This window comes from Chitinophaga cymbidii, assembly GCF_007992715.1.
Taxonomy (GTDB): Bacteria; Bacteroidota; Bacteroidia; order Chitinophagales; family Chitinophagaceae; genus Chitinophaga; species Chitinophaga cymbidii.
The window spans coordinates 1-115,343 of sequence record NZ_BKAU01000006.1 but is presented as its reverse complement, the minus strand read 5'-3'; the positions used below and the strand labels follow the sequence as shown (position 1 = coordinate 115,343).

The following is a 115,343-nucleotide window of genomic DNA, read 5'->3' as shown; positions in this document are numbered from 1 at the left end:
GACATCCTCAAGCTGAACATCGACGAACTGGAACTGGTGTCCGGCTGGTATCCCGGCGCCGTCAGCATCACCGCCCGCCTGGCGCACCTGCGCGAACGGTTCAGCATCCCGGTGATCGTGCTGACCATGGGCGCGAACGGCGCCATGCTGGACATCAACGGAAAAACGTATAACCATCCGGGTTATAAGATGAAGGTGGTGGACACCGTAGGCAGCGGCGACGCATTCCTCGCCGCCACCCTCTCCATGATGCAGGACAACGCCGGCCCAGCGGACACGCTGGACTTCGCCAACCGCCTCGCGGCCACCATTACCACCTACAAAGGCGCATGCCCCGACTATGACATTAAAGAAGCAGATTCTCTGAAAAGGATAACTCATATTTAAAACCACGTAGTTATGAAATACTGTCTGACAATCATCGCCATCCTGCTCACAGGACTGACCAGTCTTGCCCAGCAGCGAAAAGTGACGGGCACCGTCACGGAAAAAAGCACCGGCACGCCACTTCCCGGTGTCAGTGTACAGGCAACCAATAATTCTGTCATCAGCGACAGCACCGGCAGGTTCTCCATAACAGCTGCCGCCGGCGAGATCCTCACATTTACCTATATCGGCATGAAACCCTCCATGGTGAAAGTCCCCGCCAGCGGAGACATCCAGGTGGCGCTGGACAAAGACGCCAGTAACCTGAACGAAGTGGTGGTCACCGGTTACCAGGCGCAGAAGAAAGCAGACCTCACCGGCGCCGTTTCCGTGGTAGACGTGGAAGCCATTAAGGACATTCCGCTCGGCAATCCCGTGAAAGCCTTGCAGGGCCGCGTTCCCGGCGTTCTCATCACCAGCGACGGCTCTCCCTCCGGCGGCGCCACCGTGCGCATCCGCGGCATTGGCACGCTTGGCAATAACGATCCCCTGTATGTGATCGACGGCGTTCCCACCAAAAGAGGTTTACAGGAACTGAACCAGGATGATATTGAGTCGATACAGGTATTGAAAGACGCATCCTCCGCCACTATCTACGGCTCCCGCGCAGCGAACGGCGTCATCATCGTGACCACTAAAAAAGCACGCAAAGGTTTTACACGGGTGGATTTTGATGCGTCTACTTCGCTTCAGTATTACGCTACCAAACAAAAGACGCTGGACGCGGACGGACGCGGAAAGGCTTACTGGCAGGCGGCTGTGAACGACCGGACCGATCCGAATAATAACCAGATCTATCAATACGACTGGAATGGCGATTATGACAACCCGGTGCTCAACAACATCGTTTACCCGGATTTCATTGATGCGGACCAAACCATGCGCCCCGCCAACACCTACTGGTACGATGAAATTGCGCAGACCTCCGTTATCCAGCAATACAATGTTTCCGTCAGCACCGGCGGCGAACGCGGCAGCGCATTGTTTTCGCTCGGGTATTATGACAACAAGGGCGTGGTAAAAGAATCCAACAACAAAAAGATCACCGCCCGCCTCAATTCCGACTACAGCTTTTTCAAGAACAGGTTGAAGATCGGTGAGAACCTCAACTTCTCCTACATCCGCAACAGGCTCATTCCCATCAGCGACGTACTGTTCACATCACTCGTGCAGCAACCCGTTGTGCCGGTGCATACGGTAGACGGCGGATGGGGCGGCCCCGCGCCCGGCATGACCGACCGCCACAACCCCGTTCGCCTGATCGAGGACAATAAACAAAACCTCAATCACTTCTACCGCGTGTTCGGCAACGTGTATGCGGACCTGGACATCATCCCCGGCCTGCATTTCAGGACGAGCCTGGGCATCGATTATAACGGCAACTACCAGCGCACGCTCCGCAAATCATACGTCTCCGGTTTCCTCTCCGATCCATCCAACCAGACCTCCACCAACCAGGGATACGACGGTAACTGGCTCTGGCAGAATACGCTGAACTACAAGCTGGACCTCGGTCAGCACCGCTTTGAATTCCTCGCTGGGCATGAACAGATCAAGTACATGAACCAGTCCTTCTTCGCGAGCCGGCAAGGCTATGCACTGGAAAACATCGACTACGCTTACATCGACGCCGGCTCTTCCAACAAAGACAATGGCGGCGGCGGCAGCGGCTACGCGCTGTTATCTTTCTTCGGCAAAGCGAACTACGTGTATGCGGACCGTTACCTTGCCTCTGTAACGCTGCGCAGGGACGGTTCTTCACGGTTCGGTAAAGAATACCGCTACGGCGTGTTCCCCGCATTCTCAGTAGGATGGCGCGTCAGCGAAGAAGCCTTTATGAAAGACCAGGATATCATTTCCGATCTGAAATTCCGGTACGGATGGGGTAAATCCGGCAACCAGGAGATCGCCAACAACGCTACCTACGCGCTGTATGCGTCCATCTACGGCGTAGACCCCACCTGGGGCTTTGACAGCGGCAGCGCGTACGACATCAACGGCAGCGGCTCCGGTCAGTTGCCCTCCGGCTTCACGCGCATACAGCAGGGCAACGATTCCCTGAAATGGGAAACCACCATGGAATCCAACTTCGGTGTGGACTTCGGGTTGTTCGATAACAAGCTGACCGGCTCCGTAGATTATTTCATCAAAAAAACATCCGACATTCTCATCAGTCCCGGTTACCTCGCCGTGCAGGGCGAAGGCGGCAACTACTGGTTCAACGGCGCATCCATGCAGAACAAAGGGCTGGAAGTGCTGCTGTCCTACAACGGCAACATTTCCCGGGAACTGAGCTTCACCGTTACCGGCAACTTTTCCACCTACCGCAACAAGGTCACCTATCTGCCGGTGCAGGTGCTGACCTCCTATCCCGGCAACGGCACAGATAAAACCATTCTCGGCCGCTCCATCAACTCCTCTTTCGGATATATTGCGGACGGCCTGTTCACTTCGCAGAAAGAGCTGGACGAATCGCCCGCGCAAACCGGTAAAGGGCTTGGCAGAATCCGTTACCGCGATCTGAACGGCGATAACGTCATCGACGATAAAGACCGCGATTATATCGCAGACGGCAATCCTGATTTTCTTTACGGGCTGAACTTCGAGCTGTCTTACAAAAATTTCGATTTGAGCTTTTTCCTGCAAGGCGTGCAGGGGATACAGGTGTATAATGAATTCAAGACCTTCACGGATTTTTCATCGCTCTGGGTGGGCAGCAACTGGGGAGAAAGGACCCTCAGCGCCTGGACCCCTTCCAACCCAACGTCCACCATCCCCGCGCTGACGCTCGTAAACCGGAACAACGAAGGCCGCGCCTCCACCTATTTCTACGAGGACGGCTCCTACCTGAAGCTGCGTAACATCCAGCTCGGCTATAATCTGCGCCAGGCACTGCGGAATACCAGCATCCAGAACGCGCGCGTGTTCCTCCAGGCCAGCAACCTGCTGACGTTCAAGAACAAAGGGTTCACGGCCGCGGACCCCGAAGCGCCGGGCCAGTCCTTCCCCATTCCCGTGATCGTCACCGCAGGTTTTAATGTTTCTCTCTGATCAACAATGGCGTCCGCGCCATCAAAACATATGAAAATGAAAAACATCTTCTTGCTCATCCTCTCCGCCTTCCTCCTCACATCTTCCTGTAAAGATGTGCTGGACCAGACGCCGCAGGGCGTTGTATCGGACGATGATCTCAATACGCCCGAGAACGTAGATAAAATGGTGATCGCCGCCTATTCCGCGCTCGGCAACGACCACTACACTTCTCCTTACACCAGCCTCTGGGCCTACGGCAGCATCCGCGGCGGCGATGCCTACAAAGGCGGCGACGGCCCCGGAGATATCAGCGAATTTCACCTGCTGGAAACATTTTCGCTGAACCGGGTGGACAATGGCCTCACCGATGAACTGTGGTTCCGCCTGTATGTGGGCATCGGCCGGGTGAACGACGCATTGCGGCGCCTCAATGCCATCGATGCGGGCGTATATCCCGACAAGGAGATCAGGCAGGGCGAGCTGCGCTTCCTGCGCGGGCACTTTTATTTCCTGCTGAAAGTGCTGTTCAAATACATGCCTTACATCGATGAGAACGCCGAAAGAACAGCGTACGACACCATCTCCAACCGGGCTTTTTCCAACGACGCGCTGTGGACGAAGATAGCGGACGACTTCCGCGCCGCCGTGGCACAGCTGCCGCCCAACCAGGCCGAGGTGGGCCGCGCCAACCAGGTGTCCGCCAAGGCTTATCTCGCCAAAACATTGCTCTACCAGGCGTATGAGCAGAATGAAAAGAACGAAGTGATCAACATCAATACGGACAGGCTCAATGAAGTGAACAAGCTGTGCGACGAGATCATCGGTGCGCAGAAATATGTGCTCAATGATGATTATGGCGATAACTTCCGCGCACAAACCGAGAACAGCCGCGAATCCGTATTCGCCATACAGTTTTCGAAAGACGACGGTACGCCCAAAGGACGCCTCGATTACGGCCATGCGCTGAACTACCCGATGAACCAGGAGTTCGGGTGCTGCGGGTTCCACGTACCGAGTCACGATCTGATCAACGCATTTAAAACGGACGCCAGCGGCCTGCCGATGTTCGATCATTACAATGATGTGGACGTTGCCGAATCCGGCGATTACCAGACCGGCACCTTCGATCCGCGCCTCGATCATACCGTGGCCATTCCCGGCAAACCGTACAAATACGATCCGTTGTTTGTTTTCCAGCGCTCCTGGGCGCGCGCCCCCGAAGTGTATGATGCATTCGCCAGCCTGAAAGAAGCCGTGGCGCCGGATGATCCTTCGTTTCAGAAGATCCCGCCTTTCATGTCCAGCTCCAAGAACTGGGACATCATCCGGTTCAGTGATGTAATGCTCTTCAAAGCTGAAGCACTGATAGAACTGGGACGGCAGAACGAAGCCCTCCCGCTTATCAACGAGCTGCGCACCCGTTCGGCAGGCAGCACCGCGCGGCTGAAGAAGCAGGACGGCACCGCTTCGTCCAACTACCACGTGGCTACCTACCAGCCTGGTGTAAACTGCACGTGGACGCAGCCCTTCGCCCGGCAGGCCCTGCGCTGGGAGCGCCGGCTGGAATTTGCGACCGAAGGTTATCATTTCTTTGACCTGGTTCGATGGGGAATTGCCGCGGATTATATCAACCACTACTTTACGGTAGAGAAAGCCCGGTCCGCACACCTCAGCGATGCCGCGTTCCAGGAAAACAGGGATGAATACCTGCCCGTCCCCCTTAACCAGATCAACTACAGCCGCGGGCTCTACAAACAAAATTATGGGTGGTAATAACAATTTGTAACTATTAAATTGCATGTCATGAAGATCATCTGGACTGGAATATTATGCCTTTGTGTGCTCGCGCAAACTGCCAGCGCGCAACAATTCAGCAAAACTTTCAAAGCTTCGCAAAAGTGGCTGGCGCTGCCCGTGAAGAACGGCGCGCCGAAAAAGAACGTGGAGTTATGGATAGACGGCGAAAATGAACGCTGGTTTGATATTGAACTGGCGGACGGGGAACCCGACTGGTACGCTTATCTCGATATCAGCGACTGGAAAGGGATGGATATTGAATTGCGGGTAGACAAGCTGGATGCGGCTTCCAAAGCCTTTAACCCTATCCGTCAAAGCGATGAGGACAAGAACGAAGGCGTGCTTTACAAGGAAAAGCTCCGCGGCCAGTTCCATTTCTCTCCCAAACGGGGATGGACAAACGATCCGAACGGCATGGTGTACTACAACGGGGAATATCACCTTTTTTTCCAGCATAATCCTTATGGTGTGAAATGGGGAAATATGCACTGGGGGCATGCTGTCAGCAAAGACCTCGTGCACTGGACAGAGCTGGGTGAAGCCCTCTACCCGGATAAATTCGGCCCCATGTTCAGCGGCGGCGCGGTGGTGGACAGTAATAACACCAGCGGCTTCGGACAGGCCGGCAAACCGCCGATGGTGATGTTCTTTACCGGCGCCCGTTCATGGGGACAAGGACTTGCCTGGAGCACCGACGGCAGAACGTTTTCCAAAATGGACCGCACCGTGGTGCACCGCATCAATAAAGACAACCGCGATCCCAAAGTGATCTGGCATGCGCCCACCAAAAAATGGGTGATGGTGCTCTGGGTGGAAAGAGAAAACGGCCAGAACAGCATGCAGTTCCTCAACTCCCCCGACCTGAAGCACTGGACGAAGACCAGCATCACAATGGGCGGTAGAGGCGACGACCGCTACCTGTTCGAATGCCCTGAATTTTTCGAGCTGCCCGTGGAAGGCCGGCCGGGAGAAAAGAAATGGGTGCTGACCGCCGCCAACAGCGAATACGCCATCGGCACGTTCGACGGAATTACTTTTACACCCGAAGCAGAAAGGCTGCAAGGCCAGCGTGGCCGCGACTTCTACGCCGCCCAGACCTTCTCCGACCAGCCGCAGGGACGGCGCATAGAGATCGGCTGGTGGCGTACGCATACGGACAAGGGCGGCAACAGCTTCAACCAGTCCCAAAGCATTCCCATGGAACTCAAGCTGGTGCCTACCGCGGAAGGGCTCCGGCTGACCCGTACTCCCGTAAAGGAACTGGAAGTGCTGCGCGAAAAGACCTATACGGTCAAAGCCCGCAGCCTGAAAGAAGGCGGCAGCAACCCGTTCGCGGACATCCAGGAGGAACTGCTGGAAATCCGCACTACGATTGAGCCGGGCAAAGCCAGCCAGGTAACGCTGGATATCAACGGCCTGCCGGTAGTATATGATGTAGCAAAACAACAGTTGCAGATAGACGGCGTCAACGCCCCCGCGCCGCTGGTGAACGGCAAATTATCACTGATCATTTATGCTGACCGCATCGGGGTGGAAGTGTTTACGGCGGACGGGCTGCTTTTTATGCCGGTAAATGTGAACATTGACACGACTAAACGTTCTTTGGGCCTGTCTGTGAAAGGCGGTACGGCGAAACTGGGCAAAACAACGGTTTATGGATTGAAAAGTATCTGGTAAGCGCTTAATTTTAATTTATCGTATCTTGCACCATTATTCTTTAATCAAATACTAGTATGAGCTGGTTTAAGCGAATTAAACAGGGTATTCAGACCACTACCAGTGAGAAGAAAGAAGCACCGGACGGTTTATGGCACAAATGCCCGAATTGCAAGAAAACGACCACAATGAAAGACCTGAAAGCGAATTTGTACGTATGCGACAAATGTAACTTTCACAACCGCATTAATTCACCCGAGTACTTCGAGATCATTTTTGACGACAATGTTTTCGAAGAGCTGTTCACCAATATCTACCCGAAAGACCTGCTTGGATTCAATGACCTGAAGCCCTACGGCGCCAGGCTGCAGGAAGCCCAGAAAAAGTCCGGTCTTACAGACGCGATGCGCGTGGGAGCAGGTGAAGTGAACGGGAAAGGGCTGGTGGTGGCCTGTATGGACTTTAACTTCATCGGCGGCTCCATGGGTTCCGTAGTGGGTGAAAAGATCGCGCGCAGCATTGATCATTGCATTGCCCATAAAGTAGGGCTGCTGATCATCTCCAAATCCGGCGGTGCGCGCATGATGGAAAGCGCCTTCTCGCTGATGCAGATGGCAAAGACCTCCGCGAAGCTGACGCAGCTGGCGGCGGCGCGCCTCCCCTATATTTCATTGATGACCGACCCGACCACCGGCGGCGTAACCGCATCCTACGCCATGCTTGGCGACATCAATACCGCAGAGCCCGGCGCCCTCATCGGCTTCGCCGGCCCCCGCGTGATCAAGGAAACAATTAAAAAAGATCTCCCCGAAGGCTTCCAAAGTGCAGAATTCCTCCTGGAACACGGGTTCCTGGACTTCATCGTGGACCGAAAGGAATTGAAGAACAGGCTCAGCACCCTGCTGGAGCTTTTTGAGAAATGATATAGACCATTCTTTCCGGTGACGGCAAACGGCACCGGAAAGAATTTCCGGCACCATGGCAGAACTAAAGAACAGATCGGCATACTTTGAATTTGCGATAGAAGATAAATTTATCGCCGGCCTCGTATTGACCGGCACCGAGATCAAATCCATCCGCCAGAGCAAGGTGAGCTTTGCCGACAGCTTTTGCTACTTCTCAAAGGGAGAGCTGTACGTAAAAAGCCTCCACATCGCTGAATACACTTACGGCACCTACGCCAACCACGACCCCATCCGCGAGCGCAAGCTCCTCCTCCAAAAGAAAGAGCTGAAGAAACTCGAAAAAAAGATCCAGGAAAGAGGCTATACGATCGTTCCGCTTCGTATATTCATTACCGAGAAAGGGCTGGCTAAAATGGAGATCGGCGTGGGCAAAGGTAAAAAGCTGCACGACAAACGCGATTCCATCAAACAGCGGGAAGTAGACCGCGAACTGCGGAGGAATTTTAAAGTCTGAGCGCACCCCGTCCCGATATACCCCGGTATTTGAATATATTATCTATATTCGCAATCAATTAAAGGTTTATGTTCCGCTACTTACCTATCCTCCTGGCCGTGGTCCTGTTTTCCTGCAAGTCCGGCGAGAAACTGTACAACCAGGGCCGCTACGGCGATGCTGTGGAAGCGTTCGTCAAGAAACTGCAGCGCAGGCCACAGGACGCCACATCCCTGCAACTATTGCCCAAAGCCTACGAAGCCGCCATGGATTACCATGAAAGCCGGGCGAAGCAGGCGCTCGCATCCAATAACGACCTGAAATGGGAAGCCGTGCGCACGGAATACCGCGCCATGCAGGCACTCTACAACGCCATCCGGTCATCCCCCGCCGCCAACAGCGTAGTAAAACCGAAGGATTATTCTACCGCCATCACCGGCGCGCAGGAAAATGCCGCCGAAGCCCGCTATGCGCGCGGTATTCAGCTGCTGGATGAAGGCGACAAATACAGCGCCCGCCAGGCATACGAAGAGTTCAATGCCGCCCTTCGCCTCGCACCGAATTATAAAGATGCGGAGCAACTGCGCGAACAGGCTTTCCAGATGGGACTGGTGAACGTGGTAGTAAGTGAGATTGACGTGCGCTCCCCCTACTTCCAGTTCTCCGCGGACCAGTTCAGGGATGCGCTCGTCCGTAACCTCGAACAGCGCCGGATCAACAGCTTCGTAAAATTCTACGATGAACGGTATGTGCGCGGCGACCGCGATTTCAGGCCGGACCAGTATATGGAAATGCGCTTTTATGATTTTGTAGTGGGACAAACGTACGTAGACCGCTCGCAGCGGGAAGTTTCCAAAAAGATAGCCGTGCCTGGCAATAAAAAGGACAGCGTTGTTTACATCACCGTAAAAGCAACGCTTTTCATTACGAGAAAGACCGTAGCGTCCAGCGGCGTGCTGGATTACCGCATCACCGACGTGGGCAATAACCGCGTGCTGCGCCAGAACAGGGTGCCCGGCAGCTTTACCTGGCAGAACCAGTTCGGTACCTACCGCGGTGATGAAAGGGCGCTGAGCGACGAGGATAAAAAGCTGATGGGCGGCCGCGACATTCCGCCACCACCGCCGCAAGACCTGTTCCTCGAACTGACAAGACCGATCTACGACAGGCTGGCCGGCGAGCTGCAAAGCTTTTACAACCAGTATTAACCTTTTTCCGCCTTTATTGTTATAACCTGAAAACGCTCACATGAAAAAATCCATTCCCGCATTCATGGCGCTTATAGCCGGAATGCTGTTCATCGGTTGCGCATCTTCCCAGAAATCGTCCGCGAACAACGATGCAGATCTTTTTAAAACGTGGCGGCTGATAGAGCTGGATGGGCAGGCGGTGGATACCACCAAACTGAACCGCCCCGCGCAACTCACTTTTGAAGCAGCGGACCAGCGCGTGTTCGGTTCCGCGGGCTGTAATTCCATGACCGGCAAATATACACTGGAAGCCCCCAACAAACTGACCTTCTCACCCATGGCCGCCACTAAAATGGCCTGTCCGGATATGAGCCTGGAAAGCAAATTCCATGAGATCATCGCGAAAGTAAATACCTGGAGCGTAACGGAAGGGTTCCTGGTGTTGAGCCAGGACAATACGCCGCTAGCGAAATTCGTTGCGAAATAGGGATTTTACTTTATCAGATCGCCTGATGATGATGCCACAGCTTTGAATAGAGCGCATTGTTCTGCAGCAGCTGGCTGTGTGTGCCTTCCTCCGCCATCACGCCTTCCTGCAATACCACGATCTTGTCCGCATTGATCACTGTGCTGAGGCGGTGCGCGATCACAAGAATGGTTTTCCCCTTGTTCCGCAGCTCCTGCATCACTTCCTGCACGTACTGGTCGGAAACGGAATCGAGGGAGGAAGTAGCTTCGTCGAGGATGAGGATGTCGGGATCACGGTAGAGCGCCCGCGCGATGGCGAGCCGCTGGCGCTGGCCGCCGGAGAGGTTCACACCATGTTCCCCCAGCATGGTATTAAAGCCTTCGGGCAGTTTTTCGATAAAATGAAGGATGCCCAGCTGTGCCGATATTTGCAGCACCTTTTGCATGTCCGGCTCAAACTCGCCCACTGCAATATTTTCCAGTACGGTGCCGGCGAAAAGATCGATCTGTTGCGGCACCACGCTCACCTGCCTCCGCAGGCTTTCATGTTCGATATAACGGATATCCATATTACCAATGGTGATGCTGCCTTCCTGCAGGGGATAAATGTTCTGCAGCAGAGCCATGAGCGTGGATTTGCCGGAGCCGCTCTCTCCCACTATCGCGGTGATCTTGCCTTTGCGGACGTGCAGGTTAAAATGCCGGAACACTTCCACGCGGGTGCCATAGCGGAAAGAAACATTTTGAAACACGATATCTCCCGCCTGCCCGGCGGCCAGCTTTACTTTATTGCCGGTTTCTTCCTGCGCCAGGTCCATGATCTCGAAGAGGCGGTCCGCCGCGATGAGGGCGTCCTGCAGGCTTCTGTTCGCGCCGATGAGGCTCATAGCGGGACCGGTGAAATAGCCGATCAAAGCGTAAAAGCTCAACAGCTCCCCGGGGCTCAGCTGCCTGTCCATCACAAAATACGATCCGGCCCACAACAGTACTACCACGAAAGCGCTCGTCACAAAACTGCTGATATTCCCGATGTACAGGTTGCTGACGGAGGAAGAAAAGATCGTTTTCAGCAAACGCACGAAGCGGCTTTCCGTTTTCATGTTCGCATATTCCTCCAGCCCGAAACGCTTGATGGTGGCCGCCGCATTCAGCGATTCCACCAGCTGGCTGCCCAGTTCGGCATTATCCTCCATCAGCCTGCGCTGCATCCTGCGGTTGATCTGGTTGCTGATCCGGTATACGATGCCGTACACCGGCAATATCGCCAGCACGATCAGCGCCAGCTTCCAGTAGTAAGTGAACATCAGCGCAAAAGAAAACAGCACAATGAACACATTCACCACCAGTCCGATCGCTACATCATTAATGAATACACGAATTTTAACGGCATCGCCTATACGGGAAGTGATCTCGCCCACCCGCATGGTATCGAAGAACTGCTGCGGCAGCCGCAGCAAATGCTTGTAGTAGCCCAGGATCAGCCGCGCATCGATCTGCTGCCCGGTTTTCAGCGCGAAAATGCTCTTCCACTGCCCGATGAAAAATTGCAGCACCAGTATGAGCAGCATGATAACGCCGAGCAGGTTGAGCAGGTTGCCGTTGCCTTCCACGAGCACATTGTCCACGATCTTCTGTACGTAGATGGAAGTGGAAAGGCCGAGCACGGTGTATATGCAGGCGCCGAACAGGGCTTGCAGCACCACGGTACGGTGCGGCCGCAGCAGGAACCAGAAGCGCTGCAGATGCGAAACCTTCTCATTCCCGGCCTGGAAGCTTTCATCGGGCATGAGCAGGATCAGCACATTGGTCCAGATGGCGGTGAACTGCGCATGAGTCATTTTATGGAACAGGCCGTCGGCGGGGTCCATCACGGTGATATGCGTTTTGGTAACGCGGTATATCACCACGAAGTGATGCAGCTTTTCCTGGATCACCACATGGGCGATAGCAGGCTTGGGAATGTTAAAAAGCGCGTCGAACGGGCCTTTCACGCCTTTGGCCTGGAAGCCGATCTTGCCGGCGGCTTCGATCACGCCCAGCACGTTCGTTCCCTTGCTGTCGGTTGCCGCCATCTGGCGGATACGGGCAACGGGGAGCTGCAGGTTGTAAAAGGCGGCCACAGATGCGAGGCAGGCGGCGCCGCAATCGCTGATATCCCGCTGGCGGACGCGGGCGTTTTTCTTTAATCTGATGTTAGCGGACATGGGCTATTTTTTACCGGAGGTGTTGGGATTGATCCAGTCGTCTGTTCTATCATATAACAATTGAAAGAGGCTGCGTTTCGTGAGTATAAAACGCGCCTGCAGGGTCATACCTTTTTTGAGTTTTCCTTTGATGCCGCCGGCGGTGTGTACTTCGGTATTATCAAACAGGCAGCGCACCTTGAACACGGGCTGGTTGTCCACCAGCGTGAAATCATTGTCCACACTTTCCACCGTGCCGTCTACCACGCCCCATTCATTATAATTAAAAGCATCTACCTGGAATTTAACGGGCATGCCTGCACGCAGATAACCAATATCTTTCGGTGAAACAAGGCACTCGGCTACCAGGTTGGAATCGGGCGAGATAATGCCCATCAGTTCGCCTACCTGCACGAAACCACCGGCATATTTCCCGTTGAATTCCTGCAAGGTACCGCTCACAGGGGCTTTGATCAGGTTCCATTCTTTTTGCTTTTCCAGCTGTGCGGCATCTGCCTGCAGGCGGTTGCTTTCCATTTTATACCGGCTCAGCTCTTCCTGCCAGGCGCTGCGCTGCTGCTGTATGGCCAGCCTGTAGGCCGCCACGCTTTTGTCGTATTCATACTGTTTGTCCCGCAGCTCTTTCTCCGCGATCACTTTGTCCGCATGCAGCTTCTCATACATTTCCAGGTCGCTTTGCAGCTTGCGCATGGTGGCATGCTGCTCGTTCAACGACGATACAAAGCGGCTGTATTGCTGCTGGTATAAAGCGGACTGCAGCCCGTTGCCACCGCCGCCTGCCGCGAGGCGGGCAAGATCGCTGATATAGGCATCCCGCTGCTTCAGCTCAAAAGAAGTCTGCATCAGCTTGCTGTTGCTGATGTCTTCCTGCAGGCGCAGGAGCAGCTGACCTTTGTTTACATACTGTCCTTCATGCACCAGCACCTCTTCAATGGTACCGGCCACAAGGCTGCGCAGTTCATTCTTTTCCGTAATGGGCCTGACGATGCCGGCGGACTTAACGGAAACATCTACTTTAATAAAAGGTAACGCAAGCAGGCTGAGCAGCACTGCCAAAAGTACGGTAGCGTAAATCACCTGTGTTCTGACCTTTACACGGGGCAACCAGGTAAACGCAGAGTGTTCGATGACCTCTACAGGAAATAATTGAGGCATGGGCAAATTTTTCTCCATGAAAAATATTGCCTCGACGGTTCAAACGGGTTAAAAAATTGTTGCTTAAAGACGATAAAGCAAGTTACGATTTTTTCTGATATTACTCGCCTCTTTCATATCCTTCATCAATCAGCAGGGAGCCGCCGTCCGCCGCGGCCGTAGCCAGTTCGTCGCAACGGTTGTTTTCGGGGTTGGTGGCATGGCCTTTCACCCACTGGAATTTGATGCGTTGTTTTTTATAGAGGGGAATGAAGCGTTCCCATAGGTCGCGGTTCTTTTTATCCTTGAAGCCGATCTTGATCCAGTTCCACAGCCAGCCTTTCTCAACGGAGTTGACCACATACTGGCTGTCTGTATAAATGGTGATGGAAAGCCCTTCTTTTGTAAGCGCTTCCAGCGCCACGATCACTGCCAGCAGTTCCATGCGGTTGTTGGTGGTCATACGGTATCCCTGTGATAATTCCTTGCGGACCTTTCCCCATATCAGTACTACGCCATATCCTCCCCTGCCGGGGTTCCCGCGGGCCGCGCCATCCGTATAAATGATCAGTTGCTGGTTCGTCAATGCCTTTCTGTTTTAAGGCTGCAAAAATAAGGGAGAATCCCGAAGCACAAAGTAAAATTTCAGTCCTGCAAGATGCCTGTGCCTTGCAGGTTGCCACATGAAGAACACCCCGAACATCAGACCTGGAAAACCCCGGTTTTAAAACTCTCCTCCACCGGCGCCTGGTTGGCCGCCCTGAGGCATTCCGCCACCACCTGGCGGGTCTGCGCCGGATCAATGATCTCGTCCACCCACAGCCGCGCGGCGGCGTAGTAAGGTGTTGTCTGCGCGTTGTACTTGTCGGTGATATCTTTCAGCAGCTTTGTTTCTGTTTCGGGAGAAATGACTTCTCCTTTTGCTTTCAGCGAGGCCACCTGGATCTGAAGCAGGGTTTTCGCGGCCTGTTCGCCGCCCATCACCGCGATCTTGGCATTCGGCCAGGCGAAAATAAAGCGCGGATCATAGGCTTTCCCGCACATGGCGTAGTTGCCCGCGCCGTAGGAATTTCCGATGATAACGGTGATCTTCGGCACGATGGAATTGGCTACGGCATTCACCAGTTTTGCACCGTCCTTGATGATGCCGGCGTGCTCGCTCCTGCTGCCCACCATGAAGCCTGTTACATCCTGCAGGAAAAGCAGCGGTATTTTTTTCTGGTTGCAATTCATGATGAAGCGGGCCGCCTTGTCAGCACTGTCATTATAGATCACGCCGCCCATCTGCATTTCACCTTTGCGGTTCTTCACCATCTTCCGCTGGTTCGCCACGATGCCCACGGCCCAGCCTTCGATACGGGCGTAACCGCACAATATCGTTTTACCGTAATCTTCCTTGTATTCATCAAACACAGAACCATCCACCAGCCTTTCAATGATCTCCCGTACATCGTATGACCGCGTGCTGTCCGCCGGCACAACGCCGTATAGCCCTTCAGGTGATTTCAGCGGCGCTACTGGTGTGATGTGATCAAAACCCGCGGTGGTATTATGCCCGATCCGGGATACGATCTGTTTGATCCTGTCCAGGCACTCTTTATCATTTTTAAATTTATAATCGGCAATGCCGGAGATCTCTGTATGCGTCACGGCGCCGCCAAGGGTTTCCGCGTCCACCTCCTCCCCGATAGCCGCTTTCACAAGATAAGGCCCGGCGAGAAAGATGGAGCCGTTGCCTTCCACCATCAGCACTTCATCGCTCATGATGGGCAGGTACGCCCCGCCCGCCACACAGCTTCCCATCACGGCGGCGATCTGCGTGATGCCCATTGCGCTCATGCGGGCATTGTTGCGAAAAATACGGCCGAAATGCTCCTTATCCGGGAATATCTCGTCCTGCATCGGCAGGTAAACGCCCGCGCTGTCTACCAGGTAAATAATGGGCAGGCGGTTTTCCATGGCGATCTCCTGCAGGCGCAGGTTTTTCTTGCCCGTCATCGGGAACCAGGCGCCGGCTTTCACGGTCATGTCGTTGGCAACGATCACGCATTGCCGGCCGCTTACATAACCAAGTCCGGCTACGGTTCCCGCGGCGGGACAGCCGCCATGCTCCCCGTACATTTCATATGCGGCAAAAGCGCCGATCTCCAGGAATTCCGTGTTTTTATCCACCAGGTAGCCGATCCGCTCCCGGGGTGTTAGTTTACCGCGCTGGCGGAGCTTTTCAATACTTTTTTTACCTCCACCCTGTGCTATCACCGCCAGCTTTTGTTTCATGGTGCTGACCAACCTGCGCATGATATCCTCATTTTTGTTAAATTCCAGTTGCTGTTGCTCCATAAACGGTATTTATTTGGCTAAAAATAAGGGAAAATGAGGGAATGGCCTGCTAATTGTAAAAGGATGATAAAGCAATAGCCGTATCATAAAACCTTTTCTTTATGTCTACACTCATTGTATTATCCGAATCATTACAGCACATTTATCATGGTCAGCCCTGGCTGGATGTGACGTTACTGGAGCATTTGCAGGAAACGGACGCGGAGCAGGCCACGCGGCGGATCGGGGAATCGCACTGCATCTGGGAGCTGGTGAACCACCTGATCTACTGGCATCAGAACGTTACCCGGAAGCTGAAAGGCGAAAAGCCGGAGCAGGAAGGCGATCTGCCGGATTTTTACCTGCCGGAGAACCACGGTGAAAACAACTGGCAGGCCACGCTGCACCGGCTGGAACATTCTATTACGCAAATGGTGGAAACAATCCGTAATTTTCCGGAAGAAAAGCTGTTCACCCCGGTACCGGAAACGCAGCACAATGCTTACTATTATATCGTTGGCGTATTGCAGCATATTGCTTATCACCTCGGACAGATCGTGCTGCTGCGCAAATATGTCGTACAATAGAACAGCGCCACTGAAAAGCGGCGCTGCTACATAGGAAATGGTTAAAAATGCCTTTTGGCATCTCCATACTAATATACTACAATATCCCTTTCATGCAACCACTGTCTATTCCCCGCGAACGAATTTATTCCGTTGATGTGCTCAGGGGCCTGGTAATGATCCTGATGGCGCTGGACCACACGCGCGATTTTTTCCATTCCACCGCCATGACGCAAGACCCGCTGGACGTGCAGACCACGCATCCCATGCTGTACATCACACGCTGGATCACGCATTTCTGCGCGCCGGTATTTGTTTTTCTTTCCGGCCTGTCCGTTCAGCTGATGAATGGCAGGAAAACATCGAAGGAGATCAGCAGCTTCCTGATGAAACGCGGGCTCTGGCTTATTCTTGTGGAGATCACGCTGGTATCGTTCGCATTGAGCTTTAACCCGCTTATGAATGTAGTGGTGTTGCAGGTGATATGGGCGATCGGGATATCTTTTGTTTGCCTGGCCTTGCTTGTTTTTCTGCCCTGGCAGGTGATCCTGGGGTTGGGGCTGCTCATCACGGCTTCGCATAACCTCCTGAATTATGTGGAAGCGAAACCGGGTTTCGAAGCCGGACTGTGGTGGCAGCTGATGCACCAGACGCGGTATACTTTCTTTGAATATCTGCCGGGGCATGGTTTCATTGTACTGTACCCTTTCCTGCCCTGGCTAGGTATTATGCTGATGGGATATGGGTTTGGGCGGTTCTTTCAGGCGGATGTCGGCACTGTACAACGGAAACGGATACTCGTAGCGACCGGTATAACGATGATGGTTGTGTTTGTTGTGGTAAGATGGCTGAACGGGTACGGGGACCCTCGCCCCTGGGCCTCCCAGCCACACTGGGCCGCCACGCTCGGGGATTTCATGAACGTACAGAAATATCCCCCCTCACTGATGTACGCCTGCGCCACCCTCGGCCCCGCCCTGCTGGTGCTCGCCTGGCTCGAAGGCAAAAAGAGCCGGTTTACAGACATCGCGAAGATCTACGGCAGCGTGCCTTTCTTTTATTACATCCTGCACTTCTATCTCATTCACCTGCTTTGCCTGATCATGTTCTTTGTATCCGGCTACGGCGTGAATGATATCGCGAACCCGCAGGTGCCCTTCCTGTTCAGGCCGCCGGATTTCGGTTATCCCCTCGGGACCGTATACCTGGTATGGATCGGCGTAGTAGCGCTGCTGTACCCGCTTTGCAAGCGGTACGCCGCCTATAAGCAAACGCACCGGAAATGGTGGCTGAGCTACCTCTGACGCAGCTTCAGCTCATATCTTTCCTCATACAGGTCATGCCCCCACATCTGTTGCGGCTCCGTGCCTGTTTTCACAAATCCCGCGCGGGTGTAGAGCTTTGCCGCTACATCCTGCTGATGCGTGGTAAGCAGGTACACTTCGCGGAAGGCTTTCTTCCGGCAGTAAGCCATGGCTTTGTCCATCAGCGCCTTACCCAAACCGATCCCGCGGAATGACGGATGGATAAGGAACCAGCGCAGCTGCGCTTTCGCCTTTCCGCGGTGGATGATCGCTACCAGCCCCACCAGTTCCCCGTGCCAGGTAGCCAACCAGAGCCGGTCACGCGCCGGATCATACGCAGGCAGGAACTCATGGAAGGTGGACACCACATATTTTTCAAAATCGATGTTATAGGCGAATTCCTTTGCGTACAATACGCCGTGCAGCCGGATAATATCCCCGATATCGCCGGGCCGCAGCTCGTGGCGGATGACGATGTCTTCCAGCCTGGGTGTACTGTTCGGCGCCTTCAGCAGCCGGCGCACCGTGCCCATCGCGCCGGCGATCTGTTCCTGCTGCGTGTGGTCCAGCCCCTTCAGCATTTCCTGTATCTGGTGGTCGGACAGCTCATTCATACGGGTCACCACCTTCCTGCCGCGGGCGGTCAGCTGCAGGTAAAAGGAACGCCCGTCCTCCGGCAATGGATGCTTGATGAGCAGCCCCTGCTTTTCAAAGCCGCGGAGAATGCGGCTGAGATAGCCCGCATCCATTTTCAGCGCTTCCCGTATGCCCGTGGCCGTGGTACGCCCCGCAAAGTGGATCTCATACAGCACGCGAATGTCCGTCAGGGAATATTCACTGTCAAACACATGCTGCTGCAACAGGCCAAGCTGTAAAGTATAAAAACGGTTGAACTGCCGGATATCCGCAATAAGTTGTTCCGCCTCCATGTCATGTATATTTTCACCAAATATACAATTTAGTTGATTTAGTCAACTAAATTAATTGACATAGTCAATTAAATGTCCTTCAGGGAGCTCAGGCGTTTAACGCGGATGTAAAAATCCTCGGTGCGCACCTTGAAATCTTTTTCCGTCATATCTTTCAGCTCGCTGCGTTTCCATTCCTGTTCCGGGTAAATGAAAGAAAAGCTGTCCTTTTCCAGCGTGACCTTTACCGGCATGCGGAAGCGCTCCACCGTGCCGCTCCACTTGTAGTATACATATAAAGCACCGTCTTCTTTTGTAATAAAACAGGTCAGCTCCGGCACGCTGGTCTGCCGCAGGTATTGCTCAAAGAAGCCCGACAGGTCCCGGTGCGTCACCTGCGCAACGAAGGCGGTCACATCTTCTGTGGTGATGGTCTGATACCTGAAATGTTCCTGCAGGGCTTTGAGCACGTCGAAGAACACGGCGCTGTCGTCCAGCACGCTGCGCAGGGTATGTATTACGCGGCAGCCCTTGGAATAAACGTCCCACAACTCGTAAAATATATGGTTCACATCGTGCTCACCGATCAGCGGTTCACGGTTGGCGGGCTTTTCCTGTTCCAGCGCTTTCAGCGCCGCTTCCTCCCCTTTCGTTTGCCCGATCATCATCTTTTCCGCATACGTGGCAAACCCTTCATGCAGCCAGAAATCCGCCATGTCCTTACAACTCAGGCTATTGCCCCACCATTCATGCGCCACCTCGTGCCACATCAGGCGTTCCAGCTCCCCCGCATCGCCGCCAAAACCGCCGAGCGCAACAGCGCTCTGGTGTTCCATGGCATGCAGGGTTTCGATCAGCGTAAATCCGTCACGGGGAAAAGGATACGGCCCGAAGGATTGCTCATAAAAAGCCAGCATCGGTTTTACTTTTTGCGAGAGCGCCTTCGCCTTTTCAAGATGATAGGGCAGGCAATAATAGTCCAGCGTCAGCGTATCGCCGTGGCGGACATAGATATCCGAAAAACGGACATAATCTCCGATATTGACGGTTACATTATAATTGTTGATCGGGTAGCTGACGAACCAGTCCGTGCGCGTGCTGCCATCCGCCAGTTCCTTTTTTGCCCTTAACCGGCCGTTGGAAATGTTCTGCAATCCCGGTGGTACGGTAATGCTGATCAGCATACTGTCCGGCTCATCTGAAAGATGATCTTTATTCGGCCACCACAGGCTCGCCCCGGAACCCTGGCAGACCACCTGCGCAAAATCCTTTCCATCGCGGTCTTTCCGCCAGAGAAAACCGCCGTTCATCGGCACGCCGCGGTCCGGCTCCTGCGGCTGGCCGTGATAGTAAGCAATGATCTCTTCTTCCATGCCCCGCGGGACCGTTGCAGGAAACCGGACAAACACCGCATCATATTCCCGCGTAAAACGCAATTCCCGGCCTTTATAGAGGATCTTTTCCAGCACCATGTTCTCATACAGGTCAATTTGCAGCGTATCAATATCAGCCAGCGCTTTGAAGCGGATCAGGTTGCTGCCGGACACATGCCGCCGGGCCGGCGCTATCGCCGCATCCAGGTGGTAGTAAGTGACATCGTAACAACTCCGGTACCCGGATAACTGCCCCCGCAGGGTATCGGCGCGGGTAAACCCGTTCCGGCGGTTGGGAATGCGTTTCGCTTTGGGTAAATCGGTCGTTTCCCGGATCTTCAGTGCCTCAAAACGGCCATCCTGCGTAATGTAGAGTTTGCCGGGCGCGAACTCCAGTCCTGCCGGGGTCTTCAGGCTGTCCAGCATGAATTTCGACGCGGACTCCTGCCTTAGTACCCGCCGGATATGGGTTTCATCTTTCCAGAACAGCTTACCATTTTCCTCTTCTATGGCAAATATCCGCAAGGGTTCCACCTTCAACTGATAGGTACCGGTAAAACGGGGAAAGGACTGGGCGCATGATAACAAGGGAGCGGTTAACACGATCAGTACAAGGCTGCATAATACTTTCATACAATGTGATCTTTTTTGATCACAAACCAATGAAAATGCCGCGCCGGCGCCTATTCATATCCGGATTTGAATAGCAGTCAGCGGTGTTTTGACTGAAATTCCTTCGGCGTCATGCCCGTTGCCGCCTTGAAAGCCCGCTGAAAAGTAGGCTGGGAATTGAACCCGCATTCAAAAGCGATGCCGGTGATCGTTAAATGGCTGTTGGCAGGATTTAATATTTTCGATTTAACGGCTTCCACCCGGTAAGCATTCACATATTCATTAAACCCTTTGTTCAGCCGCTGATTCAACACCGATGAAAGCGTTTTGGCGTTGATGCCGGTTTGCGCCGCCAGCGCGGAGATATTCAGATCGGGATCGAGGTACAGCTTATCCTGTTCCATGGCCTTTTGCAGTGCAGCCAGGCTGCCGTCGATCTCATCCTTCGAAAGATTATCAAAATAGGATTGCGTTTTTTTCTGTTGAGCGACATAGATCACTTTCGTGCGGTGATAGCCGGCAAAACCGATCCAGTAAATAAAAATAACGAGCAAAACCTCTATCACATAATACTGCCGGCCATCCCAGATGCCCGTCACATAAGGTGAAAACACCGTCACCAGCCATACCAGTGCAAAAATACCGGTTACGATCAGCAAGGTCCCCAGCCAGCGTAAGACCAGCGAGGCATCATCCCCCGCAAGCTCCCGCCGCAGCTTACGGTAAACACCCGCCGCCAGTATATAATAAATCACATAGGAAGCAACGGACAACGGCTCCGCGATCATTCCATATTTGTTGTCGATCTCAATCAAACCTGCAAGAGATCTGCCGCTTTGCGCATACATCACCCATAACACTACCAGCACAGCGCGGAACGCCAGCAGCACCCAGATCACAAGATAATAATAGCGGGGGTGGCGGACAGGGTCGCTGCTGCGAAAGGAGCGGTAGTAAAGGTATAAAGCCGGCCCCAGGCCGAATACAAGTACAAAAGGAAAAAAGCTGAATACATACACCAGGCTCGTCAACCCCGAGCTCCAGTTCAGCGTTTCAAAACCGTTATAACTCAATATCAGGATAAAAATGGCGAGCGATCGTTGCTGCAGTTTGTTGGGAGAACGGGAAAAGAGCAGGTAGATCCCGAAGAACAACGCCTGCAGCGCGCCGAGCAAAACCACTAACGAAAACACATCCAGTTTCATGCGCCACTAATATATTATTTCTTTGGTTATATTTACAATATGAGAAAGGTTATCAGGCATGTCTTGCAGGGCAGGGAAAAGCGCATCACGGCGGATGAAACGGTGATACAGCCGTTACCGCATAAGGATTTCAGGTTTGCCAATCCTTTTATCGTGCTGCACCACATCGGGCCGAAGGAAATTCCGGCGGGCTCGGCGATGCGCATACATCCGCATCCGCACCGTGGCTTTTCACCGGTGTCGTTTTTTATCCAGGGCGAGGGGTATCATATGGACAATGCCGGGCATTCCGGCACCATTGCCGCCGGCGGCATACAGTGGATGTTCGCGGGAAAAGGATTGCTGCACAGCGAAGGCCCCACGAAAGAAATGCTGGAAAAAGGCGGCATACAGGAAATGATACAGATATGGGTGAACGTACCCAAAGCCAATAAATGGGACGAACCTTATTACCAGTCCGCCCAAAAAGAAGCGCTGCCGCCTGTGCTGGAACAGGACGGCGTGCAGCTGCGGCTTGCCAGCGGCGAATATGAAGGAAAGAAAAGCCCAATGAAGAGCTTCACGCCCGTGACCGCCATCACCGGCTCCATTGAAAAAGGTAAAACCGTTTATATTGCGGCCATACCCGGCTACCAGGCTTTGCTCTACGTGTCCAAAGGCAGCATCAACGTCAATGAGCAAACGGCGCAAATGCACCAGCTGGTGGTATTCGACCGGGAAAACGACGAGATCGTGATCACCGCCGCCGAAGATTCCGCTATCCTCTATCTCTCCGCAGAACCGATCGATGAACCCGTTGCCGCGAAAGACAACTTTGTCATGAACACGCCTGAAGAAGTGGAACAGGCGATGGAAGACTACAGGAACGGCCGGTTCGGCACGCTTGAATACTGATTATGAATATTTCCCTGTTTGAAAAACTGGCGGAAGAAGGATTGATCTCCGCGGCTTCCCTCGAAAAAACAAAGGCCGCTTCGGGCACGAAATTGCTTTCCGTACACTGGGAGCTGAAGGTGGTGCTGTACCTCGGCGTGCTGCTGCTGAGCGGCGGACTGGGCGTGCTGGTTTACAAGAACATCGATACCATCAGTCACCAGGCCGTACTTTTTGTGATCGCTTTCCTCTGCCTCGGCGGTTTTTATTACAGCTTCCGGCACCGGCAGCCTTTTGCATGGACCAAAGTAGATTCCCCGAGCGTATTCGCGGAATATGCGATCCTGCTGGCATGCCTGCTGCTCGTCACTTTTCTTACTTACCTGCAGGTGCAATATGAAACGTTCGGCACCCGTTACGGTATGGCTACCTTCATCCCGATGGTCGTGCTGCTTTTCAGCGCCTATTACTTCGATCATCTCGGCGTGCTCAGCCTGGCCATCACCAACTTCGCCGCCTGGATGGGCGTCACCATTACCCCCTACCGCATTTTCTCCCGCAACGATTTTTCCAGCGACCGGCTGATCTATACCGGCATGCTGCTCGGCCTGATCCTGCTGGCGGTGGCCTTCGTCAGTCAGCATAAAAAACTGAAAAGACATTTCGCTTTCACCTACAGCAATTTCGGCACACATATTCTTTTCATTGCCTTGCTGTGCGCTTTGATCGTGTTTGACAGCAAGCTCACCTGGTCCGGGATACTGGCTGGCGTGTGTGCGTTCATGTTATGGCAGGCATTCCGTTACCGTTCCTTCTATTTCGCGCTGGTAGTGGTGTTGTATGGCTACGTGGAGTTGAACTACATCGTGTTGCGCTGGCTGGAAACCGTTGCTGTAGATACGGTCGTGACCTTCCTGTATTTCATCATTTCAGGCACGGGCATGGTATTCCTGCTGCTTCGCCTGAATAAAACACTGCGCCGCCCATGATCGCGTATGACCAGGCAAGCCTTGACAACCGGCTGATACAGCAGGAAGTGGAAACCACCTGTAGAAAGCAATGCATCACGGAAGCGGAAAAGGCCGCCGTGCTGCATGCCTGCCCGGTGCGCTTTTATACGCCGAATCCTTTTATCCGCATCGGATTGTTCATTGCTACGGCCGTCATCGGGGTTTCCGTATTCGGGATGTGTATACTGCTGCTTACCGTCGGCAGCAGCACGGAATCTGTCACAGCGCTGACCTTCTTTTTCAGCTTTCTTTTTTATCTGGCGCTGGAAATGTTTGTGCGGGTGAAGCATCACTTTGCTTCAGGCGTGGATGATGCACTAATGTGGATGAGCGGCGCATTCATGCTTAGCGGATTTTTTATAGCAACTGACTTTGACCTGGATGATGCCTGGATATATATGCTGATATTCGTAGCAGGAACCTTGTTCACATTGCGTTTCGCCAATGTGCTGATGTGTGCGGTGGCTTTTGCCGGTTTTATAGCGATGATATTCTTCACCTGCTTCCATCTCGGCAGTACCGCGCAGACGTTGCTACCCTTTGTGGTGATGGGCCTCTCCCTCCTGCTGTACCGCTTGTCTGCAAGGTTCCTGCGGGAGCAGCGCTTCCGCCATTACTTTGGTTGCCTTGAAATATTGTCCATTCTCTCGCTCATCACGTTTTACCTTGCCGGCAATTATTATGTTGTACGGGAGATCGGTGAAGAAATGTTCCGTGCGCCCATGCGGCTGGGATGGCTGTTCTGGATATTTACGGTGGCGGTGCCCACGGCTTATATTTACCTTGGCATCCGGCGCAGGAACCTCGCGCTGCTGCGGGTGGGCTTGTTGCTGACAGGTGCTGTCGTATTCACCGTCCGCTACTATTATGGCATACTGCCGGCCGAACTGGCGATGTCTGTAGGGGGTGCGGTGGTGATCGCGCTGGCATGGTATGTTACCCACTACCTGAAAGAGCCGAAGGCCGGCTTCACAAGAGAGGACGATGATGAGCATGATGATGTTGAAAAGCTGCAAATTGAATCGCTGGTGATCGCGGAAACCTTCCACGAAACGCCGAAGCCCCCGCAGGGATTCAGGTTCGGCGGTGGTTCCGGAGGTGGCGGCGGCGCCGGCAGTGATTACTGATCTATAAAATGAACAAAAATGGACCTGCAATTAAAAGGAAAGACCGCTCTTGTAAGCGGATCTACGCAAGGAATCGGATTTGCGATCGCGCAGCGGTTGCTGGAAGAAGGCGCTACGGTCATCATTAACGGACGGTCAGACGGCAAGATCGCCGAAGCCGTGAAGAAACTGCAACAGGCCGTGAACGGCGCCAACGTATCCGGCGTGGCGGCAGACTTCGCCAAAGCAGAAGAGGTGTCCGCCCTGCTGGAAAAAGTACCGGAAGTAGACATCGTGGTCAACAATGCCGGCATCTTTGAACCCAAACCTTTTGCTGATATAACCGATGAAGAATGGCTGCGTTTCTTTGAGGTAAACGTATTGAGCGGCATCCGCCTCTCCCGCCATTACTTCCCGCAAATGCTCGCCAAGAACTGGGGACGTATCATCTTCATCTCCAGCGAATCTTCCATCATGACGCCGGATGAAATGATCCACTACGGCATGACGAAAACGGCGCAGCTGGCCGTGAGCCGGGGACTGGCGGAACTGACGAAAAATACCGCCGTAACGGTGAACAGCGTACTGCCCGGTCCCACTAAATCCGAAGGCGTGAACGAATTTGTACGCCAGCTGGCGATCGCGCAGAATGTCAGCGCCGCGGAAGCAGAAGCAGATTTTTTCCGGACCATGCGCCCTTCGTCGCTCATCCAGCGCTTCGCGGACGTTTCAGAGATCGCCAGCCTCGTAGCCTATGTGGCCAGTCCGCTCGCTGCCGCCGTCAATGGAGCCGCGCTCCGGGCGGACGGCGGGCTCGTGAGGTCCATTCTCTGATAAAATGTTTTGATCATTAAATTCTATACGTAACATGAAAAGATTTTCCCTGATGCTCCTGGTATGCAGCACACTGGCATTGTTATCTTACACGCCGGCCAAAAAGAAGAAGGTGATCTTCTTTGGCGATTCCATTACCGCCGCGGGCGTGCAGCCGGAAGGGTATATCAGCCAGATGAAAAAGAAAGCCGGAGCGGACAACTATGAACTGATCGGCGCCGGTATCGGCGGCAACAAAGTGTACGATCTCTATCTGCGGATGGAGGAAGACGTACTGTCCAAACAGCCGGACATCGTGGTGATCTACATCGGTGTGAACGATGTGTGGCACAAGACTTCTTCCGGCACGGGCACGGACTACGACAAATTCGAGAAATTCTACCGGGCGCTGATCAAAAAGCTGCAGGCGCATCATGCTAAAGTGATCCTTTGCACGCCTGCCGTGATCGGTGAAAAGAAGAACGGCGGCAACGCCCAGGATGCGGACCTCGACAAATACAGCGCCAATATCCGCAAGATCAGTGAAGACACGAAACTACCGCTGGTTGACCTCCGCAAGCTGTTCACCGATTACAACATCGCGCACAATGCTGACAACAGGGAAAAAGGGATTCTCACCACAGACGGCGTACATCTTAATAAAGAAGGGAATGCACAGGTGGCGGACGCGATGTGGAAGGTGATCAAGACTTTGTAATACTGCGCCATGTGCACAAAAAAGGAGGCTGCATCGGAGTTGAAATGCCCTGATCTTTTGGGGACTTCAGGTTTGATGCAGCCTCTTTTATTATTTCGCGGGTACCGGCAGCGGTGTTCCGGGCTTCACCGGCACACCAAAGTCAGGGCTTCCATCCTTCTTCCAGGTAAACGGCTGCATGCGCGGGGAGCGTTTGCCACCGCAGCCATCTCCGGGGTTGTCGTTCGCATGGTAAAGTATCCAGTTCTCCTTGCCGTTGGGGGACATAAAGAATGAATTATGACCGGGCGCATATACGCCGTTTTCTTTCGATAATTTGAACAGCGGCGCTTCCGCTTTTTTCCAGGCAGCTGCATCCAGCAGATTCTTTTTGCCGGTGAAGGTCAGCAGGCCGAGGGCATAAAAGTCCGTCCAGCAGCCGCTGGCGGAATACACAATGAACAGCTTCTTTCCGTTCATCAATATCTGCGGCCCTTCATTCACCGTCACTTTCTGACCGCTTTTTTCCCAATCGTACGTGGGCGTGGACAGCAGCACGCGATCCCCTTCAATGGTCCAGGGGTTTTTCATTTTAGCGATGTAGATGTTCTGATGGGTATTTACATCGCCTTCCCAGCCGGACCAGAGCATATACAGTTGCCTGTTGTGTTCAAATACGTTACCGTCGATCGCCCATTTGTTGGTGGGGTCGGCTACCTTTCCTTTGAACGTCCAGGTACCTTCCAGCGGATCGGGCGAATCATTCTCGATCACGTACATGCGGTGGTTGTGATTGTTCCCGTCGTCCGCCGCGAAGTAGACGTACCATTTTCCACGGATGAAATGGATCTCGGGCGCCCAGATTTCCTTGCCGTACGCGGAATCACGGGGCGGCGTATAAACGGTTTTGCGGGGCGCTGTCTTCAGGTCCGCCAGGCTGGCGGTTTTCCAAAGCACGATGCTGCGGCCGTTGGTGTGCGTGTAATAATAGTATCCGTCCTTATAAAACGAAAAAGGATCAGCGCCCGAAGGCAGCAAGGGATTGGTAAAGGTTTCCTGGGCTTGCGCGCAGATGCCGGCCAGCAGCATCAGGCAGCATAATAATGTACGTTGCATGCTTACAAGATATGTAATGTGCCGTTATTTTGAAAACAGCCCTGTATTGCCCTTTTCCCAGGTTTTCATCAGTTCCGCTATTAACGCGGGTTGAGTGGCGGCAATATTTTTGTTCTCAAACGGGTCGGTTTCATGATCGTACAGCTCAACGGCGGGCTGCGCTTCCCTGAAATATTTTGTAAGCCGGTAACGCGGCGTGCGCATGGAAACCCCCTGCCGGAAATAGCTGTAAGCCACATCCCGCCAGGTGGCATCATCCGGCGAAGCCAGCAATCCCGCAAAACTGTTCCCATCTGTTTTAACCGGCGAACTGAGATTACAAAGCTGCATCAGCGTTGGATAGATATCCGCGGAGCTGATCACGCGGTCGCAGATAAAACCTTTCTCCATACCGGGCGTCCTTACCAGGAAGGCGCTGCGCAACGACCATTCAAACAGCGTGTGCTTGCCCCATACGCGGTCATCGCCCAGCTGCCAGCCATGATCGCCCCAGATAATAACGATGGTATTTTCATCCAGCCCGTTCTGCTTTAACGCTTCCAGCACTTTGCCCACCTGCGCATCCATGTAGCTTACGGCGGCATAGTACGCATGCCGCAACTTCCGGGCATAGGCGTCAGAAACAGGGTCTTTCAGCGAAGCACGTTCATCGCCGGCTTTGTAGGAAGCAAATTCCGCGCTCGGGTGCAGGCTGGCTGCATTGACATTTTCAGGAATATCCGGCGAAGGCGTCAGCGACAACTTTGATTCATCGTACATGTCCCAATACTTTTTGGGCGCGTTAAAAGGCAGGTGCGGCTTGAAGAAGCCTACGCCGAGAAAGAAAGGCTGGCCTTTTGCGGACAGTTCCTTCAGCTTTTGCACCGCCAGCGTTGCCGTCAGCCCGTCGGGGTACGCATCGTCCTCCCCCTGCCCTGCTTCGTAAGGTTTTACATTCCCTTTCCGGCTTTGCCGGTTGGAGCCGTCCGCATAAGCGAAAAACGCATTCCAGCCGGTTTTCCATTTGCCCGGGTCCATCAGCATTTCGTCCCAGCTATTCGGTAATTCCAGCTGATTGCTGCGGGATGCCGTATAGGGATATACGTAGCCGTCCGCGGAATGGCTGATCTTCCCGATGCCGACGGTATAATATCCATTACGCCGCATGTTCTCGATGAATGTTTCCGGCTTTCCGTTGCGCGGCAGATTCGCGAGCAGCTTTTCCGCCGCGTCGTTGCTCAATGCGGCCTTCGTACGCGGATAGCGGCCCGTGAGCATACTGATCCGGGAGGCGCCGCAGGTAGGCACTGTCACGTACTGTTTCCTGAATACAACGGCTTTCTCCGCAAATGCGTCGATATTCGGAGAATGTACTTCCGGGTTGCCATAGCAACCGAGATCGGGCCGCAGGTCGTCCACACAAATAAACAGCACGTTCGGCCGCTGCTGGGCTTGTACGCTGCAGGCAATAGCCAGTGGCAGGAACAGGCTGAAGATCTTCTTACTATTCATATGCTAATCGTTTGGCGTGATAACTGTCAGCGGCGGCTGATTTTTATCCGCGCCGGGATAGCCAATGTTCTGATTGATCACCCCGAGCGTATTCGTATTGATCACTTCGGCGGGTACGGGCCATAACACGTGATGGGGACTGATGCGGCATTCGTTTTCGCCCCATTTGAGATGCGTCCTGTAAAAATGGTTCTTTTCCATCACGCGGTCGTACCAGTAGTTCTTCGTGCTGAAATTTTCCAGCGTATATCCGTTGTAGTGATTCGCGGCCATAATATAGGAAATTCTCGTCAATTCCGATTTACGGGGCTCTTCGCCGAACAGTTCCCGGGCGCGTTCATCCAGTATATAATCAATTGTTACGTCGCCGGCGGATATATCCTGCGCATGCACTCTCCTGCGCACGGCATTGATATCTTCGGCCGCGGCGCCCTTGTCGTCCAGCCAGAAATAGGCTTCCGCCCGCAGCAGGTAGGTTTCCGCCAGGCGGAAGATATACCAGTCGCCGTTGCCGCCGTTCGGTACCTGGTCTTTACTGCCCTGCGGCACGTAGGCGATGTAGTAAGGAAATGAAAAGTAATGCTGGAAGGTATCGGCGAGTGCGCGCATTTTGGTAGGGTCGATGGGTTTACCAAAGTCAACGGACTTCGGGTTGTTATATTTCAGGTCTTCCTTGAAGATCCAGTTGCCGTCAAGGCGGCGCAGATCATTAGGGTCCGTCCATATATCGCCGGTGTAATAGGGAGATGGCCGGAGAACGGCGCCACCGCGCCCCAGGGAATCGTACTGCGGACCGTTGTCTACCGTGCCGTTGCTGCCCCTGCTGTCCAGCGCCCGTGTCCACCACGAAGGCGTATAGTTCCGCAGGGTATATAACCCGGAGGTCCGCGCATCCGCGGTCAGCTCAAAGCGGTCCAGCGTAGCCAGGATGGTTTCCGTATTGGCGGCGTGATGGATATTGGCGGGGCGGTGAAGGTCCCATATGTAATTGCGGTAGGCTTTTGACGCATCTATGCCGAAGCGTTGCTGCACGAGCTTGTATTTGCCGTTGATGACCGTTGTGGCCGCGGTTACCGCCTTTTCAAATTCGCCGGCGGCGAGATAGATCTTCGTGAGCAAATGAAAGGCGGCGGCTCTGCACGGCGCCCCCGGCACGGTGTTCTCCGGCATCCACTGCACCGCAAACTCCATGTCCTCTATGAGCTTCTTCAGAATGGCCGTCCGGGCATGCGTTCTGAAATCCAGCCGTGGGGACATCAACTCCTTTCCGATAAACGGCACATCACCGAACTCGTGCACCAGCAGGTAATACCAGTACGAGCGGTGAAAGAAAGCTTCGCCGAGGATGCTGTTGCGGTCCTGCTCATTGTCCCAGGTGATATCATCGATGCGGGTGATCACGGTGTTGGCTACACGAATCGGGCGGTAGCCCCACTGATAGTTGGCCAGCACATAATAGTTGCCGTCCGCGCTGGGCGTCAGCTGGCGGTCCATATTGCGGATGGCGTTGTTATTCACCGGCCCCGCAACGCCCAGTTCGGAAAAAACACCTTCGGAAACGATGGTGTTGAATTCACCGTAAACCGTGTTGCGGAGGTTCTTCCGGAGCGTGATCATAAAGGCTTCATACCCCTTTTTGTCTACCAGCAGGTTTTCCGGCGCAAAGAAAGAAAGCGGCTCCGGCTTCAGCCAGTCTTTTGAACACGAGGCCAGCATAACGGCCGTCAAAACGAAGAGGAGGACATATCTGATCGGTTTCATGTTGTTCTGTTTGATGTTAACGTTTTACAGCGTAGTGTTAAGCCCTGCCGAGAATATCCGCGGCATGGCGGCGTTCCGTGATTCGGGGTCCCAGCCCGTCCATTTTGTAAAAGTGAAAAGGTTGCGGGCGCTGACAAATACTTTCAGCGCGGAGAGCTTCACGGGCGCCAGCAATGCTTTCGGAAAATTGTACGCAACGGATACGTCCTGCACACGCAGGAATGCCGCGGACTCATACATCACGATGCCGCCTTCATAAGCGCTGTTGTTCACATTCAGGCGCGGATAACGGTCGGAAGGATTGTCCTTGCTCCAGTATGGCAGCGCACGGGCATTGCTCCTGTCGAAAGTATTGGAGCTGGGCCGGTTGAAGTCGGACCGGGTGCCGTAATGCCCCAGGTCCGCGCGCAGGAAGATCATCACATCGATGTTGTTGTAAATGGTAAATTCATTCCGCAACCCCAGCTGGTAGCGGGGCGTGGTATAACCGAGGAACATCTTGTCGTCAAACTGGCGGTACATACTGTCGCCATTCACATCTCGGGACTTGAAATCGCCGGGCGACAGCCCGTATTTCCGCGCGGCGTCCGCTTCCGCCGTTTGCCAGATACCAACAATGTCATATGCCCAGATGCGGTCGATGGATTGGCCGGGGAACCAGCCGCGGGAATAGTCCGGCAGCTCGCGGCGCACTTCCTTTCCGTTGACGGTAACGGTTTCGTAATCGCCCCATAACTTTTCTATCTTGTTCCTGTTGGCGTAGAACGTGAGATTCGACCGCCAGGAGAAGTGTTTGTTCCGTATGTTCTCGGTGGTGAGGTTCAGTTCTATCCCTTTGTTGGAAAGCTGGCCGAGGTTGGTGATCATGTCCGCATAGCCGGTGATGACCGGTAGCGAGCGGTTGATCAGCAGGTCGTTCGTGAAGGAACGATATACGTCGAGTGTGAGATTGACACGTCCGTTGAATGCATTCAGGTCGATGCCCGCATTCCAGGATTCCGTCTGCTCCCATTTGAGATCGGGATTGGCCAGCGACGCATTGGTGACGCCGGTAATAACGTTTGTTCCATCGAAATACACGTTCCTGCTAAGGTTGGCAAGCGCCGCATAAGTGCCTACTTCGCGGTTGCCGTTCACGCCCCAGGAAGCGCGGAGCTTCAGCTGGTCCACCCAGGGCACTTTAAAGAAGGGTTCGTCCGAAATGCGCCATCCCAGGGCTACAGCGGGGAAATAGGCCCGGGGGTTCCGCTGGCCGAAAGCGGAAAAGCCGTCGCGGCGCCAGGATGCGGTCAGCAGGTATTTATCTTTCAACGTATAATTCACCCGCGCCATGAGCGCGTCCCCCGTCCGCACCGCATCATTGTTGCCCAGCGTAGGATTGCTGCCGAACTGCAATCCATGCCAGGAAAGGTTCTCGCTCGTCTGGAAATTTTCATTCGTTTGCGAGGAGCTCCAGCTTTGCAGCTTCTCCGCATTCGCCAGCAAGGTCACGTCAAAAGCATGCCGCCCGAAAGTCTTGTTCCAGCGAAGGATATTATCCACCATCCATTCATAGGTATTATCATCATCCCGGCTGCCGTACCCGTTGATGTGCGAGATACCGCCTCTGACGGTAGACGAAGGCCAGAACTGGTAATTGCGCGTGTTGGCCAGCCTGTTCTGGAAAGAAATGCGGTAGCTGAACCCGAACGGCAAGGTGACCTCGCCGAACAGGGTGGCAAACAGCGCATTGGTTTTGTTGAGCTGCTCCTTGTATTGGTATTCGAGAAACGGGTTGCGGAAAAGCGCGTCATCCTGCGGATTCAGCTTCAGCGTACCGTCTGCGTTATACATGCTGCCATAGGGACTGAGGTCCACCATATCACCCGTCGGCACCGGCACGGAACTGTTGTCGGTACCGGAGAACTGTGAGTTGATGCCTACGCGGATAAAGTCCGAAATACGCGCGTCCAGGTTAAGCCGCGAACGGAATATTTTGATCTCATCTCCTTTTACAATGCCCTGGTTGCGGGTATAGCCGGTTGAAAAGTAGTAGTTGATCTTCGGAGCGCCGCCGGACACGCTGAGGTCGTAGTGCTGGCGCAGGCCCTTCTGCATCGCTTCATCGTACCAGTTCACGGTACGGCCGGCCAGGTAATTCTGGATTTCCAGCGCGTTGAGGTTAAGGCGCCCCAGCCATTCAACGGTATCGTTGGCATTGGGGTTGTTGCTGAAATTGCGCCATTCGTCAATAGACACGCTATCCGGCAGATTAAAAGGATCGTGGTAGTAGTAATCGTGTTGCGGGCGGAGAATATCGAACAGGTCTTTCCGGAAGCGGAGGTATTCGGCGGGACCAAATGACCAGTAGTCTTTCGCGGATTCGGCGTAACCGATGGTGGTGGAGAAATTGATCACCGGCAGCCCCGTGCGCCCTTTCTTGGTGGAAATGATGATCACGCCGTTGGCAGCGCGGGAACCATATACCGCTGCCGCGCTGGCGTCTTTGAGCACATCTATCGTTGCCACGTCGGACGGGCTGATATCGCGGATATTACCGTTATAGATCACGCCATCCAGCACGATCAGCGGCGACGTGGAACCCTGCAGTGAGTTAACGCCGCGGATCTCCAGCGAGCCGCCGCCGTCCGCCGAAGTGCCCTGGTTGGAACTGAGACCGGCCACCGTGCCGCTGAAAAATTCTGTAAGGTTCGTGGTGGCCTGGGTATTGAACCGGGTTGCGTCGATGCTCGCAATGGAGCCGGTAAGGTCTTTCTTTTTCGCGGTGCCGTAGCCCACGACAACGACCTGGCTGAGACCCGAAGCGACGGCTTTCATTTTTATGTCAACAAATGTTTTTCCTTTTAACTCCACCTGCTGCGGCTCAAATCCGATAAAAGAAAATTCGAGCACAGCATCCGGTTCCGCCTGCAGGGAGAAAGCGCCCTTGTCATCCGTCATGGCGCCCTGCGCCGTTCCCTGTATGCGCACACTCACACCCGTGAGCGGCGCTCCCTCTTCATCCGTCACCGTGCCCGCCACTTTTATTGGAGCCGGAGCGCTGGCGCTTTCGGCCGCGGCTGCCGCCTTGCGCGGCTTTACAATAATGAATTTATCCTGCACCGTGAACGCAAGCGGTTGCGATAAAAAGATGAGCTGCAACACTTTGTCGAGGCCGGCATCTTTTAGGTCCAGCGTAACGGGCACGGATTTCTCCAGCGCGTCGCTGGTAAAAACGAAGTTGTAGCCGGTTTGTTCCCTGATCTTTTTCAGCACTTCCGCCAGCGGCATATTTTTTTGCGTGATGCTCACTTTCTGGCCGTAAGACACCGTGCCGGACTGCAGGCAGATCGTCAGCGCGATCAGCGCAGCGGACCTTAACAGCATGGCGGTGCCTTTGAAAAGTAAATTTTCAAACATACATTATACTTTAGTTTGGTAAAGAATGAGGGATTCTACGGTGAAACAATAATGCGGTTGTCGCGGATCTCGTAGTGCAGGCCTCCCGTTTCCTGCAGTACGCTGAATACCCGGGACACAGTTACATTGCGTGGAATAGTACCGTTAAAACGTTGTGAAATATGTCCCTGGATGACGATATCGATATCATACCATAATGAAAGCTGACGGGCAAGCGTGGGCATGTCCACATCCTTCAGCCAGAACAGGCCGTTCTTCCAGGCGATGACCGCATCCATATCCGGATCACGCACCAGCTGAAGCCCTCCGTTTTCCGTTGCCAGCGCCTGCTGTGCGGGCTTCAGCAACATGGAAGCCGCGCCCCTGGAAACCTTCACGCTTCCCTGCAATAACGTGGTGGCCACTTGCTCCGCATCATAAGCCTGTATATTGAAATGCGTGCCGAGCACATCAATGCGGGTGCCCCTGGCATGAACGATGAAAGGCTTTTGCGCATCGCGGGCGATCTCGAAATACACTTCTCCTGTAACGTCCACCACCCGTTCCTTATCTCCGAAAAAGTTCGGAAAACGGATGGACGATCCGGCGTTCAGCCAGGCGAGGCTTCCGTCGGGCAATTGAAGCTGGAACTGCCCGCCCCGTGGTGTCGTAAGCGTATTATATACCATCTCGCGCGCTGCAACATTCACACCGCGGTAGGCCAGTCTGCCGCTATCAAGTTTGACGATGCGGACATTCCCCTGTTGCCCCACCTGCCCGTTTGACGCACTGTCCAGCACCAGCGTGCTGCCGTCTGCAAGGGTCAGAACGGCTTTGTTGCCACCGGGGCGCACATCCGCATTGCCTGCCTCCTCCACGAGCGTAACCGGGCGTTCCGGGTCTTTCAGCAGCAGGTATCCCGCGGCGCCGAATATAAGCACGAGCACGGCCGCGGCAAGCTTTCTGTAGAAGAAGTCCCGCTGCTTCGTGCGGGCATGGCGCAACTTTTCCGTCCATTTTTCATCCTTCAGCAACGGAGGCGCGTCGCGGGTGGTTTCCCACAGCTCCTGCAACGGGGCGGACAACCCGTCCCTGTTTTCCGCTGCCTGCAACAGTTCCCACAGCTCCGCATATTCATCTTTGGTAATGGTACCCTCCAGATATAGTTTAAAAAGATGCTGCAGGCGTGATGAACTGTTTTCTTGCATATATGATAGACGTTGGAAAAAAGATGGTGTACTAATGGCTGCCCGATTTTTTTTACGGGATAAGAGAAATCAGCAGGATGATGATATCCAGCCCGGGAGGAATATGTGAACGGATGATCTGAAGCGCCGCCGCGATGTGGTTGCGCACGGTATTGGTGGAGAGCTGCAATTTCTCGGCAATCTGCTCATAGGTAAGATCGTGGTCCCTGCTGAGCAGGAACGCTATTTTGCGTTGCGGGGACAGCTGGCTGGCGGCTTTGCGGATAGTGGCTTCCAGGCTGCCGCGCATCAGTTCTTTGTCCGCCGGGTCCGCCTGATTTTCCTGCAGGCGCTCCCAAAGCGCGGCTTGCTGCCGGCGGCTTTTCTTCACCTGCCGCAGAAAATCAAAAGCTTTGTTTCGCGCTACCGTAAAAAGAAAAGCTTCCGGATGCTCGATCCCCGGCATTCCCGTACGGCCGTTCCATATTTTAATGAAGATGTCCAGCACCATTTCTTCCGCTATTTCCTGTGATCTGGTCACCTTCAGCAAATATGCCAGCAGCCTGTTCCGGTAGCGCGCGAACAGCTCGTTAAAAGCAAGCTCGTCGTTGTCCGTAACACAACGCAACAACTCGTTGTCCGTCAGTTGGCCGTAAGATTGTTCTGTTTTCATTATGATACAGGCGCGTTACATATCGTGGAGTGGTTACAGCATGTAAGATAAAAAAAGGGAATTAAATATGAAAATTAACAAAATTAAATAACCGTTAAGAATCACATCCACCTGTCGCATTCAGAATTTCGGCAGACTTTTGCTATATTTAGCGCTCACCAAACCCATCCTGGATGCTCTATGCAATACTTTCCGGCTTCTTACTGGCAATACTGGTCCTGTTCTTCGGCAAACAGGTCAAAGGAAAGTTAGCGGCGGGGCTGACCCTTCTTCCACTTGGCTTATTTACCTATTTTTTGTTCCTCCTGCCGGAAACGGCCAACGGTAATGCATTGCTGTTCAGCTATCAGTGGATACCGTCCATGGGTATTAACCTGGATTTCAAGGCGGACGGATTGTCATTATTATTTTGTTTGCTGATCTCGGGGATCGGGGCGCTGGTGTTCTTTTATGCGTCTTACTATCTGAAGGGGCACCGTTACCTGGACCGGTTTTATAGTTATCTCTGCATTTTTATGGCGGCGATGCTCGGCCTGGCATTGTCGGACAACGTCATATTATTATTTGTTTTCTGGGAGCTGACCAGCATCAGCTCTTTTTTCCTGATCGGATTCAATAATGACGATCCCGCTTCGCGGAAAAGTTCTATTATGGCGCTGGCTGTCACCGGTGGCGGCGGATTCCTGCTGATGGCAGGTTTTATTTTACTGGGCGGTATCAGCGGCACCTATTCTATCCGGGAGATGCTGGTGTCTTCCGCCGCATTGAAAGAACATGCCAATTACGGATGGATATTATTCTTCCTGTTCGCGGGTGCATTCACCAAATCGGCGCAGTTCCCTTTTCATTTCTGGCTGCCCGGCGCGATGAAGGCCCCCACCCCGGTATCCGCCTACCTCCACTCCGCCACCATGGTAAAAGCGGGCATCTACCTGCTGGCAAGGTTCACACCTGTGCTCGGCGGCCATCCTTACTGGAACTACACGCTGCTGATCGCTGGCGGCATCACCATGTTATACAGCGCCTTCCACTCCACGCTGCGCACGGACCTGAAAGGCATCCTCGCCTACTCCACCATTGCGGCGTTAGGCATGCTGGTATTCCTGCTGGGCGCGGGCAGCGAACAGGCGATGATGGCGGTGGCCGTGTTCATCCTCGTGCATGCGCTGTACAAAGCCGCTTTGTTCCTCACCGCGGGTATCCTGGACCATGAGACCGGCACGCGCGACGTGACGCAGCTCAGCGGGTTGCGTAAAGTGATGAAACCCGTTGCCCTCACCGGTTTGCTCGCCGCGCTGTCCAGCGCCGGCATACCGCTCACCTTCGGTTTTGTGGGCAAGGACCTGATCTACGAAGCCACCCTGCACGACAGCCTCGGCATACTATTGACCGCCGCGGCCGTGCTGACGAATATTCTCTTGCTGTACGCCGGTTTCCTCGCGGGCATCAAGCCCTTCAGCGGCGAGCTGCCGGAGGCATTTAAAAACGTTCACCTGCCGGACATGCGGCTGTGGGTGCCGCCGCTCCTGCTGGCCATTCTCGGTGTCGTCTACGGCATCCTGCCTTCGCTGACCGACGCTTCGCTGATGCAGCCCGTGGTGCAGTCCCTTTCTCCCGGCGCCGTTACCGCGCCGCTGAAAGTATGGCACGGCGTCAATCCTGTGCTGCTGCTGAGCGGCCTCACGCTGGCGGGCGGAATCGGGCTGTATTATTACCGGCGGCCCGCGCATTCCAGGTTGCAGTCCATCCGCCGGTACGATCCCTTCAGCCCGGAAACCCTGGTACTGAAGGGCGCGGGGAGATTCGACGATTTCAGCCACTGGTACACCAACAAGCTGCACAGCGGCAACCTCCGCTCCTACGTCTACATCATCGTGATATTCATGAGCGGGCTGCTGGCCTACAAGATCGCCACCGGCGTCAACCTTTACCTCGATCTCAGCAACGTTTCAAGAATATCCATCTACGACGCCACCATCTTCTGCATCATTATCGTCGCCATCTGGAAAACCATTTCCACTTCGTCGCGCATCACGGCGGTGGCCTGCATGAGCGTGGTAGGTTATTGCATCTGCCTGCTGTTCGTGATCTACAGCGCGCCGGATCTGGCGATGACCCAGTTCACGATCGATACACTGACCGTCATATTATTTGTGCTGGTGCTTTTCCGCCTGCCGCGCTTCCTCCGGATCAACGACCGGAAAGTGGTGCTGCGGGACGGCATCGTATCCGCCGTATTCGGCGCACTGATCTCCGTCATTGCGCTGGAAGTCATGAATGAGCCCACCAACAAGGAAACCAGCCGGTACTACGCGGAGAATGCCTACCTGATGGCCAAAGGCAAGAACGTGGTAAATGTGATGCTGGTAGACTTCCGCGGGTTCGACACACTGGTGGAGATCACCGTGCTGATCATCGCCGCGCTGGGCGTTTACAGCCTGCTGAAACTCAGGGTCAGCGCAATAGAAAAAGAATAGCGTATGAAGAGTGTTATTTTAAGAACAGCGTCCAACTACCTGCTGCCGCTGCTGCTGCTTTTTTCCGTATTTATCCTTGTGCGCGGCCACTACTCGCCGGGAGGAGGGTTCGTGGGCGGGCTGATGGCCTCCATCGCTTTTGTGCTGCACGCCTTCGCGAACAAACTGGAAAACACGCGGAAGCTGCTGCGCTATCCGCCGGGGGCTTTCATCCCGGTAGGGCTCGCCATTGCATTGCTGAGCGGGCTGGCGCCGGTATTCATCGGCAAGCCCTTTCTCACAGCGCTGTGGTTCAGCACGCCGGTGCCTATCATCGGGCTGGTGGGCACGCCTTTATTTTTTGACATCGGGGTGTTTTTTGTGGTGATCGGCATTACGCTGAGCATCCTGTTCAACATCTCCGAAAACATCCTCTGATATGGAGTTATTATTGATCATACTGATCGGCGTACTGTATGCTACCGGCATTTTCATGATGCTGCGGCGCAGCATGGTAAAGCTGCTCATCGGGCTGATATTGCTTGGTAACGGCGCCAACATGCTGATATTCGTGCTCGGCGGCATCACCACCGGCAAGCCGCCCATCATCGGCGAAAGCGAAAAGATCCTCAGCGGCATTTACGCAGATCCTATTCCGCAATCCCTCATCCTCACGGCCATCGTGATCAGCTTCGGCTTACAAGCCTTTGCCATCGTGCTGTTGAAAAGAGTATACGTATTAATTGAAACGGATGATCTGAACGATCTCACCACACCGGAAACCGACATATGACAGACAACAGCATCATACTACCCGTTATCGCACACCTGTTCACCGCCGTGCTGCTGATATTCTTCTGGCGCAAGGTCAGGATACAGCAGGCCGTCAGCGTAGCGGGCAACATCCTTATACTTGGCTTCAGCATCGGGTTATTCATCAAAACATGGAGGGCCGGTTACCTCACCATGCAGGCGGGGGACTGGCAGGCGCCTTTCGGGATCACTTTTGTGTCGGATGTGTTCAGCAGCACCATGATCCTCCTGGCGGGCATCGCGGGGCTGGCCGTGAGCATCTATTCTACGGTTGGCATCAGCCGGCACCGCATACAGTACGGCTACTTTCCCATCTTTCATTTTCTGCTGCTGGGGTTGAACGGCGCTTTCCTCACCGGCGATATCTTCAACCTGTACGTATGGTTCGAGGTGATCATCATTTCTTCTTTCGTATTGATGACGTTGGGTGGACGGAAACCGCAGGTGGAAGGCGCGATCAAATACGTAACGCTGAACCTGCTGGCCTCCGTGATGTTCCTGACGGCAGTGGCTATTTTATATGGACTCACCGGCAGTCTTAATATGGCCGATCTTTCACTGAAAATGGCGAAGATCGAAAACCGCGGGCTGGTGAATATAACCGGGCTGCTGTTCTTCCTGGGCTTCGGCATCAAATCCGCCGTATTTCCGCTGTACTTCTGGCTGCCCTCCTCCTATCATACACCGCCGTCCGCCATCGCCGCCGTGTTTGGCGGGCTATTGACAAAAGTGGGCGTGTATGCATTGCTGCGAGTATTCACCCTGATATTCATTCCGGATGAATTTACCGCCACCATGTTCACCATCGTGGCTACCGCCACTTTGCTTACCGGCGCTTTCGGGGCTTTTATCAAAAGGAATATCCGCAAGCTGTTCTCTTACCTCATCGTATGCCATATCGGCTTTCTGATAGGCGGGCTGGGCATGCATACCAGTGAAGCGCTGGCCGGAACGGTGTTCTATCTTATTCACGACATCATTGTGAAAACGAATATATTCCTGGCCGCGGGGATCATGTACAAGATCAGCGGCACTACGAATATGGACAAGCTCGGGGGGCTTTATGCGGATTATCCGAAGCTGTCGCTGCTGGTGGCGGTGGTGTTGTTTTCGATGGTGGGGATTCCGCCGCTTTCGGGGTTCTGGCCGAAGATCTGGCTGTTCGACGCGGCGTTTTCCACCGACACCTGGTATTTGCTGATCGCCATGATCATCGCCAGCTTCATCACGCTGTTCGTGATCGCGCGGCTGTGGTCAGATGCGTTCTGGAAAACCAGGCCCGTACAGGAAGTTCCGCCAACGGACGACTTCTCCGCCATGTCCTGGTACAGGCGTTCCCTGCTCGTCACACCTGTGCTGGTGCTGGCGGCGGTATCGCTGTACATCGGCTTTGGCGCGGAACACATCGCCCGTTTGTCCGAACGCATTGCAACGGACCTGAAAGACACGGCTCCTTACATCAAGGCAGTACTGGGCCGTGAGATCGTTAACTTTTAACAGTGGATTATGGTCAAGCAGTTTTTGATGAATCTTATGTTGACCTTCATCTGGGTAGCGCTCACGGGGCAGCTGATGTTCTATAATTTTGCATTCGGCTTCATATTGAGCTATCTCGTGCTCTGGATCGTTGCGCAGAAAGGAGAAGGGAAACGCTACTTCAGCCGGGTGCCCGCGGTGATCAGCTTCGTGTTCTTTTTCCTGTACGAATTGCTGAAAGCCAATATTCAGGTGGCGTACGACGTGGTCACCCCTAAGTTCTTCATGAAGCCGGGCATCGTGAGGTATCCCCTGGATGCGAAGTCCGACCTGGAGATCACCATCCTTACCAACCTTATCTCCCTCACGCCCGGCACGCTGATACTCGATGTCAGCGACGACCGGAAAGTGGTGTACATCCATGTGATGTACCTGGCTGACAAAGATGATTTTATCCGGCAGATCAAGGGAGGGCTGGAGAGAAAACTTTTAGATATTTTACGATGAGCCTGAACGATTATCTTTTTTACGTGGTCATGCCGATGCTCTGCCTGTCTGTTATACTGGTAGCGTACCGCTTTTTCAAAGGGCCGAGCATTGCGGACCGGGTGATCGCGCTGGACCTGCTGATCAGTATCGGCATCGGCGTTATCACCGTTTACAGTATTTTTACAAGCCAGGCCACGTTCCTTGATGACGCGATGATCCTCGCGCTGATCGCGTTTCTGGGCACGGTGGCATTTTCTTATTATCTTGAAAAGAAGGAGGAAAAATGAACGATATCATTATTATGGTCCTGTGTACGGTTGCCGCGCTGGTGATCCTGATCGCCGCGATCGGCATTGTGCGGATGCCCGATTTCTACCTCCGCCTGTCCGTTACCATCAAGGCCGCTACCCTGGGAACCGGTTTGCTGCTGATGGCCGCGGCCGTATTCTTTGGCGACATTTCGGTCAATACCAAAGCCATCGCCATCGTGTTCTTCCTGCTGCTGACCACGCCCGTGGCCGGTCATATGATCAGCAGGGCCGCGCACTTCATCGGCGTGAAACAGTGGAAAGGATCGGTGCTGGATGAATTGAAAGGAAAATATGATAAAACCACCCATGGCCTTGAAAGCGGAGACAATCCCCGGCGGAATGGCCCCGGAAGCGAAAACGCACAAGAGCAAACATTCTGAACCATCTTTCGGAAACCAACCATTGAAAAATACGCGACATGCATATCAAAAACACAACAAAGAACCTGATCTTAGCAGTAAGTATGATGACAGGAACAGCAGCGGCGGCGCAATCGCCCGCAACAGACAATCCTTTTTTAAAGGAATATCAGACACCGTTCGGCGTACCGCCGTTCGACCAGATCAGGCCGGAGCATATCATCCCGGCCTTTGAGGAAGGGATCAAAGCGCAGAACGGCCATATTGCCGTTATCCGGAAAGCAGCGCCAACATTCGAAAACACCATCGTTGCGCTGGAAAAAAGCGGCGCGCTGCTCCGGAAGGTCAGTACCGTTTTCTATAATCTCACCTCCGCCAATACCAACCCGGAACTGGAAAATATCTCCCGGCAGATGGCGCCCAAGCTGGCGCAGCACAGCGACGATATTTACCTGGATACCGTGCTCTTCGGACTGATAAAGGCCGTACATAACAAGCCCGGCAAGCTCACGCCCGAACAAAAACGCCTGCTGGAAAAAACCTACAAATCCTTCGTACGCGCCGGCGCCAACCTGGACGCGGACAAACAGGCGCAAATGCGGGAGATCAACAAAGAGCTCTCGCTGCTGACCGTACGTTTCGGCCAGAACCTCCTCGCGGAAACCAACAGCTTCGAGCTGATCGTAGACAAGGAAGAAGACCTCGCCGGCCTGCCCGCGTCGCTCAAAGAAGCGGCCGCCAACTCAGCGAAAGAAGCCGGCAAGCCCGGCAAATGGCGCTTCACCCTGCACAACGCCAGCGTAATGCCCTTCCTGCAATATGCGGACAACCGCCGGCTGCGGGAGATCATGTACAAGGGGTACACCAGCCGCGGCAACCAGGGCAACGACAAAGACAATAAAGAGATCGTGGCAAAGATCGCCATGCTGAGAGCCAGCAAGGCCGCACTGCTCGGATATGCCAGCCACGCGGATTTCATCCTGGAAGAAAACATGGCCAAAACACCGGCGCAGGCGAACGAGCTGCTGACCCGCCTGTGGAATGCAGCCCTGCCGGTTGCGAAAGAGGAAGCCGCGGAAATGCAGAAAGTAATGGACCGCGAAGGAAAAGGTGAGCAGCTGCAAGCCTGGGACTGGTTTTACTATGCGGATAAAGTACGCAAGGAAAAATACAACTACGATGCCGAGGCCATGCGGCCTTATTTCAAGCTGGAGAACGTGCGCGAAGGCATTTTCACCGTTGCTAAAAAGCTGTACGGCCTGAAATTCCTGCCCATTAAGGATATTCCGCTGTATCATACCGATGCGATGGCTTATGAAGTGCAGGAAGCCAATGGCAAACACATCGGTGTGATCTACATGGACTTCTTTCCCCGCACTTCCAAACGCGGCGGCGCATGGATGACCTCCTACCGCAAACAGGCCGCAGGCGTATCACCGGTAGTGTCCATCGTATGCAATTTTTCAAAACCGAACGGCAATCAGCCTGCGTTGCTGACGCCGGATGAAGTGGAAACATTCTTCCATGAATTCGGTCACGCTCTGCACGGCCTGCTCTCCGCCGTAAAATACGAAACCCTTTCCGGCACCTCCGTGCCGCGCGACTTCGTAGAGCTGCCCTCTCAAATTATGGAACATTGGGCATTTGAGCCAGAGGTGCTGCAACTCTACGCCAAACATTATGAAACCGGCGCGATCATACCCGACGGGTTGGTAGAAAAAATGAAAAGCGCTTCCAAATTCAACCAGGGCTTCGCCACCGTGGAATACCTCGCCGCTTCCCTGCTGGACATGGGCTATCACACCCTCCCCGCGGGCCAGCAGGTAGATCCGGTGAGCTTCGAGAAAACGCAAATGGAAAAGCTCGGCCTGATCGACCAGATCGCGCCGCGGTACAAAAGCACCTATTTCCAGCATATTTTCTCCGGCGGATATTCCGCGGGATACTACAGCTATATCTGGTCTGAAGTGCTGGACAGCGACGCATTCGCCGCGTTCAAGGAAACCGGCGACATCTTTGATCCCGCCACTGCCGCATCGTTCCGCAGGAACGTGCTGGAAAAAGGCGATACGGACGATCCGATGAATCTTTATAAAGCATTCAGAATGCGGGCGCCGGAAGTGAAGTTCCTGCTGAAGAACCGCGGGCTGGATAAATAAAAAATTCAATCTGCATAGAACAGGCTGGTCAATGGCAGCCAGCCTGCTTCTATTTCAGGCATATCTGTTTCATCAGGCATAAGCCATTGCCAAAGCACATGCCAGATCTGCTCCAACCGCCAGTTTGGAGGAAATCCCATATATCCGTAATCTATCTCCGGATTGTCTTCCACCAGTTGTAAAAGCATACGTTTAAAGGAAGATGAAGGTTCTATCTTTTCTACAAGATACTGGATACAGCATAATGTACTGTAGAGTTTACTTCCGTCCAGCCCCTCCGTTTCCGCTAAAAACCTGTATCTGTTCCCCGTGGGTACAACAATGGTTTTCGCGGTTGATCTGTAGATGATCTGACCATGATGCGCGCATCTGTTTCGCAACTGGGAAAAGCAATGCAGCCAGTTGACAAGGATGTTATCAGGCAAATTGTACCTGCTGCAAATATGATGTTTGACATCTCTTGCGGAGAGGTATTCGAATATCCTTGATATTGAGCCGAAAGGCAGCAGCTCCATCACTATCCAGGAGGGAAGAGTGGGCAAGTCATTGGAATTTTTCCTGTATCTTTTTATCGCGGGGTCTTCACTATTTATCATACTTCGTTGCAGATACGCGATAAAGTCATCAAACCTGAACGTAGGCAAAAAGCGTTCCCTGTTCAAATACCAATGCGCCCCATACACGGAAGACATCTGGTTTGATATCAGCGTTCTGAAAGCGACCTCTATTGTTTCTATTGCATCAAACAATACCAGCTTCAGATGCTTGTCAAACAGGTAGAGCCTCGTGATCTGCTCAAAAGTACAGCCAGGGAGAAAATCACCGGTTTCCGGATTTCTAAGTTTGTTGGCATAACCATTTAACCTGAAATAACTGATATGAGATAACCAGTGTTCAACGACATCGTTTGATGCAATAATCAAACCTCTGTCTTTAAATAATTGCACTTGCTCTGATATAGTCAGAGAAGGGGCTACAAACATATTCATAACGAGGTGGTATAAAAAAAAAGAGCCTGCCAGATTTGCCCATGAAACAGAGGGGTGGCAGACTATGTCATCACAAATATAGAATAAAAAATCAACCCACAAAAAAATCAGGTGATTTTTTTTATAACAATCCGGATAACTGCGCATACAACGCCTCCCCATCACTAGGCCGCTTCGCTTCTTTCACCGCCACCCTTCCATTACGGTCAAATATGAAATACGTAGGATACTTCCTGGCTTCCTCACCCGGCAACAACTCCTTCCATATCTTTTCAATACGTTCGTTACTCATCCTTACATGTTCCCCGGTGATCCCGTTCAGCTGCACATACTCCCGCCATTTCCTGTCCGCCTCTTCATCGTCATTGCTCAGATAAAGAAATACCACATCCTTGCCGGACATCCTCGTTTTCAGATCGGGCACATATCCCATTTCCACTTTGCACCAGCCGCACCAGGTCCCCCAGATATCGAGATACACGATCTTTCCCTGGTAGGGCGCCAGCAACTCGTTGACCGTGGATATCTCCCGGTAGTCTTTCCGGAAAGCGATGCCCGTATTCTGCTTTCCCTTTTCCAGCATGGCTTCCAGCGCCGCGATCCCTTTATGTCCGTTTTCCGCTTCCTTTCCTGCGGCAAAATGTTCATCGATGCCGGCCATGAGCTTCCGGGCCATGGGCAGCTCCTGGTCGTTGCAATAATAGATCAGGCGGTTGGATAGCAGCCGCTCGAATTGCGGCGCGGGCATCGACTTTTCGGCAAGCAGGACCGCAATGATCTCATCGCCGTATGTCTTTGCCAGGTGCATCAACGAATCGAAGGGCAGGCCGGTGGCTTCCACCAGCAGTTGCTGGCCCCGCGCCTTATCTTTCCGGTAAATGAGGCCCAGCCTTCTCATTTCATACTTCGCGCAGGCATAGAGGAAATACCCTGCGTATGGGCTTCTGTCCATTTCCTGCATGGACGGAATGCCTGTAATGTGCATCAGCGTATCCTGCCAGCGCTGCACGGCGGGGTTCTTCGTGTAGCTGCTCAGCACAGATGAAAATTCGTCCATGTTCAGTGCATAATAATATTTGATCTGGGTGGCAAGCGAAGCCCTGATATCAGCGGGTATGGCTGACTTTTTAACGAGCTGCCGCAAGCTGTCCGCTTCCTTCAGAATAGCCGGCAACAATATATGCAGCAGGGAATCTTCAGACATTTTTCCATATTCATTCTTAGCGGAGAACTCCTTCATAAAAAACGGGCGGGGCGGAAAGAACGCGTGGATCATGCCGTTCTCAACAGCCGCTTTGCCGGTGTATTGAATAGTGCCGGGAAGGTCGTTCCCGGCAAATGTAACATGCAAAGGCCGGCCGGGGCTTAGCAGCAGCTGCTGTTCCTTCTTGTTATAATGCAAGGTGACAAACACCGGATCATCCCCCGGAACAGAAAATGAGAACGTGCCATCCGGCGCAATTTTGCTATATACCGAATTGGCGGACTGATACCATACATCGCGGGAAATGTTCAGCTCCACCTCTCCTGCTATGCGGGCATTGACCTTGCCGGTCAATATGGATTGGGACAGACATACCTGCGTGCAACACAGTAAGAGAACAAGCGAAAGATATTTTTTCATGGCGGATAATTTTTTGCAAGGATAATACCCGTTGCGGCGGTAGGGAACGGAATGTGATGAATGAATAAGATGGTGTTGTGAAATCATCGTTTCCCGTTTTTCACCTGATTGTACAGGTCCAGCACGGCGGCGGTACCCAGTGCAGGGTCCTGATGATGGATACCGTGGCTGCGCCCCGGCAGCAATACAACACGGCTATTGTGGTTCTTCTCTATCAGCGCTGTAAAATGCAGCATGCGGAAGCGGTCTACTTCCCGGAACCACGGCACGATGTTGATCTTCAGTTCATCCGCCAGCAGTTTCTCCCCGTGTTCCACCGGACGGCTATAAGCAAGCAGCACTGTAACCGGGATATCGGGAAGCGGCGCAAGCGAAACATATTCTTTGAAATACCCGTTATTCCTGACCCGTTCCATTTCATACCGCTCCCCTGCTGTTCTCGTTGCATCCGCGGAAAAACGCTTCTGCATAAAAGCGGACAAGCCGCGGTACCCCATCGCACTGCCTGAAAGCGTTCTGATCTCCTCATCTTCTTTTTTTGTCAGCATGAAATCGGTAGGATCGATGAATAACAAACCGGCTACATCGTCCGGGTAAACAGCTATGAACAGGCGAATGAAAGCGCCGCCCAGGGAATGACCAACCAGAACGTAAGGCGGCGCGATCTTCAATGTTTCCAAAAGATGATGCAGCCGCATCACCACATCACGGTCGCTTTTAAGCGTAGTATCAATGTCGGAACCGCCCAGTCCGTTCCGGTCATATGCGATGCCGGCGGCTTTTTCCGAAAGTCCGGGAAACAACATGCCATATGCGCCGCCACCGGAGCCCATGCCGCTTTCAAAGACCAGCACGGGCTCGCCGGGCTTACGGTTTTCGAGGCCAAAGCTTGTATAATTCATCTTTTTACCGTCTACCATGACACTTTGTGCCATGGAAAACTGGGCCGGAAGCAGCAGCAATAGTAACCAGCGATAGATATGACCGCTTTTGCGGCTTACCAGCCTGTCAAATGTGTTGAAGTTCATACCGGAAAGTTCCGTGCTTTATTGGCTTCCGCCGGCCAAATGTGATGAAACAGCCGGATAAAGTGATAAAAAAGGCGCACCGGATCTCTCCGGCACGCCTTCCGTTCAGGAATGGTATAACCTACAGTTTGATCAATCGTAAAGTTGCTGTTTCCTTTCCTCCTTCCAGCTTCAGGATGTACGCTCCACCCTGGAAAGCACTGATGTCAAGGTTCAACCTTGTCTGCCCCGCCGGTACGCTCCACTGGCGCACCATCCGGCCCTGCATGTCCAGCAGCGTTGCGGTTTTAAACGCATCAGCCGGAATGTCCACGTTCACCGGCCCGTAAGTGGGGTTCGGGAACAGCTGCGTTTTTGAAACCGGCTTGCTTTCTTCCTGTTTTACAAAGGCTATGCCGCCGGCATCAAGACTATCCGGCGCACAGTTGTCTATGCTGAACCAGTTGAACTTGAAGGTGCCGGAATATACGTGTATGCCTGTGTAGCTCAGCGCGGGCAGGGTGATCGTGTCTGTGATCGTCTGCCATGCGCCGCCGGTAGACGGTACATCAATGATACCGAACCGCATGCCGCTGTGGCCTACGCTGATCTGCGCGGGCGCGGTGGTAGATACGCGGAAGCTGATATTGTACACGCCGGATACCGGTACGTTCAGGTTGTTGTAAGCGAAGTAATCGTTGACCCAAAGGCCCGCGTAGTTCTGTCCGCCGCCCACATCGGTACAGGTTTGCAGATAGGGACCGGGGGCTTTCGCGCTGGCGGTTTCCGCCTCGTACTTTTGATTCACCGTGCAGGCATTGGCCTGGATGTCTGCTGTTGCGGTGCCGCTGATGCTGTCCACTGTAGCTGTTACGGTAAACATACCGGAAGTAAGACCAGCCGTCAGCGTACCGGTGGAGGAGATCGTGTTTCCACTGCCGTCCACGCTCCAGGTCACCGGCGGCAGCGCCATCATGTTGCTGTCCGCATCATACCCGGTAGCGGTGAACTGCTGCGTTCCGCCAGCCGCCACGATCGCTGAATCCGGGGATATCACGATCCTCGTTAATACCTGCGGTTCATCCGCACAGTTATCGATGCTGAACCAGTTGAACTTAAAGGAGCCGGAGGTAACGTGAACGCCGGTGTAAGTCAATGCCGGCAAGGTCATCGTATCGCTAACGGTCTTCCACACGCCGCCGGTTGACGGTATGCTGATGGTACCGAAAGTATATCCGCTGTGGCCGATCTTCACAGTAGATGCGGCGGTGGACAGCACGCGAAGGCTGATCCTGTACCTGCCTGCTACCGGAACGTTCAGCGTGTTATAAGCGAACCATTTACCGGAATTAAGCCCGGCGAAGTTCTGCCCGCCGCCAACGTCCGTGCAGGTTTCGAGGTAAGGGCCGGAAGCATAGTTGGAAGAGCTTTCCGCTTCATGCTTGTTATTTACCGTACAGGCGTAACCGGTAGTTACCACGGCCGTGCTGCTGATGGTGTCCGCAGTGGCCGTAATAGTGTAGGTACCGGCGGTTGCGCTGGCGGTGAAAATGCCTGTTGCCGAAATGGTGTTGCCAGCTCCGGTGGTCGTCCAGGTGATGGCCGGCGCTTCCTGCATTACACTGTCGAACTGATCATATGCGGTAGCGGTAAATTGCTGTGATGCGTTGAGAGGGACGGTTATTGTATCCGGACTGATCTCCAGTCTTGTCAGCACCGGCTCCGGCGTCACTTTTGCAATAGCCGTTCCCGTTACTGATTCCGCCACGGCGCTTAGAGTGTAAGTGCCGGCAGTGGGGCCCGCGGTGAAAAGCCCGTTTGTATCCACGCTGTTGCCGCTGCCGGTCACCGACCATGCCGGTATAATGGATACCACATTGCTGTCGGCATCATATCCTGTTGCCTTAAACTGCTTGGTAGTACCGGCTATCAGCGACACACTGTCCGGCACAATGCTGATGCGGGAGAGGGTGATATCGTCCGCATCCACAAATTCCAGCCAGTTGAAATTCCAGCCGGAGGCGTTAGACCAGATGCGGATGGTTTGCTGGCCTGCCGCAAGATGCACGGGCGCGGAGGCTACGGAGATCCAGTTCTGCCATCCTCCGCTGGCGGGCAGGTTCACGGTGGCAAGCGTTGCAGTGTCCTGCTGCACTTTCAGGCTGGTGTTATAGCTGACGGCCACCCTGAAACGCAGCCGGTAATCTCCGGCGGAGGGCACATCAATATCATATTCCATCCAGGTTCCGGCGCCAATGTAACTTACGTTTTGCCCGCCGCCTGTGTCCTGCGTGGGTTCCGTGCAGCAGACATTGGAGTTGTCGTAGTTCTCCGCTTCGATCTTTGCGGGGATGGGCTTGTAGTTGACAGGCCGCACGTTGAAGTTCGTGGAGCCGGAGACCGTCGCGGAATCCACGGTAGCCGTGGCGGTTACCACGCCGGAAGATTGCAGTGTGGCAAAACCGGTGGAGTCGATCGTATTGCCGGCGCCGGTGATGCTCCATACCGGTGTGATCGCCATATCATGACCATTCTGGTCCAGCGCTTTCGCGGTGTATTGCTGCGTTTTACCGGGCACGAAAGAAAGGTCTTTGGGTGTTACCATCACGGAATCCAGCACCGGCGTGCCCAATCCTTTCTGGTATACGCGCACATAATCCACCATCATGCTGTCCGGCCAGTCCGCTTCGAATATCTGACCACCCATGCCGCCGCCAATGGCTACGTTGAGGATGACGTGGAATTTCTGGTCGAAAGGCCAGTCTTTCCAGTCTGTATGCGGATTGGCATATGTGTAGACGTGCACGCTATCATAGGTGAAGCGCAGGGAATCCGGGCTCCATTCCAGGGCGTACACGTGATAGTTGTCCGCCGCATCGGGGATATTGCGCGAGCCGGTGAGATGCCCGCCGTTCATCCAGTTGTTATTCTGCGTATGTACGGTAGACATGGCATTGCCGTAATTATTACCGATATGTTCAAGGATGTCGATCTCGCCGCTGCGGGGCCATGCGCCGTACGCGCTCGTAGTGGGCATGAGCCAGATGGCCGGCCAGGAGCCGCGTGCGCGCGGGAGCTTGGCGGAAACTTCCACTTTGCCGTACTGGAAATCCATTTTGTACTGGGAGATCATTCTGCCGGAAGACCAGGGCTCCGTGGTGGTGCCGTTCGGGAAATCCTTTTTCCCTTTGATGATGAGCTTGCCGTCCACGATGCGGATATTGTCGTGCGTAGTGTCTGTGTATACCTGCTGCTCTCCGTTGATCCATCCTTTGGGCTTCGCGTCTACCGTCCATTTATTGCGGTCAGGCAGGCCGTTCACACTGAACTCGTCCTGGTAGATCATGGTCCAGTTGGGATTTCCGGCGAACACTACATTCCCTTTGGCAGTATACAGCGCCGTATTGGGATTTTGCAGCTCCGCTCCCGCTATGGTCAGCTGCAGCGTGGTGCGGGAATAGTTGATGGGGGAATTGCCGCTCAGCGTGATGGTGGCAATGGTGTCGTTCACGCGGTGCACACTGTCTATGGTAACGCCCTGCGGCAGGTTGAGGGCCGTCCAGTTAGCGGTGTTGAGCGTAGGGCTGAAAATATCGCCGTTCACTTCTGCCTGCAATACGGCGCCGTGCTCCTGCCCCATTTCCACCGTGGTGCTGGTGAGCGTGATATTGGTGGGATTGGGAGCCTGCACAAGATCGAAGTACAAGGTGCCGGTTCCTTTCTTTCCATCGATGAAATGCACACCGATATAGTTGAAGTCCGTGCGGTGGCTGACGCTCTGGAAGTTGAAGGTAGCTTCTTCCCAGCGGTTGATCTGGCTGACTTTGTAGGTGAAATACACGGCTTTCGTGTAGTCGGTACCGGGTTGCAGCTTGAAGAGTATCTCGTCTTTGGTAGTGGCGTACACCATCATTTTGAACACGCTGTTCGTGGAGATATCAAACGCTTCCGGCATGCTGACGTTGGCGCTCATGTACTCGAAACAGGTGGTGTCTTTGGTGAATTTTGCTACGTGTGAGCTGGTGTTGAGGCCGGAGGGTTGCGGGTTCGGTACGCCGAACTCTACTTTCCCGGTAGCGCCGGCGCCGGCGTAGTAGGTCCATCTGCCGGAGCAGGGACCGTTGCCTTCCATATCATCCAGCAGGAGAAATTGTGCATTCAGCTTGCCGCACAGCAGCAGACTGAACAACACGAGGAGTGTTGTAAATTTGTTTTTCATAACGTTTTCATTTTATACGTGGATAGGATTCTTTCTCGATTCGGGCCAACACTATTCAATACGATACGATACGGGCGGCTAAAGGTATTTTTTAGCCGCCCGTCCGTTTACAGATTCGGGTTCACCAGGGCATCCGCGCCCGGAATAGGCATCCAGTACTTATCCTGCGTGATGGTACCGATGGGTTCCAGGTCGTCCGGGTGTTTGTTTTCATTCGCAGCGGCTACCATGTCCAGCCGCACGAGGTCAAACCAGCGGTTCCATTCACCTGCGAACTCCCAGGCTCTTTCGTCGATCACGGCTTTGAGGAAGTCCTCTTTTCCGAGGCCGGAGATGTTACCAAGACCGGCACGCAAACGCACGGCATTGACCGCGTTATAGGCGTCCGTATTGGGAGCGGCGGAAGACCGGGCCTGCGCTTCCGCGTAGATCAGGAGCACATGCGCGTACCGTATCATCAGCACGGGGCTGTTGGACATGTACACATCCGCCTTTCCGTTCTGAATCCTGAACTTTTTATAGTACGGATGCTTGGTGGCGAGGTCCTGCCAGGGTATAGGCGTGGTGGTGCCGGGTTTGGTAAATTCCAGGGAGAAGGTCGCATCCTTGCGGGAGCCTTCGGGGAAGTTGTTGTAGAAATTCATTTCCGGGAAGAAGTCGCTCCAGCCGGCTTCTTCGTCGGGCATACCGGATACGCCGTAGAAGGAGTTATAGGTGATCCAGTTGCCGCGCGTGAAGATGGTGAATACATCTTCGGGGGTACCGCCGGCGAATATCTTCAGGAAACCGTCCTGGTAAAGATCAAAGCCATACACAGCCTTGTTGTCGATCACCTCTTTTGCTTTTGCGGCGGCCAGCGCATATTTGGACGCGTCATTGATCGGCCATCCGCCTTGCGTGAGGTATACATCGGCCAGCAATGCTTTCACGGAGCCTTTGTTGGGCCGGCCGGGATTGCGTTTGGTGTTGGGCACCCACTCTTCCGCTTTGGCGAGATCGGCTTCTACCAGTTTATATACTTCAGCCGGGGAACTTTTTTCCAGCTTCAGGTATTCTTCCAGGTATTTTTCCGTAGGGATGATGGGTACAGCGCCCCAGTAGCGGGTAAGCCAGTAATAACACAGCGCGCGCAGGAAATAGGCTTCACCCACGATCTCGTGGATCTTCGCTTCTTCGCCGTCCGTCACCGCCGTATAATTGTTGATGATATTGGTGGTGGACTGGATCGTTTTGTAGCAACCGCGCCAGATGGGATTCATGCGGCTGTTCAATGAGGAAACATTGAACTGGTCAAATTCGCGGAACTCTTCCTTGTTAGAACCCGGATGTGTGGTAAGGTCGTCCGCACCCATGCACATCGCGATCTGTGAAACGGTCACAAAGCCGCTTTCGAAGCCTACCTGCAGGCTGGCATAAGCCCCGCTCAGCGCGGATTCCAGACCAGCCATATTGCTCAGCGCAATGGAGCCTACCACCAGGCCCTGCGGATCTTCCGTCAGCTGCTTTTTACAACCGGCGGCGAAGAATACAATCAGTATAAAAAATATCTTTTTCATCCGTAAATATTTTATTGGTTTTAGCCGGATGGAACTCCGTTTCATCTGTTTCATCTGTTAATGTTTAATTTTTTACGGGCCAGATGGAACCTCGCATTAACATGGCCCGGTGCCATAAATGTATCATGCTCGGTTTCATTTGAAAAGTTAAAAACTTACGGTCACCCCGCCCGTGATGGTTTTCGTATTCGGGTAAGAACCATAATCGATGCCCTGGCGGGTATCTCCCGCGGCGGCGCTGGCTTCCGGATCAATGCCGCTGTATTTGGTGATCGTGAAAAGATTCGTGGCGCCCACAAATACTTTCACGCCTACCGTATTCCATAATTTCGATTTCGCGATACTATAGGAAAGGCTGATGTTCTTCAACCGCAGGAAGTCTGCTTTTTCGAGGAAGCGGGTAGATTGCGTGAAGTTCTTGTTCGTAGTGCTGAACGCGGGAATATCGGAAGTTTCATTTACACCGGGGATGTAACGGTCCTTGATATCCACATTGGTGGCTTCCCTTGCATCACCGCCATGATACATCGTGGCGGCATTGTTATAGTTCAGCTTGTCAAAACCGAATAATCCCTGGAAGAAAACATTCAAAGAGAACGCACCGTGGCTGACGGTGTTATTCCAGCCGAAGGAGGTTTTGGGAATACCGGAGCCGATCACTTCATAATCATCCGCACCGATCGTATTATCGCCATTTCTGTCGAGATACTTCGAATCTCCCGGTACCGCACCAAATTCCGCAGCAGCGTCCGCTTCCGAAGGCTTCCAGGTGCCGAGGTAAGTAAGTCCCCATATGGCGCCCAGCGATTCTCCCGGCCGTACTACAAATTCAGGCTGCGGAGACATCCCGCCGCCGATCTTGCGGTTCTGGTCAAGGATCATTTCCCTCGAACCGACAGATACTACGTTATTCTTCAGGAACGAGAAGTTCATCCAGCTGTTCCAGCTCCATTTCCCTTTATCCACAACCACCGCGTCAACAGAAAACTCCCATCCTTTATTCTGCACAGATCCTACGTTGCGGGTGATCGTATTTCCACCGAGATACAACGGCAGGGTTTCATTCAATAACAGGTCGCGGGTATCTTTCACGAAGTACTCGGCGGTAAGATTGATCCGGCCGTTCATCACACCGATCTCCAGACCGGCATTCTTTTGTTCGGTCGTTTCCCATTGCAGGTCAAGGTTACCGATGTTGCCGATCGCGATACCGGTTACGTGTGATGAATTGGTAAAGGATGCATTGCGGGAAGCATAGGCGGAGAACGTGCTGTAGGCAGCAATGGCGTCACTGCCTGTCAGCCCCCAGCTGCCGCGCAGCTTCAGGTTGCTGAATATATTGAGGTCACGGATGAAAGGCTCTTCGGACAATACCCATCCCGCTGAAAACGACGGGAAATTTCCGAAGCGGTTGTTCTCGGCGAATTTGGAAGAACCATCGCGGCGTGTAGCTGCGGATACAAGATATTTATCTTTATACGCATAGTTTATACGGCCAACCTGGGAGAATATGGCCGCTTTCGAATAGCCGGAGCCGGGGGTGCCGGGCGTGCCCTGTGCAAGATTATTCCATTCGAGGGATTCGTAAGACAGGTTGGATGAACCGGCGGATACATAATTGTAGGTGGACTGCTGGTATTCCAGCACCGCCGTCACATCCAGGCTGTGTACCTTGTTGAATGTTCTCCGGTAGTTCAGCATGTTGGTGTTCTGCAGGCGGACTTCCTTGTTGGAACGATAGCTGGCGGAGGCCACATTGTTATTGATGGGCTTGCCGGTAAAGTTCTTGTTTTCGTATCCGAGATAGTTGGCGCCGTACTGGATGCTGAAAGCAAGCCCCGGTACAATATCATCGTACTTGAATCCACCGATCATATTGGCCATCATCCGGTCCGTCACCGCTTTGCGTTGCTCGGTGATCGCCACAGGATTGTTGAACGCGGAGCTCACGGGATCTTTCAGCGTGTAACCGCCGGCAGCAGTTCTCACCGGCACCGTTGGCGACCAAATGAAAGCCTGTGCCAGCGGGCTGATCGTTCCATCGGCAGGGATATCCACGTTCAGAGCGGAACTGTAAGAACCGGTAATATTCAGGAAAGTGGAAATCTTTTTGGATAGCTGGGAATTGATGTTGGAGCGGAGGGTATAACGTTTGTAAGATGAATTTTCGATCACACCATCCTGGTCCAGGTAGTTGCCGGAAATGAAGTAACCGGTCTTGTCGTTACCGCCGTTCAGGCTTAACATATGCTCCTGGCTCATGGCGGTGCGGAATATTTCATCCTGCCAGTCGGTACCACCCTTTGCACGAAAATCCGCGATTTGCTCTGCTGTGAACGGAGGCGTGGTGCCCACCGCCGTCGCATGCTCATTGGCTACCTGTGCAAAATCACCGGCATTGAGCAGGTCCATTTTCTTGATGACCTCTGAGGACGACAGACGGCTGGTGAAATTCACTTTCAATCCGTCTTTCAAACCTTTCTTCGTGGTCACGATCACCACACCGTTGGCGCCGCGGCTGCCGTAGATGGCGGTGGCGGACGCATCTTTCAGTACCTGGATGGAAGCGATATCGTCCGGGTTGATGGCGAAGAACTCCGCGCCGATGAAACCGTCCACTACATAGAGCGGGCTGTTGTCGCCGTTGATGGAGTTGGAACCGCGGATGCGGATGCGCACGCTGCCGCCGGGAGCGCCGGTGGGATTGGTCACCTGCACGCCTGCCGCCCTGCCTTGCAGCACCTGGTCGAAACGGTTCACGGGCTGATCTTCAAATTCTTTGGAAGAAACAGTAGTGATGGAGTTGGAGAGCGTGGCTTTGCGCTGTTCGCCATATCCTACGACCACCAGTTCGTTCATTTTAGACGCCGAAGCGGTCAGCGTCACGATGATCTCTTTTCTGCCGGCCAGCGCGATCTCCTGCCGGTCGAAGCCGATGGAGGAAACAACGAGTATGGCGTTGTCGTCCGTTACGGTGATCAGGAAGTTCCCCTGTCCATTCGTCACCACGCCTTTAGAAGTGCCTTTCACCTGGATGGTAACACCGGGCAGCGGTTCTCCTTTTTCATCCCGTACGGTACCCCTGATCTCGGTTTCACGCACAGCGGTTTCCGTGCCGGAAAGCGCCCTGCGTTTCACCACAATAATTTTATCAGTAATGGCATAGGTCAGCGGCTGGTTCCTGAAACACAGGTCCAGCGCCTCTTCCAGGGGCATGCTTTTTACGTCGAGGTTGACGGTGCGGGCATGGGATAATTGCTCCTCCGTGTACAGGAAGGTGTAACCGGTCTGTTTACCGATCTCCTTAAACAACCTGGCCAGGGAGATGTTCTGTTTGGAAAGGGTAACTGTTTGTGCATGTCCCGCCGCGCGTACCTGCAGCAGGACAATGGTCATCAAAAGCACCGTTAATTTCATGATCAGTAGCGTTTTTTCTAATAATCGTGGAAAATTCTGCCCCCCGGCGGCACAGGCTGGCCTGCCTTGGGAAAAAAGCCTTAAATGCATACATTTGTATGGTTTGGGTAAATAATGAAAATTGCCGAAAACGATTGCTAATTATGGACCTGAGCTTAGCCGGGAGCGGTGCGAACGCTTCCGGTTTTTTCATGTCCGTTCTGCTTAGGGACTCATATTGTGCTGATTATGGTTGCTTGTTATGGTGAAACGATGATCTGTTTTCCTTTGATCTCGAAATGCACTTCGCCGGTCATTTCCAGCATCTGCAGCACTTTGGACACATTGACGTTGCGCGGGATGATACCCCTGAAGTGCGCCTGCACCGGTGAGCGGTACACCACTTCCACATCATACCATCGTGCGATGAGCCGCATCGCGGAACGGATATCATTCCCTTCAAACTGCAGCAGGCCGTTCTTCCAGGCCACCGCTTCCTCCAGGTTCACATGATCTTCCACGTTCAGCGCGCCGGTACTTTTCTCCAGGCTTGCTCCCTGCCCCGGCGAGAGGCGTTTGCTGCTGCCGCCGTGGCTTACTTTCACGGCGCCTTCCAGCAGGGTGGTCTTCACCTGCGCTTCATCTTCATAGGCCATGATATTGAAATGCGTACCGAGCACAGCCACTTCCACACCGCTGGCTTTCACCGTAAAAGCCGCGCCGTCTTTTTTCGCCACTTCGAAATATGCTTCACCCGTCAGCTCCACTTCTCTTTTGCCGCGGGAGAACTGCGCCGGGTAACGCAGGCTGCTGGCGGCGTTGAGCCATACCTTACTGCCGTCTGACAAGGTTACCTGGAATTGCCCGCCGCGCGGGGTGGTGATGGTGTTATAAACGAGCGGCGCTGTTCCGGACTGGCCGGATGTTTCGTAGGCGAGCAGCCCGTTCCCCTGCATTTGCAGTTTTGTGCCGCCCTGCAGCGCCAATGTGCCGTTTGCACTGCTGTCCAGCGGTATCTGCGTGCCGTCCGCAAGCGTGAGCATGGCTTTGTTGCCGCCGGGCGCCACATCGTTCATGAGCGGTTGCTGTGCGGTGGCGTCCGGGGCCGGGCGTTGATCCTGCATCAGCCAGAAAGTGGCCAGCGCGCCGGTCACCAGTACCGCCGCGGCTGCAGCCCACATGCGGTATCTGCGGGGGCGCATGGGCACTACCTGCGCGGGGCGGTCGGCTGACAATATCCGGTCGGCGATCGCATCCCAGTGCGCGGCGTCCTGCTGGTCCGGCGCCATCTTTGGCAGCAGCGCTTCTACCTGTAATGCCACTTCTCCGGTCTGGTCTTCCACCATCATACGGGTGAGCTCTTCCAGTTCAGCGTCCGTGGCCGTTTGCGCCACAGCTTTGCCAACGAGGTACGCCAGGCGGTCTTGCATGATCAATGTATTATTCTTTTAGTGTTAAGAACGTGGTATTTCGCTAACGTGGACTTGTATCAGTACAGGAGGTCCATATACACAGACGCGGAAGTGGAAAAACAGGACCTATCGGGATGGAAATTTTTTTTGAGGGGGGGTACCGGCAGATTTTGCCGGCGTAATTGCAGCGCGAAACTAAAGCGGCCAATAAAGCAGCAGCAACGGCAAAAAATGCCCGGCCTGTTCCAGGAACTCGCGGATGCTGCGGAGGGAACGCACGAGAGAATTTTTGACGGTATGGGGGGATAATCCAAGCTCCTGCGCTATTTCGGGAATCTTCAATCCCTTTTCGCGGCTGAGCAGGTAGATGCGTTTTGCCTGGGCGGGCAGTTGCTGCACGGCTTCCGCGATGGTTTTTACAATGGAATGATAGATGACTTCTTCTTCGGTGGAGATGCCGGCGGCGGGCCGGAGGGACATGGCGTCGAGGGCTTTGTGATGCACGGCCTGGCGGCGCAGCCAGCTGAAGGACTGGTGAAAGACGATGCGCAGAATCCAGGAACGCGGATGTTCGATGTCCGGCAGCTTGTCCCGGCTGATCCACAGCCGCAGAAAAGTTTCCTGGATGATGTCGTCTGCAACGGAGGGATTTTTGGTCAGGTGCAGGATAACGGGCTGCAGCTGTGGCGCATACGACTGGAAAAGTTGACGAAAGGCCGCTTCGTCGCCTCCGGCAATCAACAGGAACAGTTCTTTATCATTGTATGCGGGATCGTGCACCTTGCTTCCTCTGTACGTAAGTTGGTTGATAATGATTATCCGGCTAATGTAGTAAAAATATATCTTTCAATGCCCGCTTTGCGGCATGATAACCGCAGAGGCCATGCACGCCGCCGCCCGGCGGTGTGGACGAAGAGCAAAGGTACATCCCTTTTACGGAGGTGCGGTAAGGGGATGCGCGCAATGCGGGCCGCGTGAACAGCTGCGACAGGTCCATCACCCCTCCGTTGATGTCGCCGCCGTTGTAATTCGGATTATATGCTTCCATGTCGGCGGTGTTCATCACGTGCCTGGCGAGGATGCGTTCGCGGAACCCCGGCGCAAAGCGCTCCACCTGCCGCTCTATTTCTTCCGTCATATCTTTCACCGATCCTCCCGGCACATGGCAATACGCCCAGGCCGTGTGTTTCCCGGCCGGCGCGCGCGTGGGGTCGATCTTGCTGGGCTGCGAGAACAGCACGAAAGGCTGGTCCGGATGCCTGCCGTCCCAAACCTTTTGTTCAGACACCGCGATCTCCTGTATGGTATTGCCAAGATGCACCGTTCCCGCCAGGCGGCAGGCGGCATTCGCAAAAGGCGCCGGATCGTCCAGCGCCCAGTCGATCTTGAACACGCCCATTCCATAGCGGTATCTTTCCAGCTGCCAGCGGTAGATGGAAGAAAATTTATGTCCTGCGATGGCCAGCAGCTGACGGGGCGTGACATCAAAAAGAATAGCGCGGGCAGACGGCAGTTGCCGCAGATCTTTTACAAAAAATCCGGTTTCTATTTTACCGCCGCGTTCCAGAAAATATGCTTCCATGGCCCGCGCGATATTCTGCGAGCCGCCTTTGACCACCGGCCAGCCGTAGAGATGCCCTGCAAGCATGAGCACCATCGCTGTTGCCGCGGTAGCGGCATTGGACAGGGGCTGCATGCCGTGCGCCGCCATGCCGGCCCAAAGGCCCTTGGCCTCGCGGGTATTGAACTCACCGGCTACAGATAACGAGGAGCGCAATGCCACCCATCCGAAACGCGCCATCTCCGTGGGATTTGCCGGCAGCCGGAATGGCGCGAGCACATCCGCCGCAATGCCGGACCAGTTTCTTTCCAGTCTTTCGAATAAACGGAAATACGCGGTAGCATCGCCATTCAAGCCGGATGCGGTGGCCGTGAGGGAGCGGTGCAAACAGGCGGCCGTGCCGTCATCAAAAGGATGCACCGCAGGTAATGAAGGATGAATGCATTCCAGCCCGTATTTATCCAGTTCCAGCTGCTGGAAGAAAGGTGACATCGCCAGCATGGGATGCACCGCGGAACATACATCGTGCAGGAAACCGGGCAAGGTGAAAGATGCGGTACGCATACCGCCGCCCACCGTGTCCTTTCCTTCGAGCACCAATACAGAAAGGCCGCGCTGCTGCAGGGTTATAGCAGCAGCGAGACCATTCGGCCCCGATCCAACGACGATCGCATCATAATCAGCTTGCATCCGTTAACGGTTATACGGATATTCATTAACCCATCTGAAGCCACGGTTCATCAAACGGAACGATCGAATATCCTGCTTTGAAAACTGAAAGTATACCGAATCCTCAAACAGCTTGCCTTCCAGCACCAGCGAAGCGGAATCGGCCTTGTAAGATAATTTATATTTGTTCAGTGTGTCCGTATAAGGAAAAACGGTCGCAGTGCGGCTGATAGTATCTACCATGAAAGCCCAGTATTCCTGGGAATCGTTCATGAATTTAACGGTCGCGCGTTGCGGCGTCTGGATGATGAGCTGCTTGCAGAGGGAGGAGTCCGTCAGCAGCATGGGAAGCGTGTCGTGGTTGCGGACCAGCAATCTGGCGTTATAAATGCCGTACAATGGTGGCTTCGGGCGGAGATCTCCCCATTGATAGCGGCGCTTCAGGCCGCTGGATATCTCTCCATAAAACGTTGCTCCAATGAAAAGTATTTTGATAACAACAGCTGTTATCCGCATCCATCTTCTTGGCAGGAAATTACGGAATAATCCTGGTTCGGCCGTCCTGTTTAACAGCAGTACGTTCAACAGCCGTCCCGCATCGGGCGCCAGCAGGAAAAAACACATGAGCAGCAGCACAGACGAGAACAGCTTCACCGGCACATCAAAAAAGAAATTCATCGCCACCACATTCATCATCACCGCAATGCAGATCATCGCGCCAAGAGCGGTAGTGCGGCGGAAGAACAGGAAAACGCCGCCGATCACTTCAGACCACCCGGCAAAAGCGCTGAAGCCTTTGGAGAACCCTACATAAGACCAGGCCAGCCCCATCGGCGATTTGTCCCCGAACGGCTGCACGAGCTGTGACAAAGACGGATACCCCATCTGTATATGAAAGATCTTCGCAAAACCGTACGTTATCATTGTGCCGGCGAGATAATAGCGCAGCATCACCCGGAGCCAGTAGTGCATTCCTTCGTAATGGTCCCGCTTTCTGTCCAGCACGGACCAGGCGAGCATGATGAACAGGGACAATGCCAGCAGGCAGAGCAGATGTACATAGTTGTAAGTCGTATCCCCGCTGCCGTTAGGAAACACGGTGATCGGCGGCATGTCGAGAACGTGGACCGTTACCCAGGGCACAAACGCATGCCAGAAGCTGTATTCCAGTTCCGACAGGAAGGGTACCATGCCGAGGATGAAAGAGCTGCAATACAGCACAAAAAAAGCAAAGAAAAAGCGGAATGCAATCCTCTGCCCTGCTGTCCATGGACGAGGGATAGGAACGATCATATGCTGGGTTTTGTTAAAGCGCGACTTCCGCGGCAACGCTCTTCAGCTTTGCGGCAAGCTCATCAGACACCTCTTCCGGCTTGAATTGCACGTCTTCAACCGGCGCCTGGAACAGGAAGCGGTACCATACCAGCGAACCGAGGTAACAACCGGCGGCATTCGCGTGGTTCGGATCGAACCGCAGCTTGTCTTTTGCCCAGGTGTACCCCACATGCAGGGAGTTCCGCTGGTCCGGCAAAGCCGGCGCCACCGCGTGCTCAAAATCGAACGCGGTATCTTTTTTATAGGCCCATACCGGGTCGCTGTTCATGATCCAGAACGCATCGCCGGTGGGGATCACCCGCACTTTCAGCTCGTCCGCGATCGTATGATAGCCTGCCCTGGCATGATTGTACATGTCCTGCGCCGTAGCGGCCCGCTCGTTACCGTTGATCTTTCCGAACGCCTTTGCATCGGTACGGTAAGCCCAGGTCTGATGCAATACAATGGTAGCGTTAGGTTGCAGGGATTTAATGAGATCGTATAATTTCTTTGCATAGGGACGATAGGTATCCGGATCACCGGAAAGCAGGGAGTACTGCTGCATGGTGACTACATCCCAGGTACCTTCTGATAACATTTCCTTTAATGACCTGCCTTTGTAAGCCTTGCTGGCCGCTTCAGTGGTATCCGCCAGCCGCCAGTGCCTTTCCAGCGAGCAACCGCCCAGCTCCGCCCGGCCTACCTCCAGCTCATAACCGCCTTCCTTCGCCAGCTGCGGCAGGTAAGTAGCCGCATTGCCGGAAAAGCTGTTGCCGATAATGAACAGGCGGAGCTTTTTCGTTTGTGCTTCCGCGGTAGAGATCAGGCATACGCATACGAGCAGGAAGAGTGCTCTGCATCTTGATAATATCATATTCGTTTCAGTCTTTGTAACGGCTTAAATTATTATTAAAGGGGGAATAATCCAAATGATCCGCTTCTGCGGGCATAAAGTTTGTGTTTAATTTAACATGGCATCACACCCGAAAAAAGACCTTCCGGTATGGGAGATCCGCAGATACCTGGAACCCGGCCCGATCGTGCTCGTCAGCTCTTCGTGGAAAGGGCGGCAGAACATCATGAGCATGGGCTGGCATACCGTAATGGAGTTCTCCCCTTCCCGCATCGGCTGCTTCATTACTTCCGCCAATCACAGCTACGAAATGATCCGCAAAAGCAAAGAATGCGTGATCAATATTCCCACATACGACATGATAGACGCGGTGATACGGATCGGCAATACCACCGGCAGCGAAACGGACAAGTTTGCGGATACGGGGCTTACGCCGGTGGAAGCGGATAAAGTGAAAGCGCCGCTGATAAAAGAATGTTATGCTAACTTCGAATGCAAAGTGGCCGATACGGGCCTGCTCAAGAAATACAGCTTCTTCATCCTGGAAGTGGTGAAAGCGCATGTGGCCGCATCGCCCAAATATCCCCGCACCGTGCACTACCGCGGGGACGGCGTGTTTATGGTATCCGGGAAAAATGTCAGCTACCGCAGGCGGTTCCGGCCGGAGAACCTCTAGGGCATATTTTTTGTTCGTTAGCATCTTTTAACATCAACACATGCCAGAACTCCCCGATTTGCAGGTATTCAGCCACAATCTTCAGCAGCAGCTGAAAGGTAAGGTGGTGAAAAAGATCGCCGCACCCAAAACAAAAAAGCTGAACGTTTCCGTCAGCCAGCTTAAAAAAGCCATCGAAGGGCAGTCCATCAGGGAAATACGGCGCGAGGGTAAGGAGCTGCATATACAATTTGGCAATGGCCATGTGCTCGGTCTGCACCTGATGCTGAACGGCGATCTCCATCTCTTTGAAGGCAAAAATCCGCACAGGCACACGATCATTGAATTGCAGTTTGATGATGATACAGGACTTGTGCTGACTGATTTCCGTTATATGGCACGGCCTACACTGGACCCGGACATCCCCTCCGCCCCCGATGCGCTGGACAAACAGGTCAATGCCCGTTTCCTGAAAGAGCGGCTGTCCGCCAAAAAAGGATCGGTCAAAAACTGGCTGCTGGACCAGGATGCGATCCGCGGCATCGGCAACGCCTATGCGGATGAAATCCTGTGGGATGCACGCATATCACCGTTCTCCTCCTGCCAGGCCATTCCCCCCGCAAAAGTTACGGCGCTGGCTAAATCGGTCAAAAAGGTATTGAAGCATGCGGAAAAGCAGATCCGCAAAGAGCATCCGGATATCATCAGCGGAGAAATAAGGGACTTCCTGCTGATCCATCATTCCAAAAAGAAAAAAAGCCCCACCGGCGCGGCTATACAAGTGAAAACCACCGGCGGCAGGAAAACATATTTTACAGACGAGCAGGTATTGTACGAATCATAAGATGGCAAAACCGCTGCCGTCACATCGCCAAATGCAGGCAAAGGGCGGCTTTAATTTGTCGCAATTCCCCCATTCCATGGCGAAAAGATACCGCCGCCATATGCCCCAATGATCCTACTTTTGACGTATCAACTTCAAATTCAATTCACCTTTAAAAACAACATCATGGCATCAGTAACCCCCTATCTGACATTCGAGGATAGCTGCGAGGCAGCCTTCAACTTTTACAAATCCGTATTCGGCGGCGAGTTCATGGACGGCGGCTTCATGCGGTTCGGCGACAACCCCGCGGAATACCAGCCGGGCGAAGGAGAAAAAAACAAGATCATGCATGTTTCCCTTCCGATCGGGAAAGACACGTACCTGATGGGCAGCGATACGCCTGCTGAAATGGGCACCGTCGTGAAAGGCAACAACTTTTCTGTGGCGGTGCATCCCGACAGTGAGGAAGAAGCTACCCGGCTGTTCAATGGTCTTGCCGAAGGCGGCCAGGTAACGATGCCCCTGAGCAAAACTTTCTGGGGCGCTTATTTCGGTATGCTGACAGACAAATTCGGCGTACAGTGGATGGTGAATTATGATTACAACAGGAAAGGCTGATGCGCATCCAGCCGGATCAGCAATCCCTCATCCCCCTCCAGCGCAATCACATTGCTCACCGTACTGCCTTCCCATTCGCCGGAAGCTGATATTTCCACGGTACCGCCGAATGGGAAACCGGCCGGCCGGAAATAGCAGGGCCGGTGCGTGAGATTGAGCACCACCAGGAACGAAGGGCTTCCCTCCTTTTGCCGGATGAAAGACAGCAGCTGGTTATCAGCATAAACAGATGTATACGTTCCTTCTGATAATGCGGGTTCCTGCCGCCGCAGGCTGATCAGGCGGCGGTACAGGCTGAGCATGGACGAATTATTTTCCTTTTGCGCGCGTACATTGACGCGCGCAAAATTTTTGTCCAGCCGCAGCCAGGGGCTGCCGTCCGTGAAGCTGGCGTTCCTGCTGCCATCCCACTGCATCGGCGTGCGCGCGGGGTCCCTGCTGAGGTTCTTATCGGGCATGTTCAGGCCCTGCGGGTCTTTGATTTCATCAAAGGGAATGGCTACATCGCGCATGCCGATTTCATCGCCGTAATAAATAGTGGGCGTGCCGCGCAGCGTCAGCAGCAACATTGCGGCGATCCTTGCCTGTTCCGCACCAACACGACTGGCGATGCGCGGCCTGTCGTGATTACTGAGCACCCAGTTGGGCCAGCCGTCTGCCGGCAAAGCACCTTCATACTGATCGATAGTAGTGGCGATCTGCAGCGCATCCCAGGGCAGCGAAAGCAGCAGGAAATTGAATGGAAGATGCGCGCCTTTATTGTCGATGCCATAATAGGTGACCAGCTGTTTGATCGGAAGATATACTTCAGCTACCAACACCCTGTCCCCGTCAAATTCCTCCAGCACGCCGCGCATTTTGCGGGTGATCTCCTGCACTTCCGGCTGATCCGTAGAGTACACGGGCAACAGCTGATCGAAGGCGGGCATGTGTTGCGCGTAGTCGGGATTAGGTGGATTATTGCGCAGCTGCTCATCTTTGAAAATGAACCACAATACATCCACCCGGAAGCCGTCCACACCCTTCTGCAGCCAGTAACGCATGACGTTGAACATGGCTTCCTGCACTGCGGGGTTGCGCCAGTTCAGGTCCGGCTGTTCTTTCAGGAAAGAATGATAGTAATATTGCTGTGATGGTCCGTCCCACTCCCAGGCGCTGCCGCCGAATACGCTCAGCCAGTTGTTGGGCAGGGAGCCGTCCGCCGGAGCGTTCTGCCAGATGTACCAGTTGCGTTTGGGACTATCGCGGGAGGAACGGGATTCCAGGAACCAGGCATGCTGATCAGAAGTATGGTTCGGCACCAGGTCCAGCAGCAGCTTCATGCCCCGCTCATGCACGGCCTGCAGCAAGGCGTCCAGGTCTTCCGGACGGCCGAACAACGGATGGATGCCGGTATAGTCGCTGATATCATACCCGAAATCCGCCATGGGCGAAGGGAAGACGGGAGACAGCCAGATGGCGTCCACACCAAGCCATTGCAGGTGATCAAGCCGTTCCAGGATGCCTTTCAGGTCGCCTACCCCATCGCCATTGCTATCCTGGAAAGACCGCGGGTATACCTGATATATAATGCCTGTTTGCCACCATGCTTTTTTTGTGTCTGCCATCTTGCTGCGTTTTTTGTGGAACAGCACAAGATGTCTGCCAGAAATGTCCAGTCGCCGGCGTATTGAATAATATCCTACATTAGCGAACATATGATCAATATCCGGGACCTGCATATTGAAAGGGACATCTTGCCGCTATTCGACTATACCTGTAACGATTTTTCCCGTGGTGTGCTGACTGATCTTTTCCGTACGCCGCTTCCTTCCGCGGCGGACATCCTCCACCGGCAGGAGATCATCAAGGGCATGCTGAAAAATTGGAAGGTGCTGGAATCCTATTCCTACGCGAGGGGTGACCTGATGGAAGTCCATCAGCTTTGTAAAAGCGTGGAGCATATGGAAGAAAGTTCCCGCATCGGGCTGATGCTTAACAGCAGCACCCGGCAGCAACTACAAACCCGGCTCACCCAGTTCATTCTTTTCATGCACCGGTTATACAACCGGTATTTTTCTTTGCTGCATGCTGACGCTTTTCCTCCTGATTTCGGCAGGAAGATAGCATATATTCCCGGGATGCTGGCCCGCTTTAACCTGCATCGGTACGAAGAACTGAACCGCGAAGGGAAGTTCGGCACAACGCACATGGTGGCGTTATTGAAAATATTGAAAAGGGAGCTGACGGTGGAAAATAATACCGCGTTCTGGGATCACCTGTTCACTTTTGAAGCATACCTGTCTATGGCCACCGGCGTTCAACGGCACCAGTTCGTTTTCCCGGAGATGGATGCGCAGGGCAGGTTTGAACTGAAAGGATTTTATCATCCCTTGCTGCAGCAGCCGGTAAAAAATGACCTGGTCACGGTAACGAACGTGATGCTGATCACCGGTCCGAATATGTCCGGTAAATCAACATTGCTCAAGGCGATCGGTATCTGTGTGTATCTCGCGCATGTTGGCGTGGGCGTACCGGCGCAGTCCTGCATCATGCCGTTTTTTGATTGCATGACTGTGGCGATCGATCTGAAAGATGATCTGAAAAAAGGATATAGCCACTTTAAAACGGAGATCAATACACTAAAAGATGTTGTGCGGCAGGCGCATGACGGCAAACGGTGCTTTGCCATTTTCGATGAGCTGTTCCGCGGCACGAACCCCGAGGACGCGCTGGAAATATCCACCACCACTATCGCGGGGCTGTCTAAATTCCCTCATTCACGTTTCTTTGTTTCCACACATCTGTACGCCCTGCAAAATACCCTCCGGCCGGCTGCAGCTGCAATGGGTGTTTACCGCATGCAGTGCAGCCTTGAAAGCGGACGGCCGGAGTTTACTTATTTACTGAAAAATGGCTGGTCCGATCTGCGGATCGGCCGGATCATCTTTGAACAGGAAGGATTGAACGGTTTGCTGACGCATCCGTAATTCCTTCTACCACTCTTCTGTATAATCCAGGTCTTTCGAGAACGTATCTTTCATGTAGAACAGCGACCAGCATGCCAGCGCCATGCAAATCGATTGACGCCACTAACGTGGCCGCATATCCGCGTTTTTCTTTGGGCATCATTGAACGGGCAAAAGTGAAGGTATGGGAACGGGCCCATTATTCGGGGATAACGATGAATGCGGGGAATTTTATAGCATGGAATTTCAGGAAGGCTTGTCTTTCGTATTCCTGATAAGGCCGATGCCGGCGAAGAAAAAGATAGCGCCGAGAATGGCGTAGATGACGATGCTTTTGATGCTTCTTGCGCCTTCCGCGCCATCTACGAACTTGACGGCGGCCAGGATAAGGCCCACGGCGCCAAGAAGCGAAAAGACAATTCCCAGTATTCTTTTTTCCATAAACGTTTTGCAGGAACAGGAACAAATAATATGCCGGTCAACATTTTTCCCATGGACGAGCATAGCATGTTATGCTTGAATTTTAAATATATTATGCCGGAACATGCATGATAACCTAAAATTTATGCATTTTTTTGCCGGATTACCGTTTTTTTGTTAACTTCAGTAGCGACAACCCCTAGTATGTTTAAGCATTTGCGACAGTAACTATTCAATCTACACCGGCGTCATTATTAAAGCACATGGCGGGCCCATTACAGTATTCATATAAGCGACAAGAGCGGTTCTCCGCTTCACTGGCGTAGCATCATCCACCTTCCATGCGGCTTTCAGGTGAGCTGCTGACAGATTTTACAGGATAATCATGTGAACGTGCAGGTAGCAATACGGCGGTGCATCGCCAGATGCGCCGGTTACCTCCGGCTAAGCGTTTCTTTCTTTTCCAAATACCAAAACTTCATCGACATGACAAATCCACTCAAAAAGCAACACCGAAGATGGAAAGCGCTCCCCCTCATCTTCCTTTTCCTGGCGCTGGCCTTCCCCGCCATGACCCAGGTCCGCATCAGCGGAAAGGTAACGGCAACGGACGGCTCTCCGGTGCCGGGGATCACGGTACAGCTTACCGGCACTACTACCGGAGGCAGCTCGGACGCAACCGGGCAATACAGCTTTTCCGCTAACATCCGGCCGGGCACGCATACGCTGGAATTCTCCGGCATCGGCTTCAGGTCCGTCCGAAAGGCCATTACCGTCAGTGGCGACGCCGTATCCGCGGATGCGGTGATGGAAGAAGATGTGCTGAATATGGATGAAGTGGTAGTGATAGGCTCTTCCCTCCGGCAATCCCGGAAACAATTAGGCAACACCGTTAATTCGGTGAATGCAAAGCAGCTGGTCAACACCGGATCGGGGAACATTGGCGCGGCGCTGCAGGGCAAGGTGCCCGGCGCGCAGATCACGCAAACCTCCGGCGATCCGTCAGGCGGCATTTCGGTCCGCATGCGGGGCACGAGCACCATCAAAGGATCTTCCGAACCGCTGTATGTGATCGACGGCGTGATCGTGAGCAATTCCACCACTAACGTCACGAACATGAATGTGAACGCGGGCGGAAGCGCCGAGCTGGGCACCAACCGGATGGCGGACATCAACCCGAACGACATTGAACGGATCGACGTAATACCCGGCGCCTCGGCTTCCGCTATCTACGGCTCCCGCGCCAGCAACGGCGTTGTGCTGATCACCACCAAATCCGGCAAAAAAGGTGAGCTGAAAGTTGACTTCGGCACCAGCATCATCACCAACTCCCTCCGTAAAAAAGTATACATCTCCGAATACGGCAAGCAATTCGGCTCCGCCAGCCTGCGGCTGGGCAATATCAGCAACGGTCCCGGTAACACGATCACGTATATACGTCCGGACGGACAGGAAAGGAAACTTTCTGTTGACCTGGTGGACGTAACGCGGTATGATTACCAGGACCAGATATTCCATACCGGGCTGGGCACGGATAATTATGTATCCATCAGCGGCGGCACGGATAAAACGAAATATTATTTCTCCGGCGGATATTATTACAACCAGGGCATCATACGCAATACGGACTTCCGTCGGTTCAATTTCAAAACGCGGGTGGAGCAGATCATCAACGACTACATCACCATCAGCGGCGGTATCGCCTACACGAACAGCTTCTCCCACGAGAAGCCCAATGGCAACGTATTCTGGAGCCCGATCAACGCGGTGAACATCACCAACAATATTTATAACATAGAAGAGCGTGATGCGGACGGCAACCTCAAGAACGTGGAGCCTACCCGCGTGAACCCGCTCAGCGTGATCGAGGACATGGAGCTTACGCAGGCCGTCAGCAGAACGATCAGCGACCTGCAGGTGAAGATCAGGCCGGTGAAAGGGCTTAGCATCGATTACATCCTTGGGGTGGACAATTTCAGCCAGGAGGGCAACAACCTGATAGAAAGATATCCTTACATCGCCGCGCAGGAAGGGTTGGGCTATGTGTCCAGCGCACTGGTCAATTCTTTCCTGATCAACAACGATGTAAATATTTCCTACAGCACATCGCCAGGCAATTTTTCTTCCCTTACCACCGCCGGCTTCAATCATCAATACCAGAAGATCACCGGTCTTTTTAACGAAGGGCGGGACCTGCTGAACGGCATCACTACCATCAACGGCGCCGCCACGCGCCTTGATCCGCGGTATAGCTACGATCAGCGCCAGGTATTCGGCGGGTTCCTGCAACAGACCTTCGGCTATAAAAATATCGCGTTTCTCACCGCGGCGGCGCGTATAGACGGCAGCACGTCTTTTCCGCAGGACACACGCACGTACTTTTATCCAAAGCTCAGCGCGTCCTGGAACATCAACGAAATGGGGTTCTGGAAAGACATGCAGCGCAGCTGGTTCAGCTCCGCCAGGCTCAGGGCTTCGTGGGGGCTGGCAGGTAATCTCACCGGCATCGGCACCTATGACCGGTTCTCCACCTATCTGTCCGGCAGCCTGAACGGGATTGCCACTTACAACCTCAATACCGCGCTGGGCAACCAACTGGTGGAACCTGAACGGTCCAGCGAAATAGAATTCGGTACAGACCTCTCCTTCCTGAATAACCGCCTGGGCGTGATATTCACCGTGTACAACAAAAGGATTGTTGGCAACTCGCTGCTGGTAGACAGGGTGCTGGCGCCTTCGTCCGGCGGCAGCACGCGCACCGAAAATGTGGGCGACCTTACCAACAAGGGATGGGAACTGGGTATCAACGCCGTTCCCATATCCGGAAAGGATTTTTCCTGGAACGTTGGCGGTTCGTTGAGCAGGAACAAGAACCTGGTAACGTCCTCCAGCCAGGTAACGCCGATCGCGCTGGCCAATGCGGCGGGCTCGGTTTCGGTGATCCTCGCGGGAGAACCGCTGGGTGTTTTCTACGGCAACTATTTTGAAAGGGACGCCAAGGGAGGCATTGCGGTGGATAGTGAAGGACGCCCGATTGCGGCGCTCGACGCGCAGAAGGTGCTGCTGCGGAGAGTACTGGGAAGTCCGCACCCGGACTGGCTGCTGAACTTCAGCAATACCCTTGCTTATAAAAAACTTACGTTCAGCTTCCTGATCGACGGAGCGCTGGGCCAGGAGGTGTTCAATGCCGACAGGAGAACACGCCAGGGCGTTGGCATCGGCGACTATTCCGAAAGGGAAATAAAGGGCGAACTGCCGCGGGGGTACATCTTCGCCGTTTACAACACCGAAGAGTGGCGCGTTGAAGACGGCTCTTATGTTAAACTGCGGGAAGTATCGCTTTCCCTGGAACTGCCTTCGTTTGCAAAGTTCATCAAATCGTCCTCCGTTTCACTGACAGGCCGCAACCTGATCAGCTGGGACAGCTATGATGGCTACGATCCGGAAACAAATGCCGGCGGCAACAGCTCTGTGCTGCGGGGGATCGACTTCGGGAATGTGCCTATTCCCAGAACGTTCCAGCTATCACTCAGGGCCAGTTTCTAATCTCAAAAAGTAACATCATGAAAATGCTTCGTATAAAACAAATCACTTTATGGCTGCTGCTGGCAAGCACTTTCCCCATTGCCTCCTGCAATAAGGAATACATCAATCCAAGTACCGCTTCGGTGCCAAGCGTGACCACCAGTCCGGACGCACTCATGAACCTTTGCGCCGGCCTGCAACGGCGCTTCACCATCGGCAGGCAAAGCCCCCTGTATTGCGCGCCCATCGGCGGCGCTTACAGCGTGTATGCGTTATATACACTGAACATTGGCAACACCACGGAAAAAGAACTGGAAACAGGGAAAGGCGCTATTACGCTCAACAACTCGGTCGTTTCACAAATGTGGACGCAATGCCTGCTTGCCCGCACAGAAGCGGAAACGGTGCTGAACAATTTGAATGTGGCCGCAGATGCGGGCGACAAAGTGGGACTGAAAGCATATGCCAGCATCTTCTATGCATTGAGCATAGGCACACTGGTGCAGTTCTATGAAAGAATACCACTGGAAACCGAAGTCAATGCAGAATTCAGTCCACGGCAGGAAGCCCTGCAAAATGTCATCGCCATCCTGGAAAGCGCGGATGCGGACCTTGCCTCCACCACACCAAGTGCAAAGTTCCTGACTAAAGTACCTCCGGGCATTGATGTCAGGAATACCGTAAAAGCCCTGCTGGCCAGGTACTACAACGTCCAGAGCATGATCTCCGGCACTTATGATGCGGCTTCGGGGAACAAAGCCATCACCTATGCGGCGGCGGCCAGCCAGACCGTCAAATCAGAGTTCCAGTTCTCAACAGCCACCACCAATCCGCTTGGGGAATGGAATTTTACGGTGAACGTATTCGGCGCCATCGATTCAACCCTTGGCCTGCGCAACGGCCTCGCGCCGGTGCCCGCCGCCAGCGATCCGCGTGTAGGGTTTTACATCAGCCAGACCGGCCCCACCACTTATCCGCTGAAAGCATTCGCGCTGAACACCACCGCCTCCTACCCTGTTTATCTGCCCGGTGAAATGCAGCTGATCATCGCGGAAAACTATGCCCGCCAGTCGCTTTTCGTTCAGGCCAAAACTGCGCTCGATGCTGTGCGTACCAAGACGACGGACATCTATGGCATCGGCGCTGACCAGCCTCCCTACAGCGGCCCGATGACGCAGCCCGCAATGCTGACCGACATCTATAAACAAAGAAGACTTGAAATGTTCCTTTGCGGCCAGGAGCTGGAAGACAGCCGCCGTTTCGGCCGCCCTGGCCCCAACCAACCCGGTGAGGAAAGAAACCGCAACTTCTATCCTTATCCGCAGATAGAAAGAGATAACAATCCCAATACGCCGCCCGACCCGGCGATCTGACCGTCCAACTGCAAAAGGCTGTTCCCCGGGGAGCAGCCTTTTGCTTTTAAAAACCGGCGCCTCCTGTTATGGAATTACCTCACCGTTTATCCTGACGAAGCATTTTTACCATGCTCACATAAGACACCAGCAACAACGCCTCGAAAAGCAAGGGCGCCATCACGTTTACAAAAGGATCGCCCACGATCGCATGCGAAGCCGCCGCCGCCACAAACAGCACCGTAAAACCGGCATAAGCCCATTCCTTGAAGCGGGAATATCCCGGCAGGCTTAACAGTATGATCCCGATCCACTTACCCGACCCGATCAGGAACGGCAGGTAATCCGGGTACCCAAGATGGGTCATCGACTCCGCCACAAAATCCATCCTGGCAAAATCGGTAATGGACGTTAAAAACATCAATACAAGAAAAATGATCGTAGCAATGCGATAGGTCAATTTCATCGTTATAAGATAAATTTTAGCGTGTAACTTTACTTGTCGTTGTGACCATAACGGCCATCGCGGCAAAAGTATCGATCAATTGATCATCAACAAATACGGTACTAACAGGTTCGTTACTTACCTGCGGGTATGCAATAGTGAAAATCAAACGGTTATTATGAGAGTTTTTTGTAGAAATTCAGAACCAGTGGACTTTTGCCCGGTCAAAGATGTGTTTGATCGTATTGGTAATAAATGGACAGCCCTGATTATGCTCACATTGGGGCAGGCAGAAAGGCCGATGCGTTACCGGCAGCTGCATGAAACGATCGGAGACATATCGCAAAAGGTGCTGACGGCGACCTTGAAGAATTTACAGGAGGATGGACTGGTTGCCCGGCAGGTGTACCCGGAGGTGCCGCCGCGGGTGGATTATTCATTGACCGCTAAAGGGCAGAGTTTATTGCCGCATCTGTATAGTCTGGCGGAATGGGCGAATGAGCATATGCGCGGGAATAATTGAGGGAAAAGCCATTGATGCTGCTTTATGGTGATTTCCTATTGCGCTGTATTCCCCTTCAACCCCGATGCATACCTTGCACCCAGGTAAATGCCCGCCGCATACACAAGAATATAGGCTATATTATTCTTGCACACCAAGAAAAGACTTAACAGTACAACGACCGCATAGATCTGCCAGAGCGCGGGCTGTATGCGATCATTCAGGCGAAACCGTACTTTGCTGTATAAGGAAGTGGCAATGGTCATAACACCGAGTACGCCGCCGAAAGCACCGTCCATGATCTCTCCGGGGCCGGCGAATACGGGAAAGATGATATGTGCTATATTAAAGATCACTGCGGAGATCACCGCGAATATGAAATACAATACCACTACTTTCGTCACTCCCACCCTGCTTTTCAGGATATGTCCGAAAAACCACAGCGCACTCATGCTGATGAGCAGCTCCGCAAAATTGAAGTGCATGAACTGGTAGGTGAACAGGCTGGCGGACCAGTTGCTTAATGCGTCGTTAGCGTTTGCGGACAAGGCTAGAAAATGACGGAAAATATCATCTACCTTGCCTTCGCCGAAAGGCGCTTCCAGCGTACCGACCCAACCGAGGACCAGGTAAGTGAAGTACAGGATAAGATGTGCGAGGATCAGGAGGTTCAGTTTGTCCTTCAACGAAACGGAGAAATGAAAAAGCGTATCAGAAGCCTGCAATTCACCGGTATAGGAATGTTTAACCTTCATATTCCAGGGTGTTTGGTTCGGGCAGCATTATCCAATAAACGTGCCTGAAATGGCGGAGGAATATGAAAAAACATGGAACAGTTTACAGAAACCCTTATCCGGTGCCGCTTTCGGAGGATAAAAAATTCAGCTATCTATTACTTGTGCCGGTTATAATAAATCCGGCCTTTGGGAAAGACCTTATGAGCGTCCGCCCACTTTTGCCATTTCGCACCAAGATTATCAACGATCTCCTGGTGGTTATGCGCTACATCAAAACGCTCTGAGCGGTCGTTTGACAGATCATACAGCTCCCACCGGCCTTTGGGCAATTTCTTCACCGCTTTCCAGTTGCCATGCAGAATGGCGCAGTTTTCCTCATGTTCCCAGTAAAAATAGTCATGCGTTTTGCCCTGGCCTTTGAGAATTGCCGGCAGCATGTTGATTCCTTCCGTCCTGATAATGGAGTTGCCCTGGTAAACAGAAGGATAACTGGTGTTCGCCGCATTGACAACGGTTGACATGATATCAATAATGTGATAAGGTGAGGAAACGAGCTTGCCTTTTCTCTTTTTCATGGCCTTCGGCCAGCTCACAATGAGAGGAGTGGACGTTCCGCCTTCATAGGTTGTATTCTTCCATTTTTTATATGGCACGTTCGATACGTTAGCCCATCCTGTGCCGTAAGAAGGAAACCAGAAGCTGCGGGGATTATTGACTTCTTCTACAGGCTTCCCTCCCAGCTCCTTATAAGGCTCCGCACAGGCGCCATTATCAGAAAGAAACATTATCAGGGTATTATCCAGCTTGCCGGACCGCTTTAATTCATCCAGCAACTTGCCGATGTTATAATCCATGCAATAAATCTGGGCGGAATAAACGCTCATGCGGTAAGCAACGTCTTTCTGTTCCTGTTCGCTTAATTCATTCCAGGGACGCATTTCACGGCCGGCAACCTCCCAACCTGGCTTTACCAGGCCCATGGCGAGCTGCTTTCTCCAACGTTCATGCCTGATCGAATCCCAGCCCATCGCATACTTGTCCCTGAACTTTTCTACGTCCCCGGGTTTAGCCTGTAATGGCCAGTGTGGCGCGGTGAACGCCAGGTAGAGAAAAAATGGAGCATCGTCGTGCTGCTGCCTGATAAAACCCACCGCGTTGTCCGCAAAAGCATCCGTTGTGTAGTAACCTTCGGGAAAATCATACTGCGTTTCTCCATTGTCAGCCGTAATCCCCCGTGGCGGAAATGGCTTCAGATAGCTGGAACCGCCGGATAATATGCCGTAAAACTTTTCAAACCCTCTTTGCAAGGGCCACTTTTCCCGGCCATGCATGCCCACATGCCATTTGCCGGTCATATAGGTATGATAGCCCGCCGGTTGAAGTACTTCTGCTATGGTCACCGAATTTTTGGTTAAGTATCCACGGTAACCATCTACGCCTTCGTCGTTCGCTTTAGGATCTTCCGGGTCTTCCGCCATTCTTCCGATGCCGCTTTCATGCGGGTATAAACCGGTCAGCAGGCTTGCGCGGCTCGGGCAGCAGCGGGCATTATTGTAGAACTGCGTGAACCGTACGCCATCTTTCGCCAGTTGATCAATATTGGGGGTTGGAATTTCACTGCCATAACAACCGATATCTGAAAAGCCCATATCATCGGCGAGGATGATGATGATATTGGGGCGCTCGTCATTACCCTTATCAAGTTGCCGGGGCGCGGCATGGCAAACATCCACTGTGATCAGAAAGAATATGGCTATGAGGGTGATATGCTTGTAAAAGAAGGATTTCCAACCTGAATTCATGATATTTATTTATGACCCTAAGTTATAAATAACAGATTTCAAAAACAGAGAAATATCAAACCGGTTTGTGATGGGTATTTTACTTATAAGCAAAGGGTTTAACTACATATTCCGGGTAGCTGTTCATACTGTGATCAGTATTGGATCGCTATGTGATCACCGAAGGATCACACTGGGTAAGGTGGACTTGATGCGGAGATGGTCTGCTCTTCGTGTGGGCGTGTAAAATCTGTATCCTGGAAAAGTTGGGCAATAGGGAGCCCCTTTACAAGCATTGGCGCTTGCGGGAAATTGACTGAAATATGATGTGGGAGGGTATGACGTTCAATGGATAGTTAACTCAACAAAATGCATCCGCTGGCAGGGAATGGCTTATTCCCGCTGGATGACAAGCGGGGTTGGGGAGATATGCGCGGGTGTTGCCAGCGATTGCAGCCGCTGCTGCAGCATCGCCTGTTGCTGGTGTTCAGGTTTGTGGAAGACCTGTTTTGTTTGCGGTTCCTGCACTGCAATGATATCAGCGGCGAGGTATTTCCTGTTGAAGGACGCCCGGCTGCCGCACATGCCTCTTACCTGCAAAGCTACGATCAGCGTTCCCTTGCCGGGCACATCTACGTTGAGCGCTGCGCCTGCAAATGCTTCACGGGTATCCAGCACGATCATGGCGGTTTCAGTGCCCGTGACCCGGCGCTCTCCGAAGTGGACGCGGGCGGCGATCACTTTTACTTCCAGCGTGGAGATGCCCCTGAACGGCGGCAATGCCTGCGGCGGGATATGCAGTATCCTGTTCTCCGAGAGCGTAGGTGCTACGGTAAAGAAGCGGTCTGTTCCCGTGTACTGGTTAAAGCGGAAGCCTGCGATGGCTTCGGTGTTACGGACACCGCCTTTGATGATGGTTTTGTTGAGGCGGTTGATATGCCCGGCGTCACAATGAACATCGAGGTCATTAGCGAATGCGCCGCGGATAAGGCGGGCTTTGCTGCTGGCCGCGCCGAAGCGCTGTGCCGCGCGGCGGGTGGCAGTCGTCTGCCGGACTGTCTCCGGCATGCTGCGGAAGTAGTGTTTACCGTCCCGGTAATAGCCGATCATATTGCCGGCTTTACCTGTGAAGGTGAACAAAGATGTTTGCTTTGCCATTGGGGTGCGATTTTGTTGATACATGAATATAACACTATTTCCGGAGAAGGTTGGGCTAGGGAATTGGTGATTATCAAACAAAAAGTCCGGTAATATTCAAACATCACACGTGCCCGTACAACGAGAAATATCAAACCAGCCTGGGGTGGAGGTTAAAGCGGCTATGCTTCGAGATAAAATATTAAACATTTACCATATTCAACATACCGCTTTCTTCCTGTTAAATAAGAATTTCTTAAATTTGTACAGTATTATTCCAATTTAATATTATGAACTTGCTGGTTTCTATATCAGAAAGAATTAGCGCCTTATGGACTTTATCTAAAAAAGAAGATATTTTTTTGGATGATTTACAAAAAGAATTCAGGCGTGATCTTCAAACTTTCATTGTGGGAGAAACTGTTTACAAGAAAGACGGGAAGCTTGTAATTGGTCATAATTTATATAAAAAATGGCTCCGGAAAATACAGATCAAAGGATTCGACTACGAGATAGACTTTAAAGAATGATTGAACATAAGATAAGGAAAATAAATACCCTGAAAAACAAGATAGAAGACCTTGCTCCTCGCAAAGAATGGAACGAAGCCTTCTTTGAAAAAGTAAAGATAGATTTCACCTACAACTCCAATAAGCTGGAAGGCAATACGCTTACTTACGGTCAAACCATCAAACTACTTAAAGATTTTGTAACTCCTCCAAATGCTGCTCCCGGGGAACTTCTGGACTTAGTAAATCATCAGAATATTTTAAACAATGTATTTGCCAATTATAGTTCTCAAACTATATCAGAGGATAATATAAAGGCATTACATAAAGAACTGATGAAAGACTTAGCGCAATGGAATGATGATGGACTTTATAGCCCTGGTCAATACAAAGTTTTTGAGAATTATACGATGAGGAGTAATGGGAAAATACATAATTACCTATTACCAACTGAAGTTGCATCTGCAATGGAAGAATTGATCCATACAACCAACGAGCAACTGCAGCAAATAGATATACATGATGTTAACAGACATCCTTTGACTATTGCAACACGCTTTCACCAGGAACTTTTAAACAGGATACATGCATTCAGTGATGGTAATGGCCGGATAGGGAGGCTATTTACCAATTTAATCCTGCTGAAAGAGGGCTATCCTCCTATTTTCATAAAAGATGTTGATAGAGAGGAATATCTGAAGCGTTTTGAGAAGTCCGATGAAGATATAAGCCCAATGCTGGACTTTCTAGCAGACAGATTGATAGAGAGTTTAGAGGCGAAGCTAGAGTTTATTCAAAAGAAACAATGATTACAACAATAAAAAAACGGAAGTCTTCAAGTTTCACATCCTGAAGATTCCGTTTTCACCTCGTGCCCAGAACAGGAATCGAACCTGCACTCCGTTGCCGAAACAAGATTTTGAGTCTAGCGCGTCTACCAGTTCCGCCATCTGGGCAAATCAGGCATGAACCTGACCTCGGCGTGCAAATGTAGATATTTTACCATTAATAGCAAACAGCATCATCTTATATTAAATTTATCTGACATGTAAAATATAGAACCCCGGGGTTCTTGCGCGGGTCTGTAATAAAATTGACCTTTGCGCTATATTATTCAACAATCACTATATCCTGATACTGCGTTAAATACCTATGGTAATGTTCAGATAAGCACCAATACAATTTCTATACATGAGCACAGTCCTATGCCTTTGCTATTTGTGCTCGATTAATAGCCGATACATATTCAATTTTATACCTAAATCCAGTTTATGATCAGACCTAGACATGTGAAATGGCTTTTACTACTTTTCTGTATCGTTCAGAGCACCTGCTATTCTTACGGACAATCTGCACCAACCGCAAAACACCGCTGGTCAAAACTCACCATTAAAGTTTCCGATGACCTGGCAAAAAATTATGTACGTCTGCCCGAAGCAGACTATACGCCGCTCAATCAACTGGAAAGCTGGTCTGCAAAAGACGCTGTTCTGAAATATGCGGCGGGTGTGAATGGAAAATTCCTCCTTCAGTATATGTTGCTTGTAGATGAAAAAGGAATGATCAAAGAAGTGGAAGTGATTAAAGCCGATGACGCTCATCATGCTGATGCTTTGAAGGCCCTGTTACTGAACACTAAAACAGAAGGTCCTTCCTTCTTTCGTAACAACGCCGTTACCTGCTATGTTCCCTGCTTTGTAAAAATAGAAGCACGCCAGGTAACCATTCATTAATTCTTTCTTTTTCCAAAGGAAAAAACGATTTGCATGAAAAAAATGTACAAATTTCTTTTCATAGTGGCTTGCTATGCCCTGTTGTCAACCAATACCCATGCGCAAATGGTGAGTGGCAACGGCTTTCTCAAAGCGGATTACATCGAGGCGGGCGTACGGCCGAACGGCGCTTTTGGCACTACCGTCAAATGCCCTGAAAATTACTTTTATCACACGAATACCAGCTTTAACGGAAGACTGGGTTTTATTTCAGATGTCGGGAAAGACGGATGGGACGTTGGATCGCCGGCCTATATTGGGGACTACTTTCTGCCGGGCTCTCCCTATGAAGGGTTTTCCGTACAGATCGACGGCACCCGGCATTTGAACTCGGGGTTCAATCACGATGATATTCCCGGCGCCGTTACCGGCTTCAGCACCACCGATGTCAGCCAGACAGTAGAATGGACCGGTAATATCGGCGACCTGGAAGTGCGACAGGAATTTTCTGTGGAAAAAACAAAAGGGTTTATCCTGATAAGGGTTTACCTGGTGAATAAAGGCACCACCGATCTGGTCAATGTTTATTATACACGGGAAGTAGATCCTGATAATGAGCAAACGCAAGGTGGCGGTTTTAACACGAAGAACGTGATCGAGCAGCAAAACCCGAATGCCATCAGCACGGCGCTGATCTCCGCGCAAGGGTTGAGCTTCTCCTCTTACCTCGGCCTTGGCAGCCGCGATTGCCGGGCGAAAGTATCCGTGCCTTCGGGCTGGCCCAATGCCAATGGCAGCCAGATATGGGCTGGTACCGGACAGCGGTTGTCCGCGCCGGGCAATGTTAGCGGAGATAATGCCATGGCCATTGCATTCAAGGTGGGCACGCTCGCTGCCGGCGATTCAACCGCCCTGGCGTTCGCTTACGTGCTGAATGCATCCGACCTCCCGGATGCAATGGACCGCACCGATCCCTTGTTCAATGTAAAAACAACCTCCTACTCCTCCGGCTCCTCCATAGAAGTTTGCGCCGGCCAGGAGCAAATCATAGAAGTCGTAAACGGCGATGGCTTTTCCTGGACATGGGCTCCTTCAACAGGACTGAACACCACCACGGGGTCCGCCGTAAAAGCAACGCTTACCGGGCCGATGACCTATACCGCATCCGGTATTAACAGCTGCGGTACCACCCGGAGCATTACCCTTACCCTCGACCCCTCTATCACCACTCCCCCGGAAGATGCGGAAGCGATCACAGGGCAGGACACGGTAGTTGCCGGCCTCAATGCGAGCTACAGCATACCCGCTGTTACCGGCGCCAGCAAATATAACTGGACGCTTCCCCCCGGTGTAACATTCGTTTCCGGGTATAACACGAATAATATTACCGTCAACTTCGGCCCTTCCGCTACCGGCGGCGATATCATCGTGGAAGGCGCAAACGGCTGCGGAACCGGCGCTTCCACTACGTTTGAAGTGCGCATGATAAACCTGTCGGCGCCCGTTTCATCAGAAGCTTCACCTACCAGTATCAAAAAGCCCGCAATCACAGGTACTGCCCGGCCGGGTATGACCGTAACATTATATGACGGATCAACCCCTGTCGGTTCTGCCACCGCAGATGCCGAAGGTAACTATTCCATTACACCAACGTCTCCGCTTTCTACCGGAACCCGTACGCTCACCATGAGGGTTGACGACGGCGCTGGCAGCACCAGCACCGCCAGCGATCCACTGACGCTCGTTATCCTGGCAAAGCCTCCGAAACCGGCTGCTCCCGCGCTGGTAACCGGCACCAGTCCCTTAAATGAAAACAAGCCTGCAATCAAAGGCACCGCGCTGCCTAACAGCACGGTAACCATTTATGCAAATGGAACATCTATCGGTACTACCACTGCGGACGCCGCTGGTGACTGGACCTTTACGCCCGATGAAGACCTGGCGGATGATTCATATGAGATCACCGTTACAGTAAAAGATGCCGAAGGCAATGAAAGCGATACCAGTGATGCGCTGCCGTTTGTGATAGATGCAACGCTGCCGCTGAAACCGGAGATGGAACTAACGGGAGACAGCAGCCCGACCCAAAACGTTCAGCCATCTCTCAATGGCACCTCGGAAGCATCCAGCGTTGTAACTATTTACATAGATGGTGTGGAAACAGGTACCGCTACAACAGACGCTGCCGGCAAATGGGATTTTGCGCTGCCTGCTGCCCTGGCCGATGGAGCATATGTATTTACAGCTTCCGCGACAGACACTGCGGGTAATATCAGCGCAGACCTTGATTCGCTGCATGTTACGATCGATACACAGGCTCCGGTTCAGCCGGCGGTGGAACTGACCGAAGGCAGCAGCCCGGTCAACGACAGCCTGCCTTCCCTGAGCGGCACGGCGGAAGCCAATAGCACCGTGAACATTTATGTGGACGGAACAATCGTAAGCACCGCAACCGCAGATGCTGACGGGAACTGGACTTATACCGTTTCATCTGCATTGCCTGACGGCCCTCACACAATATATGTTACCGCCACGGACGCAGCCGGCAACACCAGCGGAAACAGTGAAACACTGACAGTAGAGATCGATACGGAAGTTCCGGCCAAACCTGCAGTGGAACTGACTACCGGCAGCAGCCCGCTGAAAGAGAATCAGCCTGCCCTGAATGGCACCGCGGAACCGAACAGTACCGTAAACATTTACGTAGATGGAAAAGTAATTGGCACCGCCACAGCAGACGCTACCGGCAAATGGAGCTACACCTTACCGGAAGCCCTCTCCGACGGCAACCATTCCATCACCACCACCGTGACAGACGCGGCAGGCAACACCGGCCCCGCAAGCGACGCACTGGATCTGGTCATTGACACACAGGTGCCCGTTGCGCCAACACTTTCCGGCAACAACAACGATCACAGCAACAATAACAAGCCCGCCTTTACCGGCACAGCGGAAGCGAACAGCACAGTAGACATTTACGTGGATGGCGTACTGACCGGCACCGTTACCGCGGATGCTGACGGCAAATGGAGCTACACGCTTCCCGGCGCTCTCGCAGATGGTCCGCATACCATCACCACCACCGCTACCGATGCCGCAGGCAACATCAGCGCCAGCAGCGGCGAGCTGACCGTCATCATCGATACGGAATCTCCCGCCCAGCCGGCCATTTCCGTTTCCGGCGGCCCGATCAATGAGAATCAACCAGCTCTTGAAGGCACGGCGGAAGCGAACAGCACCGTAGATATTTATGTGGATGGCGTAAAAGCGGGAACAGTCACCGCTGACGCGAACGGCAAATGGACTTATACTGTTACGCCCGCACTGGCAGACGGCCCGCATACTATTTCGGTTACCACAACAGACGCCGCCGGTAACACCAGCGCGGCGAGCGAAACACTAACAGTAGAGATCGATACGGAAGTACCGGTACAACCTGTAGTGGAATTGGCCACCGGCAGCAGCCCGCTGAAAGAAAACCAGCCTTCCCTGACCGGCACCGCGGAACCCAACAGCACCGTGAACATCTACGTAGATGGCGAAATAGCAGGCACCGCCACAGCGGACGCCACCGGCAAATGGAGCTACACCTTACCATCAGCGCTCTCCGACGGCAGCCATACCATCACCACCACCGTAACGGATGCAGCAGGCAACACCAGCCCTGTGAGCGAAGCGCTTGAAGTAGAGATCGATACGCAGGTGCCGGTTGCACCTTCATCACCCGTACTCTCCGGCAGCAGCAACGATCACAGCAACAGCGATCAGCCGGCATTCACCGGTACCGCGGAAGCGAATAGCACCGTGGACATTTATGTGGACGGCATAAAAGCCGGAACTGTCACCGCAGACGCTGACGGCAACTGGAGCTACACACTCCCTAACGCCCTGGCCGATGGCGAACATACCATTACCACCACCGCCACCGACGCAGCAGGCAATACCAGCGCCACCGGCGACGCCATCACCATTATCGTAGACACCAAAGTGCCCGTTACTTCCTCCACGCCCGTACTGGCCGCGGAGCAGAACGGCAGGACCAACGATAACACGCCCACATTAAGCGGAACGGCGGAGCCTAACACCACGATCACCGTTTACAACAACGGCGAATCCATCGGCACCGCCACCGTAGCAGCGGACGGCTCCTGGAGCTTCACGCCGGAAACAGCGCTGACAGATGGCGTTAATACCATCACCACCACCGTGACAGATGCCGCCGGCAACACCAGCGCAACCAGCGAAGCAGTTTCGTTTACCGTAGATACGCAGCTGCCGGTACCGGTCGTATCATCTTCCTCCACCGCCGTCAAAGGCCCGTTCCAGGTGAGCATTGTATTTGACGAGCCGGTAGAAGGATTCGATGTTTCGGCCATCACATTGTCCAACGCCACCGCATCCGGCTTTACCATGATCAGCCCTACGGAATACCGCATCACCGTGATGCCCGTATCTGAAAATGATGTGACCGTGCGTGTAAACACCGGCGCAGTGCCTGATTCCGCGGGCAACGGCAACAGGGAATCCAATATTCTTACCGTGAAAGCGGAGTTCAGCGCAGTTGTGGAATCGGTATTCCCCAATCCTTCGAGGGGCAATATCTACATCCGTTTCAACGGTGTAGTACCGTCGGAAGGCACGGCTATCATGATCAGCGTATCCGGACAAACGGTGCTCCGCCAGCACCTCAGCTTCCAGGGCAATATGCTCATGGTAAATGCTTCCGGCCTTGCGCAGGGTGTATATGTGCTGATGGTGAACACGAAAAATTACACTTACAAAACCAGGGTCAGCATCATACGTTAGACCGTTTCACATAATTATAACAAGGAGAACATGAAATATTCCTTCTCTAAAAACATGGCCTTCGCATTATTGATGCTGGGGGCGCCATTAAAAGGAGTTACGCAAACCGTAGATCCGATCGATATCGTTACCAACGCCGTTCCCTTTCTCCGGATCTCTCCGGACGCAAGGGCCGGCGGGATGGGCGAAACAGGCATCGCCACATCACCCGATGCGAATGCCACCTTCTACAACCAGGCAAAAGCCGCCTTCCTCAGCCACCCTAAAGGCGTGGCCGTTACCTACACGCCCTGGATGAAGAGCTACGGCGTAGACGGCATGTACCTGCTGAATGCATCCGGGTATTACAAGCTGGACAGCACCGAGGCCATCACCGTGGGCGTCCGTTATTTTGACCTGGGCAGTATTGAGCTGACAGACATCGAAGGAAAGCGGCTGGGGAACAGCAATCCCAACGAATGGTCCGCCGAAGTGGGATACACCCGCCAGCTGGGCAGCAAGATGTCTATCGGCGTTGCTTTCCGGTATATCTATTCCAACCTCGCTTCCGGGGCTGATGGCACCGGCGTCAATTACAAGGCGGGCTCTACGGTTGCGGGAGATATTGCTCTTTTCTACAACGGCAGGAACGAACAGGGTGAAGGCTGGAATTTTGGCGCGGTATTGAGCAACCTGGGCGGCAAGATCGCTTACACCGATCAGGCGTCGCAGAAAGAATACATCCCGGCGAACCTGGGCATCGGCGCGAGCTATGCAAAGGTGCTCAGCGGGCAGCATTCCCTCTCCTTCGGGCTGGACATCAACAAGCTGCTGGTGCCGGCGGTTTCAGCGGACGATCCCGCCAGCCTCGAGAAGTACCGCAACCAGAGCGTTGTCGGCGGCTGGTTCCGGTCTGTCGGCAATAAAGCGTATACCGGCTCACTGGGTATGGAGTACGATTATATGCATCAGTTGTTCCTGCGCGCGGGATATTTCCATGATTCCAGGAAAGAAGCCAACAGGCGGTATTTCACATTGGGCGCAGGCTTTGCTTACAGCATCGCCAGGATCAATATTTCCTATGCCATTCCGGCGGGTAGTGATTTGAGTCGCAACCCGCTGTCCAATACACTCCGCTTTGGTCTTGCGGTGAATTTATAAGGACCGGCCGAAAGAACCGGGGATATATCATCAGACAATTTGCCGTACCATGCGCAAATTACTTTTGATATGTTCCCGTTTTTCACATCAGCTTTTCTCCATTCTCCAATGCCCACTTCAGCAATGCATTGTTTTCATCTTTCAGGCCCAGCTTCCGGCAGATCTTGTGGCGCTGGTTCTTTACCGTATAAGGACTGAGGAACATGATCTCCGCAATTTCTTTGGTGGACTTGCGCAGGCTGATCAGCTGCACGATCCGTTGTTCCGCGGGGTTTAACGCGGCTGCGGCAACCGGCGTATCGGGGGTATTCTTCCGCGCCAGCTTCTCCATGATCAGGCGCACGCCCGCATATAGCTGCATTTCATCTACCGGTTTAATGATATAGTTGGATGCGTCTGACTGGATGGCTTCTTCTATGATGTTCTTGTCGTTGTAAGACGAAATATAAATAACCTCAAAAGTGTACTGCCGCTGCAATTGCCGCACCAGCTGTATGCCGGTGCATGATTCTTCCAGGTTGATATCACACAGCAGCAGATGGGGTAACAGCTTCGGCATGGCCGCCAGCGCTTCCGCTGCGGATATGGCAATGGCGGTCTGGCAATTAAAATGAGCTTTGAGCTGCAGCTCTATAAACCTGGCGATAATAATTTCATCTTCCACGATCAACACGCGCGTCATAAGTATATTTTTTAGGAACCAAAAGGAAAAGTTAATTCGTACACAAGACCGGGAGCGGTGAATTCCGATATCTGCCCGTTCATTTGCCGTACCAGGTCTTTCACCAGCGACAGGCCGAGGGAAGAGCTGTTGGCATTGGGCTGCTGCGGCCCCGTTCCATTATCCGCGTACCGGCAGACAATGACATCGTTCATTTTAATGGCGGAAATATGGATCAGTCCTGTTGCCGCATGATTAAAAGCATATTTAAAAGAATTGGTCAGCAGCTCGGAAACGACGAGTGAAAAGTAGAGCGCCTTCCGGCTGTCCAGCTGAATCCCCTCATCAAAATCGGTTCTTATCAACACCGTCCGCTGCGTGCTGTAGATCTGTTTGATATTGGCGGCCAGTTCCTTTGTAAGGTCCCCCAGGTTCACGAGCTGCAGCTCTTCCAGGTGGAAGAACCGCCTATTCACCAGTATCATGGCCTTGATCCGGTTAATATTGCTGGTGAGTACCTCACGGGAAGCATGGTCCTTAATGCCCGGCAGCTGCAGGCTGATCAGGCTGTATAAAAGTTGCAGGTTATTTTTAACGCGATGGTTCAGCTCGTTGATGAGGATGGCGATCTTTTCGTTTCTTTCCGCCAGCGCCCTGTTTTGGCGGGTCAGCCGGATATTGTTGGTGTTGAGTTCCGCTGTTTGTTGCTTCACCTTATCTTCCAGCAGCGTATTCTGGTATTCCTGCAACCTGTTCAGCTTTTCAAGGGCCAGCTGTCTTTCCTTTTCCGCTCTTTGCTGGCTTTTGGCAAGGCCGGCGAAGACCATGAAAAAGATGCTGATGATCATGATGCTGGACATATAGGTGATGTTCACAAACGCCTGCTCCTTCAGCACCAGGATGCGTACCGACACAAAAATGCAGGAAGCCACGAACATCCATATTCCGTATGCGAGATACTTCTGCGTTGGATCGAGGCGGGGCCAGAGCTTCCAGATCACCACGGCCGCGAAACCGATGTGCGCAACGTACGACCAGAGATTGAGGTAATTCATCAGCGCAAAGTTGCCGGTAAAGAAGTTGATGCAAAAGCTGATCACGGAAAACAATGCTACAAATCCCACTGCGATCATGCAGGCGAGATATAACCGTGGCGCCTGTACGCGAATCCGCCAGAAGTCTATCGTCAGCATATACAGTCCCGCCATGCCCAGGTGTACAAAATGTATATTGAACAACCAGCCGACAGCAGGCGCTTCCGGGAAAAACCATTTTATGAAATATCCGCTGGGGCAAAGGTTATAAAAGGTAACCGCCACAATGGTCAGCAGCAGCCAGCCGTAAGTCCTGTTCCGGGTCGCAAACCAGCATAGCAGGGTGTAGAGCACAAATATCCACAGTACGCCCTGCAGGCGCAGCTCCATCGCATCGTCCTTTTGCTGCTGCCGGAAAAAATCATATCCGTCCTGGATAACAAAGTCAAAACGGGGGATATAGTGTTTGGTGTGCTCTACTTTCAACAGCAGCGTACAGCTGTCAACCCGCAGATTGGACGGCAGGGAGAACCAGAAGCGGCCATCTCCCCGGGCCAGTTCGCTTTCCTTGCGGAAGGCCCCCGCTTTTTTATGCAGTATACACCGGCCTCCTTTGTAAATATAGAGGTCCACATACGTGAGATTGCTGAAAGATATCACGCTGGTCTCCACCGGCCCTGTGATGTCGGGTAAAGGAGCCGTCAGCCAGTAAACGCCGGTTTTATTCTGTAACCGGAAATCCTGCAGGGGTTGAAAGGTGTGTAATTTTGACAAGGCGGCAGTTGCATCCGCGATACTATCCTCCCGGATGGCCAGGTGATCTGTAAGATGTATCTCCTGCGGCGCCGGCGCGATATCCCCGGAACTGGATTTACACGAGGGCAAAATTGCGGAAATAGCAAACAGTACAAAGCATAGGTATAGTGGCGGCCTTAAATTCATTGCTAAAAAATGAGTATTGGAGAAGCGGCAATGGAGGAATGTACCTGCGGAGAGGGCTTTTAGAAAAATCAGGCAAAAATATAAAAAAACCTCAAGATCAGGACTGGCTTCTTCAAATGATCATTTCCATGCCTGGCCGATTACAGCGCTCATTGGAGCGATCATCGGCGCGGCGCCGAATTTTTCCGAGAGCTCTTTTTCAAGCCTGATCTTTATCTCCTCTATCCATTCGGGATGATGCTGCCTGATCTCCTTAAACATAAACCCGCCTTCAACCAGTCCGGCCGCTGCTTCCTTCGCAGTGGGGCAAACCGACAATTGCGCTGCTTTTTCAACAGCTGTTTTGGAGAACCCTGTGTTTTCCAACAGCTGTCTGATGGCAGCTTCATCACTCATCGACACAGCAAGATTGTACAATTCGGGCAGCGGGCCTTTCAGATATTCTTCTGCTACTAACCTGGAAGTCCAGGACACCGCGTTATGCTCCAGTTTATCCCAGGTTGTAAACAAAAACACGCCTCCGGGCCTTAAAACACGGTAAGCTTCGGCAAATGCTTTCGGCTTATCCGGAACGAACATATATCCGAAGCAACAAACGATCAGGTCGATGCTATTGTCTTTAAACGGAAGATTTTCCGCATCTATAAGCTGCCAGTCAATATCAGGATGGCTTAATTTCTTCTTTGCTTCAGCCAGCATATCTTCACTGATATCCGAAGCGATCAGTTTTGCAGTGGTTGCGATCCGTTCCCGGATATGACGTGTAACCCGGCCCGTTCCGGCGGCAATCTCCAGTGCAAGCGAAACCGGGACGGGATCAATGCGTTTTGCCACTTCTACGGCATAGGGTTCAAAGAACAGGGGGCCGAGAAAATGATCGTAATGGGAAGCGCCTTCTCCGTGGCAATCAAAAGAAGAAACCGGTATTGAGGTATCACTCATACATATTACGTTTTACAGGCGGCCGCAACAATCACGCCAGCTGCCTTTCCGGGCCGGCGGCTCAACAAAAAAGGCCCACCTTCTGTGAGCCTTTTTTGACCGTTTTGATAACCAGGTGCCCAGAACAGGAATCGAACCTGCACTCCGTTGCCGAAACAAGATTTTGAGTCTAGCGCGTCTACCAGTTCCGCCATCTGGGCAATGAATCAGACTAAAACGCCCGATCATGGGGCGCAAATGTAGATAATCTATCTATAATCCGCAATATAATTTTTTGTTTGCAGCCAAATTCCTTCGCCGGCCCGCTCCTTATTTTGCTGAAAAGCAAATTTACAGTAACGTTGCAGCATTCGTTGATGATACCCAAAAAACTATGACAGCGCAACTTACTCACATCGGGCTGATACGGGAAGAAAAGATACCGCAGGATAACCGCGTTGCTTTTACACCCCTGCAATGCAAGTGGATCATGACGCATTACTCCGGTATCCAGATCACCGTTCAGCCATCGCCGCACCGCAGCTACAAGGATGAGGAATACATCGCGGCGGGCGTGCCGATGCAGGAGGACCTCTCGCATTGCGACATTCTCCTGGGCATTAAGGAAGTGCCGGTGGAGCGCCTGTTACCGGGTAAAACCTACCTCTTTTTCTCCCATACCAAAAAGCAGCAGCCGCAGAACCAGGCCATGCTGCAAAGCATTATGGAGAAAAACATCACGCTGATCGACTACGAATGCCTCGTGCATGAAGACGGGCAACGGATACTGGGCTTCGGCTTTTTCGCCGGCGTGGTGGGCGCGCATAACGGCCTGCTGGAATACGGGCGGAGAACGGGGCTTTTCAGTTTCAAGCGAGTGCATGAGTGCCACGACTTCCAGGAGCTGATCACCCATTATTTCGGCGTGAAGCTGCCGCCGCTGAAGATCGTGGCTACCGGCTCGGGGCGCGTGACCGCGGGCATCCTGGAAGTGATGGGGCTGCTGGCCATCAAGTACATACCGCCGGAGGAATTTCTCTTTAACGACTACGCCTACCCTGTTTATACCCAGCTGAAGGCCGGGGAACTGTATCTCAGGAAAACGGACAAGACGTACAGCCGCGAGGATTTCCATGCCAACCCGGAGAAATACGATTGCAAATTCCTCCCTTACGTGACCAGCAGCGACATCCTGATGAACGGGATCTACTGGGAAAAGGGCATCGAGCCGCTTTTCACCTGGAGCGACCTCACGAAGGACAATTTCCGCATCCGCGTGATCGCGGACATCACGGACGATAAACACGGCTCCATTCCCTGCAACCTTGGCGACGGCACCATCGAAAACCCTTCGTACGGGGTTAACCGTTATACCCAAAAGAAAACAGCGCCCTATGACGAAGACGCCGTCACCATGATGTGCGTCGGCAACCTGCCCAATGAGCTGCCCCGCGACGCATCGCAGTTCTTCGGCGACCAGCTGATGAAATATGTATTTGATGAATTGCTGAAAGATAAAAGCCCCCTGATCGAAAAAGCCACCATCACCCGCAACGGCAGGCTCACCGAACGTTACGCCTATTTGCAGGAATACGCTACAGGTACAGGTAATAAGGCTTCAGCAGTTGAATGAATGCGGGTGTGTATTGCCGCTGATCATCATAGATGGTCAGCTCTTCCCGGTGCAGCGTCCCGGACTTCCCGAATATTCCCACCGCACGGAAATAGCCATGCGCGGGCGTTTGCCTGATCTCCAGCAATTCCTGCAGCACAAAATCCGCCGCCAGCTTCCGGAAACGCTGAAACCCTTCGTAGGGCAGCAATACGGAGAAGCGGCCATCCGGCGTCAGTAACCTCCTGATAGCATCCAGCAGCGCTTCATAATCCAGTGATACGGCATGCATGGCCGCGTTGCGCTGGTGATCGGGACTTTTCAGGTCGTTTTCGAAGAAAGGCGGGTTGGTGATGATGAAGGGGTATTGGGTGGCGGGATGATAATGGCGGATGTCATCGCGAATAAGATGTAAACGGTCTTTCCAGGGCGAGGCATCGAAGTTCTCCCGTGCCTGTGTGGCGGCGGCGGCATCCAGTTCAATGGCGTCGATGTGGACCGGGGCCGGTCTTGCGGGATCAGCATCCACCATCCCCTGCGCCAGCATCAAACTCAACAACCCCGTCCCCGCTCCGATATCCAGCACCCGCGCGGCGTTCCCTGCATGCAGCGCCGTGAAAGCCCCCTGTATGCAGGCGTCCGTACACACCTTCATGGCGCTGCCCTGCTGGTGTACGGTAAACTGCTTGAACTTAAAATATGTGTTACCCATCTTTACAAAGCTATCACAAGCCCCGGCAGGCGCATATCGCTATGCGGCGACGCAGGCTGATATAACTGCACATGACAGCGGTTGATCCCTTTCGCATCAAAGCGCACCGGCAACGGCTGGCGGTACAGCACCTGCGGCACATCCGTATCGATCGAAAAAACAGTGGTATCCGCAAACCGGTTATAACATTTCACCACCAGGCTGTTGCGCCCCGCTTCGAGGTCGAGCAACAGATACTCCTGCTGTGTACCGCCGCGCTCCGGGTTGTTGTGCACCACCTGCTCCCGGCCGTTGAGGAACACCTGCACACCATCGCCGCTGGTGATGCGTACAATACGACGCCCGGCTTTTGCCGCCGTCAGCTCCTGCATCACATACCAGTTCCCGTTGCGGGAAGACGGCAGCTCATACCGCTGTCCGTTCTTCCAGTCCCGCTGCAATTTCCATTTATCGCCGGGCGTTCCTTTTTCAAGCCCTTCATGCGTCCACGTAATGCCGCCCCAGTGCGGACCGGCGAGGTACATCGCTCCCCAGCTCACATCCGCAGCGGGTATTTCCGTCCGCTCCCCTTCGAGCGTGATCACTTTTTGTTCCCCGTTCACATCGAACGCCACCTTCCTGCCCTTCTCCTGCTCCGTGAACCACAATACCGGCGTGCGGCTGCGGGTTTTGAACAACCAGGAATATCCCACCGTGCTGCGGTAATAGCTTTCATAATCGCCGCCGGAAATGCTGTACAGCTTTTCGGCATTGTCCCGCGTCAGTTGCCGGGTGCCGGCGGGCAGCGGCTCCCGCGGCAGTATTTGCGTTTTGCCGCTCAACCGGAGGCGCAGCACCTTTATTTTTCCATCCAGCGTAAAACCCTCCGGCAGCAACAACGCTGTTCCTTTCATCCTGAAACCTTTCTGTTCATCCCCCAGCACGTCAATATCCGCTACCGGCCCTTGCAGTCCAGCCAGCTGTATCATACGGTTTTCCGGCAATTTGAAAAGATGCAGGTAAAGCGCCCCGTCTTTCGCCGTCACTTCTCCCCATTCAAAAGTATGGTCAAAAGGATTCGCGCGGGTGCCATATATCGCTTCACCGTTCACTTTCAGCCAGTCGCCGATACGCAGCAGCACGTCCCGCTCAAATTCCACTACCGAACCATCGCCACGCGGGCCAATGTTCAGCAAATAATTCCCGCCTCTCGCTACAACCTTTATCAGCCCGCCCAGCTTCTCCCGCGCTTTGTCTTCCATCTTGCCATGCTCCTGCCAGGAACGGTAGCCCCAGGTTTCATCATATACCGACGCCGGCGTTTGCCAGGGCGTAGCGATCTTGTAATCGGGATAAGCATTGTCGCCCATCACGCAAAAATCACCCGCATCATTACCAAGGCGACCGCTGACCATGCAATCCGGTTGCAGCCGGTGCACCAGCTGCGCCAGCTCATTACTTTGCGCGGGCGTGAGCGAGCCCATATCGAACCACAGCTCCGAGATCGGGCCGTAGTTCGTCAGCAGCTCGGTCACCTGCTTCTTGTTATAGTCGTGATGCTCCGGCGTAATAGGATCGCTGTTGCTGCTGGATATCGGGTATGCCTGCGGATAGTTCCAGTCGATCAGCGAAAAGTACAGTCCCATTTTCAGGCCGTGCCGCTTGCAGGCTTCCGCCAGTTCTTTGATGACATCGCGTTTGTAGGGCGTGGCGTCCACCACATTGAAATCCGTATAAGCCGAATGGAACATGCAGAACCCGTCGTGATGCTTGGACGTGATCACAATGCTTTTCATGCCCGCCGCCTTTGCCAGCAGCGCGATGGAATCGGGGTTCCATTGGTCCGGCTGAAACCGTTTGGCGACGGCCGCGTAGTTATCGCTGTAGATACCGCCGTGATGCGCGCGTATCTGCTCGCTGTAGCCGCGGGAAACCTTTTCGCCTTCCCACATGCCGCCCAGCGTGGAATAAATAGCGCCCCAGTGGATGAACATGGAGTATTTCTGGTCTTTCCATTCCTTCAGCTGTGCAAAGGCAGTGCTGGTGATGCATGCGAGCATCAGGACGGTGATCGTTCTTTTTATCATGGGAAGTCTTTATTATTCAAAAGCAGCGCGGGCGCTGGGAATTGTGTCGAGCGGACTGAACGCGCCGGCCAGGTATTTGTAATGCGCGGCCATAGCGATCATCCCGGCATTGTCCGTACAATACTGGAAGGCGGGGATGTACACGTTCCAGCCGTGCTTCGCGCCGTATTCCTGCAAGGCGTTGCGCAGCCCGGAGTTAGCGCTTACGCCGCCGGCCACGCACACTTCTTTGATCCCCGTTTCCTTCGATGCCTTTACCAGCTTGTTCATCAGGATGGTGATGATGCGGTGCTGGATGGAAGCGCAGATGTCTTTCAGGTGTACGTCTACAAAGTCCGCCTGCTTCGCTTTGTTTTCCTGGAGGAAATAAAGGATGGCGGTTTTAAGCCCGCTGAAGCTGAAGTTCAGGCCGGGTATCTGCGGTTCCGGGAAGCGGTATTTATGCGGATCGCCTTCTTTCGCGTATTTGTCCACCAGCGGCCCGCCGGGATAAGGCAGCCCGAGCAGCTTGGCGCTTTTATCAAAGGCTTCGCCCGCGGCGTCGTCCAGCGTTTCACCGATCACTTTCATGTTGAGCGGGCTTTCGCACAGTACGATCTGCGTATGGCCGCCGGAAACGGTAAGGCAAAGGAACGGAAAGGCCGGTTTGGGATCATCGATGAAATTGGCGAGCACGTGGGCCTGCATATGATGAATGCCGATGAGGGGGATGTTCAGCGCGAGCGCCATGGATTTGGCAAAGCAGCTGCCTACCAGCAGCGAGCCGATGAGGCCCGGAGATTGCGTGAAGGCGATGGCGCTGAGATCTTCCTTGCGGACGCCGGATTTGCGCAGCGCCAGGTCCACCACCGGCACAATGTTCTCCTGGTGGGCGCGGGAAGCCAGTTCCGGCACCACGCCGCCGTATTGCTCATGCACCGTTTGGTTGGCGATGATATTGGACAGCACTTTTCCATCAACGATCACGGCAGCGCTCGTTTCGTCGCAGGAAGATTCAATAGCTAGAATAGAGATCGGCATAATGGGCGCAAAATTACTAATTGCTGCGGATGGCAACAACCGGATCTAAGCGGCTGGCGGAAAAAGCGGGGATAAATCCCGCAATGATCCCTACAATGCCGGAAATGGTGAGGCCGAGGATGATGTTGCCGCTGGACAACGCGATCTGGAAGCTGCTGAAGAAATTCCCGGCGATCAGCGTGCCCGCGTAAACGAACAGCAGGCCCATGGCGCCGCCGATCATACAAAGCAGGATGGCTTCCAGCAAAAATTCCAGCAGGATAATAGAGGGCCTTGCGCCGATGGCTTTTTTCAGGCCGATGATATTGGTGCGTTCTTTTACGGTCACGAACATGATGTTGGCGATGCCGAAGCCGCCTACGATCAGGGCGAAGATCGCGATGATCCAGCCGCCCAGGTTGATATTGCCGAAAATGCTTTCCAGCTCGTCCTGCGCCGTGGTGATCTCGTTCAGCGCGAAATCGTTTTCCTCCGTGGGTTTCAGGCGGTGGATGGCTCTCATGGCGCCCGTCAGGTCATCTTTCAGCTGCCCCACGGTTACGTCCGGCCGGGCGCGCACCATGTAGAACGGCTCGGCATAACGTCTTTCATCCACGATCGTGCGGGCGAAGAGGTATGGCAGGATGATGGTATTGTCGTTGATCACGCCCCCCATCAGGCTTTCTCCTTTTTTCTTCAGCAGCCCTACCACTTTGCAATTCCGGTTGGCAAAGCGCATGACCTTGCCGATGGCCGCTTCCGGCGTGAGGAACAGCCCTTCCCAGATGTTGGCGCCCAATACGATCACATTGGCGCCCTGCAGCAGTTCGGCGGGACTGAAATAGCGCCCCACGGCGATGTCTACCGACTGCATTTTTTCCAGGTCCATCGTCACCGCCAGCATTTCCGCGCCTTCCATATAGTCAATGCCATATTCGATCTTCTGGTTGCCGGAGGAGAAAACGAAGGTCACCGCATCTGAAGTGGCTACTTTGTCCTTGATCTGTTTCATCTCGGAATACTTCGGCTGGGGGCGGTTGATGTATTTCCACCATTCGCCGTCGCCGTCCCAGGGCCATTTTTGAAGGTAGATAACGTTGGTGCCGAGGGATTTCAGGTCGCTGCGGATATTGGATTCCATGCTGTCGGTCACCGTCAGCACGGCAATGATGCAAAATATGCCGATGGTGATGCCCAGTAACGACAGGGAGGTCCGCAGTTTATTGACCCGCAGCTCCTGCAATGCCATTTTCAGGCTGCTCCATAATATCTTCAGGGTAGAGAACATGTATCAAATTTAGGGTATAAAATGACGCGGGCCGTCAGGTTTGTGACCGCCGGCAGGAAAATCAGCGGGAAAATGTACCTTTGCCCCCATTTAACTTTCTTGGCCAATTAAGATGAAATACGCGAACGAGATCAACAAAAGGAAATCCTTTGCCATTATCGCCCACCCGGATGCGGGCAAGACCACCCTCACGGAGAAATTCCTCCTGTTCGGCGGCGCTATCCAGACGGCGGGCGCGGTAAAGTCCAACAAGATCAAGAAGCATACGACCTCCGACTTCATGGAAATTGAGCGCCAGCGCGGTATCTCCGTGGCTACTTCCGTGATGACCTTTGAATACCGCGACATCCTGGTGAACCTGCTGGATACCCCCGGCCACAAGGACTTCGCTGAAGATACCTACCGCACCCTCACCGCAGTGGACAGCGTGGTGCTGGTGATCGACTGCGTAAAAGGCGTGGAAGAGCAGACCAAAAAGCTCATGGAAGTCTGCCGCATGCGCGACACGCCCGTGATCATCTTTGTGAACAAGCTGGACCGCGACGGCAAAAACCCGTTCGACCTGCTGGATGAACTGGAAGAGCTGCTCAACATCCGCGTGCGCCCCCTCAGCTGGCCCATCAACATGGGAAAAGATTTTAAAGGCGTATACAACCTGTACGATAAAAGTTTTGTGAGCTTCGCCGCCAACCGCAAGGCCACGGACGATGATATCGTGCCCATGCCCGACCTTGCCAGCCCGCAGATAGACCAGCTGTTCAATGCTGCCGACGCGGCGCAGCTCCGCAACGACGTGGAGCTGATCGAGGGCGTATACGATGAATTCGACAAACAACCTTATCTCGAAGGCAAGCTGGCGCCCGTGTTCTTCGGCAGCGCCGTGAACAACTTCGGCGTAAAAGACCTGCTGGACACTTTCGTGGAGATCGCGCCGACGCCGCGTGACCGCGAGGCCAGTACCCGCCTCGTAAAAGTGGGCGAAGACAAATTCTCCGGCTTCGTTTTCAAGATCCACGCCAACCTCGATCCACGCCACCGCGACCGGATCGCGTTCCTGCGCGTGTGCTCCGGGAAATTTGAAAGGAATAAATATTTCCATCACGTGCGGCTGGACAAGGATGTGCGTTTCGCCAACCCCTACAGCTTCCTGGCGCGGGAAAAAAATATTGTAGATGATGCCTATCCCGGCGACGTGGTGGGCCTTTTTGACACCGGCAACTTCAAGATCGGGGACACCCTTACCGAAGGAGAAGATTTTTATTTTACCGGCATTCCCAGCTTTTCTCCGGAACTGTTCAAGGAGCTGGTGAACAAAGACCCGATGAAAACCAAACAGCTCGAAAAAGGCATCAGCCAGTTAACCGACGAAGGCGTGGCACAGCTTTTCACGCAGCATAACGGCAACCGCAAGATCATCGGCTGCGTGGGCGACCTGCAATTTGAGGTGATACAGTACCGCCTGCTGCAGGAATACGGCGCCGCCTGCCAGTTCAACACCCTGCCCTTCTACAAAGCCTGCTGGATCACAGGGCCGAAGCAGAAGCTGGAAGATTTCATCCGCTTCAAAAGCGCCAACGTGGTGCACGACAAAGACGGGCACCTGGTCTACCTCGCGCAGTCCGAATGGTACCTCAATACCGAACGGGCGAATAACCCGGACATCGAGTTCCATTTTTCTTCGGAAATACATAAATAAATAATGGTCGTCCCCGTGGCGACCATTATTTTTTCGTATTTTCAGGAAGTATCTATTGTCTATGAACACCCAGAAACCCTTGCAGGTCAGCTATAAGAACGACGAATACTGGTTTCCCCAGATCGGGCCTCAACTGGATGCCACATTTGACGAACACCGGCTGGTGTTTGACAATACAATCGGGAAAGGGGAATTCTACAGGATCGTGATAGAACCGGGACTCCATTTGCTCAAGGCAGAAGCCACCTTTCGCAGGCCGGTCACCTTCATTCAGCAAAGCGGATCAGGCACAGGTTTCTATGTACTGGCATCCAACCTCAGCGATCAGCTGATCAAAGCCATGACCGGGGAAAGGGAATACAAACTGGGTTATGGAAGCGAAAACGGCATCTACTTCAGCTCTCCCCTCCTCGCCATTTCTTACATTTTCAAACCCACCTATCACTATCATATTATTTTTATCGGCTTGTCCCATGAACGGATATGCAACTTCATCAACCGGCAACCCGAAACGCAGCAGCCGCTGCTGCAAAGCATCATCAGCAACAAGAAGCCAATTTATCATGTTGAATGCCTGGACATGCAATTCATGGCTATCGTAAAGGATATCGACAAACACCTGCATGACGGGCGGCTGAACAACCTGCTGCTGCATTCCCGGGCGCTGGAGCTATGCCACCACCTGCTGCTGCGGGTGGAACAGCGCCGCAGCGGGCCGGGGCGGAAGGTGCATCCGGACGATATCTCCCGGCTTGAGGAAATAAGGCGCGCCTTGCTGGACGGTTACCAGGATGCTTGCCCCCCTATTGAAGAAGCCGCGCGGAAAGCCGCCATGTCTCCCACGAAATTCAAGACCCTTTTCAAGCAGATATACGGTCATACCTACTACCAGTTCTACAAGAACGTGCGCATGCACAAAGCCCGCGAGCTGCTGGAACAGCAGCGGATGAACGTTTCCGAGGTGGGGTACCTGCTCGGCTACAACAACCTCGGTAAATTCACGAAAGCCTTCAAGACCGTGTTTTCCGTGGCGCCCAGCGCACTGGTGAACTCCTGACCGGCGCCGTTTCCCATTGTCGCTTGAGATCATTGCGTGACCGCTACCTGGCGGCCTGATTCCCAACTGTCGTTTTGGATCACTGCATAGCCAGTATGGGCTAACAGCAGGGCTGTGCCCCGGCGTATCTTTGCGTCGTCAATTTGAATCTTGGCGGAAGGCAAATTTGGCGAGGGAAGATAATGAGGAGATGATAAAGAGGGTTTGAGGGGATAGGAACCAGTATTCTACTGGAAAACCGAAAGGCTGTGCTTCGGAGCGAAAGCTTGGGGCACAGTTCTTTATAAGAGCTACGGCGCCTTGAAAAAGGCGCCGTTTTCTTGTACGACCAACTCAATTATTGCGTGATAAATAAAGAAAAGATTGTCTTTAAATTCCGCAACAAAAGTAGTCCCATCCGTTGACGGTGATTTATGTATTTGGAAATTTGATTTGCGCAATGCGGAAAAATGATTTTTTTGATTTAAATTACAGGTAACAATCATTCCCATACTCCATATGAAGAACCGCCCCAAAAAGCGCTGGTTAAAAGACCGGCACTGATTTCACGTAACCAAAACTGATTCATATGGACTCCGAACAAGATGATGTACGAAAAGCACGGCAGGCCGTGGCAGGCGGCTGGTCCTACGAGCCCACCACAAGTGCGGGCAGGTACGAAAAGTACCACGCCGAAATGAGCAGGAAAGCCTGGGGAAGCTATTTCGGAAATTATAAAGCTTCCACGAACAACGGCGGAACGGTCATAGGTGGCACGCTGCTGGTGATCGCTTTACTCGCCACCTTCTTTTTCCTGGACCTTTCCCCGGATGTCATGCGTTATTTTGCGATCGGCTTCAAGGTGCTGGCCGGTCTCGCCGCAGGCGTGGTGTGCTTCAGCATCGGGCGCATATTGCGCTTCAACAGCCAGTTCAGGCTGCTCTTGTCTGTGCTGGTGACAGCCGTTGCCGTGCTGCTTCTGCTGTAAAAATTACCAGGCCGGCGCTGCTCCGAATAAAAAAAAGGTCCGGAGAACCGGACCTGGCACTTATTGTGATATCAGAAATATTAACGGATCACGATCACTCCCGTAATCCTCGGCCTGCGCGGAATTGGCAGCGGAGGAGGCGGAGGAGGGAAAGGAATACCGGGATGGACTACTACCACATGATCGTTCCTGCAATCACGCCTTCTGTAATCCCTGTAATCATAGTAATCACGGTCGCGGTACTTCACGTATTTTTTATGCTTGTAATGCCCTTTGCCCCGTCTGTCGTCATGATGATAATGCTTTTTCGATGGATGGTGATGATGATCTCTTCGCTGTGCCTGCACTGCAATCGTTGCTCCGAGGAGGAGCGTCATCAGAAGTAACTGTTTCATAACCTGCTGTTTTAGATTCACTTCTTTTCGTTCATCCCCTTTTGATGTTGGCGGCTGAACCTGCTACCGTAAATTCAAGAAGTATGCCAATGTGTTGACATTCTTCCACAGTCCTTTACCAGCAAGCATTTGGAGGTTATCATGATTGGAATGTCCATAAAAAAAGATTGCCCGCGTAAACGGACAATCTTTGCTTTTTCTATTTGGACTTGATTGGGGGTGATACGCTGATATCAACAACCATCATGCCAAAATCAGTTTACCCGCGGGCAGCGCGAGAAATTGGTGCTGCGCATGCCGTTGCCGCCGCCGATGCGGTACATAACGGTGATGCCGGTGAAAATATACCAGTCCTTGTACTTCGGTGAACCACGCTGTGCGCCGTCCATCGGATAAGGCGATGGCGTAAATTTTCCGCTGCCTTCATCGCCGCGCCAGGCGAAGTCCACCGCCGTCTGTCCCCTTTCGGCAAGCAACGTATTCTGATCGATATACGTTGTGCTCACATCGTCCAGGTAATCGGTGAAAGTGGCGCGCAGACCGGTTTCTATGCCAAGTGTAAATTTCTCTGTGAAAATATATTTGAAGCCCACGCCGAAGGGAATGGATATCTGGTGCAGCGCATACTGGTTCCCTCTTTCAGGGTACTGCGGAAGCCCCTGCCCTTCTGTGCTCAGGCGGCGCAACGCGATCTTGTTACCCGCGGAATCCCGCGTGGTGGGATAAAAGCTGAACAGGGATACGCCCGCAAAAATGTAAGGCGTAAAACCTTTATCGTCGATGTCGAGAATATTCAGTTCTGCGCCCAGGTGCCCTTCCCAGATGGGAGAACGGAAGCTGAGGTTACGGGCTACAAGCGCAGCGCTTTTATTGGTGCTGTCCGCTCCGGCGATCATACCGAAACTGAAGCCCCCCCGCAGGGTCAGGAAGCGGTTGATGTCTTTTTTTACCATCAGCCCTACCATGGGGCGGGTATATTTGAAGTCAACACGTTTTTCGTTCAGGTCTCCGCTATAATTACTGATCCCGCCTATAAGGCCAACATGCCAATCCTGTGCGTACGTGAAAACCGGGGTTGAAAGCATCAAAACAAATCCAAGGATCTTTTTCAATGTAGTATGGTTTAATAGGTTACCGATTATAAGAACGCGGCAGACACCGGAAATAGTATCGGCTTCCATTATAATCGGGGACTAAATTATACAATTTTCCTCTTTATTACAATTATAAAGATATGATAATAAAAGCCTTTAGCGTATCCATCGGGCATAAACCCTTATTTTTGTGGCGGGTATGATATTTGAGATTCCTGATTGACTTAAAACCATAAAACCGAATTAATACGTGAGTGCCCCCCGCCGGAAAAAGATCGTTCGATGGATCGTTGGTAGTTTATTGACCTTGTTGTTGCTGCCCATTCTCCTGTTACTATTATTGCAACTGCCGGTTGTACAGCATTTCGTGCGCAACAAGGCCGAATCCTATTTGCGGGACCAGCTGAAAACAGATGTGCGCATCGGTGGGCTGCGTATTACCTGGTTCAATGCCATCCGTCTGGATGACGTGTTTGTGGGCGATACCCGGAAAGACACCCTGCTTTCCAGCCGCGAGCTGTCCGTCCGTTACAATCTCTTCTCCCTGTTCGGCAATGAGCTGAATGTGCGGTCCCTTACCTGGGAAGACGCCGTGGTGAACATCTACCGCCCGGCAAACGACTCCGCTTTCAACTACCAGTTCGTCATAGATGCGTTCAGTTCCCCTTCCGCGGAAGAAGACACATTGATCGAAGAATCGGGCACCACCTTAAAATATAATATCGGCAACGTGGCGCTGGAACGTATTACCGTGCGGTTCAACGATACCCTTGGCGGCATGCTGGCCTCCGTGCGGCTGCAGCAGCTGGAAGTGACGCCGGACGAGCTGCAACCGGAATACGGGACATACCACCTGCGCAATTTTTTGCTGGACGGCCTGCAGGCCAGCATTCAGCAGCTATACCGTCCCGCTCCCGAAGAAGAGGAGCCGGCCGATACTTCCGCAACGCCGCTGGACCTTTATGCGCGCGAACTGGTAATCCGGAACAGTCAATGGTCTTACAGCGATGAGGCCGGTGGATTGTCCAACGAAGGGCGCATCGGCACACTAGAATTAAAGAAAGCGCAGTTCGACCTGTTGCGGACGCTGGTGACGGCTGACGCCCTCGTGCTGAAGCAAAGCGCTACCAGCCTGGATTTCCGGCGTGGGCTGGATACGGTGACCGTGGTGGAAGATACGCTGGACAGCGCGCCGAATACCTGGCGGGTGACGGCGAAGACCTTGCAGGTAGATGAACTGGATTTTGCGATGAACGATCATCTAACACCCCGCATCCGGTACGCCAACGCGCTCGACTACAGCCACCTGAACATTCAAAAGCTGGTGCTGGACGCGGAAGACATCTCGTACAATGCGGACAGCGCGCTGGCAACGATCCACAAAGGCTCCATGCGGGAACAAAGCGGCCTGGTGCTGCAGCAGCTGGAAGGCAAGGTGCTGTACACCAACCAGGAAGCAAAGCTGTCCGGCCTCCTGCTGCAGACAGCGGACAGCCGCATCGATGCGGACGTGTACCTGCAGACGGAATCCTGGTCCACTTTATCCGACCAGCTGCCCCTGCTGAAGATCGACGCGGACGTACGGCCGTCTACGTTAGTGATGGAGGAAGCGCTTTTCTTTATACCGGACATGCGGAACGATACCGCCCTGCAGCCCTTGTGGAAAAAGCGCATCGCGCTGCACGGCAAGCTCGGCGGCAGCCTGGCGCAGCTGAGCATCCCCGGCATCGAAATAAAAGATAATGATCAGAACTACCTGTACGTCAAAGGCACCGCTTACCAGGTGACCGATCCGGACCGGATGGGCGCCGACCTGGTGACATTGAAAATATTGAGCAGCGACCGCGGCGTCCGTTCCTGGCTGCCCGCCAATACTTTGCCCGCCTCCATGCAGCTGCCCAACCGGCTGGCCGTCAACGGCAGCATCCGCGGCGGTATGCAGCTGCTGCGGCCCGATCTCCGGCTGAATACGGAGCTTGGTAACGCCAGTCTCAAAGGAGAGCTGGAGCATTTTATGGACATGCAAAAGATCCGTTACAATGCCGCGCTGAACATCGACGGGTTGCAGGTAGGCCGCCTGCTGGGAGATACCACGATGGGCAGCCTCACCGGCAACGTGACCGCCAACGGGAAAGGCACCGACCCGAATACCGCCGCGGCCAAAGCCAGCATCGGCATACAATCGTTTACCTATAACCGTTATACCTACCGCGATATTAAAATGGATGCCTCGCTGGCCAACAGTGCGTACGCGGCGAAGGGCTCCATCAATGATACCAGCGCCAAAGCGCGCTTCGATATTTCCGGCAAGCTGGATTCACTGAACCCCGCCATTGTGGCGAAGGCGGACCTGGACAGGCTGGACCTCTACGCCACCAACTTCACCACCTCGCCCATGACGGTGCGCACCTGCCTGGATGCGGAGCTGGACAACCTTGCTCCGCGCAAGCTGAGCGGGTATGCGGCCATCCACAAGATCCAGCTGATGGACGACAAGGAGATGTACGTGATGGACAGCATCCTGTTCAAAGCCGCGGTGGACGAGGGTCTGCAAAAAGTCAGCCTGGTGGGGCCGTTCGGGTACATCGCCGCTACGGGTGATTTCAATTACCAGACATTTGCGGCGGCGGCAGGCGACCTCGTTACCCGTCACCTTGAAGCGGAAGGCGCACCGCCATCCATGGCTAACACAGAAAGCCAGTGGCTGCAATTCTCCGGCAGCCTTTCCATACCCAAATCATTACGCAAGCTGCTGCCGGACATTGAGCTGCCCAAACCACTGACGATGGAAGGACGGCTGCAAACAGACAGCAGCCTGCTTTCCGCCCGCTTTGCACTGCCGCATATCCGGGTGGATTCTTTTGAAGTAGATACGCTGCTGGTGGATGTTTCCGCGGACACATCGCAGATGGAAGCGAACATATTGCTGGGCCGGCTGCATCATCCGCAGCTGCCGCTGCAGCGTACTACCGTTGACGTTAGCGCCAAAGCGGGCACGCTGGATTGGGGACTGGTGATGGGTGAACAGAATGAAAAGCCGAAGTACAGCCTGGGAGGGCTGGTCAGCTTCCTGCAGAACGACAGCCTGCTGATCTCGCTGAAGAAAGAACTGGTGCTGAACCGCCAGACCTGGTCCGCCGCCGGGGATAACCGGCTGCTGATACAGAACGGCGGCGTGGCTTTTGCGGACATCGGGATACAAAAGGGCCCGCAGGAGCTGAAGATCACCAGCAGTCCGCCCGCACAATCCTCCCCCCTGCCCGACCTCACCGTCAGCCTGAAAGACTTCCGTTTAAGCACCGTCACCAGCCTGATAGAAAAAGATACCGCGCTCGCCGAAGGCATCAGCAACGGCAGCATCACTGTTACCAACCTCGCGCAAACACCGCTGATAGATGGCAAGCTGAACATCGACAGCCTCGCCGTGATGGGCTCGAAGATCGGGCAGCTGGCGCTGACCGCCAGCACCACCGCGGAAAAGGCCGTGCAATTGGACGCAACAATCCAGGGGAACGATAACGACGTGCGGCTGCAAGGCACTTACGCGGAACAATTGGATTTCCGGCTGGACATTGCAAAACTGAACATGCAAAGCATCGAAGCGTTCACCTTCGGGAACGTCACGTCGATGAGCGGGCACCTGACCGGCAACGCTACGGTAAGGGGCACTACGGATCAACCGGTGATCCGCGGCAGCATGCACTTTGAAAAAGTGAAAGGCAGGGTGACGGCCATCAACAGCATCGTACAGCTGCCTTCTGAAGACCTGACGCTGGACGACCGCGGCGTGCGCTTCAATAATTTTGTGATTGCGGACAGCTCCGGCAATGAAGCCGTGCTGAACGGGGAAATACTCACGAGGGACCTTACCGCCTTTCAGCTGAACCTTAACCTGGATGCGGACAACTTCCAGGCATTGGGGCCTGCCACCAACGATCCCGATCAGTTCTACTACGGTCCTGCTTATGTGGACGTGCGCGCCCGCATCCGCGGTACGATGGACCTGCCGAGAGTGGAAATGAACCTGAAGCTGCGCGAGAAATCGAACGTTACCGTGATGATACCGGAAGAGGAACCGGGCATTGCCAGCCGGGAAGGTGTGATCGAATTCTGGGACCCCGCGGCGCCGGTGATCGATACCTCTTTCCGCGTGACGGATACGGCGAAGAGCAGGAGTTCCGGCATTAAGGGGTTTGTATTCTCGGGCGATATAGAAGTCAACCCGCAATCCACCCTCAAACTCGTCATCGACCAGTCAAACGGCGACTTCCTGGAAGTAAAAGGCAATGCCACGCTCAACCTCACGATGGACCCCAGCAGCAAGATGAGCCTCACCGGGCGGTATGAGATCAATGAAGGAAAATACGCCATGTCCCTCAGCCAGCTGATCAAACGTGAATTCAAAATAGAAAAAGGCAGCACCATCATCTGGAACGGCGATCCGCTGAGCGCGGATGTGGACATTACCGCCAAGTATGATGTAAACGCGGTGGCGGCAGACCTGGTGGCGGACCAGATAAAATCTACCGACCAGCGGCGCGGACGCTTTAACCAGAAAGTACCCGTGGAAGTATTCCTGAAAATCACCGGGGAACTGATGAAACCGGAGATCGCCTTTGAGCTGGACATGCCGGAGAAAGACCAGGGGCTGCTGGACGGCATGGTCTACACCCGCATCAAGCAGATCAACCAGGTGGAATCAGAGCTGAACAAGCAGGTGATGGGATTGCTGGTGCTCAACCGCTTCATCTCCGAAAATCCTTTCGACCAGCTGGATACCAAGGCCACGAGCGGCGCGGAAGACATGGCGCGCCGGAGCGTAAGCAAGCTCGTTTCCCAACAGCTGAACAACCTGGCCGGCAGCCTCATCAAGGGGTTTGATGTGAACTTCGACCTGCAAAGCTCCGATGCATATACAGATGAAGGCAGCAGGCAGGAAGCCACCAACCTGAAAGTAGACGTATCCAAACGCCTGTTCAACGACCGGCTCACGGTAAGCGTGGGCTCCAATATCGGCATCTCCGGCGCACAGACGCAGGGGCAGAACGCCAGCTCCGTGATCGGCGACGTGTCCGCCGAATATATGCTCACTCCGGATGGCAGGTACCGCCTGCGGGCATACCAGCGGAACCTCACGGAAACCGTTGTGCAGGGACAGATCGTGGAAACGGGACTGACGTTCATGATCATTATGGACTACAACGAATTCAGGGAAATATTCGGAAAAACAAAAAAGGAAAAACAGCAACGCCTCCGGCAGGAATCCAAGTAACAGCACATGATCAGCACTTTACGAAACATATCATTCTTTGCATGCATCGCCCTGCTTGTCATCGCCTGTTCCACTACGCGCACCGTACCGGAAGGCGACCGGCTGTACACCGGGTCAGACATCAAATGGGATGACAAGAAACCCAAGGATTACAGCGAGCTGGAATCCGGCATGGATGAGCGCATCCGCCCGCGCCCCAACAGGAAGTTCCTCGGCATGCCCTTTAAGCTCTGGTTCTACAATCTCGGCAACGAGCCCAAAGGCAAAGGGCTGAACTACCTGCTGCGCAAAAAATGGGGTGAGCCGCCGGTGCTGCTCAGCCAGTTCAAAGGTCAGCATACGGAAGACATCCTGACGAGCTATGTGGAAGACAACGGCTACTTCCAGGGGGAAGTGGAGCACGAGATCAAAAACAAAGGCAAGAAAAAGGCCAGTGTAACGTTCACGGTTACACCGAATCACCGTTATACGATCCGCCGGGTGCGTTTTGATACAGACACCGGCCTGCTTGCCAAACATATCAAGCTGACTGCCAGCAGCACCATCCTGAAGCCGGACGATAATTTCAGCCTGGATAAGATCAGGGGCGAGCGGGAACGCATACACGATTTTCTGAAGGAGAACGGTTTCTATTATTTTACGCCGGATTACCTGCTGGTGAAGGTGGACAGTACGTTAAGGGGCAAGGTGGACCTGTATGTGGCGGTCAAGAAGACGACGCCCCAAACCGCATTGCGGCAGTACTTTATGAAAAAGGTCACCCTTTACACGAACTACGACCTGGCGGAGGACAGCGTGCTGCGCGGCGACCAGGGCACGCAGTACCAGAACTTTACGATCATCGACCAGGACTCGCTGTACAAGCCGATCGTATTCGACCGCTCCGTGTTCCTGCAGAACGACAGCATGTACCGGCTCAGCTCCCATAACATTACGCTGCAGCGGCTGGTGAACCTCGGCACCTTCAAATTCGTGCGGGGTAATTTGCGGCCGGTTCGCGACAGCAGCCTGCTGTATGCCAATTTCTTTCTAACGCCCTACCCTAAACGCTCGTTGCAGTTTGAAGTTTCCGGCACCTCTAAATCCAACAGCTTCGTGGGCTCGCAGGTAAAGATATCCGCGAAGAACCGGAACTTCCAGCATAAGGCCAACCTGCTGGAAATCAATCTGGGCGGTGGTTTTGAAACGCAGGTAGGTGGCAAGACCACGCAGTTTTCCACCAATGCCTACAGTCTGAATGCGGAAGCAGCGATAACGATGCCGCGTTTCTTCACGCCTTTCATCAAGTTCAACCCGCGCACGCCTTATGTACCGCGCACCCGGTTTTCAATCGGTTATGAGCTGTTAAGCAGGCCCAACCTGTATAACCTCAATGCGTTCACGATGCAGTACGGGTATATCTGGAAGCAAACGCGGTTCCTGGACCATGCATTGTACCCCATGGCCATTACGTATGTGCTGCCCTCCAAAGAGTCACTGGAATTCCTGGAGCAAAAGGCCCAGGACCCGGCCCTGGCGCAATCCATCGCCAAGCAGTTCATCCTCGGCAGCAACTATACCATTACGTTCAATAATCAATCCCCCGAAAAATATCACAGCTTTTACGCCAGCTTCAACGCGGATGTTGCCGGCAACCTTGTGGGTCTTTTTGCGAAGCAGCAACCGAACGGCGTAAAGCAGATATTCAGCAACGATTTTTCCCAGTACCTGCGTTTTAATATTGAAGGAAGGCATTACTGGAAGCTCGCCGACAAACTGCGCTGGGTGAACAGGCTGTATGTCGGTTACGGGTATGCCTATGGGAAAACGGAAAGCGGCTTCCCTCCTACGCTTCCATTCGTGAAGCAGTTCTTCAACGGCGGTAGTAACAGTATTCGTGCATTCCGCGCCCGGACGCTGGGCCCCGGCTCTTATCTCGATAGCGTTCATATCGGCAGCGGCGTTACGGACAGCACGAATGTACTGCTGGCGAACGCGGCGGGCGACATCAAGCTGGAAGCCAACTCCGAGCTGCGCTACAAACCGTTTGACCTGTTGGAGATCGCCGCATTCATTGATGCCGGCAATATCTGGCTGGGAAAGGCGGAAAACCAGCGCAAGGTATTCGAGTTCAACCGTTTCATGAAAGAGATCGCCGTGGGCGCGGGGCTGGGATTACGCATCGACGCCTCCATCCTCCTCGTGCGCTTCGACGTGGCATTTCCCCTGCGCAAGCCCTGGCTGGATGGGAAACGCTGGGTGCTGGACCAGATCAATTTCGGGGACGGGGCCTGGCGGAAGGAAAACCTGATCCTGAATATCGCCATCGGATACCCCTTCTAATATTTACATATATTTATTTTGTTATTTTAATTTATATTTTAATATATTTGCATCCAGTACGGATGCCTGTTCCCAAAGTGCTCAACAGTAGAAGCCGCTCCGGTCATGAGTTTTTTGGTATCAGGTTTCACTGATAACCATAAAACATTATGCATGAAACGATCTTTACCCTATAAGATGAAAACCCTGGTCCCCGCATGGGCCTTCCGTGCGGGGCAGGTACTATCCCTGCCACTGTTACTGCTCTCATTTTCCGCTAACGCCATGATACCTACCGAGCTGAACCTGAACATCAACCAGGTACACGAAAGCAACAGTATCGGAACGGTGATCGGGATATTTTCGGCCGATGCGGACGCCGGCGTGTGTACGTACTCGTTAGTATCCGGACAAGGCAGTGAGGATAACAGCGCATTCATCGTTGCGGGCAACACGCTCAAGGCCGCGATGGTATTTGATTATGAAACGAAAGACCGTTATGCCATCCGGGTAAGGGTGACGAACGAGCTTGGCGAGTTCCTGGAAAAGACCTTTACCATCGAGGTTATCGACGTATATGAAATAACGAACAGCATCGAAGCCACGAACCTGGTAACTCCTAACGGGGACGGCAAGAACGACACCTGGATCGTGCGTAACCTGCCCCCGCACGGCAATAACGAAGTAAAGATCATCGACCGCTCCGGCCGCGTGGTATATTACAAAAGGAATTATCAGAATGATTGGAACGGACGCACCAGCAACGGAGATTTGCTGGCAGAGGGCGTTTACCTCTACGTGATAGATTTCGGCGCCGGGCTCAATCCTTTCAAAGGCACGATCACACTGGTCAGAGACCGTCATTAAAATTACCCTACCTATGAAGAAGACCTTTACCCTACTCACTATACTGCTGCCGGTATTCGCCAGCGCGCAACACTTCGGCAACGGCAACGCGCAGAAAGACCTGATGCCGTCCGCCTACTTCCAGAACCAGTTCCTGGCAAACCCCGCCATGGCGGGCCTCGACTCCGGCCTGAACGTGAACGTGGGCTACCGGAAACAGTGGACGGACGTGAAGGACGGTCCCGTTACCACCATGGTCACCGCGGACTACCAGGTAGATCCGAAGATGTCCGCCGGCCTCACCATTTACAGCGACCGCGCCGGTGTGCTCAACCATACCCGCGTGGGCCTCTCCTACGCCTATCACCTGCCGCTGAACGAAGAAAAGAACGAACGCCTTCATCTCGGCCTCACCATGGGGTTTGAGAACAAACGCATCCAGCGCAGCAAGATCATCGGCGACCAGGATGATCCTTCGGTAGACCTGTATAACAGGCGGGACAACTATTTTGAGGCCGACTTCGGGATGGCCTATACGAACAAGCAGTTGACCATCCAGGCCGCGCTGCCCAACCTCGCCAGCACCTTCCGGGCACAAAAAGGCGATGAAACCATCAACTCCACCATGTGCTATGCGGCGGTATCTTACAAGTTCGGTACGCGCAGCGACCAGGTTTCGTCTTTCGAGCCGAAAGTAGCCGTACGCGGCGTTCGGGGGTATAAGAGCATTGTGGATATAGGCGCCAACGTTAGTGTGGCCCGCAACTTCGCGAACGTATTTGCGATGTATCATACGAGCAATGCGGTGACCGCAGGGATCGGGTTCCAGTTCAAGAACACCGTGGAAGTGCAGATGAGCTATACTTCCCAGACGGCAGGCGTGAAAACGAATGTGGACGGGAACTTTGGGTTGAATGTGCAGATCCGGTTATTCAGGTAAATGTTGCGGACTGATTGAACAGCAGGACGATGGATCTGTTTAAATAACCGACGGTGTCTGCGTATCCGTCCACGGATAAAAAGGCACCAGCGACCCCGGTTCCAGGCTGCCGGCGTCCGTAGCATGGCAGATGATGCCATCCGCATGCGCCGCCGAAACAATGTTCCCTGTAGCATGCAGTCCCCTTACCCGCAGGCCGTTCTTATTCAGCAGTACAGCGGGTACATATTCGTCCAGCGAGCTCACCGCAGCGCGGTGATCGGTGTAGGGCAACAGCCAGGGTTTGACGGCCGGGAGGTTCAAACAGGCACGGATATACGTTTCCAGGAATAGTTTGCAGCCCGCCTGCACAGCAAACGGGTTACCTGTAAAAGCCAGCACCCTTGTTTTTGTGGGGCTGTACCCGAACCACAAAGGTTTGCAGGGTTTTGCCCGCACTTTATGGAACACCTGCTCTACCCCGCATTCCTGTAATACTTCAACGATGGTATTTGTAGCCTCTCCGCTTATTACAAGCAGATCGGCTTCCAGTGACGCGGAAATGGCCTTTTCGAGAGAAGGTTTATCTTCCGGCACAATGAACCTGGATGCGGGAATGATGCCATATTGCGCCAGCAGGCCGCTGATGGTGTAGCTGTTGGCGTCGCGGAGCTGGTTTTCCGCCACGGGGGCGCCGAGCAGGCGCAATTCATCTCCTGCAGAAATAATGGTCACATTAGGCAGACGGTGTGTTTTCACAGCAGCGATGCCCATCGACGCCAGCAGGGCCAGATGCTGGAAGTGGATGCGTGTACCGGCTTCCAGCACTTTGTGGCCCTCCATGGCATCTTCCCCTTTCCGGGAGATGTGTTGGTATATCCGGAGGTTTCCGTTTAAGAAGGTGATCTGCCCGTTTTTTTCTTCCACCTCGTCTTTGCTTAAAATGGTATCCATGCCCGGTGGCAGAATGGCGCCGGTGGCTACTTTGGCGGCATGATCCGTAGGAAGTTCAGCGCCGGGGCGGAAGGTATCGATGACGGGGAATTGCTTCTTGCGGGCTGACTGGTAATCCGCGAAGCGGATGGCAAACCCGTCGCACGTAGCGCGATGGAAGGGCGGGTAGTGGCGGTCAGCAGTGACAGGTTCGGCTAAAACCCTGCCTACGGATTGCTCAAGTGGTATGCTCTCTGTTCCCCAGCTGGTTCTGCAAGCCGCGATCTGCTGCATGGCGGCGGTTACGCTGATCATGTGTCATGGATGGTTTATGGATGACAAGCAAATAAATTATAATAAATAATATATTATATTTACCAACCACAAAATACATCAAAACACAATCATATCGCCATAAATATTTATAAAATTCAATTACCAAACCAAATAAAAAGGAGTTGTTATCTTGATTTAAATAAATTATAAAAAATCACTCTTTCACCACATTTCGGTTTTCCAGTATTTGAAGACGCTTTTGCAGATCTTCCTGTTTGTTCTTCAAATTTTTGTTTTCCTTTTTCATATCGATCAGGTATAAGGTCAGTTCCTCTACTTTCTGCAAAAGTTTCTTGTTCATTTCTCCCAGATCCAGCCCTTCCTTCATCACCTCTTCTTCAGAAGGAATATCCGGTAAATGTCTGTGCGTTCTTACATAGTGCTCCACTTCCGCCAACGAGGGAAGCTGATAGTCCGGCTGAAAGACAAAATCCGCCCAGGAGCTCTGGGTCACCTTCACCTTCCGGGCGCCAATAGTGCCTTCAACCGCCAGCTTATAAATACCGGGAGTATTGGTACCAATCCCTACGCTCCCACCGCCACCTGCCATCAATATGTTACCGGAAGACCCGGCGTTCAAATAGATGGTTTTATTGGTTCCCTGCGGATTGGTCTCCAGATCAAGATATCCCTCGTTGCTGCCGCGGATCTTGCCGGCGGTTGCGCCTCCGAAGTATGTCCAGTGGTTATAGGCGCTACCCAATATCGCAGCGGCAATTTCCCCGTTTGCTGCTGTAGCTGCGCTGGCAACATGCAATCCTGCTGCCGGAGATATGGTTCCTATTGCCACCCTTCCGGAAAATGTATTTTGATAGGGCACCAACAAAGTAGCCGTTGCTGTACCAGCCAAAGCTTCATCAACAGCGGTCCATCCCTGGAAATTGGTTGCAGTTTCCGCTGATAGCCCCGTGGCAAATGCTTTTACGCTCAGCCTTAGGAAATAATCTTTGCTGTTGATAAATATCACGACTTTTCCTCCTTCGTTTGCCAGGTAAACGGGTGGAACATAAGCACCATACGATGAGATCTTAGCATTGGAGAAAACGTTGTTGTAGATGTAATAGGTAAGGACTAGTCCGATTGGACTGGCCATTCCGAAACAGTATCCTTCTATCACCAGTGTTGGCATCTGGGTGCCGTTTGTGAAGGGCATGTTTGTTTTGATTTTGATGCCGTTTACTGCGGTATTGTTCAGGTGGTAGGTCAGGACATCGTAGTGCTGGGATTTTGCTTTAGCAGCACAGATGAAAAGGGTTAGGAGGATGAGGAGTTTTTTGAGCATAGGTATTGTAGATTTTACTTATCAAGGAAACTACGGGGCTGACTAAAAAGGTCCCCTCTCTGGTAGGTGATGGAGACGAAACCGCGTTTACGCGATTCTCAGCGTCTTCGTTTTACTTTTTAGTTAATCCGTAACTTTTCAGCAGAATTTAATTATTTTATTCATAGTTCCTTAACTCATCATTTAAATCTCTTATAAACTCATCCAATTCAACCACAAAACCTGATCTATTATTGATAGAAAATACATTTAACAAAAATCCATTACTTTCCAATAAAGGCATTATAGCTTTCTCAAAGAAATCAAGATTAATCTCGACAGCGTCATACGTCTCCCATACTCCTGTGGCATTCAACAGTGCAAATTCTCTAGCACTCCAAATAGAAAAAACCTTATTTTCATCAATATCAGCAATAGCCCATTCACTGCCTAATTTTAAAGCATACATTACTTGAGTATCGGCTACCCGCTTAATCAAATACTTATACCGCTCAAACGGATCAAGCTTTAATACATTTTCAATCTCTTTTTCTGTAATACGCATTTAATAACTAATTAACAGGACGTTCTTTGTTTAATGTACCTTGGTTATCGTGTTTGTGCTGCAATTTATGCAAATCTTTGTCTTGTAGATTTGAATGTTTATAAGAGTATCCCTTGGCTGCTTCTCGCCCTCTTTCATGGGCCAATTCTTTACCGGGCGGATTTCTTATATTATTCCTCTTTCCTTTATCTATACTATTTATCTCCTGTTTAATCCACCCCCTATTAGCACTGCTTTCCTTTGGATCATTAGCAAGCTCTCTCAATCTTTCCTGCCGACCCGAGCGCCCTTCTTTTAATAATTGACTCTTTGATTTGGTAACTGTTGCAACCTCATCACCATGTTTAGCAACCCCACTTACTGCATCTGCCGCCTTCCCTAATTTTCTACCTGGCACTAAATTTAACACCCGATCACCGGCTGATAATTTATTACCTGCAAGGTCGATTCCTACCACACCTTCAATCGTCCCCTTGATCTGGCCAACCACCGGTACAAAATCCAGCACTGTACTAAAGAACTCACCCGTTGATGCGGCTGTAGCGGAGGAGCCTTGGGGCATGTATAAAAATTCTCCTGGTTCTATCCTCGTTTGAAGATTATCCCCCGCCTGGAAAACAGCACCATTGCGATCTACCCGGTAAGGCTCTAGCCCATCCAAATCAATCGCATTAGGCACCTCGTTCCCCGCAAACTGGTATGGTGTATAATATGGGTAATCGGAGGCCAACCTGTCCACACAGAAGAACCGCCCTACCTGGTTGTCATAAAAACGGTTCTTATAATCGTACCAGTCTAGGCCGCTGCCATCGCTGAATTCCCTATGCTGTTGCTCATATCCATTAAATTTAATTCGATTTTCCAGCTTTCCCGGAGCCTTCGTACTTATCCCTGCCATGGTCAACCCAAACGGATAGTAATGTGTCTCCTCCAACACCGGTCCCGGCAATCCCACCACCATCACCTCATCAAAATAAACATCCTGTGGCGTCTCGTTGCTGGTGTAAACATACAAAAATCCGCTCTTCTGCATCACCATCTTGTCCTGGCCCAGCACCTGTACTTCATCCGGTTGCGCCTGTACCTGCCTTACACCGCTGTTATCCTCCACCATTTTGAACTGGTCATCGAATAACACGAAGTTCAGGTAAGCTCTCGGACGGTCCGAAGCAGGGTCCTTACCGAGGTCTTTTTCCTTCAAGCGCTGGTAGTCATTAGCAAGGAAACCTTCATTGAACGGTGTGGTGTTGTTGTCCAGCGCCGTGGTCTTGTCTGCGGCCATGCCCCCGGGACCGAAGGCCTTCACCAGTGCGGCCGCCATGTCACCCACCGGCGCCAGCTTTTGTTTCTTTTGTACCGGGGCCGTGGACTTGTAGAAAGCCTTTGCTCCGATAGCGATGGTATCCCCGGCCATCACCCGCAGTACGATCGAAGGGCCGATCTTCCGGTCAGGATCATTGCCATTGAGTTTGGCTACGAACTCGTTTTGTGCCGTGGTCTTCTCCTGCTCGGGGTAACCTGTAGGCCGGGCGCTACGGCTGCCTTCAATATTGCTGAACAGCGCATTCTCTTTGGCGGCGCTCTCCGTTTCCATGCTCGCTAGGTAGAAGCTGGAGTCCGGCTGCTCGGTCAGCACCAGCCGGATGTTGCCGAGGTGGTCCTTTTCAAAGTAATCGTAAAAGTACTGGATCGGTTGGCCGGTCTTGAACACCGTCCGGATACGGCCCTCCTCGTGGCTGGCGAACTGCAGGGTGTCCTGCTCGTACACCAGCCCTCCCATGTAGTCCGTGGTCGTTATTTTGACCGGGTTGGCCGTGCTGTCTGTTACCCGCTTGCGCAGCTTGATGCCTGCGGCATCATAGGTGTAATCGATGATCCCCTTGCCCTTGAGCAGGATGCGCTGTGGCAGGTTCAGGTGGTTATAGGTGATGGAGGTGATGTCCTTGTTATTGTCCAGCTTCAGGTTCCCGTTGCCATCGTAGGCATAATCAG

The 115,343-nt window shown here is 53.1% G+C and carries 86 protein-coding genes and 2 tRNA genes (1 of these 88 running past the window's edge); 43 read left to right on the top strand and 45 right to left on the bottom strand.

Annotation, left to right across the window (positions count from 1 at the left end; all coding sequences use genetic code 11):
- From CCY01nite_RS23165 to CCY01nite_RS23130, 8 genes are all read left to right on the top strand, one after another.
- Positions 1–387, top strand: the 3' end of a protein-coding gene (locus CCY01nite_RS23165; RefSeq protein WP_246130022.1) for a carbohydrate kinase family protein. Its footprint begins 525 nt before the window's first position; the window shows 387 of its 912 coding nt (coding positions 526–912); its start codon lies beyond the left edge, outside the window; its stop codon occupies positions 385–387.
- A gap of 12 nt (positions 388–399) precedes the next feature.
- The gene (locus CCY01nite_RS23160; RefSeq protein ID WP_146866772.1) at positions 400–3,477 is read left to right on the top strand and encodes a SusC/RagA family TonB-linked outer membrane protein; all 3,078 of its coding nucleotides are present in this window, start codon (positions 400–402) and stop codon (positions 3,475–3,477) included.
- Between the two features lie 36 nt (positions 3,478–3,513).
- A complete protein-coding gene (locus CCY01nite_RS23155; RefSeq protein WP_146866770.1) occupies positions 3,514–5,232 on the top strand; it encodes a RagB/SusD family nutrient uptake outer membrane protein in 1,719 nt (572 codons plus the stop codon).
- Positions 5,233–5,262: 30 nt separating this feature from the next.
- Positions 5,263–6,933, top strand: coding sequence for a glycoside hydrolase family 32 protein (locus CCY01nite_RS23150; RefSeq protein ID WP_146866768.1), 1,671 nt, complete (start codon positions 5,263–5,265; stop codon positions 6,931–6,933).
- A gap of 56 nt (positions 6,934–6,989) precedes the next feature.
- Complete coding sequence (gene accD, locus CCY01nite_RS23145) at positions 6,990–7,835, top strand: acetyl-CoA carboxylase, carboxyltransferase subunit beta (protein WP_146866766.1); 846 nt, start codon at positions 6,990–6,992, stop codon at positions 7,833–7,835.
- A 55-nt stretch (positions 7,836–7,890) separates the two neighbouring features.
- Positions 7,891–8,331, top strand: a complete 441-nt coding sequence (gene smpB, locus CCY01nite_RS23140) for an SsrA-binding protein SmpB (RefSeq protein WP_146866764.1) — start codon at positions 7,891–7,893, stop codon at positions 8,329–8,331.
- Positions 8,332–8,399: 68 nt separating this feature from the next.
- Positions 8,400–9,518: a tetratricopeptide repeat protein gene (locus CCY01nite_RS23135; RefSeq protein WP_146866762.1), complete on the top strand. Its 1,119-nt coding sequence runs from the start codon at positions 8,400–8,402 to the stop codon at positions 9,516–9,518.
- A 40-nt stretch (positions 9,519–9,558) separates the two neighbouring features.
- A complete protein-coding gene (locus CCY01nite_RS23130; protein WP_146866760.1) occupies positions 9,559–9,987 on the top strand; it encodes an META domain-containing protein in 429 nt (142 codons plus the stop codon).
- A 13-nt stretch (positions 9,988–10,000) separates the two neighbouring features.
- Here the strand turns inward: CCY01nite_RS23130 and CCY01nite_RS23125 are convergent, their stop codons facing one another.
- From CCY01nite_RS23125 to CCY01nite_RS23110, 4 genes are all read right to left on the bottom strand, one after another.
- Positions 10,001–12,172 (bottom strand): peptidase domain-containing ABC transporter, encoded by a 2,172-nt coding sequence (locus CCY01nite_RS23125; protein ID WP_146866758.1) that lies wholly within the window; start codon positions 12,170–12,172, stop codon positions 10,001–10,003.
- Positions 12,173–12,175: 3 nt separating this feature from the next.
- Positions 12,176–13,327, bottom strand: a complete 1,152-nt coding sequence (locus CCY01nite_RS23120; protein WP_186831221.1) for an HlyD family secretion protein — start codon at positions 13,325–13,327, stop codon at positions 12,176–12,178.
- Positions 13,328–13,427: 100 nt separating this feature from the next.
- Positions 13,428–13,892 (bottom strand): ribonuclease HI, encoded by a 465-nt coding sequence (gene rnhA / locus CCY01nite_RS23115; RefSeq protein ID WP_146866754.1) that lies wholly within the window; start codon positions 13,890–13,892, stop codon positions 13,428–13,430.
- 116 nt (positions 13,893–14,008) lie between these two features.
- Complete coding sequence (locus CCY01nite_RS23110; RefSeq protein WP_146866752.1) at positions 14,009–15,646, bottom strand: acyl-CoA carboxylase subunit beta; 1,638 nt, start codon at positions 15,644–15,646, stop codon at positions 14,009–14,011.
- A 101-nt stretch (positions 15,647–15,747) separates the two neighbouring features.
- On the opposite strand from CCY01nite_RS23110, the gene CCY01nite_RS23105 reads away from it, so the two are divergent.
- Together CCY01nite_RS23105 and CCY01nite_RS23100 are read left to right on the top strand one after the other, a co-directional pair.
- Positions 15,748–16,212 (top strand): DinB family protein, encoded by a 465-nt coding sequence (locus CCY01nite_RS23105; RefSeq protein ID WP_146866750.1) that lies wholly within the window; start codon positions 15,748–15,750, stop codon positions 16,210–16,212.
- A gap of 92 nt (positions 16,213–16,304) precedes the next feature.
- On the top strand, positions 16,305–17,495 hold the full coding sequence (locus CCY01nite_RS23100) for an acetyltransferase domain-containing protein (protein ID WP_222614479.1): 1,191 nt from the start codon (positions 16,305–16,307) through the stop codon (positions 17,493–17,495).
- Here CCY01nite_RS23100 and CCY01nite_RS23095 read toward each other — a convergent pair.
- The 3 genes from CCY01nite_RS23095 to CCY01nite_RS23085 all read right to left on the bottom strand — a co-directional run bounded on the left by CCY01nite_RS23095 (position 17,486) and on the right by CCY01nite_RS23085 (position 21,593).
- Positions 17,486–18,424, bottom strand: coding sequence for a bifunctional helix-turn-helix transcriptional regulator/GNAT family N-acetyltransferase (locus CCY01nite_RS23095; RefSeq protein ID WP_146866746.1), 939 nt, complete (start codon positions 18,422–18,424; stop codon positions 17,486–17,488). The two genes, CCY01nite_RS23100 and CCY01nite_RS23095, sit on opposite strands and share 10 nt — an antisense overlap.
- A 68-nt stretch (positions 18,425–18,492) precedes the next feature.
- A complete protein-coding gene (locus CCY01nite_RS23090) occupies positions 18,493–20,409 on the bottom strand; it encodes a M1 family metallopeptidase (RefSeq protein WP_146866744.1) in 1,917 nt (638 codons plus the stop codon).
- 77 nt (positions 20,410–20,486) lie between these two features.
- On the bottom strand, positions 20,487–21,593 hold the full coding sequence (locus CCY01nite_RS23085; protein ID WP_146866742.1) for a helix-turn-helix domain-containing protein: 1,107 nt from the start codon (positions 21,591–21,593) through the stop codon (positions 20,487–20,489).
- Between the two features lie 39 nt (positions 21,594–21,632).
- Between CCY01nite_RS23085 and CCY01nite_RS23080 the strand changes: the two genes are divergently transcribed.
- The 5 genes from CCY01nite_RS23080 to CCY01nite_RS23060 are packed head-to-tail and all read left to right on the top strand — an operon-like array spanning position 21,633 to position 26,113.
- The gene (locus tag CCY01nite_RS23080) at positions 21,633–22,487 is read left to right on the top strand and encodes a pirin family protein (RefSeq protein ID WP_146866740.1); all 855 of its coding nucleotides are present in this window, start codon (positions 21,633–21,635) and stop codon (positions 22,485–22,487) included.
- A gap of 2 nt (positions 22,488–22,489) precedes the next feature.
- Positions 22,490–23,455, top strand: a complete 966-nt coding sequence (locus CCY01nite_RS23075; RefSeq protein WP_146866738.1) for a DUF2157 domain-containing protein — start codon at positions 22,490–22,492, stop codon at positions 23,453–23,455.
- Complete coding sequence (locus CCY01nite_RS23070; protein WP_146866736.1) at positions 23,452–24,603, top strand: hypothetical protein; 1,152 nt, start codon at positions 23,452–23,454, stop codon at positions 24,601–24,603. The genes CCY01nite_RS23075 and CCY01nite_RS23070 overlap by 4 nt, the downstream gene beginning before the upstream one ends.
- Positions 24,604–24,621: 18 nt before the next feature.
- Positions 24,622–25,416, top strand: coding sequence for an SDR family NAD(P)-dependent oxidoreductase (locus tag CCY01nite_RS23065; RefSeq protein ID WP_146866734.1), 795 nt, complete (start codon positions 24,622–24,624; stop codon positions 25,414–25,416).
- Positions 25,417–25,450: 34 nt separating this feature from the next.
- On the top strand, positions 25,451–26,113 hold the full coding sequence (locus CCY01nite_RS23060) for an SGNH/GDSL hydrolase family protein (RefSeq protein ID WP_146866732.1): 663 nt from the start codon (positions 25,451–25,453) through the stop codon (positions 26,111–26,113).
- A 90-nt stretch (positions 26,114–26,203) separates the two neighbouring features.
- Here CCY01nite_RS23060 and CCY01nite_RS23055 read toward each other — a convergent pair whose 3' ends face one another.
- From CCY01nite_RS23055 to CCY01nite_RS23030, 6 genes are read right to left on the bottom strand one after another with little or no spacing between them, the layout of a single operon-like run.
- Positions 26,204–27,208: a glycoside hydrolase family 43 protein gene (locus CCY01nite_RS23055; RefSeq protein WP_146866730.1), complete on the bottom strand. Its 1,005-nt coding sequence runs from the start codon at positions 27,206–27,208 to the stop codon at positions 26,204–26,206.
- Positions 27,209–27,232: 24 nt separating this feature from the next.
- A complete protein-coding gene (locus tag CCY01nite_RS23050; protein ID WP_146866728.1) occupies positions 27,233–28,699 on the bottom strand; it encodes a sulfatase in 1,467 nt (488 codons plus the stop codon).
- A gap of 3 nt (positions 28,700–28,702) precedes the next feature.
- The gene (locus CCY01nite_RS23045; RefSeq protein ID WP_146866726.1) at positions 28,703–30,460 is read right to left on the bottom strand and encodes a RagB/SusD family nutrient uptake outer membrane protein; all 1,758 of its coding nucleotides are present in this window, start codon (positions 30,458–30,460) and stop codon (positions 28,703–28,705) included.
- A gap of 24 nt (positions 30,461–30,484) precedes the next feature.
- A complete protein-coding gene (locus CCY01nite_RS23040) occupies positions 30,485–33,859 on the bottom strand; it encodes a SusC/RagA family TonB-linked outer membrane protein (RefSeq protein ID WP_222614478.1) in 3,375 nt (1,124 codons plus the stop codon).
- A 35-nt stretch (positions 33,860–33,894) separates the two neighbouring features.
- Positions 33,895–35,046 carry a FecR family protein gene (locus CCY01nite_RS23035; protein WP_146866724.1) on the bottom strand — a complete coding sequence of 384 codons (1,152 nt, stop codon included), beginning with the start codon at positions 35,044–35,046 and terminating at the stop codon, positions 33,895–33,897.
- Between the two features lie 52 nt (positions 35,047–35,098).
- Entirely contained in the window at positions 35,099–35,698 is a 600-nt protein-coding gene (locus CCY01nite_RS23030) for an RNA polymerase sigma factor (protein ID WP_146866722.1), read from the bottom strand.
- Positions 35,699–35,871: 173 nt separating this feature from the next.
- On the opposite strand from CCY01nite_RS23030, the gene CCY01nite_RS23025 reads away from it, so the two are divergent.
- Genes CCY01nite_RS23025 through CCY01nite_RS22990 form a run of 8 tightly spaced genes read left to right on the top strand, consistent with a single transcriptional unit; the run spans position 35,872 to position 43,761 of the window.
- Positions 35,872–38,175: a putative monovalent cation/H+ antiporter subunit A gene (locus CCY01nite_RS23025; RefSeq protein ID WP_146866720.1), complete on the top strand. Its 2,304-nt coding sequence runs from the start codon at positions 35,872–35,874 to the stop codon at positions 38,173–38,175.
- A gap of 3 nt (positions 38,176–38,178) precedes the next feature.
- On the top strand, positions 38,179–38,592 hold the full coding sequence (locus CCY01nite_RS23020; RefSeq protein ID WP_146866718.1) for a Na+/H+ antiporter subunit B: 414 nt from the start codon (positions 38,179–38,181) through the stop codon (positions 38,590–38,592).
- Position 38,593: 1 nt separating this feature from the next.
- Positions 38,594–38,947 (top strand): Na+/H+ antiporter subunit C, encoded by a 354-nt coding sequence (locus CCY01nite_RS23015; RefSeq protein WP_146866716.1) that lies wholly within the window; start codon positions 38,594–38,596, stop codon positions 38,945–38,947.
- The gene (locus CCY01nite_RS23010) at positions 38,944–40,464 is read left to right on the top strand and encodes a proton-conducting transporter transmembrane domain-containing protein (protein WP_146866714.1); all 1,521 of its coding nucleotides are present in this window, start codon (positions 38,944–38,946) and stop codon (positions 40,462–40,464) included. The genes CCY01nite_RS23015 and CCY01nite_RS23010 overlap by 4 nt, the downstream gene beginning before the upstream one ends.
- Before the next feature lie 27 nt (positions 40,465–40,491).
- Positions 40,492–40,950, top strand: a complete 459-nt coding sequence (locus CCY01nite_RS23005) for a Na+/H+ antiporter subunit E (RefSeq protein WP_222614477.1) — start codon at positions 40,492–40,494, stop codon at positions 40,948–40,950.
- On the top strand, positions 40,947–41,219 hold the full coding sequence (locus CCY01nite_RS23000; protein WP_146866709.1) for a cation:proton antiporter: 273 nt from the start codon (positions 40,947–40,949) through the stop codon (positions 41,217–41,219). Before CCY01nite_RS23005 ends, CCY01nite_RS23000 begins: the two co-directional genes overlap by 4 nt.
- Positions 41,216–41,623, top strand: a complete 408-nt coding sequence (gene mnhG, locus CCY01nite_RS22995) for a monovalent cation/H(+) antiporter subunit G (protein WP_146866707.1) — start codon at positions 41,216–41,218, stop codon at positions 41,621–41,623. The genes CCY01nite_RS23000 and mnhG overlap by 4 nt, the downstream gene beginning before the upstream one ends.
- 38 nt (positions 41,624–41,661) lie before the next feature.
- Positions 41,662–43,761 (top strand): M3 family metallopeptidase, encoded by a 2,100-nt coding sequence (locus CCY01nite_RS22990; protein WP_146866705.1) that lies wholly within the window; start codon positions 41,662–41,664, stop codon positions 43,759–43,761.
- 5 nt (positions 43,762–43,766) lie between these two features.
- Here CCY01nite_RS22990 and CCY01nite_RS22985 read toward each other — a convergent pair whose 3' ends face one another.
- The 11 genes from CCY01nite_RS22985 to CCY01nite_RS22935 form a co-directional block, all read right to left on the bottom strand.
- A complete protein-coding gene (locus CCY01nite_RS22985) occupies positions 43,767–44,750 on the bottom strand; it encodes an Abi family protein (RefSeq protein WP_186831220.1) in 984 nt (327 codons plus the stop codon).
- 121 nt (positions 44,751–44,871) lie between these two features.
- On the bottom strand, positions 44,872–46,374 hold the full coding sequence (locus tag CCY01nite_RS22980; protein WP_186831219.1) for a TlpA family protein disulfide reductase: 1,503 nt from the start codon (positions 46,372–46,374) through the stop codon (positions 44,872–44,874).
- 83 nt (positions 46,375–46,457) lie between these two features.
- Complete coding sequence (locus tag CCY01nite_RS22975; protein ID WP_146866699.1) at positions 46,458–47,402, bottom strand: alpha/beta fold hydrolase; 945 nt, start codon at positions 47,400–47,402, stop codon at positions 46,458–46,460.
- A gap of 121 nt (positions 47,403–47,523) precedes the next feature.
- Positions 47,524–51,600 carry a carbohydrate-binding protein gene (locus CCY01nite_RS22970; RefSeq protein WP_146866697.1) on the bottom strand — a complete coding sequence of 1,359 codons (4,077 nt, stop codon included), beginning with the start codon at positions 51,598–51,600 and terminating at the stop codon, positions 47,524–47,526.
- A gap of 107 nt (positions 51,601–51,707) precedes the next feature.
- Positions 51,708–53,156, bottom strand: a complete 1,449-nt coding sequence (locus CCY01nite_RS22965) for a RagB/SusD family nutrient uptake outer membrane protein (protein ID WP_146866695.1) — start codon at positions 53,154–53,156, stop codon at positions 51,708–51,710.
- Positions 53,157–53,303: 147 nt separating this feature from the next.
- Positions 53,304–56,573 (bottom strand): TonB-dependent receptor, encoded by a 3,270-nt coding sequence (locus tag CCY01nite_RS22960; RefSeq protein WP_186831218.1) that lies wholly within the window; start codon positions 56,571–56,573, stop codon positions 53,304–53,306.
- Between the two features lie 239 nt (positions 56,574–56,812).
- Entirely contained in the window at positions 56,813–57,982 is a 1,170-nt protein-coding gene (locus tag CCY01nite_RS22955) for a FecR family protein (protein ID WP_146866691.1), read from the bottom strand.
- A gap of 177 nt (positions 57,983–58,159) precedes the next feature.
- Positions 58,160–58,744: an RNA polymerase sigma factor gene (locus CCY01nite_RS22950; protein WP_186831217.1), complete on the bottom strand. Its 585-nt coding sequence runs from the start codon at positions 58,742–58,744 to the stop codon at positions 58,160–58,162.
- A gap of 43 nt (positions 58,745–58,787) precedes the next feature.
- The gene (locus CCY01nite_RS22945) at positions 58,788–60,215 is read right to left on the bottom strand and encodes a phytoene desaturase family protein (protein ID WP_146866687.1); all 1,428 of its coding nucleotides are present in this window, start codon (positions 60,213–60,215) and stop codon (positions 58,788–58,790) included.
- 3 nt (positions 60,216–60,218) lie between these two features.
- Positions 60,219–61,487, bottom strand: a complete 1,269-nt coding sequence (locus CCY01nite_RS22940) for a DoxX family protein (protein WP_146866685.1) — start codon at positions 61,485–61,487, stop codon at positions 60,219–60,221.
- 13 nt (positions 61,488–61,500) lie between these two features.
- Positions 61,501–62,382, bottom strand: a complete 882-nt coding sequence (locus CCY01nite_RS22935; protein ID WP_146866683.1) for a DUF4886 domain-containing protein — start codon at positions 62,380–62,382, stop codon at positions 61,501–61,503.
- A 97-nt stretch (positions 62,383–62,479) separates the two neighbouring features.
- Between CCY01nite_RS22935 and CCY01nite_RS22930 the strand changes: the two genes are divergently transcribed.
- The 3 genes from CCY01nite_RS22930 to CCY01nite_RS22920 all read left to right on the top strand — a co-directional run bounded on the left by CCY01nite_RS22930 (position 62,480) and on the right by CCY01nite_RS22920 (position 64,460).
- On the top strand, positions 62,480–63,037 hold the full coding sequence (locus CCY01nite_RS22930; RefSeq protein WP_146866681.1) for a flavin reductase family protein: 558 nt from the start codon (positions 62,480–62,482) through the stop codon (positions 63,035–63,037).
- A gap of 40 nt (positions 63,038–63,077) precedes the next feature.
- Entirely contained in the window at positions 63,078–63,860 is a 783-nt protein-coding gene (locus CCY01nite_RS22925; protein WP_146866679.1) for a DNA-formamidopyrimidine glycosylase family protein, read from the top strand.
- Positions 63,861–64,025: 165 nt separating this feature from the next.
- The gene (locus CCY01nite_RS22920; RefSeq protein WP_146866678.1) at positions 64,026–64,460 is read left to right on the top strand and encodes a VOC family protein; all 435 of its coding nucleotides are present in this window, start codon (positions 64,026–64,028) and stop codon (positions 64,458–64,460) included.
- Here the strand turns inward: CCY01nite_RS22920 and CCY01nite_RS22915 are convergent.
- Positions 64,442–66,067, bottom strand: coding sequence for an alpha-amylase family glycosyl hydrolase (locus tag CCY01nite_RS22915; RefSeq protein ID WP_146866676.1), 1,626 nt, complete (start codon positions 66,065–66,067; stop codon positions 64,442–64,444). The two genes, CCY01nite_RS22920 and CCY01nite_RS22915, sit on opposite strands and share 19 nt — an antisense overlap.
- A gap of 90 nt (positions 66,068–66,157) precedes the next feature.
- On the opposite strand from CCY01nite_RS22915, the gene CCY01nite_RS22910 reads away from it, so the two are divergent.
- A complete protein-coding gene (locus CCY01nite_RS22910; RefSeq protein WP_146866674.1) occupies positions 66,158–67,429 on the top strand; it encodes a MutS-related protein in 1,272 nt (423 codons plus the stop codon).
- Between the two features lie 225 nt (positions 67,430–67,654).
- On the opposite strand, the gene CCY01nite_RS22905 is transcribed toward CCY01nite_RS22910, so the two are convergent.
- Entirely contained in the window at positions 67,655–67,849 is a 195-nt protein-coding gene (locus tag CCY01nite_RS22905) for a hypothetical protein (RefSeq protein WP_146866672.1), read from the bottom strand.
- Positions 67,850–68,314: 465 nt separating this feature from the next.
- On the opposite strand from CCY01nite_RS22905, the gene CCY01nite_RS22900 reads away from it, so the two are divergent.
- Positions 68,315–71,374 (top strand): SusC/RagA family TonB-linked outer membrane protein, encoded by a 3,060-nt coding sequence (locus tag CCY01nite_RS22900; RefSeq protein WP_146866670.1) that lies wholly within the window; start codon positions 68,315–68,317, stop codon positions 71,372–71,374.
- 17 nt (positions 71,375–71,391) lie between these two features.
- Complete coding sequence (locus tag CCY01nite_RS22895; RefSeq protein WP_146866668.1) at positions 71,392–72,726, top strand: RagB/SusD family nutrient uptake outer membrane protein; 1,335 nt, start codon at positions 71,392–71,394, stop codon at positions 72,724–72,726.
- A gap of 79 nt (positions 72,727–72,805) precedes the next feature.
- Here CCY01nite_RS22895 and CCY01nite_RS22890 read toward each other — a convergent pair whose 3' ends face one another.
- Complete coding sequence (locus CCY01nite_RS22890) at positions 72,806–73,171, bottom strand: DoxX family protein (protein ID WP_146866666.1); 366 nt, start codon at positions 73,169–73,171, stop codon at positions 72,806–72,808.
- Between the two features lie 79 nt (positions 73,172–73,250).
- On the opposite strand from CCY01nite_RS22890, the gene CCY01nite_RS22885 reads away from it, so the two are divergent.
- Positions 73,251–73,673: a winged helix-turn-helix transcriptional regulator gene (locus CCY01nite_RS22885; protein ID WP_246130021.1), complete on the top strand. Its 423-nt coding sequence runs from the start codon at positions 73,251–73,253 to the stop codon at positions 73,671–73,673.
- Positions 73,674–73,708: 35 nt separating this feature from the next.
- Here the strand turns inward: CCY01nite_RS22885 and CCY01nite_RS22880 are convergent, their stop codons facing one another.
- The 3 genes from CCY01nite_RS22880 to CCY01nite_RS22870 all read right to left on the bottom strand — a co-directional run bounded on the left by CCY01nite_RS22880 (position 73,709) and on the right by CCY01nite_RS22870 (position 77,328).
- Positions 73,709–74,407 (bottom strand): rhomboid family intramembrane serine protease, encoded by a 699-nt coding sequence (locus CCY01nite_RS22880; RefSeq protein ID WP_146866664.1) that lies wholly within the window; start codon positions 74,405–74,407, stop codon positions 73,709–73,711.
- Between the two features lie 137 nt (positions 74,408–74,544).
- Positions 74,545–76,191, bottom strand: coding sequence for an arylsulfatase (locus CCY01nite_RS22875; protein ID WP_146866662.1), 1,647 nt, complete (start codon positions 76,189–76,191; stop codon positions 74,545–74,547).
- Positions 76,192–76,563: 372 nt separating this feature from the next.
- On the bottom strand, positions 76,564–77,328 hold the full coding sequence (locus tag CCY01nite_RS22870) for a hypothetical protein (protein ID WP_146866660.1): 765 nt from the start codon (positions 77,326–77,328) through the stop codon (positions 76,564–76,566).
- 269 nt (positions 77,329–77,597) lie between these two features.
- Between CCY01nite_RS22870 and CCY01nite_RS22865 the strand changes: the two genes are divergently transcribed.
- A complete protein-coding gene (locus CCY01nite_RS22865) occupies positions 77,598–77,837 on the top strand; it encodes a hypothetical protein (protein ID WP_146866658.1) in 240 nt (79 codons plus the stop codon).
- On the top strand, positions 77,834–78,625 hold the full coding sequence (locus CCY01nite_RS22860; protein WP_146866656.1) for a Fic family protein: 792 nt from the start codon (positions 77,834–77,836) through the stop codon (positions 78,623–78,625). Before CCY01nite_RS22865 ends, CCY01nite_RS22860 begins: the two co-directional genes overlap by 4 nt.
- Positions 78,626–78,688: 63 nt before the next feature.
- On the opposite strand, the gene CCY01nite_RS22855 is transcribed toward CCY01nite_RS22860, so the two are convergent.
- A tRNA-Leu gene (locus tag CCY01nite_RS22855) sits at positions 78,689–78,772 on the bottom strand.
- Between the two features lie 315 nt (positions 78,773–79,087).
- Between CCY01nite_RS22855 and CCY01nite_RS22850 the strand changes: the two genes are divergently transcribed.
- Genes CCY01nite_RS22850 through porV form a run of 3 tightly spaced genes read left to right on the top strand, consistent with a single transcriptional unit; the run spans position 79,088 to position 85,474 of the window.
- Positions 79,088–79,549 carry a hypothetical protein gene (locus CCY01nite_RS22850; RefSeq protein WP_146866654.1) on the top strand — a complete coding sequence of 154 codons (462 nt, stop codon included), beginning with the start codon at positions 79,088–79,090 and terminating at the stop codon, positions 79,547–79,549.
- 33 nt (positions 79,550–79,582) lie between these two features.
- Positions 79,583–84,334, top strand: coding sequence for an Ig-like domain-containing protein (locus tag CCY01nite_RS22845; RefSeq protein ID WP_146866652.1), 4,752 nt, complete (start codon positions 79,583–79,585; stop codon positions 84,332–84,334).
- A 30-nt stretch (positions 84,335–84,364) separates the two neighbouring features.
- The gene (gene porV, locus CCY01nite_RS22840; RefSeq protein WP_146866650.1) at positions 84,365–85,474 is read left to right on the top strand and encodes a type IX secretion system outer membrane channel protein PorV; all 1,110 of its coding nucleotides are present in this window, start codon (positions 84,365–84,367) and stop codon (positions 85,472–85,474) included.
- A gap of 82 nt (positions 85,475–85,556) precedes the next feature.
- On the opposite strand, the gene CCY01nite_RS22835 is transcribed toward porV, so the two are convergent.
- The 4 genes from CCY01nite_RS22835 to CCY01nite_RS22820 all read right to left on the bottom strand — a co-directional run bounded on the left by CCY01nite_RS22835 (position 85,557) and on the right by CCY01nite_RS22820 (position 89,253).
- Positions 85,557–86,156: a response regulator transcription factor gene (locus CCY01nite_RS22835; protein WP_146866648.1), complete on the bottom strand. Its 600-nt coding sequence runs from the start codon at positions 86,154–86,156 to the stop codon at positions 85,557–85,559.
- A gap of 11 nt (positions 86,157–86,167) precedes the next feature.
- Positions 86,168–88,054 carry a sensor histidine kinase gene (locus CCY01nite_RS22830; RefSeq protein WP_186831216.1) on the bottom strand — a complete coding sequence of 629 codons (1,887 nt, stop codon included), beginning with the start codon at positions 88,052–88,054 and terminating at the stop codon, positions 86,168–86,170.
- Between the two features lie 177 nt (positions 88,055–88,231).
- Positions 88,232–89,053 (bottom strand): class I SAM-dependent methyltransferase, encoded by an 822-nt coding sequence (locus CCY01nite_RS22825; protein WP_146866644.1) that lies wholly within the window; start codon positions 89,051–89,053, stop codon positions 88,232–88,234.
- 116 nt (positions 89,054–89,169) lie between these two features.
- Positions 89,170–89,253: transfer RNA gene (locus CCY01nite_RS22820), tRNA-Leu, on the bottom strand.
- Positions 89,254–89,426: 173 nt separating this feature from the next.
- On the opposite strand from CCY01nite_RS22820, the gene CCY01nite_RS22815 reads away from it, so the two are divergent.
- Entirely contained in the window at positions 89,427–90,665 is a 1,239-nt protein-coding gene (locus tag CCY01nite_RS22815) for an NAD(P)-dependent oxidoreductase (RefSeq protein ID WP_146866642.1), read from the top strand.
- Here the strand turns inward: CCY01nite_RS22815 and CCY01nite_RS22810 are convergent.
- The 4 genes from CCY01nite_RS22810 to CCY01nite_RS22795 are packed head-to-tail and all read right to left on the bottom strand — an operon-like array spanning position 90,628 to position 95,709.
- The gene (locus tag CCY01nite_RS22810; RefSeq protein ID WP_146866640.1) at positions 90,628–91,356 is read right to left on the bottom strand and encodes a tRNA1(Val) (adenine(37)-N6)-methyltransferase; all 729 of its coding nucleotides are present in this window, start codon (positions 91,354–91,356) and stop codon (positions 90,628–90,630) included. The two genes, CCY01nite_RS22815 and CCY01nite_RS22810, sit on opposite strands and share 38 nt — an antisense overlap.
- A gap of 2 nt (positions 91,357–91,358) precedes the next feature.
- Positions 91,359–93,422 (bottom strand): alpha-L-fucosidase, encoded by a 2,064-nt coding sequence (locus tag CCY01nite_RS22805; RefSeq protein WP_146866638.1) that lies wholly within the window; start codon positions 93,420–93,422, stop codon positions 91,359–91,361.
- A gap of 12 nt (positions 93,423–93,434) precedes the next feature.
- Entirely contained in the window at positions 93,435–94,442 is a 1,008-nt protein-coding gene (tsaD, locus tag CCY01nite_RS22800; protein WP_186831215.1) for a tRNA (adenosine(37)-N6)-threonylcarbamoyltransferase complex transferase subunit TsaD, read from the bottom strand.
- Between the two features lie 16 nt (positions 94,443–94,458).
- On the bottom strand, positions 94,459–95,709 hold the full coding sequence (locus CCY01nite_RS22795; RefSeq protein ID WP_146866636.1) for an ABC transporter permease: 1,251 nt from the start codon (positions 95,707–95,709) through the stop codon (positions 94,459–94,461).
- A gap of 112 nt (positions 95,710–95,821) precedes the next feature.
- On the opposite strand from CCY01nite_RS22795, the gene CCY01nite_RS22790 reads away from it, so the two are divergent.
- From CCY01nite_RS22790 to CCY01nite_RS22780, 3 genes are all read left to right on the top strand, one after another.
- On the top strand, positions 95,822–97,405 hold the full coding sequence (locus CCY01nite_RS22790; protein ID WP_146866634.1) for a peptide chain release factor 3: 1,584 nt from the start codon (positions 95,822–95,824) through the stop codon (positions 97,403–97,405).
- Between the two features lie 61 nt (positions 97,406–97,466).
- Positions 97,467–98,462 carry a helix-turn-helix transcriptional regulator gene (locus CCY01nite_RS22785; protein WP_146866632.1) on the top strand — a complete coding sequence of 332 codons (996 nt, stop codon included), beginning with the start codon at positions 97,467–97,469 and terminating at the stop codon, positions 98,460–98,462.
- Between the two features lie 568 nt (positions 98,463–99,030).
- Positions 99,031–99,429 (top strand): hypothetical protein, encoded by a 399-nt coding sequence (locus CCY01nite_RS22780; protein WP_146866630.1) that lies wholly within the window; start codon positions 99,031–99,033, stop codon positions 99,427–99,429.
- 80 nt (positions 99,430–99,509) lie between these two features.
- Here CCY01nite_RS22780 and CCY01nite_RS22775 read toward each other — a convergent pair whose 3' ends face one another.
- Entirely contained in the window at positions 99,510–99,824 is a 315-nt protein-coding gene (locus CCY01nite_RS22775; protein WP_146866628.1) for a hypothetical protein, read from the bottom strand.
- Between the two features lie 254 nt (positions 99,825–100,078).
- Entirely contained in the window at positions 100,079–100,936 is an 858-nt protein-coding gene (gene porG / locus CCY01nite_RS22770) for a type IX secretion system protein PorG (protein ID WP_186831214.1), read from the bottom strand.
- A 232-nt stretch (positions 100,937–101,168) separates the two neighbouring features.
- Between porG and CCY01nite_RS22765 the strand changes: the two genes are divergently transcribed.
- From CCY01nite_RS22765 to CCY01nite_RS22750, 4 genes are all read left to right on the top strand, one after another.
- Positions 101,169–106,190 carry a translocation/assembly module TamB domain-containing protein gene (locus CCY01nite_RS22765; protein ID WP_146866624.1) on the top strand — a complete coding sequence of 1,674 codons (5,022 nt, stop codon included), beginning with the start codon at positions 101,169–101,171 and terminating at the stop codon, positions 106,188–106,190.
- 6 nt (positions 106,191–106,196) lie between these two features.
- Complete coding sequence (gene tamL / locus CCY01nite_RS22760) at positions 106,197–108,512, top strand: translocation and assembly module lipoprotein TamL (protein WP_146866621.1); 2,316 nt, start codon at positions 106,197–106,199, stop codon at positions 108,510–108,512.
- A gap of 153 nt (positions 108,513–108,665) precedes the next feature.
- The gene (locus CCY01nite_RS22755; RefSeq protein ID WP_186831213.1) at positions 108,666–109,358 is read left to right on the top strand and encodes a T9SS type B sorting domain-containing protein; all 693 of its coding nucleotides are present in this window, start codon (positions 108,666–108,668) and stop codon (positions 109,356–109,358) included.
- 13 nt (positions 109,359–109,371) lie between these two features.
- On the top strand, positions 109,372–110,277 hold the full coding sequence (locus tag CCY01nite_RS22750) for a PorP/SprF family type IX secretion system membrane protein (RefSeq protein ID WP_146866617.1): 906 nt from the start codon (positions 109,372–109,374) through the stop codon (positions 110,275–110,277).
- Positions 110,278–110,316: 39 nt separating this feature from the next.
- On the opposite strand, the gene CCY01nite_RS22745 is transcribed toward CCY01nite_RS22750, so the two are convergent.
- The 4 genes from CCY01nite_RS22745 to CCY01nite_RS26795 all read right to left on the bottom strand — a co-directional run.
- On the bottom strand, positions 110,317–111,504 hold the full coding sequence (locus CCY01nite_RS22745) for a molybdopterin molybdotransferase MoeA (protein WP_146866615.1): 1,188 nt from the start codon (positions 111,502–111,504) through the stop codon (positions 110,317–110,319).
- A gap of 175 nt (positions 111,505–111,679) precedes the next feature.
- Positions 111,680–112,807, bottom strand: coding sequence for a hypothetical protein (locus CCY01nite_RS22740; protein WP_146866613.1), 1,128 nt, complete (start codon positions 112,805–112,807; stop codon positions 111,680–111,682).
- A gap of 157 nt (positions 112,808–112,964) precedes the next feature.
- Complete coding sequence (locus CCY01nite_RS22735; protein ID WP_146866611.1) at positions 112,965–113,351, bottom strand: DUF2750 domain-containing protein; 387 nt, start codon at positions 113,349–113,351, stop codon at positions 112,965–112,967.
- A 7-nt stretch (positions 113,352–113,358) separates the two neighbouring features.
- The coding region (locus tag CCY01nite_RS26795; protein ID WP_246130020.1) for a polymorphic toxin type 8 domain-containing protein at positions 113,359–115,343 on the bottom strand (1,985 nt) is incomplete at its 5' end.

What these genes read in the sequence shown, in the direction of transcription:
- CCY01nite_RS22940 (WP_146866685.1), bottom strand. Translation starts at nt 61,487, where the DNA reads ATGATCGTTCCTATCCCTCGTCCATGGACAGCAGGGCAGAGGATTGCA.
- CCY01nite_RS22805 (WP_146866638.1), bottom strand. Translation starts at nt 93,422, where the DNA reads ATGATAAAAAGAACGATCACCGTCCTGATGCTCGCATGCATCACCAGC.
- CCY01nite_RS23010 (WP_146866714.1), top strand. Translation starts at nt 38,944, where the DNA reads ATGACAGACAACAGCATCATACTACCCGTTATCGCACACCTGTTCACC.
- CCY01nite_RS23005 (WP_222614477.1), top strand. Translation starts at nt 40,492, where the DNA reads ATGAATCTTATGTTGACCTTCATCTGGGTAGCGCTCACGGGGCAGCTG.
- CCY01nite_RS23095 (WP_146866746.1), bottom strand. Translation starts at nt 18,424, where the DNA reads ATGGAGGCGGAACAACTTATTGCGGATATCCGGCAGTTCAACCGTTTT.
- CCY01nite_RS22790 (WP_146866634.1), top strand. Translation starts at nt 95,822, where the DNA reads ATGAAATACGCGAACGAGATCAACAAAAGGAAATCCTTTGCCATTATC.
- CCY01nite_RS22905 (WP_146866672.1), bottom strand. Translation starts at nt 67,849, where the DNA reads ATGGAAAAAAGAATACTGGGAATTGTCTTTTCGCTTCTTGGCGCCGTG.
- tamL (WP_146866621.1), top strand. Translation starts at nt 106,197, where the DNA reads ATGATCAGCACTTTACGAAACATATCATTCTTTGCATGCATCGCCCTG.
- porV (WP_146866650.1), top strand. Translation starts at nt 84,365, where the DNA reads ATGAAATATTCCTTCTCTAAAAACATGGCCTTCGCATTATTGATGCTG.
- CCY01nite_RS22975 (WP_146866699.1), bottom strand. Translation starts at nt 47,402, where the DNA reads ATGAACTTCAACACATTTGACAGGCTGGTAAGCCGCAAAAGCGGTCAT.
- CCY01nite_RS23150 (WP_146866768.1), top strand. Translation starts at nt 5,263, where the DNA reads ATGAAGATCATCTGGACTGGAATATTATGCCTTTGTGTGCTCGCGCAA.
- CCY01nite_RS23055 (WP_146866730.1), bottom strand. Translation starts at nt 27,208, where the DNA reads ATGCAACGTACATTATTATGCTGCCTGATGCTGCTGGCCGGCATCTGC.
- CCY01nite_RS23120 (WP_186831221.1), bottom strand. Translation starts at nt 13,327, where the DNA reads ATGCCTCAATTATTTCCTGTAGAGGTCATCGAACACTCTGCGTTTACC.
- CCY01nite_RS23075 (WP_146866738.1), top strand. Translation starts at nt 22,490, where the DNA reads ATGAATATTTCCCTGTTTGAAAAACTGGCGGAAGAAGGATTGATCTCC.
- CCY01nite_RS22860 (WP_146866656.1), top strand. Translation starts at nt 77,834, where the DNA reads ATGATTGAACATAAGATAAGGAAAATAAATACCCTGAAAAACAAGATA.
- CCY01nite_RS22935 (WP_146866683.1), bottom strand. Translation starts at nt 62,382, where the DNA reads ATGATATTATCAAGATGCAGAGCACTCTTCCTGCTCGTATGCGTATGC.
- CCY01nite_RS23110 (WP_146866752.1), bottom strand. Translation starts at nt 15,646, where the DNA reads ATGGAGCAACAGCAACTGGAATTTAACAAAAATGAGGATATCATGCGC.
- CCY01nite_RS22890 (WP_146866666.1), bottom strand. Translation starts at nt 73,171, where the DNA reads ATGAAATTGACCTATCGCATTGCTACGATCATTTTTCTTGTATTGATG.
- CCY01nite_RS22960 (WP_186831218.1), bottom strand. Translation starts at nt 56,573, where the DNA reads ATGAAATTAACGGTGCTTTTGATGACCATTGTCCTGCTGCAGGTACGC.
- CCY01nite_RS22930 (WP_146866681.1), top strand. Translation starts at nt 62,480, where the DNA reads ATGGCATCACACCCGAAAAAAGACCTTCCGGTATGGGAGATCCGCAGA.
- accD (WP_146866766.1), top strand. Translation starts at nt 6,990, where the DNA reads ATGAGCTGGTTTAAGCGAATTAAACAGGGTATTCAGACCACTACCAGT.
- CCY01nite_RS22785 (WP_146866632.1), top strand. Translation starts at nt 97,467, where the DNA reads ATGAACACCCAGAAACCCTTGCAGGTCAGCTATAAGAACGACGAATAC.
- CCY01nite_RS23045 (WP_146866726.1), bottom strand. Translation starts at nt 30,460, where the DNA reads ATGAAACCGATCAGATATGTCCTCCTCTTCGTTTTGACGGCCGTTATG.
- CCY01nite_RS22945 (WP_146866687.1), bottom strand. Translation starts at nt 60,215, where the DNA reads ATGCAAGCTGATTATGATGCGATCGTCGTTGGATCGGGGCCGAATGGT.
- CCY01nite_RS23160 (WP_146866772.1), top strand. Translation starts at nt 400, where the DNA reads ATGAAATACTGTCTGACAATCATCGCCATCCTGCTCACAGGACTGACC.
- CCY01nite_RS22825 (WP_146866644.1), bottom strand. Translation starts at nt 89,053, where the DNA reads ATGAGTGATACCTCAATACCGGTTTCTTCTTTTGATTGCCACGGAGAA.
- CCY01nite_RS23070 (WP_146866736.1), top strand. Translation starts at nt 23,452, where the DNA reads ATGATCGCGTATGACCAGGCAAGCCTTGACAACCGGCTGATACAGCAG.
- CCY01nite_RS22910 (WP_146866674.1), top strand. Translation starts at nt 66,158, where the DNA reads ATGATCAATATCCGGGACCTGCATATTGAAAGGGACATCTTGCCGCTA.
- CCY01nite_RS22985 (WP_186831220.1), bottom strand. Translation starts at nt 44,750, where the DNA reads ATGAATATGTTTGTAGCCCCTTCTCTGACTATATCAGAGCAAGTGCAA.
- CCY01nite_RS22755 (WP_186831213.1), top strand. Translation starts at nt 108,666, where the DNA reads ATGAAACGATCTTTACCCTATAAGATGAAAACCCTGGTCCCCGCATGG.
- tsaD (WP_186831215.1), bottom strand. Translation starts at nt 94,442, where the DNA reads ATGCCGATCTCTATTCTAGCTATTGAATCTTCCTGCGACGAAACGAGC.
- CCY01nite_RS22870 (WP_146866660.1), bottom strand. Translation starts at nt 77,328, where the DNA reads ATGGCAAAGCAAACATCTTTGTTCACCTTCACAGGTAAAGCCGGCAAT.
- mnhG (WP_146866707.1), top strand. Translation starts at nt 41,216, where the DNA reads ATGAACGATATCATTATTATGGTCCTGTGTACGGTTGCCGCGCTGGTG.
- CCY01nite_RS22775 (WP_146866628.1), bottom strand. Translation starts at nt 99,824, where the DNA reads ATGAAACAGTTACTTCTGATGACGCTCCTCCTCGGAGCAACGATTGCA.
- CCY01nite_RS23050 (WP_146866728.1), bottom strand. Translation starts at nt 28,699, where the DNA reads ATGAATAGTAAGAAGATCTTCAGCCTGTTCCTGCCACTGGCTATTGCC.
- CCY01nite_RS23030 (WP_146866722.1), bottom strand. Translation starts at nt 35,698, where the DNA reads ATGAAAACAGAACAATCTTACGGCCAACTGACGGACAACGAGTTGTTG.
- CCY01nite_RS22845 (WP_146866652.1), top strand. Translation starts at nt 79,583, where the DNA reads ATGAAAAAAATGTACAAATTTCTTTTCATAGTGGCTTGCTATGCCCTG.
- CCY01nite_RS23040 (WP_222614478.1), bottom strand. Translation starts at nt 33,859, where the DNA reads ATGTTTGAAAATTTACTTTTCAAAGGCACCGCCATGCTGTTAAGGTCC.
- CCY01nite_RS22745 (WP_146866615.1), bottom strand. Translation starts at nt 111,504, where the DNA reads ATGATCAGCGTAACCGCCGCCATGCAGCAGATCGCGGCTTGCAGAACC.
- CCY01nite_RS22915 (WP_146866676.1), bottom strand. Translation starts at nt 66,067, where the DNA reads ATGGCAGACACAAAAAAAGCATGGTGGCAAACAGGCATTATATATCAG.
- CCY01nite_RS22900 (WP_146866670.1), top strand. Translation starts at nt 68,315, where the DNA reads ATGACAAATCCACTCAAAAAGCAACACCGAAGATGGAAAGCGCTCCCC.
- CCY01nite_RS22740 (WP_146866613.1), bottom strand. Translation starts at nt 112,807, where the DNA reads ATGCTCAAAAAACTCCTCATCCTCCTAACCCTTTTCATCTGTGCTGCT.
- CCY01nite_RS22990 (WP_146866705.1), top strand. Translation starts at nt 41,662, where the DNA reads ATGCATATCAAAAACACAACAAAGAACCTGATCTTAGCAGTAAGTATG.
- CCY01nite_RS23020 (WP_146866718.1), top strand. Translation starts at nt 38,179, where the DNA reads ATGAAGAGTGTTATTTTAAGAACAGCGTCCAACTACCTGCTGCCGCTG.
- CCY01nite_RS22875 (WP_146866662.1), bottom strand. Translation starts at nt 76,191, where the DNA reads ATGAATTCAGGTTGGAAATCCTTCTTTTACAAGCATATCACCCTCATA.
- CCY01nite_RS22810 (WP_146866640.1), bottom strand. Translation starts at nt 91,356, where the DNA reads ATGGGTAACACATATTTTAAGTTCAAGCAGTTTACCGTACACCAGCAG.
- CCY01nite_RS23080 (WP_146866740.1), top strand. Translation starts at nt 21,633, where the DNA reads ATGAGAAAGGTTATCAGGCATGTCTTGCAGGGCAGGGAAAAGCGCATC.
- CCY01nite_RS23065 (WP_146866734.1), top strand. Translation starts at nt 24,622, where the DNA reads ATGGACCTGCAATTAAAAGGAAAGACCGCTCTTGTAAGCGGATCTACG.
- CCY01nite_RS23015 (WP_146866716.1), top strand. Translation starts at nt 38,594, where the DNA reads ATGGAGTTATTATTGATCATACTGATCGGCGTACTGTATGCTACCGGC.
- CCY01nite_RS23035 (WP_146866724.1), bottom strand. Translation starts at nt 35,046, where the DNA reads ATGCAAGAAAACAGTTCATCACGCCTGCAGCATCTTTTTAAACTATAT.
- CCY01nite_RS22965 (WP_146866695.1), bottom strand. Translation starts at nt 53,156, where the DNA reads ATGAAAAAGATATTTTTTATACTGATTGTATTCTTCGCCGCCGGTTGT.
- CCY01nite_RS23025 (WP_146866720.1), top strand. Translation starts at nt 35,872, where the DNA reads ATGCTCTATGCAATACTTTCCGGCTTCTTACTGGCAATACTGGTCCTG.
- CCY01nite_RS23135 (WP_146866762.1), top strand. Translation starts at nt 8,400, where the DNA reads ATGTTCCGCTACTTACCTATCCTCCTGGCCGTGGTCCTGTTTTCCTGC.
- CCY01nite_RS22795 (WP_146866636.1), bottom strand. Translation starts at nt 95,709, where the DNA reads ATGTTCTCTACCCTGAAGATATTATGGAGCAGCCTGAAAATGGCATTG.
- CCY01nite_RS23085 (WP_146866742.1), bottom strand. Translation starts at nt 21,593, where the DNA reads ATGAAACTGGATGTGTTTTCGTTAGTGGTTTTGCTCGGCGCGCTGCAG.
- CCY01nite_RS23130 (WP_146866760.1), top strand. Translation starts at nt 9,559, where the DNA reads ATGAAAAAATCCATTCCCGCATTCATGGCGCTTATAGCCGGAATGCTG.
- CCY01nite_RS22920 (WP_146866678.1), top strand. Translation starts at nt 64,026, where the DNA reads ATGGCATCAGTAACCCCCTATCTGACATTCGAGGATAGCTGCGAGGCA.
- smpB (WP_146866764.1), top strand. Translation starts at nt 7,891, where the DNA reads ATGGCAGAACTAAAGAACAGATCGGCATACTTTGAATTTGCGATAGAA.
- CCY01nite_RS22955 (WP_146866691.1), bottom strand. Translation starts at nt 57,982, where the DNA reads ATGCAAGACCGCCTGGCGTACCTCGTTGGCAAAGCTGTGGCGCAAACG.
- CCY01nite_RS22865 (WP_146866658.1), top strand. Translation starts at nt 77,598, where the DNA reads ATGAACTTGCTGGTTTCTATATCAGAAAGAATTAGCGCCTTATGGACT.
- CCY01nite_RS23155 (WP_146866770.1), top strand. Translation starts at nt 3,514, where the DNA reads ATGAAAAACATCTTCTTGCTCATCCTCTCCGCCTTCCTCCTCACATCT.
- CCY01nite_RS23100 (WP_222614479.1), top strand. Translation starts at nt 16,305, where the DNA reads ATGCAACCACTGTCTATTCCCCGCGAACGAATTTATTCCGTTGATGTG.
- CCY01nite_RS22850 (WP_146866654.1), top strand. Translation starts at nt 79,088, where the DNA reads ATGATCAGACCTAGACATGTGAAATGGCTTTTACTACTTTTCTGTATC.
- CCY01nite_RS22815 (WP_146866642.1), top strand. Translation starts at nt 89,427, where the DNA reads ATGACAGCGCAACTTACTCACATCGGGCTGATACGGGAAGAAAAGATA.
- CCY01nite_RS22970 (WP_146866697.1), bottom strand. Translation starts at nt 51,600, where the DNA reads ATGAAAAACAAATTTACAACACTCCTCGTGTTGTTCAGTCTGCTGCTG.
- CCY01nite_RS22880 (WP_146866664.1), bottom strand. Translation starts at nt 74,407, where the DNA reads ATGAAGGTTAAACATTCCTATACCGGTGAATTGCAGGCTTCTGATACG.
- CCY01nite_RS23000 (WP_146866709.1), top strand. Translation starts at nt 40,947, where the DNA reads ATGAGCCTGAACGATTATCTTTTTTACGTGGTCATGCCGATGCTCTGC.
- CCY01nite_RS22750 (WP_146866617.1), top strand. Translation starts at nt 109,372, where the DNA reads ATGAAGAAGACCTTTACCCTACTCACTATACTGCTGCCGGTATTCGCC.
- CCY01nite_RS23125 (WP_146866758.1), bottom strand. Translation starts at nt 12,172, where the DNA reads ATGTCCGCTAACATCAGATTAAAGAAAAACGCCCGCGTCCGCCAGCGG.
- CCY01nite_RS23105 (WP_146866750.1), top strand. Translation starts at nt 15,748, where the DNA reads ATGTCTACACTCATTGTATTATCCGAATCATTACAGCACATTTATCAT.
- CCY01nite_RS22735 (WP_146866611.1), bottom strand. Translation starts at nt 113,351, where the DNA reads ATGCGTATTACAGAAAAAGAGATTGAAAATGTATTAAAGCTTGATCCG.
- CCY01nite_RS22980 (WP_186831219.1), bottom strand. Translation starts at nt 46,374, where the DNA reads ATGAAAAAATATCTTTCGCTTGTTCTCTTACTGTGTTGCACGCAGGTA.
- CCY01nite_RS23060 (WP_146866732.1), top strand. Translation starts at nt 25,451, where the DNA reads ATGAAAAGATTTTCCCTGATGCTCCTGGTATGCAGCACACTGGCATTG.
- CCY01nite_RS23090 (WP_146866744.1), bottom strand. Translation starts at nt 20,409, where the DNA reads ATGAAAGTATTATGCAGCCTTGTACTGATCGTGTTAACCGCTCCCTTG.
- CCY01nite_RS22780 (WP_146866630.1), top strand. Translation starts at nt 99,031, where the DNA reads ATGGACTCCGAACAAGATGATGTACGAAAAGCACGGCAGGCCGTGGCA.
- CCY01nite_RS22925 (WP_146866679.1), top strand. Translation starts at nt 63,078, where the DNA reads ATGCCAGAACTCCCCGATTTGCAGGTATTCAGCCACAATCTTCAGCAG.
- CCY01nite_RS22895 (WP_146866668.1), top strand. Translation starts at nt 71,392, where the DNA reads ATGAAAATGCTTCGTATAAAACAAATCACTTTATGGCTGCTGCTGGCA.
- CCY01nite_RS22835 (WP_146866648.1), bottom strand. Translation starts at nt 86,156, where the DNA reads ATGACGCGCGTGTTGATCGTGGAAGATGAAATTATTATCGCCAGGTTT.